This window comes from Brenneria izadpanahii, from assembly GCF_017569925.1.
Classification (GTDB): Bacteria; Pseudomonadota; Gammaproteobacteria; order Enterobacterales; family Enterobacteriaceae; genus Brenneria; species Brenneria izadpanahii.
In genome coordinates, this window is record NZ_CP050854.1 from 3,627,869 (window position 1) to 3,743,211 (window position 115,343).

Consider the following 115,343-nt stretch of genomic DNA (forward strand, 5'->3'; position numbering starts at 1 on the left):
CATTCACTGTTCTATCTGTTAAATCCTTGCGCTGAATAATGGCAGCAGAAGTACCCAAATCTCTTACTAGCATTGCCAGATTTACAACAACAAGGGCCATGGCCATCAGGCCATACTCTTCTGGAGGTAAAAGTCTAGCTAGAACAACTATGTTTAGTAATTGTACAAGAATCTTAGTTCCCTGAGAAAGAGCCACCCATTTGGTATTTGATAATATACTCATAGTCTTTTCTTATAAATGGAATTAATACTCACATGAATTTCCTTTACTATTTGACATTTTTTAGGATGAAGGCAAAACATAAAATACCTTTATTGAAAATAAATAGCATCGTACATGCCTTAATTCATAGTAATAATCTCTATTAATTATAATTTAAAATATAGTTAGTTCATCACTTCACAACATCATCTAATCCACCTTTCTTTTCGTATCATAAAATTATCGATATGAAACCTTAGAGGTTTAGAACGAAAACACAAATAGCCGTCTTTTATAATAACAGGTGGTGTTTTTAATTTAGCATTGTACTTACATCATCTACGTACTTAAAGTCCTCTAACATGCGCGGAAGATAAATATATTTCAATTAATATGTCTTTATAACAAATAGTCATCAGGTTTTTTTAAATTAACGGAACTAATAGGATATCCATCTATATCGATTTTTCCTCAGTGAACGCTAAACAGCTTTCCACAGCCGTAATTTTCGTACCGATGAGATGTATTCCAGAAACCAGATTTTTCTTTTCTATCACTAATATTTAGTTGAAAGGTTAGTTTATACATTTACATAATACTATTAAAATAACAAATGAATACTTCATAAGCTGCGCGATCCTTATAAAGGATTTTAATTAAATGATGAACCCTCTATCTCTTACAACCACATAGTCAATATTTTCAAAAACAATTTAAAATACCCCCAAAGGAAAACAATGATGATAAATGACGCTATCAATTAGAAAAGACAGACTTTCATAATATTAATAACATTGCTTAATAATAAAATTATCTTCATCAACAGTTAACAAATCAGCACATCTTTGCATAATTTTATTTTTTATTTCTATTTCTGACGATAGAATAAATAGAGGGTCAAATATAGATTTTCTATATATTTCAAACCGCATTGGCATAAAAGCAACAATCATAACTGTTAAAGCATAAATTATACGGGATGTTGAGAATCTATTTCTTACATAGAAAAAGTCATCAAGCCCGGTAATTAATGGCGAAACAGCATAATACTGAATACGTTGAAGGAAAAACGCGGCTTTTGTTTCCCATATTAGTATCGACGAATAAATGGCTCCATCGAGCTTGCCATAATTAAGACCAGATTTTTTCTCTTTATACTGAAAATAAAAACATAATATAATGATAAATATATAAACAAATGAGCTTTTCACAAACAAAGAATTATCAAGAGAATTATTCATTAATCCATATAAAAATATCTTTTGTCCAATAACGGGAAGAAAACTAATAACAGAGGGGTTTTCGAATGCATAAAGGAAAAATTGGATTATTGTTACACTAACTACTATATAAATAATTTTCCCAAATTTCCTTTTCTTTTCATTTGCAAGAAGATAATAAGCAAGGCCAGTTATCGCAGACAAATGGAAACACATAGCAAGAACTACCATCAAAAAATATTTGATTTTCTTACCATCAAGAATTAAATGGGTAGAAAGAATTATTATGCATACGGCGATGCCTTGTCTTACTTGCTCGATAAACATGAAAAAACCCATAAACGAAAAAAGAGTGAAAAAAGATAATGTTGGGTTTTTTGTTTTCTTACAAAAAAGATACGCAAACGAGAATATAATTAAAGTGGTTATTAGATGCAATAATTGGAACGGAGCTCCAATCTTAGACATAGCTAACATTAAATAATAATACCCCGGTTCAAATGGTGCTGAAGTGTTTTTATAATAATCAATATTTTCATAAATATCGAAATAGTTAATCCAATCATATCCATATCCAAATGACAAACAGAAATTCAATGTCGTTATAAAAAATGAAAAATTAAAAACATGGCGACTTTTTGAGAATGACGAAAAGAAAAGCAGAATAACTATAAAAAAATAAGCCACTCTCAACACCTCTTGAAATATTAACTAAATGATTAGTATTTGTTATTAACACACAGGTTAAATATAAATAATTATCTAAAAAACAAAATTTTCTTTAAATTCCTATAAGAGCAAGCAATTAGCAATGCAAGAAATCATGAAAAAAATATAAAAATCGCAACAACGATTATTATAATTATTTATTATTAAGATATGGCTCCTTTTTTATTATTCAAGAAGTCTTTTATTCCTTTATAATATGCCATGATTTTGTTTTTTTTATCTTTTTCAAAAAGGAAAACTCGAACAAAATCCAAAGTAAAAGCTGCCAGATCATATAATATAAAAGAAGGAAATTTAAAAAAGTATCTCTTATATATAAAGAGTCTATTTCTTGTAATATAGTACTTTCTATAAAATGGATAGTTAGTCGGTGAGAATCGCACAATAGCCTTACTGATTGTTCTATTACCTAGAGCATGATTTATAACTACTGTAGGGTCTACACAAACTCTATATCCAGACTGTAACAGTCGTAAACAAAACTCATTATCAATATAATCGATGAAGTAGTCATCTTCAAAAAGGCCGACTTTGCTAAAAATAGAAACAGGATATAATGATCCAGATGTAATAATACTCATAACATCTTGAATATTATTCTTATCTGATAATGTTTTTCTTAAGACAAAGAAACCTTTCTTCACAGGGAATCTACATTCTCTATTAGCATTAATATCTTTATAGATAGGACCAATAACGCCAATATTATTTTCACTGCTAAAAGAACGAATCATTTTCTCAACATAATCATTTTCAATTAAAGTATCCTGATCAAATGTAATCAAAAAATCAAAATCATTATTTCTAGCTTCAATAACTGCATAGTTTAGCGCACGCCCTATACCATTATTTATTCCTTCGGAATAGTATGATATATTGTCAATTGAGGAAATAGCTTCCCTATTATTATCTATTATGGTTTTATCAACTGAATTATCATATATTATAAGTCTATCTACTTGAGATGAAATTGACAAACACCTATTAAAAAAATCACCTTCCGGATTATAAAAAACAACTACTGCAATAATTTTCATTTTCTCTCCAACAAAAACTCAAGTTGCTTAGCCCAGGTTAAATTATTTGATGCGAATATCCTCTCCTTTGTAGAAAAGCCATTGGGGAGATCATCTCTCCATTTTATAAGCTCATTTATGTCTATAGGTGTATCATTTGCAGCCACCTGTAGAATAAACTCTTCATTATCAAATGAATAGTCAATGTGACTTTTTACAAAAGGAAGTCCGCGAGCAGTATATTCTTTTGATTTAATAGAACTGTTTGTATTGTTTCCACTACGATGTCTACCCACTGCATCGACACATACATCCGCATTTTCTAAAATCATGTCAAGTTCTTCACCCGCCTTTCTTCCATGAAAAATAATACAATCATCTAATCCATATTTAGATACCATACCTTTTAATCTATTAAATTCGGGCTGAGCATATCCTACTATATCAAATCTAATATTTCTATTCCCATTGTATTTCCTAACTCCTTCTATAATACGATCATATCCATGCCAAAATTCTAAATTTGCCACACAAACAATTACAAAAGTTGATAATGACCTTCCTTTTTCTTTTACTGGTTTTATATCATTAATATCTATTCCATTTGATATTCGAGTTGCATTTACGCCCCATATTTTTTCTGTATATTCCCCCATATACAGGACTTCATCTACTTTTCTTTTAAAGAAAGGGATTGACATATCAAACAAAAAATTAAGAGCTTTTGCTTTAGCAGAACGTAGTTCTTTTTTATATGGATAAGTTGGAACCTCAATAACAATATAAGCCCCATCATTCTTTAATTGATACAATAAACCAGGAAGAAATGTAATGAACAATCCACCATGAGGTTTCCTTATATAAGCGATATCATATTTATTCCCTCGACTCTTTATATAACGGGCTAGTGCAATATAGAAGAAATATTTTTTGCTTTTACTAAGACCTATTTCTGATTCATTAATACCATCATCAAGAATAGCTTTGTCATTTTTTAAGTAGAAAAAATCGACACAAGCCCCCATACTTCTTAAGGCAGAAACCTGTGATTTTATTTTTTTCCATACACCATCGGTGTCATTCTCATTATTATGAGTCGCAAAAAATATTTTTTTAATCATAAGACATTTTCAAAATTTTAATAGACATAATATTCTCTATCGCTTAAAGAACGCCTTTATACAAGGGAGCAATATATACCCTTTTATATTATTAAAGATTGGCAATTACCTTACTTAAAGATGCTCTCCAGTCAGATGGCTTTACACCTATTTCGCTAATTTTATCAGAGTTAAGAGTTGAATAAGATGGTCTTTTTGCTGGGGTAGGATACTGATCTGTAGTGATACCATTGACTATTATTGATTTTTTTAATACACCTAAACTTATAGCATTATCAAAAATAAACTCAGCAAACTCACACCAAGATACTTCTTCATCACCACAGAAATGATAAATACCACCATCAGCATTCTGCTTCAGCAAATCAATAATCGCCTGAGCAATATCTCCGGCGTAAGTTGGACAACCACGCTGATCGGCCACAATACCCAATTCATCACGATCTTTTGCCAACCGCAGCATGGTTTTCACAAAGTTATTTCCATATTCGCTGAATACCCAAGCAGTACGGATAATAATGGCTTCCGGTAAAACATGGGAAACAGCAATTTCGCCATCCAGTTTAGTCTTACCGTACACACCCAGCGGATTCGTTTTGTCGGTTTCAACGTAAGGAACCGTTGCATTGCCGTCAAAAACATAATCTGTCGATACATGAACCAGACGAGCGCCAACCTCTTTGGCGGCTCGAGCTAAATTTTCCGGTCCAGTTTTATTCACCAATGCTGCCAGTTCCGGCTCACTTTCCGCTTTATCCACCGCAGTGTAAGCAGCTGCATTGACAATGGCATCTGGCTGGAATTCTTTTACCGCAGACAATACTTTCGCATAATCGGTAATATCCAGATCGGCGGTGTCTGTTGCCCATATCTGCCAGTCAGCAGGCAGTCTATCCTGAAAACAGCGGCCGAGCTGACCGTTCGCGCCTGTCAGTAAAATTTTCATGCCGCCAACTCCTTAAACCGTTTGCCTAACTTATCTTTTTCAGAAAGCAGAGGATTAGTGATCGGCCATTCAATACCAACATCAGGATCGTTCCACAGCAGGCAACCTTCATTTGAAGGATTGTAGTAATCAGTACATTTATATTCAAAATCAGCCAAATCAGACAGCACAACAAAACCATGCGCCAAACCGGGTGGGATCCAGAACTGAGTTTTGTTTTCTTCTGAAAGAATTACGCCTTCCCAGGCACCATAAGTCGGTGAATCTGGGCGAATATCAACGGCAACATCAAATACTTCCCCACGGACAACGCGCACCAGTTTCCCTTGCGGATTTGATCTCTGGAAATGTAGCCCGCGCAATACGCCTTTTGCGGAACGAGAGTGATTATCCTGCACAAAATCAAGATCGATGTTCAACATTTCCTGATAGCGTCTTTTTTCAAACGTTTCCAGGAAGAAACCTCGCGCGTCACCAAAGACTTTTGGTTGAATGATCTTTACACCCTCAATACGAGTATCCATAACCTGCATCTTATTTCTCCCCAATCAAACGGGCCAAATATTGCCCATAATTCGTTTTACTCAAGGCTTTAGCCTCTTGAGCAACTTGCTCTTTGCTCAACCATCCCTTGCGAAATGCTATCTCTTCCAGGCATGCAACCTTAAATCCCTGACGTTTTTCGATGGTATGAACAAACTGCGATGCTTCCATCAGGCTGTCATGCGTACCTGTGTCCAGCCAGGCAAAACCACGTCCCAATTGCTCTACATTGAGCAAGCCTTTTTCCAGATACATTTCGTTTAAGGTTGTAATCTCAAGCTCGCCACGAGCAGAAGGTTTTACTTGTTTAGCCATCTCGACGATCTGATCGTCATAAAAATAGAGGCCGGTTACCGCCCAGTTAGATTTTGGTTTTAGCGGTTTTTCTTCCAAAGAGATCGCTCGATTATTTTCGTCGAATTCAACCACACCAAAACGCTCGGCATCTATTACCTGATAACCAAACACCGTAGCACCTTCTGTTCGTGCCGATGCAGCTTCCAGTTTTTGACCAAAACTCTGACCGAAATAAATATTATCCCCCAAAACCAAAGCGCAACGATCGCCGTTAATAAACTCTTCGCCAATGAGAAACGCCTGTGCCAAGCCGTCAGGACTGGGCTGAATAGCGTAACTGAAATTAACGCCAAAACGGCTACCGTCACCCAAAAGGCGTTTAAATGAAGGCATATCCTCTGGCGTCGAAATAATCAGAATATCTTTGATGCCAGCCAACATCAGAACGGAAATGGGATAATACACCATCGGTTTATCGTAAATAGGCAACAACTGTTTAGACACACCGCGGGTAATCGGATGTAAACGCGTTCCGGAACCACCAGCCAATACAATACCTTTCATATTTTATATCTCCTGAATTAACGCGTTAGACCCAGACGCTCACCAGCATACGAACCATCTTTAACACGGCGCCACCATTGCTCGTTAGCCAAATACCACTCCACCGTTTTGCGAATACCGCTTTCAAACGTTTCCTGCGGTTTCCAACCTAATTCCCGGTGAATTTTCGAAGCATCAATGGCATAACGCATATCGTGACCAGGGCGATCGGTAACGTAAGTAATCAGATCTTCATACTTATCAATACCCGCAGGCTTATTTGGCACCATTTCATCTAACAGCCGGCAAATGGTTTGCACCACTTCGATATTTTTGCGTTCATTATGTCCGCCAATGTTGTAGGTTTCCCCTACTTCCCCTTCAGTTACTACCTTGTACAAAGCACGGGCGTGATCCTCCACATACAGCCAGTCACGGATCTGAGCGCCGTCGCCATATACCGGCAGTGGTTTACCTTCCAGTGCATTGAGGATAATCAGTGGGATCAATTTTTCCGGGAAGTGATAAGGACCGTAGTTGTTGGAGCAATTGGTGACAATGGTTGGCAAACCATAAGTACGCAGCCAGGCACGAACCAAATGATCGCTGGATGCCTTAGAAGCGGAATAAGGACTGCTGGGAGAATATGGCGTGGTTTCTGTAAACAAATCATCCGTACCATGAAGGTCGCCATATACCTCATCGGTAGAAATATGATGGAAGCGAAATGCGTTTTTAGCATTACCATCCAACGTATTCCAAAACTGACGTGTAACTTCCAATAGCGTGTAGGTGCCAACGATATTGGTTTCAATAAACGCTGCCGGGCCATCAATAGAACGGTCAACATGGCTTTCCGCAGCCAAATGCATCACTGCGTCAGGCTTAAATGTATTGAAAACACGCTCCAACTCTTTACGGTCACAAATACTCACCTTTTCAAATTTAAAACGAGTATTATTTGCAATCGGTTTTAATGACTCAAGATTACCTGCATAGGTCAGACTGTCTACTATCAGAATTTCATCCGCCGTATCATTAATAATATGACGGGCAACCGCAGACCCAATAAACCCGGCACCACCGGTAACGATAATTTTCATATAATCCTCAAAGCCATCTTATTATCTTTAATATGCGCCATCTCTTTTAAGAACCACATTGATAGTCTTAAAAAGAATCGCAATATCATTCCACATAGACCAATTCTTTACATACCAGGCATCGAAATAAACACGGGTATCATAATCGACATCATTTCTGCCGCTGACCTGCCACAATCCTGTCATACCCGGCTTAGCCATTAAATAATAATCAACATCACCGGCATAACGCTCCAACTCAGCCTCAATAATCGGACGAGGTCCAACCAGACTCATCTCACCTTTCAGCACATTAAAAAGCTGCGGCAATTCATCTAGGCTGGTTTTGCGAATAAATTTTCCTACCCGAGTAATGCGAGGGTCATTTTTCAATTTAAAATCTTTATCCCATTCAGCCCGAGCTTCGGGATCGTTTTCTAGTAGTTGCTGAAGCACTTCTTGTGAATTCATAACCATGGAACGGAATTTCAAGCATTTAAATTTTTTACCGTCACGCCCAATTCGCTCATGTCCATAAATTGCATTACCCCCATCTTTAGAAACCAGATAGGCTAAAACAGCCAAGAGGGGCGAAAGTAAAATAATAATACTGGCGGATCCTACAATATCGAAAGTCCTCTTCAATATACGAGAAGTTCTCTTAGCCAGATTATTACTGACACGCAAGATCATAACTTCATGGCTAAAAATAAATGACATATCAGTGCCATACAGAGGCACACCCCGCAATGTCGGGATCACAGAAACAGAACGGCAATGATGCTTCGCCAGTTTTTTCAGCCACTCATCACGCAAATCATGTTCATCGAACTCCAATGCAACAATAAACTGAGTAGATTCGGGATCACACTGTTGCCAAAGCTGCTGTTCATCGCAAATCACCGGTATTCCCAGTAACTCATCTTCGCATTGCTTGCCACTGGAGAAAAAAGCACAGATGGCAAATCCCAGCACTTCTTCACTTTGCAACGCAGCATAGGCATCGCGGGCATTTTTACCTGTGCCAATGATTATCGTTTGCTTTTGCCATAAACCGAGCCTATTCAAAAACCTTTTAACTAAAGCTCGCCCCAAGGGGACTAAAATAATCGCCAGCATCCAGGTTATTACCCAGATATAACGCGAAAAATGCCATTTTGAAAAAGCGACTAGCGCAAGGTCAAAAACAGAAAATATAACTAACGTTCTAATAACTTCCTTTAGTTCAAACCAGAATGGTTTTCGATAGGTATAATGCCGCAATCGTACCCAGAACCAGCCAATGCAAAGCAAAGACAGTGTGAAATGTGAGATAAATCGCGCTGGGAGCTCAGACTCTGGAATAAATTCTGAAATATCATAATCCAGTGCACGCACTAACCACAAAGTCAAGAATAATGATATATTAAATAATAAAAAATCTGATAATGCCAATAAAAACTTCACTACATTATTATTTATTGAATTCTTAAGTGTATGCATGGCTGCACCTCAAATTATATTAATCCTTATACCAATAACCTTTATGCATACTGAATTTCTTCACCAAAGATTTAGGTAATTTATTATAATTCTGTCCAAGTTTATAACCTGTTATTTTAAAAAAATTATTGATACAGGCAAGAGGAATCCAAAGAGGCGCATGTTTTAAAAGGAAATTTAACTCTGAAAAAATGAATTTTTTCCCTTCACCACCGGCTCCGCCAAAATTTTCTCTTATCCAAGGCTCATCATGATGAAAAACGCCGATATCAAAATATCGTTTAAACTCTTCCCAGACAGAATAATTATGTGAATGTTTTACACTGGACTCTGCAACATAAGCGATTTTATAACCAGCTAAAACAGCCTTCGCTGCAAAATACATATCTTCCCCTAGTATAGTATTGGAAGGGAAACCACCTAACTCTCTAAACATATTGGTTCGATATGCAGAAAAAGAGTTAGATGAAAAAACCGTCTTAATCCCATATTTTTTCTTATCGTCTAAACCTAAGACATGGCTTTTCACACCGTAATTAAAATAACGCGCATGTGTTGCTATAGGATTGGCATCGTCATGAGGTAGCTGTCGGCCATAAGCGACAACTACTTTAGGGTCATTAAACACCGATAAGATAGACTTAATGCAATCGGGTTCCGGTATGGCATCCTGAGTAAGAAATATTACTATATCCACATCAGTCGAGTTTGCAACTCCCAGATTCCTGGTTCCTCCATGATTAAATTCTGTTTTATTTATTTTAATAATTTGAAAACCAGAGTCCTCGGCTATTTGACATGTGTCATCACTACTGGATGAATCAATAACAAGCACAGACTCAAAATAATCAAATTGTTTTTTTATAGCAGCGCAAACTTTCCGCCATAATTCACCGCCGTTATAAGCAGGAATAACCACTCTAACTTTCATTATATTTCACCGTTGAAAGAAACAATAAATAAGGAGCCATATTTTATTTATTCAAAAGCATAGTTCTATTACAAGGGTATAGTTTATTTTTATTCCAAATAAAATATAACCTCGAAATTCCATTTTTAAATATTGATGTTTTGTTTTTATTTTGAATAAGCACTTAATTCATTCTACCTATTAGCCCTCTATAACCCAAGGTTCTTTCGAGATATAACTGAATATAATCCAGAGATAATGATACATATAGCCACACAGATAATATATATAATTAATCACAATGGAAACATATTTACCGCAATGTAATTAAACGTTCGAATTAATTATCAAAATTATAGCTCACCTTTTATTAAGGCGAGCTATGTTACTCTATATATTAATTAAAAACTCAAACAGCAGATGAGTTATTTTTTATACTCATAGGTATAATAATCATAATTACCATAGCCATAATAACTGGCTGCACGTTTTACAATCGCATTGAGAATAACACCTTTTATTTCGGCACCATTTTGCTCAAAACGACGAATACTGACTTCAATTTCTTTTAAGGTATTCATTTCAAAACGGGCTACCAACAGAGAAGTTCCTGCATGACGGCTGATAATAGCCGCATCGGTTACCGCCAGAATTGGCGGAGTATCCAACAGCACAATATCATAATGCTGAGAAGCCCAATCAATAAAGACAGAAAAATGGCTATGCATTAATAATTCTGAAGGATTGGGTGGAATCTGCCCTCTGGGAATAAAATCCATATTCTCCACATTGGTTTTTCTTACCGCTTTTTCCGAAGCGGTTTGCCCTGATAACACATCAGATAATCCATTGGTGCTATCTGTACCCATTAGTTCATGGGCGTAACCCTTACGCATATCACAGTCAACAATCAGCACTCTTTTCCCAGATTGAGCAATCACCGCCCCCAGGTTGGCACTGACAAAGGTTTTACCAATCGCCGGGCTGGCGCCAGAGATCATCAGCACATTATTTTTCGCTTCCATCATGGCGAAATGCAGGCTGGTACGCAGGCTCCTGATAGCTTCAATCGCCAGATCGGTTGGGTTGCCGGTAGCCAATAGTTCGTTCGCTCTAGCATTCGCTTTTTTGCCCTTATTACGAGTAAACAGCTCCCGATCTTTTTTCTGCTGCCATTCCGAAAGCGGTATGCTGGCATAAACATTAATCCCCAGTTCTTCCAACTGTTCCGGGCTTTCAATGCCTTTATGCAATATAGTTTTAAGAATCACAAATGCGGTAGATAACATTCCACCAAGAATCAAACTAAACAATACGATTAATGTTTTTTTGGGTTTAACCGGCTTTAACTGGGTAGCAGCAGAGTCAATAATGCGCACATTCCCTACTACACTGGCTTTATTAATGCTCAGTTCCTGCTGCTTATTCAGTAGTTGCATATAAACTTCTTGCCCTGATTGCACATCACGGGTTAAACGCAATATTTCCTGCTGGGTTGCTGGCATCGCGCTTACGCGTTTATTCAGCTTATCCCGTTCCTGTTCCAGCGTTTTGCGCTTCTCCAGCAAAGCACGGTAAGCCGGGTGCTCTTTGGTATACAGCTTGGAAATTTCCGCTTCTTTAAAGGTCGATTCATTTAACTGTGTTTCGACTGAAACCATGGTATCCAATACTGATTTCGCTTCCAGCGAAAGATCAACCGACTCATTCTGCTGGCGGTACTGATTCAGCTTGTTTTCCGCCTCATTCAACGAGTCACGAACGGTTGGCAACTGCTCTTTTAGAAACTCCAGACTTTTGCCTGCTTCTTCGGATTTGCGCTCAACGTTCTGCTGCAAATAGTTTTGACTGATGCTATTTAGAATCTTACTGATACTCGCTGGATCTTCTCCTTCCAGACTTAGCTGTAATACGCCGGTATCTTTACCAGTATCGGCAACGGTAAAATCATCCAGTAAATTTTTAATTGCGGTTAACTCATTAAGCTTTTTTAAGCGAAAAACCGTACCTTCCGGGGCAGCAATATCACTTACCAGTAGCGTAAGGCCATTGTTGCTCTCCAACTTCCCTACACTACCGGTAAAATTGACTATATCGCCTGCCTCAACCTGGTAGCTGGTTGGGCTTAATACCGTCAGCTCAATTTTTTCATCCTGCCAGGAATCCGGCACCTCAAGACGGGAAACGGCGATTTCTCCCGGATCTTCATTCAGAATTCTGGCTAATCCTTTGCCAAATACCGGAAAATATTTTTGTTCAACTACCGTATCTAAGGAAAGATCACGAATAGTTTTGCCAATTACCATTCGGGATTTTATCAGCTCGATTTCAGCCGCAGACTCGGGCTTGGCATCCGGCAACATGCTGGAAATATCGCTTAATAACTTATTACCACTATTCTGTTCTACCTGAATTAACGCATCGGCCTTATAAATAGGCGTTGCTAATGTGGCATATAAGATACCGATAATGGCGAACACGGCGGTAACACCAATTATCAGCCATCTATTATCCAGCAACGTGCCTAACAAACGCCCTAAATCAATTTCATCTGACGTTGTTTCAGATGCTTTTACTGAAATTTTCTCTGCCATGGGTTTCCCTGACTTGTTTTAACGGCTTAATGCTTGCACCCATTTCTGGGCAGACTGCTCAAGTTGTGAATAGACGTATTCAAATGCTTCGCGACTTTTGCGATAAGGGTCGGCAATCTCCTGCTGATTGAGCCAGTGGCCGAACAGCATAGTTTTACCCCTCACTTCCGGAGCGATGCGCCCCACAGCGTCAATATGCCCTTTCTCCATTACCAGAATCAGATCGTACTGGCGACAGAGTGAAGAAGTTAGCTGCTGCGCACGGTGGCCATCCAGCGAAAGCCCATTAGCCACAGCTACCTCGGCGGCGGTAGTATCCGCTGGCTTACCCACCAGTGCGCTCAACCCAGCCGAGGCAATATTTTTCCCCGGTAATGCCTGTTTCAGCAGCCGCTCACCGGTTGGCGAACGGCAAATATTGCCCACACAAACCACTAAAATAGAATCAAACATCGTTATCTCTATGGCCAGGTACGAACACGCAATGAACCTTCGGTCAGGTCATTAAAGCCGGAAATGGTCGGCACCAGCTGGCTGATAACCCGGTTCCAACGCACAACCGGCGCGGTAGTCACATACACTATATCGTAAGGCTGAAGCTGGAACTCGGTGCCCATCACCATCGCAGTGGCATCGTTGGCATTAAGCTGATAGATATCGGCCAGTTTCGGTCCCTGCGTTCCTCTTAGCGAACGGATGACAAAAATCCCGGTGGCATCGGAAAACGCCTGATCGACGCCCTCAGCGTTGCCTAACGCCTCGGTCAGCGTCATGCCGCTGCGATCCATTTTCAGGGTGCTTTGCTTCTTCACTTCACCCATCACGAATACTTTTAGATCGTCATTGCGGGGAATATAAAGAATGTCGCCAGGATAAAGCAGGCGGTTTTGCGACAGATCGCCATTTTGCATCAGCGCCTGCAGAGAGATACGCTGTTCTTTACCGTCGTGGGTTAACACCACGTTGCGCCAGTCAGCATTTTCGGTCAATCCGCCCGCCTTATTGATCGCATCCAGTATCGTCAGCGGCACGTTGGTTATCGCCTGTTGCCCCGAGGTTGCGACCTCACCCGTTACATAGGCTTTCTGCGAGCGGAACGCGGCGATGCTAACGTCAACCTGCGGCGATTCAATATAGGTCGCCAGGCGGCTCATAATCTGATCGCGCACTTCAGTCACCGTTTTACCGGCGACGCTTACCTTACCAATATAAGGATAGAAAATGGTGCCGTCGGAATGCACCCAGTTGCCGGTATCCGCGGCGGTACGATAAGTCCCCGCCGGGGTGGTGAGTTCCGGGTGATCCCACACGGTAACCATGATGACATCACCAATACCGATACGGTATTCGTAACTTTGCAGTTCGCGCTCAAGCGCCGGATTATTCTGCGCCACCAGTGGCTTAGCGCGCATTTTTTCCACCAGATAAGGCGTCATCGGATAAACATTAACCAGTTTGTTAATGTCAAAATCAGCATCCTGCTGTTCGATCACTTCTTTACCACTGGTGGAAAGATGGCTGCCGGGAACGATGGTGCAACCACTAAGCAGAACGGTTGAAACCACCAACGGTAACAATTTTAATTTGTGCTTTATCATCCTGTGTATGCCATCGCTTTTGATTGAAAACTGCGCAAATCCCTACAAAATGATCAATCATTATAGAGAAGATTTATTCGAATGAACCCAAAGTCTGACGTACAAAAGGCAGTTAATTTACCTGTTAACGCCGCTGCGCCATACGGTTCATCAGTGTATTCTGCCGGTTATGGCTAATGCGTCGCTGCCACATCAGTACCCGCCATATTCGCGGGGTTGACCAAAAGTAACCAGCAAAAAACGCCAAAAATATGCCCAACATAATAGACTCAGATACGCCATTGCGCTCGCTAATGATGCCAATTACCGCAAATAAAATCGCCGCACTGCCAATCATAGTCAACGCCAGGCGCGGCGTTAGCCCTGATCGCACCAAAATATGATGCAGGTGCTCACGGTCGGACTTAAATGGGCTATCGCCTCTGCGGATTCGGCGAATCATCACGGTCACCATATCCATCAAAGGGATGGCGATCAGCCACAACGCGGTTACCGGATGCATTACGGCCTTTTCCCCTTGCGTCGCCAGAATCAGTAGCCAGATTACCGTAAAACCGATCAGCGTACTGCCCGCATCGCCCATAAATACCTTAAATCGCCTCCCCCAGGGAATGCCCAGGTTCAATAAAATATAAGGCAGCGTTGCCGCCAGCATACATAGGCTCCACAGGGCTAACTCACGGTGGCCGCCAAGATAGAACAAAACGGCAAGCGCGCCAAAAGTAACACAGGAAAGCGCCCCCAGTAAGCCATCAATGCCATCAACCATATTGAAAGCATTGATGGCTCCCCATACGGCAAATAGCGTAATGACGTAACCCCAGGAGCCTAAAACGATTTCATAACCAAACAGCACATTGCCCAACGAGGTCAAATACAGGCCGGCATACATCATCAGGCCGGCGACCAGTGCTTGTAAGGCTATACGAGGTAATACGGGAAGGTCGAAACGGTCGTCCAATACGCCGACTGTCAGTAGCGCACTGGCACAAACCATATAGAGGGGGAAGTCAGGAAGCCATTCAGGATGGAGTGCATACAAAACCCATAGCGCCAGATAGATAGAAACCCCACCAACCAAAGGGACATTGCCGTGATGGTGTTTCCTGACATTGGGTCTATCCACCAACCCAATGGCTACCGCCGCCTTTCTTGCAAAAAAAAGGACAATAAATGCACTGATAAACACTATGGTAAATTCTTGCATCATCATCAACCGTTATAAAGTATGTAGCATCAGACACGCTACCGCCCTTGGCTTGTAGCTACCAATGCACTATCAAAATACGGAACACCGTTCTATAGACTCAAACTTTGAAATCGATAGCCGCACAGCTTATGCACGGCGATTTTATTTTTATTGAAGAGGTAAACATCGAGTAACAAAACGTTACCAATACACACTATCTTTTTGTTGAAAAGACGACCTCTGTTGCAAAACTAAATTTTGCGTTCTAATAGTATTGACTACTAATGCAGGAGCACAAGGAGAAGATGTTCTAAGCGGTTCTTTTCAGAAAAAGACTACGTTTATCCATAACGATCCCATCTCCATTGGAATAAAAAACCGACTTAAGGGATAAAGACGATATCTTTTGATAAAGATTTATGAAAGATAACGAGCTATACATCGTAAAACCATGCTGATAATGGCGACATATTCTATTCACCGTTTACCGACACTTCAAATGTTACATGCCGTAATATAGCGAGAAAGCTAAAAAATGCGTGCGCATGCTTTTTTTTCAATCAATTCTGATGATTGTGCGCCAGCATAATGCCGAAAAACGTCAGTAATGCCGAGTCAAATCATCAGCCTGAACACAATCGCGTTGATTACCCACGATAAAATACCCTCACAAGTTCTGGTTCATCCGCGTTTGCCCTGATACGCTATCAGCCGTGGTATTCAATTAAAGGTGAAATAATCAGTATGGAGTGGATCGTTGATCCAACAATATGGGCCGGTCTGGCAACGCTGGTAGTGCTGGAACTGGTGCTGGGGATAGATAATCTCGTTTTCATTGCCATTCTGGCTGAAAAATTACCAAAAGAAAAAAGAGATAAAGCTCGCGTTGTTGGTTTGTTATTGGCGCTGGTGATGCGCCTAATTTTATTGTCGTCGATTTCCTGGCTCGTCTCCCTGACTACTCACCTTTTCGCATTGCTTGGCCATTCATTCAGCGCACGAGACGTCATTATGCTGATTGGCGGCGTGTTCCTGCTATTTAAAGCGACAATGGAACTCAACGAACGGCTAGAGGGGAAGGATCAGGAGCAGCATACGCAGCGTAAAGCCGCGCGTTTCTGGCCCGTTGTTGCGCAAATCGTTGTTCTGGATGCTATTTTCTCACTCGATTCCGTTATCACCGCCGTCGGTATGACGGAACATTTATTGGTGATGATGGCTGCGGTGACGATTGCGATTTTCCTGATGCTGTTAGCCAGCAAGCCGCTGACCCGCTTCGTCAGCGAGCATCCAACCATTGTTATTCTGTGCCTGAGTTTCTTGCTGATGATCGGTTTCAGCCTGGTTGCGGATGCGTTTGGCTATCATATTCCCAAGGGCTATCTCTATGCCGCTATCGGCTTCTCGGTTGTTATTGAGATGTTCAACCAGGTATCCATGTTTAACCGCCGGCGCTTTCTTTCTTCGTCCGTTCCTTTGCGCCAGCGTACTGCCGAGGTAGTACTGCGTATTCTGCGGGGAGAGCACGAAGACGCCGAACTGGATAACCAGACGTCATCCATGATTGCGGACAATGCCCACACCGGGCAGGAAGTTTTCAATCTGCAGGAACGCCGCATGATAGAGCGCGTTCTCGGCATGTCGCAACGTACCATCAGCAGCATTATGACATCCCGCCATGATATCGATCCCGTCGAGCTAAATACCTCTCAGGAGGAATTGGCGCAGATTTTGAAAAACAATCAGCACACTCGTCTGGTCATCATCGACAGCGAAAAATCGGATGAGATTCTGGGGGTCGTCAATGTCACGGAATTATTACAACAACAGCTGAATCACGATCCCTTTGACCTGCATGTTCTGATCCGTCAGCCTCTGATATTTCCCGAACAGCTCTCTCTATTGCTGGCGCTGGAACAATTCCGGGAAGCGCGCACCCACTTTGCCTTTGTCGTTGATGAATTTGGTTCGGTTGAAGGCGTTGTCACCTTGAGCGATGTGATGGAAACCATCGCCGGCAATCTGCCATTGGCCGGGGAAGAAATTGATGCGCGCCACGATATTCAGCAAAACCCGGACGGCAGTTGGACGGCAAACGGCTACCTTCCTTTGGAAGATCTGACCATGTACGTTCCGATCAAGCTGGATGAAAAGCGGGAATACTATACGCTGGCAGGATTGCTGATGGAGCACTCGCAGCGGATCCCCGAAGCTGGAGATACATTGTCTATCGATGGCTACACCTTCACCATTCTAACGGTGGAAAGCCATCGTATCGTGAAGGTGCTAATCACCCAGGATGCCGATGCGCAATCAGATTTTGAGGTGTGATCATGTTGCTGGCAAGCTGAGACTTCCAATACCAATGTTGCCGATATAGGCAACATTGTCATCAAGATCGAGAATGGCCTGATATCTCTCCGCCAGTCAGGCATCCCGCCGCGCCGTATCCTTAATTGTGGGAACGACGAGGAGCAGACGTCATTCCCATTCACCATCACTCCCCTGCCTTGGCAAGCCTCACCTGTGAATTCACATCAAACAATTGCATTCGTGCGGTATCAATACTGATCCACACTCGATCCCCCGGTTTAGCGCCCGACCTCACCATGCTGTAGATACTCAGACGTTCATCACCGAAAGTACCGTGAATCAATTCGCTCAAACCGGTCGGCTCAATCAATGTGACGTCCAATGGTACGGCGTCAGGCGCATCCTGAGTCGTTAACTCGATGGCCTCCGGGCGCACGCCGTAAATTACCGGACGACCACTTTGCAACCCGCTGATGGCGGGATCGACGGGCAAAGAATGCTGAGGATCAATACGCACCACCGGGCGGCCGTCGCCGAGCTCCAGCGTACCGTTGATAAAATTCATCGCCGGCGCGCCAATAAAGCTGGCGACGAATTTATTGGCCGGGGTATCGTACAGCTCCAGCGGCGTGCCTACCTGTTGGATCACGCCGTGATTGAGCACCACAATGCGGTCCGCCAGCGTCATTGCCTCCACCTGATCGTGGGTGACGTATACAATAGTGTTACCCATCCGCTGATGCAGGCTTTTAATTTCAATACGCATTTGACCACGCAACTGCGCATCAAGATTCGACAATGGCTCATCAAACAGAAAAACCTGCGGTTCACGCACGATCGCCCGCCCCATGGCTACCCTCTGGCGTTGCCCGCCGGAAAGCTCTTTCGGCCGCCGCTGTAGCAACGCCGTCAGCCCGAGGATATCTGCGGCTTTATTCACCGCGGCATCAATTTCGGCTTTTGGCCGCTTTTGTACCTCAAGACTGAAACCCATGTTGCGTGCGACGGTCATATGCGGATATAACGCATAGCTCTGGAACACCATTGAGATATCGCGATCTTTCGGCGCAACCTGGTTCATCAGCCGGTTACCGATATGAATATCGCCCGCCGTCGCCAGTTCCAGCCCGGCGATCGTGCGTAGCAAGGTAGATTTGCCGCAGCCTGACGGCCCGACCAGCACCACAAATTCACCGTCTTTGATGGTTAAATTAATGTGTCGGAGCACTTCTACATTCTCATAACGTTTTTGAAGATTGGAAATCGTAATCTGAGCCATAAAATTATCCTTTTACCGCGCCGGCAGTCAGCCCCTGAACCAGGTAACGCTGAATAAATGCAAAGAACAGACAGGCCGGAATCAAAGCCAGTACCGCGGCCGCCATCATGTCACCCCAGGAAACCGCAAATTTAGAGACAAAGCTGAGCAACCCGACCGGGAAGGTCATCACCTCATTTTTGTTAATCAGCATCAGCGAGAACAACAATTCGCTCCACGCCGCCGTAAACACAAACCCCAGCGTAGCGGCCATGCCCGGCAGCGTGAGCGGGATAATCACTTTGCGTAACGCCATAAATCGGCTGCACCCTTCCAGCATCGCGGACTCTTCCAAATCTTTCGGAATACTGTCGAAAAATGACTGCATCAGGAAGGTCGCGAACGGCACGTTAAATGCGGTGTAAATCAGAATCAGCCCAAGCAGACTGTTGGTCAGGCCGAGCGGCGCCATCACTTTGTAGATAGGCGCGAGTATCATCACCAGCGGGAACATCTGAGTGAACAGCAGCAACGCCGCCATCACCGTTTTGCCGCGGAAACTGAAACGGGAGAAGGCAAAACCGGCGCCCGCCGCGATCAACGTGGAAAGAAACGCGGTACCAAACGACACGATCAAACTGTTGGAAAAGTAGATCGGAAATTGGCTTTCGGTAAAAACCCGCAAAAAATGACTCAGCGTCAGCTCGCTGGGCCACATACGCACGCCCTCGCTGTACAGCAGCTTGTCCGGCGTGAAGGAAATCTTTATCAACCAATATATTGGAAACAAGGAAAATAACAGGTAACACAGGATCCCAAGCCGGTGTCCGCCCTTGCGGAATAAAACATTCATTGGTATCTCCTTATTTCAATAACTGATGGCGAATGCGCAACAACACCAACGCATATAACGTCATCAGGACCAGCAGAAATACGGCGATCGCCGAGGCATAGCCGAAATCAAGCTTGCGGTAAGCCGTCGTGAAGATAAGGCTGGATAAAATCGACGTTGAGTTCGCCGGGCCGCCATCGGTCATGACCACAATCAGATCGGCAAAATTGGCAATCCAAATGGTTCTCAGCATCACGGTTATGGCGATCATCGGCGCCAGAAAAGGCAACGTTACTTTGCAAAACTGTTGCCAGCCCGTCGCGCCATCCATGGCCGCCGCTTCATACAAATCTTTCGGAATCGACTGCAAAGCGGCCAATAAGGTAATGGCGAAAAAGGGAATACCGAACCAAACGTTTGCCAGCACCGGACCGAACAATGCCAGTTGCGGATCGGACAATATGTTGTAAGGTTCAGAAATAACGTGCAGCGCCGCCAACCAGTGAGGCAAAACGCCGATCACCGGATTTAACAGCCAGGCCCAGGTCAATCCAGAAAGGAAAGCGGGCACAGCCCACGGCAGGAACACCAATGCCTGCACCCAGCGGCGGCCGGGAAACTCACGATTCAACAACAGCGCCAATCCCAGCCCCAGCGTGAATTGCAATACCAGTGAGAGCAGCGTCCAGTTAACCGTATGACGTAATGCGGCGTAAAAGCGCCGATCGTCGAACATCGTGCGAAAATTATCCAGCCCTACCCAACCGCTATCGAAGGGATTAAGTAACTGGATATTCTGAAAAGCATAAGAAATACCAATTACCATCGGCACAAAGATAAACAATCCAATCAGCACCATCGTCGGGCTGAGATAAAGCCAAGGTTCCAGCAGCGCCTTCAAGCGGGAAAAGCGTGGCGCGGCAGTCGTGTCTGGCGATGAAGTATCCAACATCATGACGCGTCTCCATCAAAGCGAATCAAATTCTCCGGCCGTATCAGCCGGAGAATAGCGGCGGTTTACTTTTGCGTTGCCAGCCAGGATTTCTGTTCTTTGGTCAGATATTTGGCCCAGTCTTGCACCATACTTTCGGTATCGTTCTGGCCCAGTAACGTTTCCTGTGAGGAGTCTTTGACAATCACCGAATTGAAATACCCCCAGCCTTTCAGATGCGTCGGCATCGTCAGCGGGATGTAATCAGGACTATTCAGTTCAGCAAACCAGCCGGAAAATTGCGGCGAGTGATAATACGGATCCTGCTCCGAGCCCTTATAGATCGGCAGCGTTCCGACGAATTTCGACCAGGCGAGGTTGTTTTCTCTATTGCTGATAAACGAAATCAGATCCCATGCCTGGTCCTGATTGCTGCTTTTTTTGAAAATCGACCAGCCGGTATAGCCGATGGTGGGATAGGCTTTACCGCTCGGCCCCAACGGCATCGGAGCAACGGAAAAGCTGTCTGCATCCATACTGTTTTTGATAGCGATTAATGCATCGGGATCCTGATCCAGCATGGCGCATTTTCCTGAATAGAAGCCGGATACAATTTCATTGAAGCCCCAGTTAACGCTATCTTTCGGCGCATAACCGTTCTTATACATATCAACCAGAAATTGTGCGCCTTTTATCGCGCCGGGTTGAGTCAGCGTGCTATTGCCGTCTTTGTCAAAGAACTCAGGAGATCCGTTCATCGCGGTCATAAACATCAGCCAGGCATTGGTGCCGCCGACGCCGCCGCGCATACAGTAGCCGCTGACCCCGTTGCCCAGCGCGGTGATTTTCTTCGCGTAGGCCATAAACTCATCCATGGTTTTGGGTGGTTCGCTCAAGCCGGCCTGCTGAAACAACTTTTTATTCCAGAACATGGCCCGCAGATAAAAGCCATAAGGCACCATGGTCGCATTACCGCCGGCGGCCCGCGCCATCATCAGCGTTTTATCGGTCAAATCCGCCGTGTTGCTCCAGCTTTTCAAACGTGGTTCAAGATCGGCAAGCATGCCATTATTGGCATACAGTCCTTGCCAGGTATCCGGCATTTCCACGACATCCGGGTATTGTCCGCTTTGGATCATCGTGCCAAGCTTTTCGAATGCTTGTCCCCACGGCAGGGATATCACATCAATTTCAACATCCGGATGTTGAGTTTTGTAATCCGTTAACATTTTTTGCAGCATTTCAGTACGCGCCGGGCTGGTGATCACTTCCACCAGCGTCAGTTTAGTCGCGGCGAAACCGGCGCAGGAAAACAGGCTGACGCTGAGGGCCAGCGTACTGAGCAATGTATGACGTTTAGAATGTCGCATTATATTGATTCTCCACGTAGCTAAAGGTCGATGCACAAGAACAGTCGTTGGTTGGCGCGCATTCAGGCGCAGGCGCTTTCAATCGCGTTTTTCAGGTCACGCCATAAATCGTCAATATCTTCCAGGCCGATTGAGATACGGATAACGCGTGGCGATACGCCAAAATCAATCGCGGAGTTAAATTCGCCAGACTGATTCAGCACGGAAATCGCCGGCATCACCAGGCTTTCAAAACCTCCCCAGCTAACGCCCATCCGGAACAGCGTCAATGCGTTGCAGAAAGCGGGAATATCCACTTCTTCGCTCAGTTCAAAAGAGAACAACCCGCTGTAGCCGGTCAGCGTTGAGGTCGGTAATGGGTTGAGACCGGGATGATTAACCTGGGTAACGCGTGAGTAACCGTCCAAACGACGGGCCAATTCCAGCGCGCTGCTATGATGCTGGCGCATGCGCAGCGGCAATGTGCGCAAGCCGCGCAGCAGCAACCATGCTTCATTGGCCGATAGCTTGCCGCCGAGGAACGGACTGATAGCGCGGGTAATGGCGCCGATGCGTTCTTTGCTGGAGATGACCAGCCCGGCCACCACATCGCTGTGTCCGCTGATGTATTTTGAAGCGGAGTGGATCACCAGATCGATGCCCGCTGATAACGGCTTCTGAAAAACAGGCGATGCCCAACTGTTGTCAATCATGGTCACGACGCCATATTTTTTCGCCAGCTTGGCGATGGCCGGTAAATTTTGCTCCCCCATCACCCAACTGTTCGGACTTTCCAGATACAGCAGCCTGGCGCCCTGTATCGCCTGTTCCAGCGCATCCAGCGAACCGCCATCAACAAATTGCGATTCAATATGGAAGCGATGGCAGAAGCCGCGCAGAAATCGGTAGGTATCAGGATAAACATGGTTGACGCACACCACTTTATCGCCCGGCCCCACGACGCTGAGGATGGCGTTGCTGATCGCGGCCATGCCGCTGCTGAATGCCAGGCAGGCTTCGCCGCCTTCCAACTCAGCCACTTTTTTCTGCAACTCCACCACCGTCGGGTTATCGACGCGGGAATAGAGCGCGTGATCGCTATCGCCGCGAAAACGAGCAATCATGCTGTCATAATCAGCGAAACTAAATAAAGATGACTGATAAATCGGCGGCGAGATTGCGCCGTGCTCATGATGACCATCGTGAACTAAACGGGTGCTTTCACTGAGTTCATTAGGTAATGGTTGCCCTTTATCTTGCTGCATTGATCACTTCCTTCATGTCATGTTCGGTGATGTTAAGAATTTCATTATTTAATCGGCGCGCCGCCTCAGGTTCACGGCGGGCGATAGCTTCAAATAAGGTGCGATGCAGAGGGAAAGAGTCGCTAAACAGCGCCTGTTCAGGCGGTGATTCAAAGAAGGCGTGCAGTAAGTCATAAATACCCTCCACCATCTGTAATAACAGCGGATTACGCGCCGCATGATAGATGGCCGCATGGAACTCCCAGTCTTCCGCCCCGGCCGATCCGACATCCATATGTACCTTTTCCATCACCTCGAGTTTTTGTTCGATAAGACGCAAGTCGCCTTCCGTAGCGCGAACCGCGGCCAATGCGGAGGCTTCACATTCAATGATCCGACGGACTTCCAAGGCATGCAGCATCGTCTCGGAATCATTTTTAAAACGCAGAGATAGAAAGCTGTCGTTCGCCGCGACTTCCGATTGCAGAAATGTTCCGCTGCCTTTTTTGCGCACAATAATGCCCAGCGCTTCCCAGCGTTTCAGCGCCTCACGCACGGTATTACGACTGACTGCCAACCCTTCGGCCAATACGCGTTCCGGCGGTAGTTTCTCCCCGACGCGAGTACCAGACTGCGCGACATAACGCGTCAGTGCGTCAAGCACCATCGTGTCGCTCTGCTGGCGCGCTATCGGATGCAGTAAATTCAAATCGTTGTGCATTCCCGTCCTCAAATGGATCTTTTGAATTGGTCCAACAACTCAACTTATTCGTCACAATGCAATATATTTGCCAACTAATTAATTGGATGATTTATAAGTAGATTTTGTGTTTTTTGATTATTTGGGATTATCAGGAGAGATCTTCAGCGTGCAGAGAGAACGCCTGTTGTGCAAAGAATGCCCCCTGTTGACGCAAAAAATGCAGGACGAAATACAGCAGGCGGGGACGCTGGCCGTTGACGGGAATCACGCGGCTCATTGAGTAGCGGCAATACTCGCGCAGTGCAGAATCTCGCCCAGGTGTTAATGGAAAAACGGCCTCAGCATCGGGAGGAAATTATGGCCATCGCATCGCAACTGGAACAGATCGGTTTTAAAAAAGGGATGCGGCAAGGAATAGAAAAAGGCATGGAAAAGGGAATCAAAACCAGCGCATAGAAATGACGCCATTGCATTGCAGCGCGCGAAACTAACGGCCTCGGCGTTTGCATAAAAATGTGACTAAGAGACAGCCCTCGCCAGGGGAAGGAGCTAACCCAAAAACGTTGGATTACGCCTTCCCGAGCGAAAGCAGAATATGCCCTATTAAAGATACGGGGATAGTTTGTAAAACAGCGGCTACAACCGATCAAGCAGTTGTTTCAGATCATTACCTTTCTGGCTTTGATTATTTTTATCAGCCCATTCATTTAGCCGTTTTTTCACTTCATCCTGGATGCGTTTACGCAGCAACTGCTCTACCTGCAGCTGATAATTCAGCTTATCCCACGAGCCATAAATACGTAATGGAATGGTCGTATTTTGCAACGCGCTGATTAACTGTTCATCGCCGCGCCAGCCCTGCACAATCCGCACGCCCAGATTGGTGTCACAGGTTCTGGCCAGGAGATCAAGCTGCCCGTTCCCCGTTAACGACAGCAGTTCAGAGCTGCCTTTCAGGTCGCTGATACGCAGCTTTCCGGCGTTCAACTGCGCGTTTCCCGTCAACTGCTTGACTTCAGTATAACGTTCATACCGCTCCATTCCCTGAACGCCGCTGTTGCCGCGCACCACCGCCATTTGCACCATCTGATGAATATTCAGCCCCTGCAAACGCAGATCGGTGATTTTCAGCGCCGCTTTGCCCTGCCACTGGCGAAGAATATCCGCCGGCGTAAACGTATTGCCGCCCAGTTGGCCATTCATTGAGAATTTGCCGCTCAATGTTCCGGGTAAACCAAAGGCCGCCGTCAGCGGGGCGATATCCACATTAGTAATTTCGGGTTGAATCGAGATAGCCGGAGACGCTTTTACATCCATTTTGCCGGGCAGGGAAAAACTCCCCTCCCCCAGCTTGCCGTTCAACGCGGCGATATCCAGCAGCCCCTGTTGATTGGTCGCCTGAAGGTTAAACTGGCTGATGTGGAGTCCACGGTAGATCAATGATCCGGCCTGCAACGACAGCCGCGCGGAAAAACCCTCCAGGCCGCTGGTTTTATTCGCGGGTTCTTCAGATGAGATGACCGGTTTCCCCGCTTTGGCCGGGCCGGACGAGGAGGAGTCCTTCGCAGCGGTCGGCTTGGTGCCGAGCAAAGCGTCCAGATCGATTTTGTCGGATTTCAAGTCCAGCGCATAATCAGGAACGGCGCCAAGCGTTGCGCTGCCGCTTCCCGTTAGTTGACTCTCATTGGCGCTCAAGGCCAGTTGGCTCAGCGTGATTTTTTCAGGCTGATGCTGATAGCTGGCCTGCAAACTGCCTTTGCCGGCGATGCCGCCAGCGGGGATATCCGCGCCCTGAATCTGGTAATCCAGCTTCTCAATATTTGCGCTCACCTGTTGCGGGAAATGAGACATATCCATATCCGCAGACAGAGAAAAAGCGATATCCCGCTGATCGCGGTTAATGCGGCTGGACAGATCAATATGCACCTGACGCTCGCTGTCCTGCTCCATTAATAGATCAATATCGCGAACGTTTATCTGCTCATTATCATTACGTTGCAGAACCAACAGGCTGTCTGCGATCCTTAATTTATCAATATCCAACCGCCAGCCCGATTTTTCAGCGGAGGCCGGCGATCCTGGCGGGGCGATAGGAGCATTATTGGCTGGCTTAACTTCGCTTTCCGGCGTCAGTCGGATAACCGCGCCCTTCAGCATAACCTGGTTGACGGCGAGTTTATGGGAGAGAAGCGGCCAGAGCTTAACGTCCAGACGCATGTTTTCCGCGCTGATGATCGGCGCCGTCGCCCCCGGCGCGATCAGCGACATGCCGCCGGATAAAATGCTGAGCTGCGGCCAGACATGCCAGCGTAAATCGCCATCCAACCGCAGCTGATACCCGCTACGCTCTTCGACTTGCCTTATCATGTAAGCGCGAAAATCATTGGGATTAACCAGCACCACCAGCGCTGTCATTCCTGCCACCAGCACCACAAGCAGAATTGCCAGTGTTGTCAGAAATCTTCTCATGCCATCCTCATTGCATACGCTTTATCACAGACGGTTTGGCAATTAGTCTTTGTCGATTCGGCTCGCCACAGCCCCCTGTTGATCTTTATATTTGGCATCCTGACGACGGTTATAAGGACGGGCCGCCGGACCGGAGAGCGGTTCAAAACTCAGCGCGCCGATCATCATGCCGGGGCGCAACGCCAACGGCAACTTACCTGAATTATAGAACTCCAGCACAATTCTTCCTTGCCAGCCCGGATCAATTCGGTGCGCGGTAACATGAACCATCAAACCTAAACGCGCCAAAGAGGAACGGCCGTCAAGCCAGCCGACCAGATTATCCGGCAATGTCACCGACTCCAACGTGACCGCCAGCGCTAATTCTCCCGGATGCAAAAAGAAAGCCTCGCCTTCCGGCAGATTGATTTCATCGCTCATTACCCGATCCAGCGCCGCGCTGACTTCATCTTTCGGGCCGCTTAAATCAATAAAAGCCGCAGTGTGCCCCCTGAATACCCGAAATTGATTCCCTAAGCGGACATCAACGGTAGCGCCATTGATTCTTTCTGTTGGCGGGCGCGGTGTAATCAGTAACCGGCCATCGTCCAGCCAGGCTTCAATATCACGGTCACACAATCTCATTTTTTTCTCCACTCGCATCAATACTGGGTGAAAAATCCCCAAAAATCATTCAAAAAACTGGCTTATCTTGGCTTTCAGAATATCAATCGCAATACGGTTTTTCCCGCCACGCGGGACGATAATATCCGCATATTGTTTGGAGGGCTCAATGAATTGCATGAACATAGGACGCACCGTTTTCTGATACTGTTCCATCACGGAATCCATTGACCGGCCACGCTCGTTGACATCTCGGCGCATACGACGCAGCAGGCAGATATCCAGCGGCGTATCGACAAAAATGGAAAAATTCAGTTCCTCGCGCAAACGCGCCTCGGTCAGCAGCAAAATACCTTCAAGAATAATGACCTTCTTCGGCTCAAGATGCACGGTTTCCTGCCTGCGAGTATGTTCAACATAGCTATATAGAGGAAGCTCCACCGCCTGGCCCGCCTTCAGCATTTTCAAATGCGTCAACAACAGGCTGTGGTCCATGGCATTGGGATGGTCGTAATTGGTTTTGATCCGCTCTTCCATCGTCAGATGACTTTGATCTTTATAGTAGCTGTCTTCAGGTATCACACCAATATGCTGGTCCCCGACCTGGTCACGCAGCTCGCGGTACAACGTGCTGGAAATAAGACTTTTACCGGAAGCAGACGCGCCCGCTATCCCGATGATGACACACTGGTGAGACTTATCAGTCATGGTATTAACGACCTGATTAACATAAAAAAGAAGAGGGGATGCACCAACCGGTGCGGTGACGCGGCAATTATAGGGAGTTAGCGCTGCGCACGCCAGCGTTTCCACTATTAGGCGGATAGGCGGGCGGTATCGTCATTCCCGCGCAGGCGGGAATCCGCCAATAACGGTTTACGGTTTCCGCAACCGATCCCCGCCTACGCGGGGATGACAGGAAAAGCGTGGAAACAGTGGAAAAGGAAGGCGCGCAGTCTGGTAAACCAGGTCGTTATCCGCCGCCTAAATCGCCCGGAAGGAGATTTCCGTCGGGATAACCTCGCCCTGCCAGTAGAGTTGGGCGGCGACCTGACCGGCCAGTTCGCGATATAATGACGTAAATTCGCTGTCAGGATGGCTGACCACCGTCGGCTCGCCGCGATCCAGATCTTCGCGCAGCGAAATATGCAGCGGCAGTTGTCCCAACAGCGCGCAATGGTATTTTTCCGCCAGCTTTTGCGCCCCGCCGGTGCCGAAAATCGGCTCCAGATGGCCGCAATGGCTGCAAATATGCACGCTCATGTTTTCAACGATGCCCAGTACCGGCACGCTGACTTTCTCGAACATCGAGATCCCTTTCATCGCATCCATCAGCGCAATATCCTGCGGCGTCGTCACCACCACCGCGCCGGTGACGGGAATGCTCTGCGCCAGCGTCAACTGGATATCCCCGGTTCCCGGCGGCATGTCCAGCACCAGGTAATCCAGATCCGGCCACAGCGTGTCCTGCAATAGCTGCAACAGCGCTTTGCTCGCCATCGGCCCACGCCACACCATGGCGTTGTCATCAGTGACCAGATAGCCGATTGAATTCGTCGCCAGCCCGTGGGCCATAATCGGTGCCATATGCTGGCCGTCCGGCGAGGTCGGGCGTTCGCTCGCCGTTCCCAGCATGGTCGGAATCGACGGCCCGTAAATGTCGGCATCGAGAATGCCGACGTTGCCCCCTTCCGCCGCCAGCGCCAGCGCCATATTCACCGCGGTACTGGATTTGCCGACGCCGCCTTTACCGGAACTGACCGCAATAATATTTTTAACCCCTTTCACCCCGGCCTGATCGTTCACCCGGCGCATCGTGGCGATATTATGCGTCAGACGCCACTCTACCGCTTTCGCGCCGGACAAACGCAGCAGCTCGTCGCTCATCGTCTCTTTTAACGCTTCCATACCGCTCAGCCAGGCAAACGGCATGATTAATTCAATATGCAGCACGTCATCCAGCAACGCGCAGTGATGCAGCGCGTTCAACGTCGTCAGGTTATTTTTCAGTGTCGGCTGCTGAAAAGTCGACAGAACCCCGGTCACCATGGCATGTAACGCCTCTGGACGCTGTTCGGGGAGTTTAGAGTTCATTCCGGCTCCTTAAAATTCTCATTATTTAACCGATAAAGACGGGTATAGCATATCAGAAGGGCGCCGCAACTAACTCGACCCGAGATAAAAAAACGCGGGAGCGATTTTAAACATCGCATAGCAGCGGCCCGTAGGGCGGCGGACAGGGAAAGCCCGACGTAAAAAATCGCCGAAAGTTTCGCATCAACTTAGCCAAGCGAGCACAGGTTTAGGCAAGGCAGCGGTTTACGCAGTAAGGCGCTATCGGTTAACATCAATAACCCTCTATCATCAAAAAGAAAGCAAGTTCCTCATGACTCAAGTCGCAAAGAAAATATTGGTAACGTGCGCGTTGCCTTACGCTAACGGTTCGATTCACCTCGGTCATATGCTTGAACACATTCAGGCGGATATCTGGGTTCGTTACCAGCGAATGCGCGGCAACCAGGTTTACTTTATCTGTGCAGACGATGCTCACGGCACGCCGATCATGCTGAAAGCTCAGCAGATGGGAATTGCGCCCGAGCAAATGATTGCGGCGATGAGTCAGGAACATCAGCAAGATTTCGCTGGCTTCAACATCAGCTATGACAATTATCACTCCACGCACAGTGAAGAAAACCGTGAACTGTCCGCCCTGATTTACTCCCGGCTCAAAGCGAACGGTTTTATCAAAAACCGCACCATTTCTCAGCTGTACGATCCGGAAAAAGGCATGTTCCTGCCGGACCGCTTCGTAAAAGGCACCTGTCCGAAATGTAAGGCGCCCGATCAGTACGGCGATAACTGCGAAGTTTGCGGCGCGACGTACAGCCCGACGGATCTGATCGATCCCAAGTCGGCCGTTTCGGGCGCAACGCCGGTGATGCGCGAATCAGAGCATTTCTTCTTTGATTTGCCGGCATTCAGCGAAATGCTGCAAGCGTGGACGCGTTCCGGCGCATTGCAGGAACAGGTGGCCAATAAAATGCAGGAGTGGTTCGATGCCGGCCTGCAACAGTGGGATATTTCCCGCGATGCGCCCTACTTCGGCTTTGAAGTACCGGATGCGCCGGGTAAATATTTCTATGTCTGGCTGGATGCGCCAATCGGTTACATGGGTTCATTCAAAAATCTGTGCGACAAACGCGGCAATATCAATTTCGATGAATTCTGGCGCAAAGACTCCACGACCGAGCTATACCATTTCATCGGCAAAGATATCGTTTATTTCCACAGCCTGTTCTGGCCCGCCATGCTGGAAGGCAGCGACTTCCGTAAACCGACTAACCTGTTCGTTCATGGCTATGTGACGGTCAACGGCGCTAAAATGTCGAAATCGCGCGGCACGTTCATCAAGGCGGATACCTATCTGCAACATCTGGATGCAGACTGCCTGCGTTACTACTACGCGGCCAAACTCTCTTCCCGTATTGATGATATCGATCTTAATCTGGAAGACTTCGTCCAGCGCGTGAATGCCGACATCGTCAACAAGCTGGTCAATCTGGCCTCCCGCAACGCGGGTTTTATCAGCAAACGTTTCGCGGGCAAACTGGCGGACAAACTGGCTGACGCCGATTTATACCAAACCTTTACCGATGCGGCGCAAAGCGTCGCCGAAGCCTACAATAATCGCGAATCGGGCCGGGCGATCCGTGAAATCATGGCGCTGGCCGATTTGGCCAACCGCTACGTGGACGAACAGGCGCCGTGGGTGGTGGCGAAAGAAGAAGGCCGCGAAGCCGATCTGCAAGCCATCTGTTCAATGGGCATCAACCTGTTCCGGGTACTTATGACCTATCTGAAACCGGTACTGCCCGCGCTGGCGCAACGTGCTGAAGCTTTCCTGAATCAGGAATTGAAGTGGGATGAAATTACCGCGCCGCTGCTCAACCATCAGGTGAATACTTTCAAAGCGCTCTTCAACCGTATCGACCTGGATAAAGTCAATGCCATGGTTAACGCGTCAAAAGAAGACATGGCGACGGCAAAAACCGTTTCCGGTCCGCTGGCGGATAATCCCGTACAGGAAACCATCAAGTTTGATGACTTTGACAAGGTGGATATGCGTATCGCCCTGATCAAGCAGGCTGAATTGGTTGACGGTTCCGATAAGCTGCTGCGCCTGACGCTGGATCTCGGCGGCGAAACCCGCCAGGTCTTCTCCGGCATCCGCACCGCTTATCCCGATCCGTCGGTGTTGGAAGGCCGCCTGACGGTAATGGTCGCCAATCTGGCGCCGCGCAAAATGCGCTTTGGCGTATCAGAAGGCATGGTCATGGCCGCCGGCCCCGGTGGAAAAGACATTTTCCTGCTCAGCCCGGACAGCGGCGCGCAACCCGGTATGCAGGTGAAGTAACAGTAGCTCCCGCGACTCCGCATAGTAGACGGCGGCCAGCGGAAAACGCCTCCCTTCTTCCCTAGTTAGGAAGAAAATCCGGGTTTTTAATTGCGCCTCCCCCTCGTCAGGGGGAGGCGCTAACCCATTGCCCGCGAAAGGCTGGGATAAGAGCCGGCCGCAAAGGTATGATATCAACCGCAAATGCCCCGTCAGCGGGCGTTTTTTATGGCGGTCTTCCTACTCGCCCTCCCCTTGTTCAGCCATACAAACAAAACGTTATAACTTGCGCCTAAAAGTCATAATGCGCCCCATTCCTCAGCAATCACTTAGCGGTTATGATGCACTATCGCTTATTAATAGACATCCAGACATAAAGACAGCCATACAGTCAGTGGGTGTAAAACGAAAACGATAAAACGGTTATATCTCGTCAATACAACAAATTGCTGACATACCATGGAGCTGAGAATGAAGAAATTTACCCCTGCACTGTTCGCGCTGAGCCTGGCGGCCGCCTTCCCGGTATTTGCCGCCCAAACCGCCGCCATTGCGCCAATTCCCGCCGCTCTCGCTCAGCACGATGGCCCGGTGCGCATCGCCGTTATCCGCAATCTGGGCTCCGATGACAATACCACGCAGTTTATCTCCGGCGTGATAGAGGAGAGTAAAAAGCTGGGCTTCAAGGTCAGTACGTTTCTCAGTAATGGCGACGACGCCCGCTTTCAAGACTTCGTCAATCAGGCCATCAGCCAGAAATACGATGGCATCATCCTGTCTCAGGGACGCGATCCCTATTCTACCGACCTGATTAAACGCATCGTCGACAGCGGCATTGCGGTTTCCGTTTTCGATACCGCCGTTAACGGCGAGATCCCCGGCGTTACCGTCACTCAGCAGGACGATGCATCCCTGACCAACGAGTCAGTAGGCCAGTTGGTTAAAGATTTCAACGGCAAGGCGAACATCATCAAACTGTGGGTGGCCGGTTTCCCGCCGATGGAGCGCCGCCAGGCAGCCTATCAGCAAATCCTGAAGGCCAATCCCGGCATCAAAGAGCTGGAGTCCATCGGCGCCGTTTCTTCTGATGTGCAGGGTGATACGGCCAATAAAGTGGGCGCCGTACTGGCGAAATATCCTAAAGGGAAAATCGACGCCATCTGGGGATCGTGGGATGCATTCACTCAGGGCGCATATAAAGCGCTGAAAGAGAACGGCCGCACTGAAATAAAAATCTATAGCATTGATATTTCCAATCAGGATCTGCAACTGATGCGCGAAGCCAATAGCCCGTGGAAAGTCAGCGTGGCGGTCGATCCTAAACTGATTGGCAAGGTAAACCTGCGTTTGGTGGCCAATAAAATCGCCGGCGAGCCGACGCCAGCCACCTATGAGTTCAAAGCGGCGGCGATCCCTCAGGCGCTGTTAGCCAGCCAGCCGGGCCCGGTAAACGTCGCCGGCCTGGCTAAAATCATCCCCGGCTGGGGCCAAACGGATGATTTTATCGCGCCATGGTTTGCAACACTGGAAGCCAAGCAGGCTAAATAAGTGGAGACAAAAGATGGTATCTAGTCCTCTACCGACGCCGGAATACAGCCGCAATATGCGGCTGATCGGACACAGCGATCAAGGCGGCAGACCCGATGGCGTGCAGGTGATGGTTCACCGCGGCTACGCCTACATCGGACATATGGTTTCACAGGGCGTATCCATTGTTGATGTGCGCGATGCAAAAAATCCCAAGCCCGCCGGGTTTATCGCCGCGCCGCCCGGCACCTGGAACATTCATCTCCAGGCGCACGATGACCTGCTGCTGGTGGTCAATGCCCGGGATCTGTTCGCCGACGCCAGTTTTGCCGAGGAAAAAGTTTACTACACCCGCTCCGTCGCAGAGACGGTGAGCACCAAACAACAGGACAAAAGCTGGAGCGCCGGGTTACGTATCTTTGATATTTCCACGCCTGATAAACCACGTGAGATCAGTTTCCTGCCCCTGGACGGCATCGGCATCCATCGTATCTGGTATGTCGGCGGCCGCTGGGCTTATGTTTCCGCGCTGCTCGACGGGTACAGCGATTATATTTTCCTGACTATCGACTTGGCCGATCCCAAACGCCCTGAGGTGGCCGGACGCTATTGGCTGCCCGGCATGCATACCGCCGGCGGCGAAACGCCCAGTTGGCCGGAAGGCAAACGCTATGCATTGCATCATGCCATCGTCAGCGGCGACACCGCTTACGGCAGCTGGCGCGATGGCGGATTAACGCTGCTGGACGTTAGCGATCGCCGCAATCCGCAGCTGATCAGCCACCGCAACTGGAGCCCTCCTTTTGGCGGCGGTACGCATACCGCGCTTCCGCTGCCCGATCGCAACCTGCTTATCGTACTGGATGAGGCCGTGCTGGATAACCAGGAAGACGGCGAGAAACTTATCTGGGTATTTGATATCCGGGAACCAAGCAATCCGGTCAGTATTGCAACCTTTCCCCAACCAGCCGAAACGGACTACGTAAAGAAAGGGGCGCATTTTGGTCCGCATAACCTGCACGAAAACCGGCCTGGCAGCTTTATCAGCTCAACGCTGATTTTCGCGACTTACCAGAACGCTGGCGTCAGAGCTTACGATATCAGCAACCCTTATCAGCCCAAGGAAACCGGCGCGCTGGTGCCGGCGGCGCCGCAAAGGATGGTGGACAAGCGCCCCGGCCGGCCGCGGATAATTCAATCCTGCGATGTTTTTGTCGATGCCGAAGGCATTATCTACAGCACCGATTACAACGCAGGCTTATCTATTATTGAATATCGCGGCTGATACGCAGCTTAAGATAGCGATTTATAGACGCGTCGAGGCGAAGAAACGCCCGTCGGCATCAGGAGGGCAAGCCCCAGGGATGGGGCGTTTCCAACTACGCCCAACCTTCAGCGGAGGCAGTTCCCCGCAACTGCCGCGGGGATGCCGAGAATAACCGTCGGTCATGGCCCAGTGACGGCCAGTTAATGACCGAGCAACTGACAGTGATGACCACGTGACTGACAGCAATGGCGAAACGGTATTCGCCGCTACTGAGTTGGCGCTTAATCCAGCGCCAGAATACTGACCCACATTGCGCCCTTCCCTACCGGGTAACGCGCCAGCGGCTGCAATGCGCCGTCGGAACCATTAATCCGATACACCTCAATATGGTTTGATTTCTGCCCGGCGGAAATCAGAAACTCGCCGTTATGGTCAATATTGAAGCCGCGAGGCTGCGTCTCCGTCGGCTGATGCCCGCGTAATGTTAGCGTGCTGCCATCGTCGGATACCTGGAAAATGCTCAGCAGGCTGGCGGTACGGTCGCTGATATAAAGGAAACGGCCGTCCGGCGTAATGTGGATATCCGCCGCCCAGCGCGTATCGCTAAATCCGGCGGGCATCGCATCCAGCGTCTGAACACGCTGCAACTTACCATCCGGCGCATTAAGCTGATAGACATCCACCGAGCTGTCCAGCTCGTTCACGCAATAGGCAAAATGCTGGTTGGGGTGGAATGCCATGTGACGCGGCCCCGCGCCGGCAGCGGTAGTCAGCGCTGACTGGCGATGTTCGCTCAATTTTCCCGCTGAGCTCAAATCGTACAGGCGAATACGATCTTCTTTCAGACAGGGAGCCCAGACCACGGTATTGTCGGGATTAATATTGGTGGAGTGGCACCCTTCCAAACCATCCAACTGCTGGATCGGTTCGCCCACAATGCCGTCCTCGCCGATCGGGCTCACGCTGACGCAGGCTCCGCTGTAGGAAGCGCTCAACAGGAAACGGCCCTGATGATCGGTAGACAGATGCGTTGGGCTGCCGGGCAAGGAAGCGGAACCCGCCGCCGTCAATAACCCTTTATCATCAATACGGTAACTGATAGCGCTAAAGGCAGGACGAACGCCGACATACAGATGGCGTTTGTCAGGCGCGATCACCATGGGCTGTACCTGACCGGGCACATCGACGACCTGCAATAATGTCAATTTGCCCTGCTCGTCCAATTGCCATACATGAATCTGCTGACTTTCCGGACCGGCGACATAAACCACTTGCTGCATCGTACTCTCCTTAATTCACGCGAATTTTACTTCTCTGGCGCACCATCATCCCCGTATTTTGCGCCGTATCAAATACGGTGTAACATCATCGTTGATCATCTTATTCTACCGCCACTTTGCGAGACTACTATGGCCTATCGTGTAATTGCGCTCGATCTCGACGGAACACTCCTGAATCAACAGAAAAAAATTTTGCCGGAATCACTTGCCGCATTAGCGCTGGCCCGCCAGCAAGGCATAAAAGTCATTATCGTTACCGGCCGTCATCACTCGGCAATCCTCCCTTTTTATCAGGCGTTGCAGCTTGATACTCCCGCCATTTGCTGTAACGGAACGTATCTCTATGATTATCAGTCAGGTCAGGCGTCTCATGCCAATCCAATGACGGCCGGCCAGGCGAAAAGCGTGCTGGAACTTCTGCAACGATTTGATATCCATGGGCTGATGTATGCCGATGACGCCATGTATTACCAGTATCCGACCGGACACGTTACCCGCGCTCAAGCCTGGGCATCATCACTGCCGGAATCGCAACGGCCATCGTTCGAGCAAGTCGAGAGTTTGGCATCGCAGGCGGAATCCTCGTTTTCCATCTGGAAATTCGCCACTCATCACGAAAATGTTCCGACCTTGAATGATTTTGCCGGCATCGTAGAACAAGAACTCGGTTTAGCCTGCGAATGGTCATGGCAGGATCAGGTTGATATCGCGCAGACTGGCAACAGTAAAGGCAATCTGCTGCGGCGGTGGGTTGAAGAGCAAGGTCTCGCCATGAAAGAGGTTATCGCCTTTGGCGACAACTTTAACGATCTCAGTATGCTGGCAAGCGCCGGGCTGGGCGTGGCGATGGGCAACAGCGCTGATGAAGTCAAAGCCCATGCCGATCTGGTTATCGGCCATAATGAAGAACCGACGATAGCGGAAACGATCCGCACCAGAGTGCTGGGGTAACTCAGCGGGGCTGACGCTAGCGTCAAGCCACGGCCGCCGCTCCCTCTGCCATCGCCGTCCCGCGGCGGCAGGCGGGAACCGGCTTTCGCTGGCAGCCCGGAGTACAAGGCGTTAAGACTAAGGATATTCCCGCAACGGCAGTCATGTTCGATAACGCGGGCTTTACTACGGATTCCCGGCACAGCGTCGGCGCAAGCGCTCTATTCCCGCCGTCTTTACTTCGTCAGGCGGTGATCGACACGCTTTTTATCTGCGCATAGAGCTGCATATTCGGGCTTAACGCCAGTTCATCGCGGGCCCACGGCGTGATCCTCGCCCATAGGGTTTGATCGGCGACGGAGAGCTTAACTTCTATTTGATCCTCAACGTCAATGCACTCGATCACTCTGGCGGGGAGAATATTGCGAATACTGCTTACCTTCGGCGGCTGTAATACCAGCGATACGTCGGCGGCTTTGATACGAATACGCAACGGCGTATTAATCGGGGCGTCAACCCTGCCCACCCATAGATAGCGATCGCCTAACGACAGCGCCGTCATGGCGTAGCGATCGTGCTGCTCAAGAACGCGCACGTTCAATATGCTGCTCTGCTCTTCCCGCGGCAACCAGGGGCGTAACGCACTGCTGGCCCAAACTTCCTCCAGTACCCCCTGCGCTTTTACCTTACCCTGATCCAATACCAGTATCCGATCCGCCAGACGAATGATTTCCTCCATACTGTGACTAACATACAGAATGGGAATATTCACCTCTTTCGCCAACCGTTCCAGATAAGGCATCAACTCCCGTTTTCGCGGTAGATCGAGCGAGGCCAACGGTTCATCCATCAGCAACAGGTCGGGCGCGGTCAATAATGCGCGACCAATCGCCACTCGCTGTTTTTCGCCGCCCGATAACGTCAGCGGATAGCGGCCCAGTAAATGTCCGATACCCAACAGGCGGACAATATCGTCAAATTGTTTCCCCATTGAGGCGGCCATTCCATAACGTAAATTGCCGCGTACGCGATAATGGGGAAACAGGCGGGCATCCTGAAAAACATAACCAATGCGGCGTTTTTCCGGCGGCAGGAAAATATGTTTCCGGGTATCCACCAACACGCGCTCGTTAAGCACGATACGGCCTGACTTCGGCCGGGTTAGCCCGACAACCGCATTGATTAGTGACGTTTTCCCCGCGCCGGAAACGCCAAAAATAGCGGTAATGCCGCTGGCGGGTAAATCTTCTTTAACGCTGAGATGCAGATCGCCCAGCTGTTGGTCAAAATCGAGTTGCAGCATTATCCCCCAACCGCTTGCGGCTCCAGCGCGTCAGCCACTCTGAAAGCAACAGCGACACCAGAGAGAGCGCGATTGCGATAACGCATAGCCTTGCGGCATCCGCTTCCGCGCCGGGTGTCTCAATCAGCGTGTACATCGCCAGAGGGATGGTCCTGGTCTCGCCAGGAATATTGGAAACAAAGGTGATGGTCGCGCCAAACTCACCCAAAGAACGGGCGAAGGCCAATACCGTGCCAACGACAATTCCGGGAAAGGAAAGCGGTAAGGTGATGGTGAAAAAAACGCGCCAGGGAGAGGCGCCCAGCGTTCGGGCCGCCTGCTCAAGACGTTTGTCTACGGCCTCCAGCGACAGACGAATCGCTCTGACCATCAGGGGAAAAGCGACGATCGCCGACGCCAGCGCCGCGCCGCGCCAGCTGAAACTAAAGCTGAAGCCGAACCAGTCATACAGCCAGGAGCCAATAAAGCCGCGCCGCCCCATGGCGATCAATAATAAATAACCGATTACCACCGGCGGCAACACCAGCGGTAAATGGATAATGCTATCAAGCAGTGATTTGCCGGGGAAACGAAAGCGCACCAGAATCCACGCCATCAAAATTCCCAATGGCAGGCTACAGACAACCGCCGCAACGGAAACCTTGAGGCTGAGCTCAACCGCCTGCCATTCGTAGTCACTTAACATCATTAGCGAGGCGCGAACCCATAGCGTTTAAAGACTTCGGCGGCTTCCGGCGTTTTCAGGTAGTCATAGAACCCCTTCACCGTCGCGTTATTATGATCTTTCACGATCGCCATCGGATACTCCACCGGCTTATGGCTGCTGGTTGGGAATACGCCGACAACCTTAACCTTGTCGCTGGCGACTGCGTCAGAGCCATACACGATACCCAGCGGCGCTTCTTCACGTTCAACCAGCGCCATAGCCGCACGCACATTATTCGCGCGCGCCATCAGCGGCGAGAGTTCATCCCAGGCTTTCAGGTTTTGCAACGCCTCTTTGGCATAAATGCCGGCCGGAACATGATCCGGATCGCCAACGGCCAGGCGCCCGCCGTTCAACAAACTTTTCCAGTCGGTTTTATCGTCGATGGCCACATCGTTAAACGAACTGGTTTTCGGCGCGATCACCACCAGTTCATTACCTAACAGCGTATAGCGGGTAGCGGTGTCCATCAGGTCTTTATCCTGGGCGTAGTCCATCCATTGCTGATCGGCGGAGATAAACATGTCCGCAGGCGCGCCCTGCTCGATCTGACGCGCCAGCGTCGACGATGAAGCAAAAGAGGAAACAACCTCGACATTTTTTTCTTTTTGATACTGCGTGGCGATTTCTTGTAATGCGTTAGTGAGCGATGCGGCTGCGAATACCGTGATTTTCCCTTCCGCCGCCATTGCGGGTAGCGCCACACTTACGCTGAGCGCCAGCGCGGCGAACCATTTGACCCATTGCTTTTTCATTCCCGTCTCCCAATAACCGTCGTTGTGTCATGGGTAATATAGCGAAAATCAAAGCGGTATCATACGGTTTTCGGAAACCTGAATCAGTATTTGTGAAAAGGGTCCGGCGGGAAGCCGGACGCCAAAACAGGGGGGTTGATAAAACGAATCAATGCTGTTTTTTAGCTTCGGAATGGCCGATTTTGGAAAGAACGTTAAACACTTCGCCCAAGCCATAAATGGCGCCCAGAATAATGGCCATCATTACCGGCACCATAGCTACTGCAAACAGCAGGCTTGTTACTAACTCCAACATGCTTACCTCACTTATCGCAACGCTTGCCGTCACGCTGGTCGCTCACCCGGTGAATCACTTCGCCGTAAGCTATCATAGTCATCATAATGAGCCAACAGTGTATCTCAATAAGAGAAAATAATGCGTCCATTCGTGCGATTTGCCCCTGATGAAAAAAATGACGACAATACATGGCCCGCCGGCACAGCCGGTTATCAGGGGAATGCGGGATGAGTTCCCCCGCCCTGAGGTAAATCCGGGTATCTCGTTCTGGCGGCAATGGGTTTATCATCAATTATAAAACTACACGTTGGCGGAACCTGACCATGCAAGCTGAAATCCTTCTTACCCTCAAACTGCAACAGCGTTTATTTGCCGATCCGCGGCGCATCGAATTACTAAAACAAATCCGCCATACCGGTTCAATCAGCCAGGGGGCCAAGCTGGCCGGCATCAGTTATAAAAGCGCATGGGACGCCATCAACGAAATGAATCAGTTAGCCGAGCAGACCTTGGTTGAACGGATGACCGGGGGCAAAGGCGGCGGCGGCGCTCAGGTTACGCATTATGGCGAGCGGCTGATTCAACTCTACGATCTGCTCGCGCAAATTCAGCAGAAAGCCTTTGATGTATTGCAGGAAGATAATTTACCGCTGGATAGCCTGTTGGCGGCCATCGCGCGTTTTTCGCTGCAAACCAGCGCCAGAAACCAGTTTTTCGGCACCGTGCTCGCACGCAGCGATCAACAGGTGCAACAACATCTGGATATTTTACTCGCCGATGGTAAAACCTCGCTTAGCGCGTTGATTACCCAACAAAGCGCCGAGCGTCTGCAACTCAAGCCAGGCAAAGAAGTATTAGTGCTGGTTAAGGCTCCCTGGGTGAATTTATGCGTGGGAACGCCCCCGGAAGCAGAAGCGGATAACGTTCTGCACGGAAACATAAAAAGTATTCAGTCCGGCGATGAAAACAGCGAAGTGCTGGTCACGCTGGTTAGCGGCGAAACGCTTTGCGCGACGGTTCCGAGCCATATCGTTTCACAACAACAGTTCGAACCCGGTCGGCAAGTCTGCGCCTATTTCAATGCCGACAAAGTCATTATTGCAACGCTGTGCTGAATATGTCCCCGGTCTGATAAACCGCTATATCCGAATTTTACACCCGTCGTAGGAAGGTAGAAAAATGTCGTTGTTGAAAATATCGCAAGGGTTATTCCGCTTGAGTGACGCCCGCATGCTGCGTCTGGATGCGCTAACGATCGAACAGCATCAATGCTGGGCGTTTGTCGGCGCAAACGGCAGCGGGAAATCGGCGCTGGCCCGGGCGCTATCCGACGAGTTGCCGTTGCTGAGCGGTGAACGCCAAAGCGATTTTCAACGCGTGGTCCGGCTGTCATTTGAACAGTTGCAACAGCTGGTTTCCGAAGAGTGGCAGCGAAACAATACCGATATGCTGAGCGCCAACGAAGACGATACCGGGCGCACAACCGCAGAAGTGATTCAGGATACGATAACAGATCGGGAGCGCTGCCGGCGGCTCGCCCAGCAGTTTGGCATCGAGCATCTGCTGGATCGCCGCTTTAAATACCTTTCCACCGGCGAAACTCGCAAGACCATGCTATGTCAGGCGCTGATGCCGCAACCCGACCTGCTGATTCTGGACGAGCCTTTTGACGGGCTGGACGTCGACTCACGCCGGCAGCTTGCCGCGCATTTGCCTGAACTGGCCAATCAGGGATATACCCTGGTGCTGATTCTGAATCGCTTTGACGATATCCCTGATTTTATCAATCAGGTGGGTATTCTGGCCGACTGTACGTTAACCCGTACGGGAGAACGTAAAGACATTCTTTCTGAAGCGCTGATCGCCCAGTTGGCCTACAGTGAAAAGCTGTCCGGCAGCGTTCTTCCCGAACCGGAAGATCCCCAACGCCATGCGAAACTTCCCCCCGACGAACCCCGCATCACGCTGCGTAACGGCGTCGTACAGTATAACGATCGCCCGATACTGCATGGATTAACGTGGCAAGTGCTGCCCGGACAGCACTGGCAGATTGTCGGCCCGAACGGCGCGGGGAAATCCACGCTGCTTAGCCTGATTACCGGCGATCATCCGCAGGGCTACAGTAACGATCTCACCCTGTTTGGCCGCCGGCGCGGCAGCGGAGAAACCATCTGGGATATCAAGCGGCATATCGGTTACGTCAGCAGCAGTCTTCATCTTGATTACCGCGTCAGCGTCAGCGTGCGCAACGTTATCCTTTCCGGCTTTTTTGATTCTATCGGAATTTATCAGGCGGTTTCCGACCGCCAGCGCCTGTTAACCGAACAGTGGCTGACCCTGCTGGGCCTTAACGGCGCGATTGCGGATACCCCGTTTCAGTCTTTGTCCTGGGGACAACAGCGGCTAGCGCTGATTGCCAGAGCACTGGTTAAACACCCGGCTTTGCTGATCCTCGATGAACCTTTACAAGGACTGGATCCGCTGAACCGGCAGCTAGTCCGCCGCTGGCTGGATATCCTGATGAGCGAAGGCGATACGCAACTGCTGTTTGTGTCCCATCACGCGGAGGATGCGCCGCAGTGCATTACCCACCGTCTGACGTTTGTCGCCAAAGACGATATCTATGACTATCAAACCGAAGAAATTATTCCGACGCATCCTATGCCATGAAAAAACGATTTATCAGGATTCCGATTGTTTTTCCCACGCCGAAACAGAATTCTTATACATGGGGTACATGAGGAAAGCATGTGAGTGATAACGCTACCACTCCATCGAATTTCAAAGCAGAAACGGCGTTTATTAAAACGATTATATGACTTGCATACATGCTTTCCACTTAAAAACATTATCAATAACAGGCGCGGTTTCCCGCTGAAGATCACCTTTTTCAGCATCCGGCCGTGTTATTTTTTCTAAAACTTTAAACAGAGGTTATTTATGAACGTTCTCGTTACGGGTGGTAGCGGTTACATAGGGAGCCATACCTGCGTGCAGCTGCTGGCCGCCGGGCATCATCCCATCATCCTCGACAATTTGTGCAACAGCAAAGCCAGCGTAGTTAAAACCATCACGCAGCTGACGGGAAAAGCGCCTGATTTCTATCAAGGCGACGTACGCGACAGCACATTGCTGAATGACATTTTTTCCCGCCACGCTATTGATTCAGTGATCCACTTCGCGGGCCTGAAAGCGGTAGGCGAGTCCGTTCAGAAACCGATTAGCTATTATGAAAACAATGTCTACGGCACGCTGGTTCTGGTTGAGGCCATGAAAAAGGCCGGGGTGAAAAACCTGATTTTCAGCTCTTCCGCCACCGTTTACGGCGATCAACCCCGCATTCCCTATCAGGAAAGTTTCCCGACCGGTCATCCTGCCAGCCCTTATGGCCGCAGCAAGCTGATGGTCGAACAAATTTTGCAGGATCTGCAACACGCCGAACCTGACTGGAGCATCACGCTGCTACGTTATTTCAACCCGGTAGGCGCGCATCCGTCAGGCGAAATGGGCGAAGATCCGCAGGGTATTCCCAATAACCTGATGCCTTATATTGCTCAGGTTGCCGTCGGCCGCCGCGAATCACTGGCGGTTTTCGGTAATGACTATCCGACGGAAGACGGCACCGGCGTACGTGATTACATCCATGTCGTCGATCTGGCCGACGGCCACGTCGCCGCCATGAATACGCTGCAAAACCGCGCCGGCGTTCATATTTATAATCTGGGCGCTGGCGTTGGCTATAGCGTTTTACAGGTCGTCGAGGCGTTCAGTCAGGCATGCGGCAAACCCGTAGCCTATCACTTCGCCCCGCGCCGCCAGGGCGATCTGGCCGCCTACTGGGCCGATGCGGAAAAAGCCGCCAGCGATCTGAACTGGCGGGTAAAACGTTCGCTGACAGAAATGGCGCAGGATACCTGGCGCTGGCAGTCCACCCATCCGAATGGTTATCCGGACTAAAACCCCACACCCCTTGCCGGCGTTAAAAACCGTTAACGGCCAAGGGGCCAGGTTGATTGAAACGGCGGCCGGCCACGGAATAACCGTGACCGGCCGCCGGGGCGTTTGTAATTTGTAACATGAAAAGCCGACCCGGCCTGCGGCAGCGTGGCGTCGATCTCAGAAAATGGTAACGCCGCCATGCAGAATGCCAATTTAGCGACTGCGAGCCATACTGGCGATGGCATCCACAGGAGTAAATCATGTTGAATGAAAAAACTGCCGCGCTGGCGCCGGACGGTCAGCCATTTCAATTAACCAGGTTACAGAATCTGGCGGGCATGCGCGTTTGCCTAATGGACTGGGGCGCGACCTGGCTTTCCTGTCAGCTTCCCATACCGGATAGCGGCGTTCGGGAAGTCCTGTTGGGATGCGCATCACCCGAACAATATCCGCTGCAGCAGGCTTATCTAGGCGCATCAATCGGCCGTTATGCCAACCGTATCGCCAATGCCGAGATCCGTCGCGGAGACGAGGTATTCCAACTGATAGCCAATCAGGGGGAACACCAATTGCATGGCGGGCCGCAAGGCTTTCACACCCGGCGCTGGCGTATTCTCAGCCAGGATGCGTCGCAGGTCGTTTACCAGTTGAATTCGCCGGACGGCGATCAGGGATTTCCGGGGCAGCTTAACGTACAGGCGCGCTATCGCCTGACGGAACATAACGCGTTGGAGATCGAATATCAGGCGGTCACGGAAAAACACTGCCCGGTATGCTTAACCAATCACGCCTATTTTAATCTTGATGGCGGCCAGACCGATGTACGCCGACATCAGTTGCAACTCTTCGCCGATTATTATCTGCCGGTAAATAGCGCAGGTATTCCCGGCGATAACCTCGCCTCGGTAAAAGATAGCGGGATGGATTTCCGTCAACCGAAGACATTGGCAAAAGACTTTCTGCGCGACCGGGACCAGATTACCGTCGGCGGTTACGATCATGCTTATCTGCTGCATCGAACCTGTGGTTCCAGCGAGAGTCCGGCGGCTAACCTATGGTCATCCGACGGGCGCGTATTGATGAGCGTATTTACCAGCGCCCCGGCCTTACAGCTCTACAGCGGCAATTTCCTGGCCGGCACGCCGTCACGGGAAGGCGGCGGCTATGAAAATTACGCCGGCATCGCGCTGGAAAGCGAATTTCTGCCGGACAGCCCCAATCATCCCGACTGGCCGCAGCCGGACTGCTGGTTAAAACCGGGAAAGGTTTACCGCTCGGACACGACGTACCAGTTTTTTTCCCAGTAACCGACGATCTGGCCGCCGTAGTTATCGCGGCGCGTCTTCTCGGCATGCCTGCGGCGACTTGTCCCGACATCCCCGCGGCATCAGGCGGGGATCCGTTTCCGCCGGCGGCCCGGCGTTGCAGAAAATCCCCCCGCGCCGCCAATTTACAAATCTCTGCAAATCCCCGCTTGCCCACTTCTGTTTCAGACTATTACACTGCCATTGCATTCAGTAAGGATTCGTTATGTCAGCATCCGGTTTATCGCCATCATTGATTCATCATCTGCGCAACAAAGGCAGGTGGGGATGGTTATTGGCGTTATGCTGGCTGTTTCTGAATGCCCAACTGGCCCTTGCTGGCCATCAATGCGATCTGGCCATCAGCACGGTTTCCCCTACCGTGCAGCATCAGGCTCACCTGCAACAAACAGCGTCTCATCCATCGCATCATGCGATGCCGGCGCACTCGGCTGCTCAGCAAACGCCGCTGTGTGAAAAACACTGTGTGCCGGACACCGTCAAACAAGACAACGCTTCGCTGACGTTACTGGCGATCCCGGTCAGCAATGAACTGGCTCTGGCCGCTCAACCGCGTGAAGCGAACTGCGCCAGTAACGCCTGGTTCTCCCCGCCCGTTGCCGGCCCGCCGGCTGAAATACGTTTTTGCCGCTTCATAGAATAGCTCAACAACGAATAACCCGTCTGCGCCTTCTGGCGTAACCGTATGTTATTTATTGTTTTTATGGAGCTATTATTATGCGTACCACCTACGTTGCGTTTATCGCCGGTCTTTTCCTGTCTTCCCCGCTATGGGCCAACGACCATCAACATCACATGATGGCGTCGCCCGATACGTCCGCGCAAAAAATATATCAAGCCAACGGCATCGTTAAACAATGGGATAGCGACAGCGTCACGATTTCCCACGCGCCGATTGCCGACTTGCAGTGGCCGGCCATGACCATGGCGTTCAGGCTGCCTGATTCCTCCGGCGAATTTAAGCCGTTACCGGCGAATACCCCCGTTGCTTTCAGTTTTATGCAAAGCGACAGCGGCTATACCTTGACCAGTATTACGCCACGGCAAAAATAACCGAGGATCAAAAATGAGCATGTCCAAGCACCACTCACTAAGAGCGTGGCTGGCGATGTTGCTGTGGCTGCCTGCCGTATCCTTTGCGGCAGATCTGGATCTTGAGCAGGCTTTACAGGCGGCGGAACGCTATTCCGCCGATCTGTCGGCCAATAGGCATCAGATTAGCGCGCTGCAAAACATGGCCGATTCCGCCACGCAACTTCCGGATCCGCAGCTCAGGTTCGGCGTAGAAAACCTGCCGTTAGGGGGAAACAACGGCAGCAGGCTGACGCGTGAAGGGATGACGATGCAGCGTATCGGCGTCATGCAAACCTATGTCAGCAGTACCAAGCGCGAGAATAAGGCCCGATCGTTGCGCGCGGAAGCCGACAGCCTGCGCAGCAACAGCGAAGCCATCCGCGCCCGCCTGCAGCGGGAAACCGCGCAGGCCTGGCTGGAACTGGCGCTGTCGCAGCAATCGCTGAAAGAAGTTCGGTCGCTGGCTAACGAAAGCCGGCGGCAGATTCCGCTGCAAAAAGCCGGCGTTGCCGCAGGCGGCGAAGCCAGCGGCGTGCTGGATGCCCGCCTGACGCTGGCGGCAATGCAGGACAAACTGGCCGATGCCGAACGGGACGTTCAAATAGCGCGGGCAAGGATGGTTCAGCTTACCGGGATAGCGGATATCAACGTCCGCGGCGCGCTCCCCCGCTTCGAACGTTTACCCGCTCCGCCGGATGAACTGAGCAAAACGATCCGCCTGCACCCGGAAATGCAGCTGGCGCAGCGCGAATCCGAACTGGCCCAGGCTCGCGCCGCGCAATCCGCGGTGGCGGCCATCCCCGATGTGGGCGTCGAGCTTTACTATGCCAAGCGGGGAGACGACTACGACGATATGGCCGGCGTAATGGTGACGGTCGATCTGCCGTTGTTCAAATCCCGGCGGCAGGATAAAGACTACGCCGCCGATGTGGCGCGCACTCAGGAAGCCCGCGACCGCGCGCTGCTGACCGGCAGGGAGCATCAGGCGCTGCTCGATACGCTGATAGCGCAGTATCAGGCGGCCCAGTCACGCTGGCTGCGTCAAAAGAATGAGGTGCTGCCTCTTCAGCAGCAGCGCATCAAACTGATGCAGACCCAGTACCAGTCCGGCAGCAGCGATCTCGCTTCGGTTCTAGAAGCCCGCCTTTCGCTGCTTGAAAGCCAGATTGACGTACAGACCACCGCCCGGGAGATGGCCCAGCTTTGGGCCACCATCCGCTATCTGACGCCGCAGGGAAACCCATTACAATGAATAAACCACTTACTATCAGCCTGCTGACCCTGGCGATCGCCAGCGCTATCGGCGTCGGTTATTTCTGGGGCAGTCAGCAACATCAAACGGCCGCGCCAGACGCCCAGCCCCAGAGCGAACGCCCGGTTCTGTATTGGTACGATCCGATGGTGCCGGATAAGCGCTTTGATAAACCGGGTAAATCGCCGTTTATGGATATGCAGCTTATTCCCCGCTATGCCGATGAAGCGCAAGACGACGGCGGCGTCACCATCAGCGCCCGCCAGCAGCAAAACCTGGGGGTTCGCACCGCACCGGCGGAAATACGAACCACCAACACGCAAACGCCCGGCTATGGCGCCGTGGCGCTCAATGAGCGTGGGCTGCATACGATAGTGGCCCCCAGCGGCGGCATTGTCGAACAGCTTAATGTGAGTGCGCCGCAACAGCAGGTTAAGAAGGGAGAAACGCTGGCGACATTGTGGAACCCCGCCTGGACGGCGGCGCAACAGGAATATCTGGCGGTACGACAGCTGGGGGATAGCTCGCTGACGCAGGCCGCGCGCCAAAAGCTCTCTCTGCTGTTCATGCCGGAAACCGTCATCCGCCAGGTGGAGCGCAGCGGGAAACCACAATCGCGCATGACCATCACCGCGCCGGAAGCCGGCTACGTGAATAAGCTGGAAGTGCGGGCGGGAATGCAGTTAACCCCAGCGCAACCGCTATTCGAACTGGCAAACCTGGATCCCGTCTGGGTAGAGGTGGACTTCCCGGAAGTACAGGCGGCGCAACTGACCGTTGGCGGTGAAGCGATCGCCAGCAGCAACGCCTGGCCGGGAACAACCTTCCGCGGAACCATTAGCGAACTGTTGCCGCTACTGGACAGCGCGACGCGGACATTAAAAGCGCGCGTGGTGCTGGCGAACCCTCAGAAGCAGCTAAAACCCGGCATGTACCTGTCGGTGCAGGTTAGCGGCCAAACACCGCAGCCGCGCCTGATGATCCCGCAACAGGCATTATTGATTAGCGGTGCTCAAAACCGGGTGCTGCTAAGCGAAGGCGATGGTCACTTCGTCCCCCGCAAAGTCACCGTTGGGATCGTCCAGGACGGCTGGGCTGAAATCACCGACGGCCTCCGCGAAGGCGACGCCGTGGTCACGTCCGGCCAATTCCTCATTGATTCCGAAGCCAGTCTGCGCAGTTCTTTCTCTCAGTTTAGTGACGAAAAACAGGAGATGTCATCCCAGGGAAATAGCGGGCAAACCGAAGGTAAACAAACGGGTTATCAAACCCAGGGGGTAATCAAAGCCATCAATGGCAACCAGCTTACCATCGAGCATGATGCGGTGCCGGCGCTTAACTGGTCGCCGATGACCATGGACTTCACCCTGCCGCAAGACAGCCTGCCGCAGGGCATCGGTATCGGCAGCAAGATCGGCTTTCGTTTCACCATGGATGATAGCGGCATTCATATTCAGGAAATCTCGCCGGTCGATGCCGGACATGGAGGCCGCCAATGATTGCTTACGTTATCCGCTGGTCGTTGAAAAACCGGCTGTTGGTGCTATTGGCGGCGTTACTGATGGCGGCCTGGGGGATCATATCGCTACAGAAAGCGCCGCTGGACGCTTTACCCGATCTGTCAGACGTGCAGGTGATTATCCGCGTCAGCTATCCGGGCAAAGCCCCGCAGGTAGTGGAAAACCAGGTCACTTACCCGCTGACCACCACCATGCTGTCGGTGCCGGGAGCGAAAACGGTGCGCGGTTTTTCCATGTTCGGCGATGCTTACGTCTATATTCTGTTCGAGGACGGCACCGATCCCTACTGGGCCCGCTCCCGCGTGCTGGAATATCTCAGCCAGGTGCAGTCCAGCCTGCCCGCCGACGCCAAAACCTCGCTTGGGCCCGACGCCACCGGCGTGGGATGGATCTATGAATATGCCCTTGTCGATCGCAGCGGCGCGCATAGTCTGGCCGATCTGCGCGGCATACAGGACTGGCTGCTCAAATTCGAACTGAAAACCATTCCCAACGTCGCCGAGATCGCCAGCGTCGGCGGCATGGTGAAGCAGTATCAGGTAGTGGTCGATCCGCAACGGATGCGCGCGCAGAATATTACCCATCAGCAGATCATCAGCGCCATTCAGTCGGCGAATCAGGAAAGCGGCGGCTCGGTGCTGGAATTGGGCGAAGCGGAATATATGGTTCGCACATCCGGCTATCTGAAAAACGCGCAGGATTTCAATCAGGTCGTCATCACCATGCGCAACGGCATCCCGATTTTATTGCAGGATGTCGCCACCCTGCGGGAAGGGCCGGAAATGCGCCGGGGCATCGCCGAACTGAATGGCGAAGGCGAAGTGGCCGGCGGCATTATTGTCTTACGCTATGGCAAAAATGCGCTGGAGACGCTGCATGCGGTTAAAGCCCGGCTTAAAGAGATTGAGAAAAGCCTGCCGGCCGGCGTGGAGATCGTCCCCACTTACGATCGCTCCCAACTGATTGAGCAGGCAATCAAAACGCTGAGCCATAAGTTACTGGAAGAGTTTGCCGTGGTTACCGTCATCTGCGCGCTCTTTCTGTTTCATTTCCGTTCCGCGCTGGTGGCCATCATCAGCCTGCCGCTGGGGATCCTCGGCGCGTTTATCATCATGCGCTATCAAGGCGTAAACGCCAATATCATGTCGCTGGGCGGTATCGCGATTGCGATTGGCGCCATGGTGGATGCGGCTATCGTGATGATAGAAAACATGCATAAGGTGGTTGAACAGTGGCGGCATAATCATCCGGGGAAAAATCCGCAGGACAAGGAGTGGTGGCAACTGGCTGAACGCGCCGCGACCGAAGTCGGTCCGGCGCTGTTTTGCAGCCTGCTGATCATCACGCTGTCGTTCATCCCGGTTTTTTCGCTGGAAGCGCAGGAAGGCCGGATGTTCTCGCCGCTGGCCTTCACCAAAACCTATGCTATGGCGGTTGCCGCCGGATTGGGGATCACATTGGTTCCGGTGCTGATGGGCTATTTTGTACGCGGGAAAATTCCTGACGAACAGGCTAATCCACTGAACCGCTGGTTGATTTCAATATATCACCCAGTGCTACAGAAGGTGCTGAGCCATCCCAAAATAACCTTGCTGATTTCCGCCGCCGTACTGTTGCTCACCCTATTCCCGCTTAGCCGTCTTGGCAGCGAATTCATGCCGCCGCTGGATGAAGGCGACCTGCTCTATATGCCATCGACCCTGCCCGGCATTTCCGCCCGGGAAGCGGCCCGGCTGTTGCAACAGACGGACAGGCTGATCAAAACCGTTCCCGAAGTCGCCTCGGTTTTTGGTAAAGCCGGCAGAGCGGAAACCGCGACCGACCCCGCGCCGTTAACCATGCTGGAAAGCACTATTCGTCTGAAACCGCGCGACCAGTGGCGACCGGGAATGACGATGGACAAACTGATTGCCGAGTTGGATAGCACCGTCAACGTACCGGGGATCGCCAACGTTTGGGTGCCGCCGATCCGTAATCGTCTGGATATGCTGGCCACCGGCATCAAAAGCCCGGTGGGCATCAAGGTGAACGGCAATAATTTACAGGACATCGAGCGCGTAGCCGCGCAAATCGAGCAGGCGGTGAAAAACGTGCCGGGGGTAACATCCGCCCTGGCCGAACGTCTGGCCGGCGGGCGCTATATCGACATTGATATCGACCGCCGGCGGGCGGCCCGCTATGGCGTTTCGGTGGAAGAGTTACAGTCTCTGGTGTCAACGCTGATTGGCGGACAAAATATTGGCGAAACCATTGAGGGCCGCCAGCGTTATCCCATCAACATCCGCTATCCCCGCGAGTTGCGCGACTCGCTGGAAAAGCTGCGCGATTTACCGGTGGTGACCGACAGCGGCGCTCGCGTGACGCTGGCCGAACTGGCCGATATCCGCGTCAGCGAAGGTCCGCCGATGTTGAAAAGTGAAAATGGCCGCCTGTCAGACTGGATTTATGTCGACCTGCGCGGCCGGGATCTGAAATCCGCCGTGGAAGAGATGCAGCAGACCGTTGCCCGGCAGATAACGTTGCCCGAAGGCATTTCGCTCAGTTGGTCCGGTCAATTCGAGTACCTGGAACGCGCGACGGAGAAAATGAAGATCGTCGTGCCCTTTACGCTGCTGATTATTTTCGTGCTGCTATACATCACGTTTAACCGCATCAGAGATGCGCTGCTGATTATGGCAACCCTGCCCTTTGCGTTGATCGGCGGCGTCTGGTTGCTCTATATTCTCGGCTATAATCTCTCCGTTGCCGGGGCGGTGGGGTTCATCGCGCTGGCCGGCGTCTCGGCCGAGTTTGGCGTCATTATGTTGCTCTACCTTAATCATGCGGTGGAAAAACGCAGCGTAACGGGAGAGCCGCTATCACGGCAGCAATTAATGGACGCCATTCATGAAGGAGCCGTACTGCGCGTGCGGCCTAAAATGATGACCGTCGCGACGATTATGGCCGGTTTATTACCGATCATGTGGGGCGGCGGCAGCGGCTCAGAGATTATGCAACGCATCGCCGCTCCGATGATTGGCGGCATGGTCAGCGCCCCGCTGCTTTCCATGCTGGTGATCCCGGCGGTTTATCTGTTATTGCACAAGAATGATTCGAATCGGCTGAAACGATAAAGCAGAGAGTGATTTTGAGCAAAAATAGCGCGGTTAAATGGCGTTGAGGGTCGACTATCGATTGCCGATAACCGTTCTCGCCCCCTATAATGGAGCGAGTTATCACAGAAATCTTAGGATATGAAGGAGTTTAGCTATGGCTGTAACTAAGCTGGTACTGGTAAGACACGGTGAGAGCCAGTGGAACAACGAAAACCGCTTCACAGGCTGGTACGATGTCGATCTGTCCGACAAAGGTCGTTCAGAAGCGAAAGCCGCAGGTAAGTTACTTAAAGATGAAGGTTTTTCCTTTGACTTTGCTTACACTTCCGTGCTGAAACGTGCTATTCACACGCTGTGGAATATACTGGACGAGCTGGATCAAGCCTGGCTGCCAGTGGAAAAATGCTGGAAACTGAATGAACGTCACTACGGCGCTCTGCAAGGCCTGAATAAAGCGGAAACGGCTGAAAAATACGGTGACGATCAAGTTAAGCAGTGGCGTCGCGGTTTTGCCGTTACGCCGCCGGAACTGACCCGCGATGACGAACGTTTCCCTGGCCACGATCCACGCTACGCCTCTCTGAGCGACAAAGAACTTCCGCTGACCGAAAGCCTGGCCCTGACCATCGAACGTGTTGTTCCTTACTGGAATGAAACCATTCTGCCACGCATTAAAAGCGGCGAACGCGTCATTATCGCCGCTCACGGCAACTCTCTGCGTGCGCTGGTTAAATACCTGGACAACATGAGCGAAGAAGAAATTCTTGAACTGAATATCCCGACCGGCGTGCCGTTGGTTTATGAATTCGATGAAAACTTCAAACCGATCAAACACTACTATCTGGGCAACGCCGACGAAATCGCCGCAAAAGCCGCAGCGGTAGCGAATCAGGGTAAAGCCAAGTAATTACGCGGCTTAACCAGTAAAAAACCCGGCCATCGAGCCGGGTTTTTTTATATTACGCGCCATTCCACGGTTATTTGCTGCGGCGCGCCCGAACTGCCGCCGCCAAGCGACGCAACAGAACTTCCGTATCCTCCCAACCGATACAGGCATCCGTCACGCTCTTGCCGTAGACCAACGGTTCGCCGCTCTCCAGGTTCTGATTGCCTTCAACCAAAGCGCTTTCGACCATCACGCCCATAATCGCTTTTTCGCCCTGCTCAATCTGACGGCTGACGTCTTCACACACTTCCATCTGCTTTTTGTACTGCTTACTGCTGTTCGCATGGCTAAAGTCGATCATCACCTGCGGCGACAGACCCGCTTTTTCCAAACCGACTTTGACCTCTTTAACATGTTCCGAGCTGTAATTCGGCGTCTTACCGCCGCGCAGGATGATATGGCAATCGCGGTTACCGCTGGTATTTACGATCGCGGAGTGCCCCCATTTGGTGACGGACAGAAAACAGTGCGGCGCGCTGGCCGCGTTAATCGCGTCAATGGCGACCTTAATGGTGCCGTCGGTGCCATTCTTAAAACCGACCGGACAGGATAAACCAGAGGCTAGCTCGCGGTGTACCTGGGACTCGGTGGTGCGCGCGCCAATAGCCCCCCAGCTCATCAGATCCGCGACGTACTGCGGGGTGATCATATCCAGAAACTCGCCGGCGGCCGGCAGGCCCAGGTCGTTAATTTCCAGCAACAGCTGGCGCGCAATACGCAGGCCATCATTGATCTGGTAACTATGATCCAGATGAGGATCGTTAATAAGTCCTTTCCAGCCAACCGTGGTGCGCGGTTTTTCGAAATAAACCCGCATCACGACTTCCAGATCGTCACTCAATTCCTGACGCAGTTTAAGCAGGCGGTCAGCGTATTCTTTAGCCGCTTTGGGATCGTGAATAGAACAGGGACCAATAACAACCAGCAGACGATCATCATTGCCGTTAAGTATTTTGTGAATGGCGGTACGCGTAAACGAGACAATTTCCGCTGCGCGATCGGTGGCCGGGAATTTTTCCAACAGCGCTATCGGCGGTAAAAGTTCCTTAATTTCTTTGATTCTTAAGTCGTCAATTTGGTAATTCATAATAATTCCATCGATTTCAAAACGGTATTTTCAACCCACATCCAACGCGCGCCACCGGAATACAAGATAGCTGATAGATTGAGAAACGGAGCTGCTCATGTTGCAGATTGACTATTATATGCCAAGCAAGCGACTTAATCGCGCTGAAATAGGCACTGTTCACATGATCAAATACTGTCAGATCTGAATAAACTACATTTTAGCCGTGCCCAAAAACGCCGCTATGCGCCACCCGCCCCGCCGGCATACATAGCCCGTAGACTTCAAGTTACCGCTTGGCCGAGGCTAAATAATAGAGCCAACGCAGATGCAATCGGGGAGAAGAAAGGTATAAGCTATCAAAAAGCACCATATTGATTATCAGCAGAATTCTTTTTCACTACCGATTACATTACTGTGAGAAAAAATCAGCGCATATCCAACTCAGGACAGACTATGACACATTCGCACCAACACGCGGAATCGGGTAACAGCAAACGGCTGTTGGCCGCATTTATCGTTACCGCGACGTTCATGGTGGCGGAGGTTGTCGGCGGGCTATATTCCGGCTCGCTGGCCCTGCTCGCCGATGCCGGCCACATGCTAACCGATACCGCCGCGCTATTCGTGGCTTTATTAGCCGTACGCTTCGCACAACGTCGGCCCAATGCCCGCCATACGTTCGGCTACCTGCGCCTAACCACCCTCGCCGCATTTGTCAATGCGCTGATGTTGGTGGTAATTACCGCTTTCATATTCTGGGAAGCCATCCAACGCTTTTATGCCCCTCAGCCGGTGGCAAGCGTGCCGATGCTGCTGATCGCCATTGCCGGACTGGTAGCGAATATCGCTGCGTTCTGGCTGCTGCATCATGGCAGTGAAGAGAAAAATATCAATGTTCGGGCAGCGGCGCTGCATGTCCTGGGGGATCTGCTGGGTTCGGTCGGCGCTATCGCCGCCGCGCTGATCATCCTGTTTACCGACTGGACGCCGATTGACCCTATCCTGTCTATATTAGTATCCTGCCTGGTATTGCGCAGCGCATGGGCGCTGCTGAAAGAGAGTATTCATGAACTGCTGGAAGGAACGCCGAGCCAGATAAGTATTGATGCTTTGAAGAAGGATCTGACGCTCAACATACCGGAAGTTAAAAATATCCATCATGTCCATCTATGGCAGGTCGGCGAAAAACCCTTAATGACGCTCCATGCGCAAGTCATTCCACCTTATGACCATGATGCGTTATTAAAACGTATTCAGGATTATCTGCTGAAACATTATCAAATCGACCACTCCACCATTCAAATGGAGTATCAGCACTGCGACGATGACCACTGCGATATCCAACATGCGGAAGGCCATCGCCATCCTCATTAAACAGCGAAAAGAGGCTCCCTGAGAGCCTCTTCCTTATGGATAACGGCCGGGTTTTACGCTCCGGCGGATAGCGGTTCGGAACGGTTTTCCCGCGCGCTCTTAATCCATAGCCAGGAACCATTCAGCGCGATTAACGTCAGAATGGCGTATTCCACCGCCATCGCGTAAACGCCCTGATAGGCGAAAATCACAACGCTAATAACATCGATAACCACCCACAGCAGCCAATTTTCGACATACTTACGCGTCATCAGGATCATGGCGACAATCGACAGCACCGTCATTGTGGAGTCCCAGAACGGGAAGGCGTCCGGCTGCAGCTCCGGCATCTGTACGCCGAGTCCAAGCGCCTGCATGCCTGAAACCGCAACACGCGTCAGCGAGGCAAAAAACGCGTCAATGTAAAGCGTCATCAGCCCAATCGCGACCACACACACTACCGTCCAACCGATCAGTTTCGATAACGGAAGCCAGCGGATTTTGAGCTCCACTTCATGCGCATCAGTCTTGCGCGTCCAGGCGTACCAGCCATAAATATTGGCGGCAAAAAAGAAAATTTGCAGCAACAGGCTGGCGTAGAGCTGAATCTGGAAAAAAATCACCGCAAACAGCGTGACATTAATCAAACCAAACAAATAGTTAATGTTTTTTTCCAGACTTGCCAGCCAGATGCAGAGCAGGCCAAATAACGTACCAACCGCCTCTATCCAGGAGAGATCGTATCCGCCCGCGCCTAAAGGAATGTGAACCAAAATATTGCTGGTACTAAAAAAGTCCATCTCGTTATCCTGTCTTAATGATATGCGAATTTATTTTATATTCTTCATCTTTCAAATCGCGGGAATGTTGACTTCCTACGCCTTGAAACCGGTTGAGAATACATTCAGTAATAAATAAGAAATAAATGAACGCCATGATTTATCAGGCATTTCCGCGTACACGTAATTTCAATGAGGCGGCGAAGTCAAGCATTCTATTCAACGGGATCAACGCCCCCGCTCTCAGCGCGGCATCCACATGAATTTCATGTTTGCCGCCGTTCTGCTCCAGACCGTTGGCGATGGCTTCCAACCCGTTCATCGCCATCCAGGGACAATGCGCGCAGCTGCGGCAGGTCGCGCCTTCACCCGCAGTCGGCGCTTCCAGCAGGGTTTTATCCGGGCACGCCTGCTGCATCTTGTAGAAAATGCCGCGATCGGTCGCCACAATCATCTCCCGCTGCGGCAGGGTTTTGGCTGCCTGAATCAGTTGACTGGTGGAGCCGACGGCATCGGCCATTTCAACCACGCTCTGCGGCGATTCCGGGTGAACCAGAATGGCGGCATCGGGATACAGCGCTTTCATGCGCTTTAACGCCTGGGTTTTAAACTCATCATGAACGATACAGGCGCCCTGCCAACACAGTACATCAGCGCCGGTCTGCTTTTGCACGTAGCTTCCCAGGTGGCGATCGGGCGCCCAGATAATCTTTTCACCCAGACTATCAAGATATTCAATCAGCTCAACCGCGATACTGGACGTCACAACCCAATCAGCGCGTGCCTTTACCGCTGCGGAGGTGTTGGCATATACCACGACGGTGCGATCGGGATGAGCATCGCAAAAACGGCTGAACTCATCGACCGGACAACCAAGGTCGAGCGAGCATTCGGCTTCCAGCGTCGGCATCAGCACGGTTTTTTCCGGATTGAGGATTTTGGCCGTTTCGCCCATAAAACGAACGCCCGCAACCAGCAGCGTTGATGCAGGATGCGTACTGCCGAAGCGGGCCATCTCCAGCGAATCGGCGACACAGCCGCCCGTTTCCTCCGCCAGAGATTGAATTTCCGGATCGGTATAATAATGCGCCACCATCACCGCATTTTTCTGCCGCAATAGGGTCTTTATCCTGCTACGGTAGCGCTGTTTAATCTCGGCCGGTAATGGCTTTGGCTTGGCTGGGAAAGGATAAATTGCTTCATTGCTATCAAAAAGAATGCTCATTATGGATATCCATCATGACAACTCAGAAATTTGAAACGGCGCAAGCCGCACGAACCAGGTTGAATTGTTTTATATCCTAAACAAAATACCGTAAAAAAAGCATGAAGTCGCTCTGTTTTTGCGTAAAAACCGATATTTTGTTTATTGGATTTAAAACAAGAATATTACCTTGGACGCAACTCTTCTGGGTAAGGCGGAGATGAAACAAGGAAGTGGATGGGTCGCCCTAAATCGATGACCGCAAACTGTGGGTACGCCTGAATCACGACGCACCGGCGACGCAGGCGTACCATTACCGCGATTATACGGCGTCAACCAAAAAGCCGATGCCAATACAATGATATAGGGATGACCAGGAATAACGCGGGCAGGAAGTTTACGACGGCGAATATCTTAATCTGCGCAATTCGCAATCCCACCGCAATCATAATAAGACCGCCGCAGGCGGAGAAATCCCCTAGCGTGATGACCGTCATAAACGGCATTATCAATTTGGCAGAGAAAAACAGCAACGCCTGGATAATAAACTGGGGAATGGCGATCGACATCACCGCAAAGCCAAGCGAGATAGAAAAAATCAAAGCGGTAAAAATATCCAGAGCAGACTTAATGATCAGTAACTGGTAGTCGCCGCTCAATCCTTCGGTCAACGCCCCGACGACCCCGGTCCCACTGGCGCAAAACAGCATTATCAGCGCCGTAAAATTCTGCGTATAAACATCCTGCGGCAAGCGGTGTTCCGGCGTTGGAAATACATGGCTAAGCACCCGTTGAATCATCATCCCGGCTCGCTGAACGCCATATTCCATACGACATAGCTCGCCGATCGCAACGCCAATGATAATCGCCAGGGCAACAGCCGGCAGTTGCTGTACTTTAACCACCAGCGTCACGCCCATTGCTATCGATACCATGGCAAACGCAGGCGGCAGACCATCCTGTAACCGCTGGGGTATAAATCGCCGAAGTGCAACGCCGAGCCCGCCACCGATAAGGATGGCCGCGCCATTAATCAAAGGACCGATCATAAAATTCCCTAACCACCGCTCATACCACGATTAGATAATCCATCGTCATTCAGAGGCTCTACAGTCCATAGCAAGGGCCTAAAGTAACGTAATATACAGCAAACCAGAGGATAACGGGAAAACAGGATTAGCGCCGGTTGCGCCATAGATGCATCGATGTGAAAGCAACCCCGGAGAATTAATCTATGCATCTGCCAACGCCGGGCTTTACGGTCTGACGTTCGCTCTAACATGCGAACAGCTTCCTGAAGGCGTAACAGTAAACGTCGCCGCCCCGGCTTTATAACAGGATACTGGTTAAGCTCATGGCGCGGCGCGAATACTCCACTCACCTCATGCTATTAACTATTTATGATAGATAATGACTCGCGGATATAACCCACTACAACATTCCTGCTATGAAAATAGCTGCTCACATTAACAAACCAGCGTTCACCTGAATAACAGTAGGCAAAGTCTGGAGATGATGTGTCTTTGGGTACATCTTCCGGCCATTCACATTTGTCATACTTCAGTGCTTCTATGAGGCATTTCCAGAACGGCCATCGCCTGAGGAGACAGCGGCACCTGATGTTCACGTTTCATCTTCATACGGGCTGCCGGGAGCGTCCAGAGCCGTTTCTCTGTATCAATCTCACACCACATGGCTCCGGCGGCCTCAGCAGGGCGTACAAGCGTCAGAAGCTGCCATAGCAACAGCAGGCGCGTCATCGGAGACAAGTTACTCGTATGAACCCGTTGTATCAGTTCCGGCAAACGTTCCGGGCGAATGGTCGGCATATGCTTCTTCCTGGGCTTCACAAACGCCTCATCAATGGTTGATGCCGGGTTGGCATCCAGCAGGCCTGTATTAATTGCGAATTTCATCACTTCGTTAATCCTCTGCGTCAGGCGGTGCAGGGTTTCCAGTGCGCCACGCAGTCTTACTGGCTCCAGCGCGGCGATAAGCGTATGGGCTTTCAGCGCAGTTACCGGCGTCTGCCCAATAACCGGAAACACGTCACGCTCCAGTGATTTCCAGATATCATCTGCATAGTCGGCGGAGATTTTTGTTTTCTTCACGGCGAACCATCTTGTCGCCACGTTGATAAACAGACTATCCACCGCCAGCTTTTCACGCTCTTCCTCTTCCTGCTCCTGTTTTTTCGGGTCAATGCCTTTTACCAGCAGGGTAAGGTGTTCGGCATGCAGCGTCCGGGCGCTGGCAAGCGACATGGCAGGGTAATGTCCGAGGGTAATGGTGGTTCGGGCAGTCGAACCGGGACGCTTGTAACGAAAGCGCCAGATTTTTTTACCGTTGGTTCTGATGAAAAGGGTCAGCCCCTGTCCGTCGAACAGTTCGTAATCTTTATCGGCGGGTTTTGCCTTCTGGACTTCCGAGGCAGATAAAGGGCGGGTAAGAACAGCCATAAAGTCACTCCTTACGTATCAGTGAAAAATGACAGTGATGGAGTGTGCAATATTCTGTTTTCTGAAGCGTTTTTCAGCCCGAAACTCAATATGGGCCTACAAGACTTCCACCATCAGAGGCATAGGCCCATTCATAGGCCCATTTGCTCTGGCTCCCCCGGTATACTGAGGGGAGCATACAGACGAAAAAAACCGTATCCTGATGACAGTGATACGGTTTTCTTACTTCCCCGGATGCAATGAAACATCCCAAGAATGTATGTTGGTGGGTCGTGCAGGATTCGAACCTGCGACCAATTGATTAAAAGTCAACTGCTCTACCAACTGAGCTAACGACCCGCAATGCGGAAATACTGATGATAAATCCGGAACTAAAACTTAATGCTGAAATTGGTGGGTCGTGCAGGATTCGAACCTGCGACCAATTGATTAAAAGTCAACTGCTCTACCAACTGAGCTAACGACCCAAATTTCATGCTGCTTTAGCGTTTTGCGCTTGCCTTGGCAACGGCGGCATATATTACTAATTTAAATTTTCAACGCAACCTATTTTCCATAAAAACGGCCCGACTGCTTATTCTTCAAACGTTCAGGCACAAAAATTGCCCATAAAGAGCAACTTTTATACCTAAAGGAAAGGATCACGATGCGGAAAGGCGTTTTTGAGCCTGTTTGGCGCTTTCAGTATTGGGATACATTTTTACCACCTGCTGGTAAACGGCCTTGGCTTTGTCCGCCTGACCTTTTTCCTGCATGATTACCCCAACCTTCAGCAAGGCTTCGGCGCTTTTGGGCGATTTAGGATAGTTTTTGACGACGTTGGCAAAGTAGTAGGCCGCATCATCTTTTTTACCCTTGTTGTAATTCAACTGCCCCAGCCAGTAGTTGGCATTGGGTTGATAGGTTGAATCCGGGTATTTTTTGACGAAAGCCTGAAATGCGTTGATGGCCTGATCGTACTGTTTTTTCTCCAGCACCAGGGCAACCGCTTCATTGTAATCGCTATTCGCATCACCGCTACTGGCCGGCGCGGCGCTGTTATCGGCGCCGGTATCCGAACCTGCTGCGGGCGCATTCTGGGTTGGCGTTGCCGCGGAAGAAGACGATGAACTTAGTCCATCAATTTGCTGATAGATCTGTCTCTGCCGTTCAACGACCTGATTCAACTGATACTGACTTTCCTGAATCTGCCCGCGCAGATTATCAATATCACGTTGCGTATCGGAGAGCTGTTGCTGAAGCTGGGTTAAAACCTGACTGTGAGCGTTAGAAATCCGCTCCAATTGAGTGACTCGATCATCTACCGAGCCTGAGCCGACATTACTGATTGGCGCTGCCTGGACAGTAGCGGCCCAGGAGGCCGCTACGCCAACCAGTAACGACAGACCCAATAAGCGATGTCTGAAGTTACTGCTCATGCGATTCTCTTAATAGACCAGAACGGCACGACGGTTTTTGGCATATGCCGCTTCGTCATGACCCAGAACGGCCGGTTTTTCTTTACCGTAAGATACGATAGAGATTTGATCAGAAGAAACGCCTTTGCCCTGCAGGTACATTTGCACCGCGTTGGCACGACGTTCACCCAAAGCAATGTTATATTCCGGCGTACCACGTTCATCCGCATGACCTTCGATGGTCACTTTGTAAGACGGGTTATTACGCAGGAATGCAGCGTGCGCATCCAGCATTTGAGCGAAATCAGAGCGAATATCGTACTTATCCAGATCGAAGTATACGATATTGTTACGCTGTAATTCCTGCATCTGCAGACGAGCCTGCTCAGAAGAAGACGCGCCGCCATTTTCAAAACCGCTGCCGTCGGCGGCACCGATGGAGGATTGGTCACTGCCCGCATTTTTGTTAGAGCTACATGCGGCAACTGCCAGTACCGGCAGAGCCAACATCAGGCCTTTCAGCACTTTATTGAATTGCATCTCTTTGTGTCCTTAAATAGTTTATTGTACATATTCTGCACTTATAGATACGGCGACCAGGCAGGGAATTTAACCTGTCCATCAGTGGCCGGAAGACGCGCTTTGAAACGCCCATCAGTCGAAACTATCTGTAACACGGAACCCAGCCCTTGTTTAGAGCTATAGATAACCATGGTGCCATTAGGTGCGATACTTGGCGTTTCGTCCAGGAACGTGTCCGTTAATACTTGCACGGCGCCCGTTACCAGATCCTGTTTGGCTATATGCTGAACGCCGCTGTTGGAGCTCACCATTACCAGAAATTTACCGTCGGCGCTCACTTCTGAATCCTGATTTTGGGCACCTTCCCAAGTCAGACGTTGAGGCGAACCGCCGTTCACATTCGTTTTATAAACCTGAGGACGTCCAGCCTGATCCGAAGTATAGGCCAAGGTCTGGCTATCCGGGAACCAGCTCGGCTCCGTATTGTTGCTGCGTCCGTCGGTTACCTGGCTGATTTGACCGGAACCCAGATTCATTACATACAGATTCAAGCTGCCGCTCTTGGACAAGGCAAACGCCAGCTTGCTGCCATCCGGCGAGAATGAAGGCGCGCCGTTATGACGAGGGAACGAAGCGATTTGTCTGATGGCGCCGTTCGCCAGCGTTTGCACAACCAGCGCGGAACGACCGCTTTCAAACGTTACATAGGCCAGTTTGCTGCCGTCCGGCGACCAGGCCGGAGACATTAATGGTTCAGGGGAGCGATGAACAACGAACTGGTTGTAACCATCATAGTCCGCTACGCGCAGTTCATAAGGAAACTGCCCGCCGTTGGTTTGAACCACGTAGGCAATGCGAGTACGGAATGCGCCTTTAATTCCCGTCAGTTTTTCAAAAACCTCATCGCTGGCGGTATGTGCGGCGTAACGCACCCACTGTTTCGTTACTTTGAACTGGTTTTGCGCTAATACGCTCCCCGGATTGCCGGAGGTATCAACCAGTTGGTATGAAATAACATAGCTGCCGTCGGCGCTGGGTTGCACCTGACCGACAACAACGGCGTCAATACCCAGCGCTGTCCAGGCGGCCGGCGTCACTTCCGATGCCGTTGCGGGCTGCTGAGGCATACGGCTGGCATCAATCGGGTTGAATTTACCGCTGTTACGTAAATCGGCCCCGACAATACCGCCGATATCTTCAGGCGCGGCTCCCGGCCCAGCCCATTTAAACGGGACGACGCCAATGGGACGCGCGGAGTCTACCCCTTGGGTAATCTCTATTCGTACTTCGGCATGCAGCACCGTTGCCCATAGCATTAAAAAACTTAATGCGACTTTAAATACCCGATTCATTTAATCTCCCTTATCCAGACATGACGTCTGCGATAAATAGCAGAATTTTAACAAAAACAAACCAATGTCAACAAAACACTATAACCTGGTTTGTTTACCATAGTAATAATCTTAAACCTATATCGGTAAACAGCCCGGTTACTGCGGTTTAAAGTCTATTGGCGCATTCTTGAAAGCCTCATAAACATCTGAACTCGGCGGTTTCGGGATCCTCGCCTGTTTTGCTGCGGCAATCGCGGCCTGACACAGGGCTGGATCGCCGCCTTCAGCGTTCACATCGATCAACAGGCCGTCCGGAGCAAGTTTGATGCGCAATGTGCAGGTCCGTCCTTTGTAAAGCTGCCAATCATAAAACTTGTTCTGGATAGCCGCCCGAACCTGGCTGCCATAGCTGTCCAGCGCCGCGCCGGACGCGCCGCTGGTTTTGTTGTTTCCAACGCCGGCCGGCGCGCCGCCGCCCGACTTCGGCGCATTTTTTGATGACGCCAATCCGCCCAGCAAATCATCAACGGCGCTTTCCTGTTTAGCGGCTTCCGCCGCGGCCCGCTTTTTATCATCCGCGGCTTTTTTAGCGGCAGCGGCGGCTTCAGCCTTCTTCGCCGCCTCGGCCGCCGCCTTTTGCTTAGCCGCTTCCGCCGCCGCGGCGGCCTTTTGTTTCGCCAATTCCGCGGCTTTCGCCGCTTCCGCTTTAGCGGCTTCTTCCGCTTTCTGCTTCGCTGCCGCCGCAGCCGCGGCTTTGGCTTCATCTTCGGCTTTTTTCTTCGCAGCCGCTGCGGCGGCCGCTTGCCGTTGAATCTCTTCTTCAGCCTTTCTCTTTGCTTCAGCAGCGGCTTTAGCCTGCTGTTCCGCTTCGGCCTTCGCTTTCGCCGCCGCCGCTTCAGCCTGTTTCTGCTGTTCTTTAGCCTGCTGAGCGGCCTCTTCGGCCTGTTTGCGCTGTTGTTCTTGCGCCAGCGCCTGTTGTTTAGCCTCTTCCTGCGCCTGCAGACGCTCTTTTTCCAACTCTTTCAGCCGCTGTTGCTCCGCCGCCTGCTTCTGCTGCAACTCTTCAGCCTGCTGTTCGGCCTGTTTCTTACGCAACTGCTCGGCGCGCTGCGCGTCGCTCTGCTGCTGTTGCTGACGATTGTATTGTTCGACAACGGCGCTAGGGTCGACCATGACGGCATCAATAGATGAGCCGCCACCGCCGCCACCGCTGGCATCCATCGTTTGCGTCAACGAACTCCAGACCAGCAAAGCAATCAATATGACATGCAGAACAGCCGAAATAATAACGGCGCGTTTCAACTTGTCGTTTTGTTCGGTTGCTTTTAGCACAATCGATTCCCAAAAACAGTATTGCCAGAAATATGCCCGACGATCATCTCGCTAATTCAGATCGGTTGCGTCATCAGCCCAACGGATTTCACTCCGGCCTGATGCAACAGGTTCAGCGCTTTGATAATTTCATCATAAGGAACATCTTTTGCACCGCCAATCAAAAATACCGCTTTAGGGTTTTCCGCCAGACGAGCCTGAGCCTCAGCAACCACCTGTTCCGCCGGCAGTTGTTCCATCCGGTTTTGTTCAATCACCAGGCTGTATTGTCCGACGCCCGACACTTCAACGATCACCGGAGGATTATCATTGCTGGAAACCGTTTTGGAATCCGTAGCATCCGGCAGATCGACTTCAACGCTCTGCGTGATAATCGGTGCGGTCGCCATGAAGATCAGCAACAGCACCAGCAGCACGTCCAGCAGCGGAACAATGTTGATCTCGGATTTCAGTTCACGACGCCCTCTGCGTAGTCGAGCCATGATCCCCCCTGATTATTTACTGCTATCGCTGGAGAAGGCTTGACGATGCAGGATGGCAAGGAACTCTTCCATAAAGTTATCGTAATTCTGTTCCAGCTTGTTTACCCGCTGGTTAAGGCGGTTATACGCCATAACGGCGGGTATCGCCGCAAACAGACCAATAGCCGTTGCAATCAACGCCTCGGCGATACCAGGCGCGACCATCTGTAGCGTTGCCTGTTTCACCGCGCCCAAAGCGATAAACGCGTGCATAATGCCCCAAACGGTGCCAAACAGGCCGATATACGGGCTGATGGATCCCACGGTGCCCAGAAACGGGATATGCGTTTCCAATGCTTCCAACTCGCGATTCATGGAAATACGCATCGCCCGGGATGCGCCTTCAACAACCGCCTCCGGCGCATGGCTGTTGGCGCGATGCAGGCGAGCGAACTCTTTGAACCCGGAATAAAAGATTTGTTCTGTTCCCGTCAGCGTATCGCGGCGGGTTTGACTTTCCTGATACAAGCGAGACAGCTCGATACCTGACCAAAATTTATCTTCGAATGCTTCGGCATCACGCGTCGCCGCATTCAGAATGCGGGTACGCTGGATGATGATCGCCCAGGAAGCGATGGAAAAACAGATTAAAATCAGCATGATTAGTTTGACCAGAAGGCTTGCCTTCAGGAACAAATCAAGAATGTTCATGTCAGTCACTGCTTAAACTCCGCGACAATAGACTTAGGAAGCGCGATGGGCTTCATTTGATATGGATCGATACATGCGATCAAAACGTCAGCCTGACTCAGTAATTTGCCATCTGAATTAAGAATGCGCTGTAAGAAAGTCAGAGAGGCACCACGTATCGAAACGATTTCGCTTTGCACCTCCAACAGATCGTCAAGACGCGCCGGAGCATAATACTCCACCGCCATTCGGCGAACGGCAAAAGCGACATGCTCACGCATTAAGGCTTGCTGATGAAAATTGTGTTCACGCAGCATTTCTGTCCTCGCCCTTTCATAAAAGGCGACGTAGCGTGCATGGTAGACAACACCACCTGCATCAGTATCTTCAAAGTAGACCCGAACTGGCCAGCAGAACAACGTATTACTCACTCTACATCCCGGCAATGCTATAAACACCGCTACTATACGCAAGAGAAATGAGGTTGGGAATGGATTGCAACAATGGAAAGAAAATAATTATGGGTTGCAAGCAACCCATAACCAAATGGAATAGACGATAGGGTTACCGGAAGAAATGATAGAGTCCTAACGCCAGGATCGCCAGGGCCGGAAGCGGACTGAAAAACGCCCGCCAACGCAGCCGGCGAGGGCGAAATCCGACGCCGTGAACGACGCCCGCGCAAACGGCCCAAATCAACAGAAACCCCTGCCAGACCGATAGTTCGCTGGTTCTCGCCGCAAAACGGCCGGGATCCCAGAAAACACATCCGGCGGTCATCAGCGCCATGATAAGGGAAAGAGCCCGAAGCGGGCTCTTATCCATCAGACGATACAACTTATCGACCAAATCACTCATTGAGTTTCATCTTCGGTCTTTTGGCTTGCCTCGCTCTGCTCAAGCGCCAGGGCGGTAATGATCCCTAGTGAACAAGCAAGAAGCGTTCCGAGTATCCAAGCAAAATACCACATAAATTAAGCTCCTTACTTAGTACATTGAGTGAGTGTTCTGCTCAATATGTTCTTTGGTAATGCGTCCGAACATTTTGTAGTAACACCACGCGGTATAAGACAGCACAATCGGGACGAAGATAATCGCCACCACCGTCATCACTTTCAGCGTCAGCAGGCTTGAGGTCGCATCCCACATAGTCAGACTGACATTCGGCATAGTGACCGACGGCATAATGAAGGGGAACATCGCCACACCGGCGGTCAAAATCACGCAAGCAATGGTCAACGAAGAGAACAGGAAGGCCATCGCGCCCTTCTCCATCCGCGCCATGACGGTAGTCAACAGCGGTAATACTACCCCCAACAACGGAATTACCCACAGCACCGGGTGGTTGTTGAAGTTAATCAGCCAGGCGCCGGCCTGATGCGCAACTTCTTTATGCAGCGGATTGGATTCAGCCGCCGTATTTATGGCGGAAGTCACGACATAACCATCAATGCCGTAAATCACCCAAATACCGGCCAGCACGAAAGTCACCATCATGACCAGAGCGGCAATCTGCGCGACGGACTTGGCGCGAACGTGCAAATCGCCGCTGGTGCGCATCATCAGATATGTTGCGCCATGAGCCACAATCATCGCCAGACTGACCACCCCGGTCAGTAGCCCGAACGGATTCAGAAGCTGGAAGAAATTACCGGTATAGTACAGGCGCAGATATTCATCGACATGGAACGGCACGCCCTGCAACAGGTTGCCGAAAGCCACGCCAATCACCACCGGCGGAACGAAACTGCCGATGAAGATGCCCCAGTCCCACATACCGCGCCAGCGCGGATCTTCGATTTTGGAACGATAGTCAAAACCGACGGGACGGAAGAACAGCGACGCCAATACCAGGATCATCGCAATATAAAAACCGGAAAATGCGGCGGCGTAGACCATCGGCCAGGCGGCAAACAGCGCGCCGCCCGCGGTGATCAGCCATACCTGGTTTCCGTCCCAGTGCGGGGCAATACTGTTGATCATCACACGGCGTTCGGTGTCACTTCGTCCCATCAGACGAACCAACACCCCTACCCCCATGTCAAAACCATCGGTGACGGCAAAACCAATCAGCAGAATGCCGATCAACAGCCACCAGATAAATCGTAATACTTCATATTCAAACATAGTGGACTCCCGTTTACCGTGCTTCCTGCGCGACCGCTATCGGCTGCTCAAAATGGTAGCGACCCGTTTTCAGGCTGCTTGGCCCCAGACGCGCGAATTTGAACATCAGATACATTTCCGCAATCAGGAACAGCGTATACAGACCACAAATCAGCCCCATAGAGAATAGGATATCGCCTGCGGTTAGTGATGAGTTCGCAACCGCAGTCGGCAATATTTCACCGATAGCCCAAGGCTGACGGCCATACTCGGCAACGAACCACCCTGCTTCCACTGCGATCCACGGCAATGGGATACCGTACAACGCGGCGCGGTGCAGCCATTTTTTCTCGCCGATTTTGCCGCGCAGCACGGTCCAGAAAGAGAGACCGATAATAAGCAGCATCAATACGCCGCACGCCACCATGATACGGAAAGAGAAATACAGCGGCGCGACACGCGGGATGGAATCCTTCGTCGCCTGCTGGATTTGCGCTTCGGTCGCGTCAGAAACTTTCGGCGTATAGCGTTTCAGCAACATGCCGTAGCCCAGATCCTGCTTGGACTCGTTAAACGCAGCTTTAATCGCGGGATCGGTATTGCCGGCGCGCAGTTCTTCCAGAAGCTGATAGGCTTTCATACCGTTGCGAATACGCACTTCGTGCTGTTCCATCAGCTCTTTCAGACCGGTAACCTGCTTATCGGTGGAGCGAGTCACGATCAGCCCCATCAGATAAGGGATACGGATCGCATAATCGTTTTCCAGAGTCTCCTGATTAGGAATACCAATCAGCGTGAAAGACGCCGGAGCCGGTTGGGTTTCCCATTCTGCTTCGATAGCGGCCAGTTTGGTTTTCTGCACGTCGCCCATTTCATAACCGGATTCATCGCCCAGTACGATAACAGAGAGAACGGAAGCAAGACCGAAGCTGGCGGCGATAGCGAATGAACGCTTGGCGAAAGCGATGTCGCGGCCTTTTAGCAGATAGTAGGAACTGATGCCCAGAATGAACATCGCGCCGGTACAGTAGCCGGCGGCGACGGTGTGAACGAATTTCACCTGAGCAACCGGATTCAGCACCAGCGAGGCGAAGCTCACCATTTCCATACGCATGGTTTCATAGTTGAAATCAGAGGCGATGGGGTTTTGCATCCAGCCGTTTGCCACCAGGATCCATAGAGCGGAGAAGTTGGAACCCAACGCGACGAGCCAGGTGACCGCCATATGTTGAACTTTTCCCAAACGATCCCAGCCGAAAAAGAACAGACCAACAAAGGTGGATTCAAGGAAAAATGCCATCAAGCCTTCAATGGCGAGCGGAGCGCCGAAGATATCTCCGACATAATGCGAAAAGTATGACCAGTTGGTGCCAAACTGAAACTCCATCGTCAGCCCGGTCGCCACACCCAGAGCAAAGTTAATTGCGAATAACTTGCCCCAGAATTTAGTCATATCTTTATAGATTTGTTTGCCAGACAGCACATATACCGTTTCCATAATCGCCAGCAGAAACGCCATCCCCAGCGTTAACGGCACGAATAGAAAATGGTACATTGCGGTTAAGGCAAACTGTAAGCGTGACAGTTCGACTATATCAAACATCTTGACTCCTTGCTCCTCGCAGGAAGGTTTTAAGCTAACAAGCCACTAAACACCCGTCAGTAAACACCCGAAAAAGAACACAACAGAAATTGCTTCAGCACAGGCTTTAACGAACGCCGGAAAATCCCCCGGCGAATCCAACAGCAAGCCAAAGAAAAATCACAAATATTACAAGTATCGTATCCTAAGATAGAGTATCGGTATATTACGCCTGTAATCCCATACAATAAATAGGTTTTTACGTGACTCAGATTGGGTTTTTGATTTCAAATCAACTTTTGGGGTAAGGCCGATCTTACGCAATAATTGATTTGGCGCAATTTAAGCGCATTTCTAAAAATATATCCATAGACAAATCTTGATCTAAAACAAATCAAGCGTTTATTGTTAATTAACAGGTTATAATGATTTCATGTTAATCGCATTTGTTAAATCCATGTATCACATTGGTTTAAATTAAAGCTAGCCTGGTAATATATTTTTTACTTTATTGCCGATAATTTATCTTATGTGCTGTTCTTTCTATTCGTTTCTATTCGCCTATCTATTGTTCACGCTGTATTTAAAGAATTAATTACGCCTCTTTATTGCTACACAATTGCAGTAATTAATTAACAATAATCATCAACGATTAGAACTGACCGAATGTATTAAAATTCCGCCATAAAAAATCGCCGGGAGCGATTTTAAACGTCGCTGGCGACGGCCCGTAGGGTGGCGGGCAGGGATAGCACGCCATAAAAAATCGCCGGGAGCGATTTTAAACGTCGCTGGCGACGGCCCGTAGGGTGGCGGGCAGGGATAGCACGCCATAAAAAATCGCCGGGAGCGATTTTAAACGTCGCTGGCGACGGCCCGTGGGGTGGCGGGCAGGGATAGCACGCCATAAAAAATCGCCGGGAGCGATTTTAAACGCCGCTGGCGGCGGCCCGTAGGGTGGCGGGCAGGACGCCCGCCATAAAAAAAGCCACCTATGTACATCAGGTGGCCAAACATGTCGAACTTTGCAATCACGAGGTCATAACAGTCGGTCTGCTATACCCTTCGTCTTATATAGCCGAATCATCGTTCGAGAACGCTTTTTACCGCATCGCCGATATCGGCCAGACTGCGCACCGTTTTCACCCCGGCGGCTTCCAGCGCGGCAAACTTATCATCAGCGGTGCCTTTGCCGCCGGCGATAATTGCCCCGGCATGCCCCATACGCTTGCCTTTGGGCGCGGTAACGCCGGCAATGTAGCTGACGACGGGTTTCGTCACGTGCTCTTTGATGTAGGCCGCGGCCTCTTCTTCCGCCGTTCCGCCGATCTCGCCGATCATAACGATCGCTTCGGTCTGCGGATCCTGCTCAAACAGTTGCAAAATATCAATGAAGCTGGAGCCGGGAATAGGGTCGCCGCCGATCCCCACGCAGGTGGACTGGCCCAGTCCTGCATCGGTTGTCTGTTTTACCGCTTCGTAAGTCAGAGTGCCGGAACGGGAAACAATACCGACTTTCCCCGGCAGATGAATGTGTCCGGGCATAATGCCGACCTTGCACTCGTCAGGCGTGATAACGCCCGGACAGTTCGGACCAATCATTCGCACGCCGTTCTGATCCAGCTTGACCTTAACAATCAGCATATCCAGCGTCGGGATACCTTCGGTAATGCAGATAATCAACTTAATTCCGGCATCAATGGCTTCCAGAATCGAGTCCTTACAAAACGGCGCGGGCACATAAATAACGGAGACGGTCGCGCCGGTGGCTTCGATAGCTTCATGCACGGTATTAAAAACCGGTAATCCCAAATGTTCGGTGCCGCCTTTGCCCGGCGTTACGCCCCCAACGAGCTTCGTGCCGTAAGCAAGCGCTTGCTCGGAGTGAAAAGTCCCCTGACTGCCGGTAAATCCCTGGCAAATAACTTTGGTGTCTTTATTAATCAGAATGGACATTACTTATCTCCCGTTGCCGCAACGACTTGCTGAGCCGCATCGATCAGACTGGTCGCGGCAATAATATTCAGGCCGCTATCCGCCAATTTCCGGGCGCCCACATCCGCGTTGTTGCCCTCCAGGCGCACAACGACAGGTACGTTAACGCCCACTTCCGCGACGGCGCCGATGATACCGTCGGCGATCAAATCGCAACGCACGATGCCGCCAAAGATATTGACCAATACGGCTTTGACGTTGTCATCAGACAGGATGATTTTGAACGCTTCCGTTACGCGCTCTTTGGTGGCTCCGCCGCCCACGTCAAGGAAGTTAGCCGGCGCCCCGCCGTGCAGCTTGACGATATCCATCGTCCCCATCGCCAGACCGGCGCCATTCACCATACAGCCGATGTTTCCGTCCAGCGCCACATAATTCAGCTCCCACTGAGCGGCGTGCGCTTCGCGGGAATCTTCCTGAGTCGGATCCTGCATTTCGCGCAGTTCAGGCTGACGGAACAATGCGTTACCGTCTACCGCCAGTTTGCCGTCCAGGCAGATCAAATCGCCCTGTTTGGTGATGACCAATGGATTAATCTCCACCAGCGACAAATCACGCTCCAGAAACATCTTCGCCAGCCCCATGAAAATTTTGCTGAACTGCGCGACTTGTTTACCGCTTAAGCCCATTTTGAAAGCCAGCGCACGCCCCTGATAGGGCTGAGGCCCGGTTAGCGGATCCAATACGGCTTTATGAATCCGTTCCGGAGTTTCCGCGGCGACTTTTTCAATTTCCACCCCGCCTTCCGTGGATGCCATAAACACCACGCGACGGCTGCCGCGATCGACAACCGCGCCCAGGTAGAGTTCTTTATCGATATCGGTCGCCTCTTCCACCAGAATCTGGTGAACGGGTTGGCCAAGCGCATCCGTCTGATACGTAACCAGATTTTTGCCCAGCCAACTTTCAGCAAACGCGCGGATATCCTCTTTGTTGCTGACGACCTTCACTCCGCCCGCTTTACCCCGGCCCCCTGCGTGAACCTGGCATTTAACCACCCAAGGACCCGCACCAATTTTTGATGCGGCCTCTTCCGCCTCACGCGGCGTAGTACAAGCATAGCCGACCGGTGTCGGTAACCCATATCGAGCAAAAAGTTGTTTTGCCTGATATTCATGTAAATTCATGATGTTCTATCCATTCAGGTTTTCGTTTTTTGAGAACGTCGTTAACAGCAACGACCTGCATAGCACATAATTATAATTATGAAGTTATGAGGGGTAAGCATCGATCGCCTACCCTACCGCCCGCCAAATTAGATATCCAACAACAGACGAGTCGGATCTTCCAGCATCTCTTTTATCGTAACCAGGAAGCTTACGGACTCACGGCCATCGATCAGGCGATGATCGTAGGACAGCGCCAGATACATCATTGGCAGAATGACAACCTGACCATCCACAGCCATCGGACGGTCTTTAATCGCATGCATGCCAAGAATCGCGCTTTGAGGCGGGTTAATAATCGGGGTCGACATCAGCGAACCAAAAACACCACCGTTGGTAATAGTAAAATTACCGCCGGTCAACTCTTCAACGGTCAACTTGCCATCGCGCCCTTTCAACGCCAGCTCTTTGATCCGTTTTTCAATTTCAGCCATCCCCAACGTATCAACATCATGCAGCACCGGCGTCACCAGACCGCGTGGCGTTGATACGGCGATACTGATATCAAAATAGTTATGATAAACCACATCTTCGCCGTCAATGGACGCATTGACTTCCGGGAAACGCTTCAACGCTTCAACTACCGCCTTGAGATAGAAAGACATAAATCCTAAACGCACACTGTGACGCTTTTCAAACATTTCACCGTAATGCTTGCGCAGATCCATAATCGGCTTCATGTTGACTTCATTGAACGTCGTCAACATCGCCGTACTATTTTTCGCTTCCAGCAGGCGTTCAGCCACGCGCTTGCGCAGCCGCGTCATCGGCACGCGCTTTTCGCTACGACCGGCTAATGCCGGAGCCGTTGCGGGGGACGAAGCCGGCGTGGCCGCGGGCTTATCTTCTTTTTCTTTTCCGGCGTCTTTCTTCTGCGCGGACAGATATTTGTCAATATCTTCGCGGGTAATGCGGCCGCCGACGCCACTGCCCTTAATGTCGGCAGGATTCAGATCGTGCTCCGCGATCAGACGACGGATCGCCGGGCTAAGCGCATCGTTGTTTTCATCTTCCAGGCCCGCAGTATAACGCTGCGCCGGCGTAGACTCTTTACTTTGGGGCTTTTCGCTGGTCTCTTTCCCTGAACTGTCGCCCAGACGGAGACGAGCCAGCACCTGGCGAGAGGTCACGGTGGCGCCTTCATCTTCCAAAATCGCATCCAGAACCCCCGCTTCGGACGCGGGCACTTCCAGTACGACTTTGTCGGTTTCAATTTCGACCAGCACTTCATCGCGCTGGACGCTATCGCCTGGTTTCTTATGCCAGGTAGCCACGGTTGCATCGGCTACCGATTCTGGCAAATCAGGGACAAAAATATCTACGCTACTCATTATCTATCCTTTTATTTAATCAACGTTCAGCGCGTCATTAACCAGAGCTTGCTGCTGTTTCTGGTGTACGGACAAATAGCCAACAGCGGGTGAAGCGGAGGCTGGACGTCCGGCGTAACGTAAAGAAGCCCCGAATGGAATGACTTCACGGAAATGATGCTGACTGCAATACCAGGCGCCCTGGTTCAGCGGCTCTTCCTGACACCACACGAAATCAAGGACGTGAGAGAACGGCTCCAGTGCGGCCTGCACCGCCTGATGCGGGAAGGGATAAAGCTGTTCGATACGCACCAGCGCCACATCTTTCTGCTCGTTTTTACGACGTTGTTCCAGCAGATCATAATAAACCTTACCGGAACAGAGAACGACGCGCTTGACCGCTTTAGGGTCCAAATCATCGGTTTCGCCAATCGCCGGCTGGAAGCTGCCGTTAGCCAGATCCTCCAGAGAGGAAATCGCCAGCGGGTGACGCAGCAGCGATTTCGGCGACATCACAATCAGCGGACGGCGCATGCCGCGCAGCGCCTGGCGGCGGAGCATGTGATAAACCTGCGCCGGCGTGGAGGGGATACACACCTGCATATTCTGCTCGGCGCACAGTTGCAGATAGCGTTCCAGGCGGGCCGAAGAGTGTTCCGGCCCCTGCCCTTCATAGCCGTGCGGCAGCAGCATCACCAGCCCGCACATCCGTCCCCATTTTTGCTCGCCGGAGCTGATGAACTGATCGATAACCACCTGGGCGCCGTTGGCGAAATCGCCAAACTGCGCTTCCCAGATAGTCAGAGTGCGCGGTTCGGCCGTCGCATAGCCATACTCAAACGCCAGTACCGCCTCTTCCGACAGCACCGAATCCCAGACTTTGAACTCGCCCTGCGCATTATGTACATGCTCAAGCGGCGTATAACCTGAACCATTTTTCTGATTATGCACCACGGCATGGCGATGGAAGAAGGTTCCGCGACCGGTGTCCTCGCCGGACAGCCGCACCGAAACGCCGTCATCGACCAGCGTCGCATAGGCCAGCATTTCCGCGCCGCCCCAATCGAACGGTTTGTCGCCCTTCGCCATTTCCGCCCGATCGCGGTACACCTTGGCCACGCGCGGCTGCATTTCTATCGCTTCGGGAATTTCGCTGATGCGCTTGGCCAGTTCCTGCAAACGCTTCATCTCGACCTTGTTCGGATAGGGTTCGTCCCACTCGTGATTCAGATAGGGCGACCAGGTGAAGGCCTGCATATCCATCTCGCGCCGCTCTTCCACCACACATTCCCCGCTATCCAGCGCATCGCGATACAGATTGATCATTTCGGTGGCGTCTTCCAGCGTCACCACCTGCTCCTGTTCCAGCCGATCGGCATACACTTTACGCGGCGTCGGATGTTTTTTAATTTTCCGGTACATCATCGGCTGGGTGGCGCTAGGCTCATCGGCCTCGTTATGGCCGTGGCGGCGGTAACAAATCAGGTCGATAAACACGTCGCGCTTAAAGGTATTACGGAAATCCAGCGCAATACGGGTAACGAAAGCCACCGCCTCCGGGTCGTCGGAGTTAACGTGGAAAATGGGCGCCTGCACCATTTTACCGATATCCGTGCAATACTCCGTGGAGCGGATATCCAGCAGGTTAGAGGTGGTGAATCCGATACGGTTATTAATAACGATACGCAGCGTTCCCCCCACTTCATAACCGCGCACTTTGGACATGTTCAGCGTTTCCTGCACCACGCCCTGTCCGCTGATGGCCGCGTCACCGTGGATGGTCACCGGCAGAACCAGCGTACCGACCGGATTATCCAGACGATCGAGCCGCGCGCGCACCGAGCCGGTCACCACCGGGCTGACGATTTCCAGGTGCGAGGGGTTAAAGGCCAGCGCCAGATGCACCAATCCGCCTTCCGTTTCCAGATCGGAGGAAAAACCCTGGTGATATTTCACATCGCCAGTGCCCAGATGCTCTTTATGCTTGCCGGAGAATTCATCAAACAAATCCTGCGGCTTCTTCCCGACCACATTAATCAGCACATTCAGGCGACCACGATGCGCCATGCCGAGCACAACCTCACGCGTGCCATTGTTGCCCGCATGACGCACCAGCTCTTTCAGCATCGGCACCAAGACATCGCCGCCCTCCAGCGAAAAACGCTTGGCGCCGGGGAATTTGGCGCCGAGATAACGCTCCAGACCTTCGGCGGCGGTCAGCTCTTTCAGGAAACATTTTTTCTCATCGGCGGTGAAGGAAGGCTGCCCCATCACGGACTCAATACGATGCTGAATCCAGCGTTTTTCTTCCGTATTGGTGATGTGCATATACTCAGCCCCGATCGAGCCGCAGTAGGTCTGCTTCAGCGCCTGGTACAAGTCGCCCAGGTTCATGGTGTCTTTGCCGATGGCAAATGAACCCACGTTGAAGGTTTCCTGCAAGTCATCCTGGGTCAGATTGTGGTAATCAAGATCCAGCTCAGGCACCGGGATCTGAGGACGTAAATTCAGGGGATCGAGATTAGCCTGTTGATGACCGCGAAAGCGAAAGGCATTGATAAGCTGCAATACCTTGACCTGCTTCGCATCGCTGTCAGGATCGGTAATCGACGAGGTATAACGTGAGGAATCCTTCGCCAGACGGCGAAAATATTCGCGAGTTTTGGAGTGGAGCTGATCCGGTTTAATCCCAGCCGTAGGCAACTGCTGGAAGATAGAACGCCAGCTATGATCGATTGAGTCTGGATCGGTTAAAAAATCTTCATAGAGCTGCTCTATGTAGGACTGGTTTGCGCCCGCCAGATAGGAGGAATCCAGCCAGGCCTTCATTGCGCCGTTCTGCATTATGATCCCTTAAGCTAATAAGCTTCAGTTTTCGCCGTGGTTAACATGTTATTCGTGCCGTATAAAATCGGTTGCCGTAAAACGGTTCATTTGCCGCTCCCTAGTGCGGAGCGCCCATTAAGGAACCTTTAAAAACCGCTTCTGGCGCCAAGCCCGTTTTTAAAGGTTTCCTGCCATCTCCCCGGACCGAAGCCGGTTTCAGGAAGATGGTCTGTCTAACGATAAAACCCTGCGTTACGCCCGCGGCGTCTTCCCTGCCAGCGGAAGCGGATCCCCGCCGACCGCCGCGGAGATAACGAAAATCCCTCGCCCGCCCGGTTACCCGTTGCGCTGCAGCAACATGGATTTAATGTGGCCAATCGCCCGCGTCGGGTTAAGGCCTTTCGGACAAACATTGACGCAGTTCATAATGCTATGACAGCGGAATACGCTGAAAGCATCGTCCAGGTCGTCCAGTCTGGGCTTGGTTTCCGTATCGCGGCTATCAATCAGGAAGCGGTATGCGGCCAGCAGGCCCGCCGGCCCGACGAACTTATCTGGGTTCCACCAGAACGACGGGCAAGAGGTCGAGCAGCAGGCACACATGATACATTCATATAATCCATCCAGCTTTTCACGCTGCTCTGGTGACTGTAAATGTTCACGCGCCGGAGGATTCTTTCCGTTATTCAACAGGTAAGGTTTTATTTTCTCATATTGTGCATAGAATTGCCCCATATCTACCACCAAATCTCGCACAACGGGCAATCCTGGCAGGGGCCGGATGATGATTTTACTGTTTCCGCGGCGTAATGCCGATACCGGAGTGATGCAGGCCAGGCCATTTTTACCGTTCATGTTAACGCCGTCCGAGCCGCAAACGCCTTCACGGCATGAACGGCGGAACGATAAGGTCGGATCCTGCTCCTTGAGTAGAATCAAGGCGTCCAGCAGCATCATGTCGCGCCCTTCTTCCGCCTCCAACTGGTAGTCCTGCATCCGCGGCGCATTATCAACATCCGGGTTGTAACGATAAATAGAAAATTCAAGTTTCATCAGTCGATCCCCCGCGATTAATAAGTACGCACTTTCGGCGGGAAAGCCGGGCGCAGTTTAGGCTGCATGTTCACCTCGCGGCGCGTCATGCTATCGGTTTGCGGCAGATACAGCGAATGACATAACCAATTTTTATCGTCACGATCAGGATAGTCGAAACGGCTGTGCGCGCCACGGCTTTCGGTTCGGTAATTGGCGGACACGGCTGTCGCATACGCCGTTTCCATCAGATTATCCAGCTCCAGGCATTCAACCCGTTGGGTATTGAATTCGGTGGAGTGGTCATCCAGCCGCGCGCTCTTCAACCGCTCGCGGATCACCTTCAGCTCTTCCAGACCTTTCGCCATCGCCTCCCCTTCGCGGAAAACCGAGAAATTGTGTTGCATACAGGACTGCAACGCCTTGCGAATCTCCACCGGGTCTTCGCCTGAACGGGCGTTGTTCCAGCGGTTAAGACGTTCAAGAGAGCCTTCAATATCCGATTCGCCGGCGTCGCGGAACGCGCCCTGCTCTTCCAGCGATTCCTTTAAATGCATCCCCGCCGAGCGGCCGAACACCACCAGATCGAGCAGCGAATTACCGCCCAGACGGTTGGCGCCATGAACAGAAACGCAGGCGATTTCACCCACGGCGAACAAACCGGGGATGACGACATCCTCGCCTTGCTCGTTGATGGTCAGCGCCTGACCGCTGACTTTGGTCGGGATCCCCCCCATCATATAGTGGCAGGTCGGAATCACCGGGATCGGCTCTTTCACCGGATCGGCGTGAGCAAAGGTGCGGGACAGTTCAAGGATCCCCGGCAAACGCGACTCCAGAACCTCTTTACCCAAATGATCCAGCTTCAGCTTGACATGCGGTCCCCACGGCCCTTCACAACCCCGGCCTTCACGGATCTCGATCATAATGGAACGGGCGACCACATCGCGACCGGCCAAATCTTTGGCATTCGGCGCGTAGCGTTCCATAAAACGCTCGCCGTGTTTATTCAGCAGATAGCCGCCTTCGCCGCGGCAGCCTTCGGTCACCAGCACCCCGGCGCCGGCGATGCCCGTCGGGTGGAACTGCCACATCTCCATATCCTGCACCGGCACGCCGGCGCGTAGCGCCATACCGACGCCGTCGCCGGTATTGATATGCGCATTGGTCGTAGACTGGTAGATACGGCCCGCGCCGCCGGTCGCCAGAACGGTGGCGCGCGCTTTGAAATAGACGACTTCCCCCGTTTCGATACAAATCGCGGTACAGCCAACCACCGCGCCATCCTGATTTTTCACCAGATCGAGCGCGTACCATTCGGAAAAGATGGTGGTGTGGTTTTTCAGATTCTGCTGGTACAGGGTATGCAACAGGGCATGGCCGGTACGGTCGGCGGCGGCGGCGGTACGGGCTGCCTGTTCGCCGCCAAAGTTTTTGGATTGCCCGCCGAACGGGCGCTGATAAATTCGGCCATCGTCCAGGCGCGAAAACGGCAATCCCATGTGTTCCAGCTCCAGAACCGCTTCCGGGCCGGTTTTACACATATATTCAATCGCGTCCTGATCGCCGATATAGTCGGAACCTTTCACGGTGTCATACATATGCCATTCCCAGTTGTCTTCATGGGTGTTACCCAGCGCAACGGTAATGCCGCCCTGCGCGGACACGGTATGGGAACGGGTTGGAAATACTTTGGATAACAGGGCGCAGGACAACCCCATCTGTGATATTTGCAGCGCGGCGCGCATACCTGCGCCGCCTGCTCCGACAACGACTGCATCAAACTCTCTGATTGGCAGATTCATTACGCCCCCCACACCACAATAGTTCCATAAATGACGTACACCAGCAGCGTGACCACAATCGCCAACTGTAAAGTCAGACGCAAAGCCAACGGTTTGATGTAATCGGTCAGCACTTGCCACAACCCTATCCATGCATGCACCAGGATGGAAAACAGCGTGAGCAGCGTGAAGACTTTGGTGAGCGTCATCGCGAAGAAGGCGCGCCAGATTTCATAGGTTATGTTATTAGCGGAGACAATAAAGCCAATCAGATAAACGACATACAACACAATGACGATGGCGGAAGCGCGAATCAGCAACCAATCGTGTACGCCATTTCGTCCTAACGCAGAAGCATTGCTTACCATACGAGGACTCCAGCCAGAAGTGAAAGCACGACAGTAACGACAAAAGAGATATTGGCCGAAAGATTACCGGCGGAAAGGCTTTCTTCTATGTAGCCAAAGTCCATCATCAGGTGACGTAAGCCGCCCACAAGATGGTAGGCCAGCGCAGTAAGAATGCCCCAGACGATAAATTTGACCATGAAGCTATCCATTATCTCCGCAGCGCGTAAGAATCCCGCCTCTGAAGAAAGCGAGAGTCCCAACAGCCACAGCAGGATGCCGATAGCGACAAAGGTGATAACGCCAGATACACGGTGAAGAATAGAGGCTATCGCAGTAACGGGAAATTGGATCGTTTGCAGATCCAGATTAACAGGTCTTTGTTTTTTCACAGATTTGCCCACACAGCTTTTATTATTGTGTTTTCCTCCGGGCCTTGATGAGGTCAGACAGCATGAATGAATGCCGAAAACCTGAAACTCGTTTTACGATACGCGCTCAAACATCGACATTCCGGTATCTAAACAGCGCATGTTCCATTCATACTGGGTGCTCCAACTGCAAGGTATCCCGGAGACCTGACGAAAGTATAGGTTCTTCACATATCCATTACAATTAACACACAAAATGTTTGGTGACATTTCCCTTGAATAGTGACTCATGTCACGAATTTTACATTTCATACAAAAGCAATCATGTTATTTGACAAAATTTCAACATTTGAATTACAACTTCGGCGTTAAATTCCCTATGCTGTAGTAAAGCTCAGCGGTTACTTCTTCCCCGCCGCCACAACTTATGTAACAGTGGGACGGATAACCATGTAAAAGTGATAGATATCACTATGACAAATTCAGAGAATGATTAATTATCTGGAGAACGATGTATTCATCCCGAAGGCAGCTGGGCTTTCAGCTCCACTCTGTACCCTATTGACGATGCGTCGCTACAGAGTTTCAGCCGGTCTATCATTAAGCCGGTTTACAGGCATGACGGTATTTCTTCGGTGAAAAAAGTTTTAAATTAAAGCGCTAGGAGACTATAAATGACTGACAAAAAAGCAACGCTTACGCTAGACGGTAAAGACCCGATTGAACTTGACGTGCTAACCGGTACGTTGGGACAAAAAGAGATCGATATCCGAGCTTTGGGCTCCAAAGGGTTGTTTACATTTGATCCCGGTTTCACCTCCACCGCATCCTGCGAATCTAAAATCACCTATATCGACGGTGAAGAGGGCATTTTATTACACCGTGGTTTCCCTATCGCCCAGTTGGCTGAAAAATCCAACTATCTCGAAGTTTGCTATATCCTGCTTTTCGGCGAAGCGCCGACGCAGGAGCAGTTCGACACGTTTAAAACCACGGTAACGCGCCACACTATGATCCATGAACAGATTACCCGTCTGTTCCACGGCTTTCGTCGTGACTCGCACCCTATGGCCGTACTGTGCGGCGTGACCGGCGCTCTGGCCGCGTTCTACCATGATTCGCTGGATATCAGCATCGAACGCCACCGTGAAATCGCCGCTTACCGCTTGCTGTCTAAAATGCCGACCGTTGCCGCCATGTGTTACAAATACTCGCTCGGTCAACCCTTTGTTTACCCCAAAAACAACCTCTCTTATGCCGGTAACTTTCTGTACATGATGTTCGCGACGCCGTGCGAAGAGTATGAAGTGAACCCGGTATTGGAACGCGCCATGGATCGTATTTTGATTCTGCACGCCGACCACGAACAGAACGCCTCAACCTCCACGGTGAGAACGGCGGGATCGTCCGGCGCCAACCCGTTCGCCTGTATCGCCGCGGGTATTGCGTCTCTATGGGGACCGGCGCACGGCGGAGCGAACGAAGCCTGTTTGCGCATGCTGGAAGAGATCAGCTCCGTTGAACATATTCCGGCGTTTATCAAGCGGGCCAAAGACAAGAACGATTCATTCCGTCTGATGGGATTCGGTCACCGCGTGTATAAAAACTATGACCCGCGCGCAACCGTGATGCGCGAAACCTGTCACGAGGTGTTGAAGGAATTGGGCAGAAAAGACGACCTGCTGGAAGTCGCCATGGAACTGGAAAACATCGCGCTGAATGACCCGTACTTCATTGAGAAGAAGCTGTATCCGAACGTCGATTTCTACTCAGGCATCATTCTGAAAGCGATGGGCATCCCCTCTTCCATGTTTACCGTGATCTTCGCCATGGCGCGTACCGTCGGCTGGATCGCCCACTGGAATGAAATGCATGACGACGGGATTAAAATTGCGCGTCCGCGTCAGCTCTATACCGGCTACGCCAAACGTGATTTTGCATCCAATCTGCAGAAAGATTGATCGGCCCAGTAAAACAAAGGCCGGAGCTCCCGGCCTGCATGACGAACGTCTCAGTTTTTACCCCGCCCCGGCCATCCCCTCCACTGGAGAGGGGGGCAATCCGGCTTCTTTAGTCGGTTATCTCCCCCTGATAAGCTGTCTTTGTGAAAAACGCTCCTGCGTTTTTTATTTCTGACAAGCGGGACACCAGAAAAACGGGCGCGAAGCCAGCGTCGTTTTCTCAATAATACGCCCGCAGCGCGGACAGGCCTCGCCTTCACGATGAAACACCTTGAAAGAGAAAACGGCGCCATGATGGCGGTTTTCATCCGCCGCGCCGCGCGTGTTATAGGACAAACGGGGAATATCAAGCAGCGCCCGGCTCAAAGTTTGCAGCTGTTCGGCGCTCAAATCCTGCGCGCAATGCTGCGGAGCCAGCTGCGCCTGCCAAAGAATCTCGGCTCGCAGGTAGTTTCCCAGCCCGGCAAGAAAAGCCTGGTCGAGCAATAAGCCGCTGAACCGGCGACGGCGAAACCGCGCAGAGAGTAACCGTTCGCTGACCTGCTCCGGCGTCAGCGTCAGATCCAACACATCGGGACCGATACGCTGCAAGAAGGGGTGAGAGGAGAGCGAATCCACCGTCAGCATTTCAACGTCGGAAGCGCTATAAAGCAGAACGGCCTGCTCCGCCGTTTCCAGTCTGACCCGCAGATCGCGTTTGGTTTCCGGCGTTTCCCCCGCCTTCGCCACCCGCCATACGCCATATAACTGGTTATGGCTGTAAAGCACCAGGCCGCTGGTGAAATAGGTCAGCAGAGCTTTACCCCGGGTAACGATCCGCTCAACCTTTTGTCCGATTAGCGCCGGCTCATACTGTTTTAGTTCAGGGAAAGCGAACCAGACGCGGGTTAATCTCTTTCCAACCATTGCCGCCGCCAGTTGGTCTGCCGCTCGGCGGATTTCCGGTCCTTCCGGCATGAATCGCTCCGTAATAAAAAAATCCAGACAGCTAGTGTAAGGAACCTCCGGCGACAGGCATATCCTGCCGCGCCAATAGCGACTGGCTGATGATAATTTCCAGCGCGTCGCTTACCGTACTGGTCGGCATGCAGGGTTCGCCAGGATGATCGACCGCCTGCCGTGGCGAATGAGGGACGTGCACAAAACCGCCGCGTACCGCGTCGCCCTGCTGATAGAGAAGATGCAACAGACCATACATCAGATGGTTGCAAACAAAGGTGCCCGCCGTCTGCGATACCGATGCCGGAATACCGGCGCCGCGCAGCGCAGCGACCAACGCTTTTACCGGCAAAGTTGAAAAATAAGCGGCTGGACCGCCTTCAATCACCGGCGTATCAATAGGTTGATTGCCCTGATTATCCGCTATACGCGCATCATTAACATTAATCGCCACCCGTTCTACCGAGATATCGGCTCGTCCCCCGCTTCGCCGACGGCGATGACGACCTCCGGCTGCCACTGCGCCACCGCGCGATAAAGCTGCTGTAAAGCCAGATCGAATACGCAAGGAAGCTGGCAGACGACAACTCTGGCTCCGGCGATCTCACGCTGATGAAAAATTTTCGCTGCTTCCCATGACGCATTGCAACTCTCGCCGCCAAAAGGTTCGAACGCGGTAATTAATACGGTTTTCATCTGCCCTCGCTTAGGCGGTAGTGGTCTGGATCAGACGCGCGATCGCATCACGTATCATGCAGCGGTAACGTTAATCTGATGCTGAGAAAAACAGTTGCGCAACTTGCGCGCGAATGTCAGCGCATGCTGCCCATCGCCATGAACACAGACGGTATCCGCCTGAACATCGACCCAGGAGCCATCGCTGGCGCGAACGCGCTTGCGTTGGATCATTTCCAACGTTTGGGCTAAGGCGAGATCGTCGCTGTTGATCAGCGCGCCCGATTGCGAACGCGGCACCAAAGAGCCATCCGGCAAATAACAGCGATCGGCAAACACTTCCTGCCGGGTTACCAGGCCTAATCGCTGTCCGGCCCGAATCAGTTCGCTGCCGGCCAACCCTACCAGACGCAACGCCGGATTAATCATTTTCACCGCGCGGGCGATGGCGTCGGCCAGCGCGGGCTCGCGGGCCGCCTGATTGTAAAGCATGCCATGCGGTTTGACGTGGACCAGCTTTCCACCTTCCGCCGCCGCTATCGCGGCCAGCGCGCCGATCTGATAAACCACCTGGGCAAAAACCGTCTCGGCGGGCAACTGCATCTCTTTACGGCCAAAATTTTCACGGTCCGGGAAGCTCGGATGCGCGCCAATAGCGACGCCGTAGTCAATGCCCCAACGCACCGACTGCCGCATGGTCTGAGCATCTCCCGCATGAAATCCACAGGCAATATTTGCCGAACTGACCAGTTTTAACAATGCCTCATCATTCTCGCCGCCTTCGCCCAGGTCGGCATTCAGGTCAATAATCATGTAGCCTCCACGCCAGTTGTTCAAGATAACGCTGCTGCTCCTGTGCCGCGCGCTGGGCCTCTGCCAGCGTACAACGAATAAAATGCACCGGCTCCCCCAGACGTATTTGCGCCAGATGGTATAGATCGGCCTCAATCACGCAGGCAATACGCGGATAGCCGCCGGTGGTTTGCGCATCGGCCAGCAACACGATCGGATGACCGTTATGCGGCACCTGCACCACGCCCGGCAGCAGGCCATGCGATGACATTTCCCGCGGGGTGGTCCGCTGTAATTCCGGCCCCTGTAGCCGATAGCCCATCCGGTTGCTTTGCGGACTGAGATGCCAGGGCGTGCGCCAGAATTTCTCTTGCGCGTCTTTGCTGAACTCCTGGTATTCCGGCCCCGGCAAGGCTCTAACGCGGTTGCCGAACAGCAGTTGCTTCACTCCGATTTCCCTGGCCGGCAACCGGGCGGCGGTTCCCAGCGCCAGCTCATCGCCATCCGCCAGCAAACGTCCGGCAAATCCGCCGAAACCCGCCTTCAGATCGGTACTGCGCGACCCTAGCGCTTCCGCCACCTCAATGCCGCCGGAAACCGCCAGATAACTGCGCATCCCGTGGCGCGGCAGATGCATTTTCAATGTTTGTCCGGCGGTTACGGCAAAACGCCAGCCGGTCCACAACGGTTTGCCATCCAACTCGGCATGGCAGTCGGCCCCGGTCAACGCGACCCAGCAAGGCGACGTAAAAGTAGCGGCGAATCTTCCCAGCGTGATTTCCAGCGCGGCGGCATTCTCTTCGTTGCCCACCAACAGATTCGCCAGCTTGAGCGCGGGTATATCCAGCGCGCCGGACTGACTGATGCCCAGACGGCGAAAGCCGAAGCGTCCGGTATCCTGTACCGAGGTATACAATCCGGAATGAATAATTTTCAGCATATGCCCGCCTTCTGAGGCAAAAACCGAATATTATCGCCAGGGCGCAATAATGTCGGCGGCATGCTTTGTGGGTTGAACAAAGCCAGCGAAGTACGGCCAATCAGTTGCCAGCCGCCCGGCGTTGATAACGGGTAAATACCGGTCTGAGAGCCGCCGATGCCAACCGAGCCGGCCGCCACTCTCAGTCTGGGTTCAGAGCGGCGGGGAACATATAGCCTTTCGTCCAACCCACCCAGATAGGCAAAGCCAGGCTGAAAGCCGAGAAAATAAACGATATAGCTGGCGGAGGCGTGCGCTTCCACCACCTGTTTTTCAGTCATGCGGCAATGATCGGCGACCAGCGCCAAATCCGGCCCGGCCTCTCCGCCATAGGTCACTGGGATATCAATATCACGGGGCTCGAATACCAATGACTCGCTGTCTTCCCACCAGCGTTGCAGGCGCTCAATCGCATCCAGCGCGGACTGTTGCGGATGTTCCAGCAGCACCGTCAAGTTGTTCATTCCCGGAATCGCTTCCTGCACCGCTTCATGGTGATTCAAACGTTCGGCCAGCCCCCAGATGCGCTGCTGGCTTAGCAGCGTCATCGGTGGTTCCAGTTCCAGAACCACGCTCTTCTCGCCCAGCAGATAACATCGCGCCCGTTGCAATCTGTTCTCCTGCATCACGTTATGTGCTTTTCCTATGATTATGGGGAAAGCAAAAAAGATACCAAAATGACTTTTTGTACTGCCTTTTGTCGTTTTTGACCGTATGCTGTTAATAAAAAAGCGTTAACCATCAAGCCGGATTGGGAATATCAATAAACGTCACGTCAAAACCATGCTGCTGAGCCAGCCAATCCCCCAGCGCGCGGACCCCTCCCCGCTCCGTGGCGTGATGCCCGGCGGCAAAAAAATGCACCCCCATTTCACGCGCGACGTGGATGGTCTGCTCTGAAACTTCACCGGTAATGAAAGCGTCAACGCCAAATCGCGCCGCCAGCTCGATAAATCCCTGCCCGCCGCCGGTACACCACGCAATTCGACGTATCTGTTGCGGTGCATTATCCCCACAATGCAGCACCGAACGCCCCAATCGGTTTTCCAGACGCCGGCGCAACGCATCGCCGCTAAGTGTCTGAGAGAACTCGCCGTACGGCACCAGCGGTTCAATGGTTCCTAATGCATCGATTTCCAGCAACGCCGCCAGTTGGGCGTTGTTGCCCAATTGGGGATGCGCATCCAGCGGCAGATGGTAGCCATACAGATTAATATCGTTGACCAGCAGCGTTTTCAGCCGGTTACGCTTCATGCCCCGTACAATCGGCGATTCGTTTTTCCAAAAATAACCGTGGTGGACCAGAACGGCATCGGCCTGATGCTCAACGGCGGCATCCAGTAATGCCTGGGAAGCGGTCACGCCGGTGACAATACGCCGCACCTCGCTGCGGCCCTCCACCTGCAAACCATTTGGGGCGTAGTCCTGGAAGGACTCGGCGTTAAGCTGCTGGTTAATCAGTTTTTCCAAATCGCTATTACGCATACTTACTTTTCTCTGGTTGATCGTCATGTGCCATGGCTGAATTTTTCGCGGCGGCAAAGGCCGCCAGCGTCTGCTGTCTCGCCGCTTTGTGATCGACAATCGGCAGCGGGTAGTTCAGAGAGCACGACTGCCGAGCGGCCCACCGATGGGGATGGTGAATATCTTTATCCGGCACCGCGGCCAATTCCGGCAGCCAGCGGCGAATAAAAGCGCCTTGCGGATCGAACCGCTCCCCCTGAGTGGTCGGATTGAAAATACGGAAATAGGGAGCCGCATCCGTTCCGGTGGAAGCCGCCCACTGCCAACCGCCGTTATTCGCCGCAAGATCGCCATCTAACAGTTGCGACATAAAATAGCGCTCCCCTTCACGCCAGTCGATAAGTAAATCTTTCACTAAAAAACTGGCGCAAATCATACGCAGGCGGTTATGCATCCAGCCGGTTTGATTCATCTGCCGCATAGCGGCATCAACAATAGGATAACCGGTGTTTCCCTGCCGCCAGGCGATCAGATCGTCCGGCGAGCGCCGCCATTGAACCTGCTGCGTCCATGCGATAAAAGGTTTGTGCTTACATAAATCCGGCCAGAACACCAACAAATGCCGGTAAAACTCACGCCAGACCAGCTCATTAAACCAGACAAAAGCGCCGCCCTCCCGCTGCTCCAGCAGATCGGGACACTCGGCCCGCAACCGGTTAAAGCACTGACGGGGAGACAGAACGCCCAACGCCAGATAAGGCGATAATTTGCTGGTTCCCGCCAGCGCCGGCAAATCCCGCTGACGCGGGTAGTCCTGTACCTGTTCACGGCAGAACTGACGCAGCCGCTGTAAGGCCGCCGTCTCCCCGGCGGGAAAATCGCGATCAATCTCCTGCTGAGGATAACTGAACGGCGTTAACGCCGCCGTGATATCAACCGCACCGCCGCTTCTCGGCTTCGGAGCGGGAACGCTATCGGTATTCGTTTCCAACAGGCAGTTAATAAACGCCCGCCGAAACGGCGTGAACATCTTGTACATTGCGCCGTCCCCGTTCAGCACACGTCCGGGCGGCAACAACAGCGCGTCATCAAATCCCCGGCATTCAACGCGCCCGGCCAGCAGTTTTTCCACCTCGTTATCGCGCCGCCGTTCATTGATTTCGTACTGGCGGTTATAGAACAGATGCGTGACGGTCTGCTGCCGGCAAAAGTCCGCCAGCCAGTTCGCCGCGGCGGAAAAATCATCGCACTCATGGTAATAAAGGGCGATCCCTTTTTCGGCCAGATCTCGCCGCACCGCGTTGAGATTTTCCAGCAGGAAAGCGGCCTGTCTAGGAGACATATCATGCCGGCGCCACTGCTGCGGCGTGGCGATAAACAGAGCGATAACCCGCGCCTGCGGATCCCGGCAGGCCGCATGTAAAGCCAGGTTATCGGTTATGCGCAAATCATTGCGCAGCCAAACTAAATGCGTGGTCATTAATCATCCTTAGGTCACCCGTCAGTAACCGTAGCGCAGCCTTAGCGCTTCCGGATAAGGCTCAAAGTAGCGCTGTTCCGCAAGGTAAGCATCCGGATATTCCGCCATGTAATGCTTCAGCAAGGCGATGGGCGCCAGCAGGGGTTGCACGCCCTGCCGATAGCGATCGATCAGTTGGGTGAGTTCCTGTCGCTGCGACGAACTAAGCTGGCGGCGGAAATATCCTTGAATATGCATCAAGACATTGGTGTGATTGCGCCGGGTTGCCGGATGCGTCATCAGCTTCATCAACCGCAGGCGGTATTCCCGCGCAAAATCGTCCAACGATTCCCATTTATCGATATCCGCCACAAAACGCCCCAGCGCGCGGTATTCAGGCTGTGAATGGGCCAGCAGCAACAATTTATAACGGCTGTGAAACGCAATCAGCGCCCCGCGGCTAAGACCTTGCCGCCAGATCTGATGCAATTCATGCAGGGTATAAACCCGCTCAATAAAGTTTTCCCGCAGTCCCGGATCGTGCAGACGGCCATCTTCCTCTACCGGCAACCAAGGCAACTGATGCAACAGTTCCTGGGTAAACAGTCCCGTACCGCTTTTGCGCGCGTTCTTTTGCGGCTCGTCATACACTTTGACGCGCTCCATACCGCAACTGGGCGATTTGGCGCACACAATATAGCCGCACAGCTGCTGTAGCTGGCTGACTTTTTCTGCGGAAAAGCGGCGCATCTGCTGAGTGACATCCAGCGGCGAGCCATTACTGGCGCGCAGGGTAATGCTTCCTTCCGCGTTTTTTATCAGCCGCAACGCCGGACGCGGCACCGGCAGCCCAACGGCCATTTCCGGACAAACGGGCTCAAAATGGAAATACGGCGATAATTGCTCGACGGCAAACGCCAGACGCTTATGCCCGCCGTCGAAGCGCACCGGTTTTCCAAGCAGACAGGCGCTTATACCAACCGGGATCGGATCGAACGTCATGATTTATCCCCTTATAAAAAACAATCCGTTATAACCAGCATAGCGGATCCCGCCGCGACGCAGGAAAAACGAAAGGGGAAATAAGGTAAGAAATCATAAGATTAATCGGCGCGTTACATAAAATCGCCGGAAGCGATGTTAAACGGCGCCGGTGACGGCGTGGAACATAACGGCCAGGATGGCCCGCCATAAAAAAACCCGCCGAAGCGGGAGTAAATTAAAAAGAGTATTAAGCAGAATTATTTATATAGCAGATTGATTAATAAAAATCACAGGATGCCGCTTCCGACTGCGCCATCCAAACCGGTTTATCGCTGGTTTTCAGCCAAACACGATGAAGGTAGCTATAGAAACGCGCCCGATCGCGGCGAAACAGCATCACCGGCAGCGCGGCAACGCCGATAAAAACCACGGCGATACGGCGCAGGAGAATACGATAGAAAGGATAAGCGGTATAGGGCGACATGACGATCCTCCAGAGGCCAGTGACCGCGGCCGGCAGGTCACTTATATTAACGATAAAATCCGGATGGAAAACTGATTGGAACTTTACCGCCTTTAGCGCAAATTTTCTACTCATCGGACCAGAAAAAAGTGAAATAATCGGAGTTTGATGACAAATCCATTGTGATGAGAGCGAGATACCCGGAGCGACCACGGGGGTGAGGCGTCCCGACGGGAATCTCCCCTCCGTGTTTCTCTTACAAAAACGCGTGCGTTTTTGAACGCCGCTTGCGGGGCGAGTAATAACAGGCTTTGTCATCAGTCTGAATAATCGCCGTCTATTTTCCCCGGCGTCAGGCGGTACGCAGGCTAAACTTATCCGTAAATCCATGTAATACGCCTGCCGATATCCCCCATCACAGCCTGTTTACCATCGCCGCTTCACCATTTTTATACTTTTTTTACGCCCAACCACCGAAAATTTGCACCTTCTTTTCCCGCCGTTCAGTAGCCTGCTGTCGTTAATTCTTGATTACCCCCGGAGGGGTTTTATGACTCTCGGCATCCTTTTGGGCAGCCTGCTGGTGCTGCTGTTACTGGGCTATCTGGTTTATGCCCTGCTAAAGGCGGAGAACTTCTGATGATCGCTGACGTCTTTTTACCGATCGGCGGCTTGCTGCTGATACTGATGTTACTGGCGCAGCCGCTGGGCAATGTATTGGCGCGCCTGATCGAAGGGGAAAGCGGCGCGCTGCTGCAAAAATTTGAAGCGGGAAGCGCGCGTTTTTTAATGATTCATCGCGGAGAAATGCATTGGCGGCAGTATGCCCAGGCGCTTCTGACCTTTAATTTTCTCGGTTTCGTTGTGCTGTTCGGCCTGTTGATGACGCAGGGATCTCTCCCCCTCAACCCGGAAAACATGCCGGGATTATCGTGGCATCTGGCGCTCAATACCGCCGTCAGTTTCGTCACCAACACCAACTGGCAGGCTTACAGCGGGGAAAATACGCTGAGTTATCTGAGCCAGATGGCGGGACTAACCGTACAGAACTTCCTTTCCGCCGCGACGGGGATCGCGGCCGCCTTCGCGTTAATCCGCGCATTTTCCCGCCACGCCGTTGATACTCTGGGGAATGCCTGGTTCGACCTGCTGCGCATTACGCTGTACATTTTGCTGCCGCTCTCTCTCTTGTTGGCGCTCTTCTTTATCAGTCAGGGGACGCTGCAAAACCTGTTGCCCTATCAACACGTCACCACGCTGGAAGGCGCAACGCAAACTCTGCCCATGGGCCCCGTAGCCTCTCAGGAGGCCATCAAACTGCTGGGCTCCAACGGCGGCGGCTTCTTCGGCGCAAACTCCGCCCATCCATTTGAAAACCCCAGCGCGCTGAGCAATATCGTGCAGATGCTGGCGATTCTGCTGCTCCCCGCCGCACTGTGCTTTGCTTTCGGCAAAGCGGTTAACGATCCCCGTCAGGGATATGCCCTGCTATCGGCCATGGTACTGATATTTATCGTGGCGGCGGCGCTGACGATGTACGCGGAATATGACGGTAATCCGCATCTGCTGGAGCTGGGGGCGGATAGCGCCGGCAACCTGGAAGGCAAAGAAACCCGCTTCGGCGTTCTGATGTCCAGCCTGTATGCCGTGACAACGACGGCGACGTCGTCCGGTGCGGTCAACGCGATGCTCGACTCGTTTACCGCGCTGGGCGGCATGGCGCCGATGTGGCTGATACAAATCGGCGAAGTGGTGTTCGGCGGCGTCGGCTCCGGCCTATACGGCATGCTGCTGTTCGTTTTACTGACCGTTTTTATCGCCGGACTCATGATCGGACGCGCCCCGGAATACCTGGGGAAGAAGATCGACGTTTACGAAATGAAGATGACGGCGCTTGCCATTCTGCTTCCCCCGGCCCTGACGTTACTCGGCACGGCGTTGGCGATCGGCAGCGAAGCCGGACGCAGCGGCATTCTTAATCCGGGGGCGCACGGCTTCAGCGAGGTGCTCTATGCCGTGTCTTCAGCCGCCAATAATAACGGCAGCGCCTTTGCCGGACTAAGCGTCAACACGCCGTTCTATAACCTGCTGCTGGCGGCGGCCATGCTGCTGGGGCGTTTTGCCGTCATGATCCCGGTACTGGCTATCGCCGGGTCGCTGGTTATTAAAAAACGCCAGCCGGAAAGCAGAGGCTCCCTGTCCACCCGCGGTCCCCTGTTCATCGGCATGCTGATCGCCGTCATCTTGCTGATCGGCGCGCTGACGTTCATCCCCGCCCTGGCGCTGGGGCCGGTTGCCGAATATTTACAGTTCGGCCAAGTTCACTAAGGCTGGAGACGATTTATGACCCGCCAAACAAGCACGACTCAAACGATAGCTGAACATTCATCCGCGCCGCAGCGCGGCATGCTCCATCGCGCCAGGCGGCGTAAAGCGCAATCGCTGTTTGATATGACGCTGTTGCGCACCGCGCTGACGGATGCAATTAAGAAGCTCGATCCCCGTATACAGTGGCGTAACCCGGTGATGTTGGTGGTTTATCTCGGCAGCCTGTTGACCAGTATTATCTGGCTGGCGATTCTGGCCGGCGCGGCCTCCGGGGATGCGGCATTTACCGGCCTGATTTCGCTCTGGTTATGGTTTACGGTTCTTTTCGCCAATTTTGCCGAAGCCCTGGCGGAAGGACGCAGCAAAGCGCAGGCGAACGCCCTGAAAGGGGTGCAAAAAACCAGTTGGGCCAATAAACTTGCGGCGCCGCGGCACGATGCGGCGACAGAAGCGATCCCGGCGGATAGTCTGCGTAAGGGGGATGTCGTTCTCGTTAAGGCGGGCGAAATCATTCCGTGCGACGGCGAAGTGCTGGAAGGTAGCGCCTCCGTGGATGAAAGCGCGATTACCGGCGAGTCCGCCGCCGTTATCCGCGAATCCGGCGGCGATTTCGCCTCCGTAACCGGCGGAACCTGCGTGCTGTCCGACTGGCTGGTGATCCAATGCAGCGTCAATCCCGGCGAAACGTTCCTCGACCGGATGATCGCAATGGTGGAAGGCGCCCAGCGGCGGAAAACCCCTAACGAGGTAGCCCTGACCATTTTGCTGATTGAGCTGACCATCATCTTTCTGTTGGTCAGCGCCACGCTATATCCCTTTTCCTGGTTTGGCGCGGCGGCCAACGGCAGCGGAGAAACCGTCAGTATTACCGTCCTGGTCGCCCTGCTGGTTTGCCTTATTCCCACGACGATCGGCGGACTGCTCTCCGCCATCGGCGTGGCGGGCATGAGCCGTATGCTGGGCGCCAACGTCATTGCGTCCAGCGGACGGGCGGTGGAAGCGGCGGGCGATATCGCCGTGCTGTTATTGGATAAAACCGGCACCATCACGCTGGGCAATCGTCAGGCATCGGCATTTCTGCCTGCGCCGGGAGTCACGGAACAAACGCTGGCGGATGCCGCCCGGCTGGCATCGCTGTCCGATGAAACCCCGGAAGGCCGCAGCATCGTGATACTGGCCAAACAGCGTTTTAATCTGAACGATCGCAGCCTGCAGGATAGCGACGCCGCCTTTGTGCCGTTTTCCGCGCAAACGCGTATGAGCGGAGTTAACATTCAGCAGCGAATCATTCGCAAGGGCGCCGTCGATGCCCTGCGCCACTATATTGCAGCCAATCAGGGCAGTTTCCCGCAGCAGGTGGAAGCGTTGGTTTCCAATGTCGCCCGGCGCGGCGGAACGCCTTTGGTCGTCGCGGAAGGGAGACGCGTATTGGGCGTGGTGGAATTGAAAGACATCGTCAAAAGCGGCATCAAGCAACGTTTCGCCGAATTGCGCAGCATGGGAATCAAAACCGTGATGATTACCGGCGATAATCCTCTCACCGCCGCCGCGATTGCCGCCGAAGCCGGTGTGGATGATTTCCTGTCGGAAGCGACGCCGGAAACCAAACTGGCGCTGATTCGTCAGTATCAGGCTGAAGGCCGGTTGGTGGCCATGACCGGCGACGGTACCAATGATGCGCCCGCGCTGGCGCAGGCCGACGTCGCGGTGGCGATGAACTCCGGCACGCAGGCGGCGAAAGAAGCGGGCAATATGGTCGATCTGGATTCCAATCCGACCAAGCTGATCGAAGTGGTGCATATCGGTAAACAGATGCTGATGACGCGAGGATCGCTAACCACTTTCAGTATTGCCAATGACGTCGCCAAATACTTCGCCATTATTCCCGCGGCGTTCGCCGCCACCTATCCCCAGCTAAATGCGTTGAACATCATGCATCTGCATTCGCCGGCTTCCGCCATGCTTTCGGCCACCATTTTCAATGCGCTGATCATCGTATTCCTGATCCCGCTGGCGTTAAAAGGGATTAGCTATCGGCCAATGAGCGCCGCGGCGCTGTTGAGCCGCAATCTGTGGATTTATGGGCTTGGCGGGTTGGTGGCGCCGTTTCCCGGCATCAAACTGATCGATATGTTGCTAAGCGGATTGAATCTGGTTTAACCATTGACGGGTAATCGCTATGCGTAATTTACGTTCCGCCCTGTTTCTTTTAATCATGTTAATGCTGTGTACCGGCCTGGCTTATCCATTGCTGACCACGGAGCTGGCGCAGCGGCTATTCCCTTCCCAGGCCAATGGCTCATTGATTTACCGTGATAATATCGTCGTCGGCTCGTCGCTTATCGGCCAGGCATTCAACCAGGATAACTATTTCCATGGGCGCCCTTCCGCTACCGCGGATACCCCCTATAATGCGCTGGCTTCAGGCGGCAGTAATCTGGCGGCCAGTAACCCGGCGCTGGATAAACAGATCCGGCAGCGCGTCGCGCAGTGGCGCCGGAGCACCAACAGCCCGCTGCCTATTCCGGCTGATTTGCTGACCGCCTCCGGCAGCGGACTGGATCCGGCTATCTCGCCGGAAGCGGCGCGCTATCAGGCCGCGCGTATCGCTCAGGTCAGGGGGATCGCTTTGCCGCGGGTGCAACAATTGATTAGCCGTTTTACCCAAACCAGTACGCCGGCGTTTATCGGCCGCCCAACCGTAAATGTACTAATGTTGAATCTGGCGTTAGACCGGGAAAAAAAACTGCCCAGATAAGGAAACACCATGATTAATGGCGAAGATCATCGTCCGGATCCCGATAGCCTGCTGGCGCAAATTGATGAACCGCCATGCGGTAAGCTGAAAATATTCTTCGGCGCCTGCGCCGGCGTAGGGAAAACCTACGCCATGTTACAGGAAGCGCAGCGGCTACGAGCCCAGGGGCTGGACGTGTTGGTCGGCGTGGCGGAAACCCATGGACGCAGCGAAACCGCCGCCTTACTGGAAGGTTTGCCGCAGTTGCCGCAAAAACGCATCAATCATCATGGGCGTCACCTTGTCGAATTCGATCTCGATGCCGCGTTGGCGCGTTGTCCGGCACTAATCCTGATCGACGAACTGGCGCACAGCAACGTGGCGGGCTCACGGCATCCCAAACGCTGGCAAGATGTTCAGGAACTGCTGGATGCCGGTATCAACGTATTCACCACCGTTAACGTTCAGCACCTGGAAAGCCTGAATGACGTGATAGGCGGCGTAACCGGAATTCAAGTACGGGAAACCCTGCCCGATCCGATCTTTGATAATGCCAATGAAGTGATACTGGTGGATTTGCCGCCGGACGATCTGCGCCAACGGCTGAATGAAGGTAAAGTTTATCTGCCGTTGCAGGCCGAACGGGCGATAGAAAACTTCTTCCGCAAAGGTAATCTGATCGCGCTGCGTGAGCTGGCATTAAGACGTATGGCCGATCGGGTCGACGATCAAATGCGGGCGCTACGGGCGGTTCAAGGGCGGGAGCATATCTGGCATACCCGTGACGCCATCTTGCTATGCATCGGCCATGGACCGGGAAATGAAAAACTGGTGCGTACCGCATCGCGGCTGGCGGCCCGGTTGGGCAGCGTCTGGCATGCCGTTTATGTCGAAACGCCCAGTCTGCACCAGTTACCGGAAGCGCGGCGGCGGGCGATTTTACGCGCGCTCAAACTTGCGCAGGATCTGGGCGCGGAAACGGCGACGTTATCCGATCCGGATGAAGAATACGCCATATTACGTTATGCCCGGGAACATAACCTGGGAAAAATTGTTATCGGCCGCCATGCCGAACAACGCTTTGGCTGGCGGTGGCGCGCCCGCTTTGCCGAGCGCTTAGGTAAACTGGGGCCGGACCTTGATTTGGTGATTGTCTCCGTTAAAGATGAGGCTCCCAGGCCGGCCAAAGCGCCGGATACGCGCGACTTGATTGAAAAGTGGAGAATGCAGCTTTACGGCTGCGCGATGGCCGCCATACTGTGCGCCGCGATCACGCTGTTGGCGCTCTGGTCCCCCTTCTCTATGTTGGAATCAGAGAATCTGGTGATGATTTACCTGCTGGCGGTCGTGGTTATCGCCCTGTTTTATGGTCGCTGGCCCTCGGTGTTCGCCGCAATAATCAACGTCGCCATCTTCGATCTGTTTTTTATTTTGCCGCGCGGCACCCTTGCCGTTTCAGACGCCCAATATCTTGTCACCTTTGCGGTGATGTTGGGCGTCGGTATTTTGGTGGGCAACCTGACCGCGGGCGTGCGTTATCAGGCCAAAGTCGCCCGCTACCGCGAACAGCGCGCCCGGCATCTCTATGAGATGTCAAAAACGTTGAACCGCAGCCTGTCCCGTGCGGATATCGTAAAAGCCAGCCATCATTTCCTCAGCACCACGTTTCAAGCCAGAATCGCACTACTGCTGGCCGATGACCCCGACCATTCCTCGCCGGAGCTACAGCAACCGGCGCTCGACGGTCAGGAGCAACTTATCGTCGATAACGCGATTGCCCGCTGGAGTTTCGATCATCGTACGCCTGCCGGAGCAGGCACCGCCACCCTGCCCGGCGTCCCCTACCAGATACTGCCGTTGGCCACGACGCAGCAAATCTTCGGCGTGCTGGCGATTGAACCGGACAATATCCGGCAGTTAATGGTTCCCGAACAACAGCGCCTGCTGGAAACCTTTACCGTATTGATCGCCAATGCGCTGGAGCGCCTGTTTCTGATGCAAAGCACGGAAAACGCCCGCCTGAATACGGAGCGCGAGCAATTGCGAAACTCACTGCTCGCGGCCCTCTCCCATGATTTGCGCACGCCGTTGACGGTACTGTTCGGCCAGGCCGAAATTCTGACGCTTAATCTGGCCGACGAAGGCTCGCCGCACGCACGCCAGGCCAGCCAAATCCGCCAGCAGATCCTGAATACCACGCGGCTGGTGAACAACCTGCTGGATATGGCCCGGATCCAATCCGACGGCTTTCATCTGCGCAAATCGTGGCAAACGCTGGAAGAGTTGATCGGTGGCGCATTACAGCAGTTGGAAAGCGCGCTGGAGAAAAATACGATTCGGGTAAATCTATCCGACAATATGATTCTGGTTTATTGTGATGCCAGTCTGGTTGAGCGGGTGCTGATCAACCTGTTGGAAAATGCGCTGAAATATGCCGGCGAGCAGGCAATCATCACGATAGAGACGACAATACGCTATCGGCCGGCTACGCCGGATGATTGGCTGGAAGTGATTGTGCGGGATAATGGGCCGGGTATCGAAGCCGGGCAGGAAGAGGTTATTTTCGACAAGTTCGCCCGCGGCCATAAAGAGTCGTCAATCCCCGGCGTGGGGTTGGGGCTGGCGATATGCCGCGCCATCATCGACATTCACGGCGGGCGCATCTGGGCGGCCAATAGCGAAACGGGCGGCGCCGCATTCCATTTCACCCTGCCGCTATCCGCCCCGCCGGCGATCGAGCCAGAAGATCTTGAGGAGAACTGAATTCATTGCAGACCGCTATTTTGATCGTAGAAGATGAAAAAGAGATCCGCCGCTTTGTCCGTCAGGCGTTGGAGGCCGAGGGCTGTCGCGTGTATGACGCCGACACCCTGCAACGCGGCTTGATTGAAGCGGCGACGCGTAAACCCGAACTGGTTATTCTCGATCTCGGCCTGCCGGATGGCAGCGGCATCGACTATATCCGCGATCTCCGCCAGTGGAGCAGTATGCCGATTATCGTGCTGTCGGCGCGCGCTGACGAACAGGATAAAATCGAGGCGCTGGATGCCGGGGCGGACGACTATCTGACCAAGCCGTTCGGCATCGGTGAATTGATGGCCAGAGTACGTGCCGCATTGCGTCACCACGGGCGTTCGCCGCAGGAGACGCCGCTGGTGCGCTTCGGGAATGTGACCATCGACCTGCTCAATCGCCTGGTCAGCCGCGAGGGCCAGGAATTACACCTGACGCCGATCGAATTCCGTCTACTGGCGGTACTGGCGGCGAACCCCGGCAAGGTGCTGACGCAACGTCAGCTGCTAACCCAGGTCTGGGGGCCCAACGCCGTAGAACACAGTCACTATCTGCGTATCTATATGGGGCATCTGCGCCAGAAATTGGAAGTTGATCCCGCCCGGCCGCGCCATCTGTTAACAGAAACGGCGATTGGCTATCGTTTTATGCCGTAAATCTGGTTATCTGCCAGCGCCCGGCGTAACATTTCTGCGCGATTACATTCAAGAAGAACCTTGCCATTTCCGCTTATTTATTCTGGGATCTCATATTATGACTAGCTGGTTAATCTATGCCTTGCTATCTGCGCTATGCGCAGCCCTGGTCGCCATCTTTGGCAAAATCGGTCTGCAAAATCTGGATGCCAATTCCGCAACGGCAATCCGTGCTGTCGTCATGGCGCTTTTTTTAGTCGGCGTGGTGGTGGTACAGGGAAAAACGGCGCTGGTCAGCGAAATCATCGCCAATAAAAAGGCGTTGATGTTTATTCTGCTCAGCGGCGTGGCCGGCGCCATGTCGTGGCTGTTTTACTTTGTCGCGCTGAAAAACGGCAATGTTGCTCAGGTAGCGCCGATCGATAAACTCAGCGTGGTCTTTGCCGTGGTGCTGGCGGTGTTGCTGCTGGGTGAAAAAATTTCGCTGATGGCCGGCGCGGGCGTGGCGCTGATCTCAGCGGGCGCGCTGCTTGTAGCGCTGGGATAAAAGGCGCTGCGATGCAGCGCCTGACAGGATCATTACTTGGCGTTAGCCAGCACGGCGCTGACGATTTCTACCGCTTCTTTCTCAATGCGTTCCCGGTGCTCTGCGCCAAGGAAGCTCTCACAGTAGATTTTATAGGCTTCTTCCGTGCCGGAAGGACGCGCCGCAAACCAGCCGTTATCGGTCATCACTTTCAGCCCGCCGATAGGCGCGCCGTTGCCGGGTGCGCTCGTCAGGCGAGCGATGATGGGATCGCCGGCCAGCGTACTGGCGGACACCTGCTCTGGCGACAGCTTGGATAATGCCGCTTTCTGCGCGTGAGTCGCCGCTGCCTGAATACGGTTATAGCTCGGCGCGCCGAAGCGTTTCGTCAGCTCATCATAATGCTGTTGCGGGTTTTTACCCGTTACGGCCGTAATCTCCGCGGCCAGCAGACACATAATGATGCCGTCTTTATCCGTTGACCACGGCGTGCCGTCAAAGCGCAGGAATGACGCCCCCGCGCTCTCTTCGCCGCCAAAGCCGAAGCTGCCGTCGAATAGTCCGTCGACAAACCATTTAAAGCCGACCGGCACTTCCACCAGCTTGCGCCCCAAATCCGCCACGACGCGATCGATCATCGCGCTGGAAACCAATGTTTTGCCTACCGCGACGGACTCTCCCCATTGAGGGCGATGCTGGAACAGGTAGTTGATGGATACGGCCAGAAAATGGTTCGGATTCATCAGGCCGGCAGGCGTGACGATACCGTGGCGGTCATAATCCGGATCGTTGGCGAAAGCCAGATCGAATTTATCACGCAGCGCCAGCAACCCGGCCATGGCGGAAACCGATGAGCAGTCCATACGGATCACGCCGTCGTGATCCAGCGTCATAAAACGGAAAGTCTGATCGATGGAATCATTCACCAGCGTCAGATTCAGCTTGTAATGCTCGGCAATACGCTGCCAGTAGGCGATGCCGGATCCGCCCAGCGGATCGACGCCCAACGTCAGGCCCGCACGCTGAATCGCCGCCATATCCACCACGCTGGACAGCCCTTCAACGTAAGGCTGCACCAAATCCTGCTCATGGATATAACCGCTCTTCCAGGCCTGATCCAGCGTAATACGTTTCACCCCTTTCAGCCCGTCAGCCAACAGCGCATTGGCGCGTTTTTCGATCACGCTGGTGACGTTGGTATCGGCGGGGCCGCCATTTGGCGGATTGTACTTAATGCCGCCATCTTCGGGAGGATTGTGGGACGGCGTAATGACGATGCCGTCCGCCAGCGCGCCGCCTTCACGGTTATGAACCAAGATGGCATTGGAAATCGCCGGCGTCGGGGTAAAACCGTTGTCCTGCTGGACAATGATATCCACGCCGTTCGCCGTCAGCACTTCCAGTACCGAAATAAACGCCGGTTCGGACAGCGCATGCGTATCTTTGCCGAGATAGCACGGGCCGGCGATGCCTTGCTTGCCGCGCTCTTCGGCGATCGCCTGCGCTATCGCCAAAATATGCGCTTCATTAAAACTATGGCGTCCCGCGCTGCCGCGATGTCCCGAAGTACCAAACTTCACCGCATGCGCTGCATTTCCGACTTCCGGGCGCAGAACATAATATTGTGACGTCAACTGAGCCACATTGATTAAATCGCTTTGCCGGGTAGGCTGTCCGGCTCTTGGGTGATTAGCCATTGGCATCTCTCTCTGACGCTGTCATGAATTAGATGGTTCCGCAAACTTTCTCTGTCAGTTCTACCGGGAACTGCATTGACAGCATGATGTGTTCGACCATGCTTCGTTTACGACCGGTATTGGTGTTGGTAATAACCCAGTATGGCGTACCCGGAATATGTTTGGGCTTAGTATGGGTGCCATTCTGAAGTAGAGTTTGCTGATCGCCCGCGAAATAAACCCGCGTACGGCCATGAAGCGATTCTGTCGCCAGCGCAAATTCCTGCGGCGACAGGAGGTACAACTGAGACAATACCAGCATAAAGCGATTGATCGCCTTATGCTGCTCAGCGTATTCATCCGATAACAGTAATTCCCGCATTGCCCGAACCCGATCGCCCGGACGCGGGGATGAAGCTGGCTGCGTATTTGCCGCAACGTCCGCCGCTGGCGCCGCGGAGGACTGGCCGGCGGTAAATTTCAGCATCCGCCGTAAAATATCCGATGCGCTTTCACCGATATGCTGCGTGTGGCTCGCGATATAACGATAAAGCTCTTCGTCGACCTCAATAGTTTTCATCTTTATCCAGTGCTGTTTTATTACTCAAATCAATCGTCAAGAAGTATACAAGCGAATAACGGCTCTCGAACAGCGCCAGAACACCGACAACGCAAAAACTCGGATTATGCCTTGCTGACGCTGCTCTCACCGACGAGGTTAGACTTGCTTCTTCCGCGGTAACCTTGTGTTGTAAACTAATGATACCCTAAGCGCCTGTATCTCTGAATGAACTTCACCATGAAATTGAATTATCGTAGGCATGATGCGCGTCAACCCGATGGCAAATTACCCGTCGTCCTCATCCACGGACTGTTTGGCAATCTGGATAATCTTGGTGTACTGGGCCGGGATTTGCAAAATCAGCGCGATGTTTTACAACTGGATCTGCGCAATCACGGCCTGTCGCCGCGCTCGCCGCAGATGACCTACCCGGCGATGGCGCAAGATGTTCTGGAATTATTGGATGCATTGAACATCGAGCGGGCAATCGTGATCGGTCATTCGATGGGCGGGAAAGTGGCGATGTCGCTCAGTTCCCTTATTCCGCAGCGGCTGGCGAAGCTGGTGGTGATGGATATCGCGCCGGTCGCCTATCGGACCCGCGGGCATGACGATGTGTTTACCGCGTTACGGGCCGTCAGCGATGCCGGGCTCGCCTCCCGTACGCAAGCCGCCGCGCTGATGCGACAATATCTGAAGGAAGAAGGCGTCATTCAATTTTTGCTGAAATCGTTCCAGCAGGGCGAATGGCGATTCAATGTGCCGGCGCTGTGGGATCAATACGAAAATATTATCGGCTGGCAGGATGTTCCCGCCTGGCAGGGGCCGGTGTTGTTTATTCGCGGCGAAAACTCGCCCTATCTGGATGATATCTATCGCGAAGCCATACTGCGCCAGTTCCCGATGGCTCGCGCTTATGTGGTGAGCGGCGCGGGACACTGGGTTCATGCGGAGAAACCCGAGGCGGTCTTACGCGCAATCCATCGTTTTCTGGATGCGAGTTAACCGGACGGCCCTGATTAACCATTGTCGCCGCCAGTACGGCTGGGGTATGATGACGCCCGCAGTAGAGGGACGGCTAATTCAGCCAAGGCGTTGTAACCACATCATCAAAATGAACGCGTAGTACGTTATGTTATAGACGTGCGCATTTTGGTCCGAATACCTTGCAGTATCATTACCTATGGCAAAAGAACAAACGGATCGTACCACGCTGGATCTGTTCGCAGATGAGCGACGCCCGGGCCGCCCGAAGACCAACCCGCTTTCACGTGATGAGCAGTTAAGAATCAATAAGCGTAATCAGCTGCGACGCGACAAAGTTCGCGGATTACGGCGGGTTGAGCTGAAAATTAACAGCGAGGCGGTCGATATCCTTAACGACCTGGCCGCACAGCGCAATATCAGCCGTAGTGAACTTATTGAAGAAATTTTACTGGAACAGCTGGCCGGGAAAAAAGTCTGACGCCAATAAGCCGCGCTTCCCGGCAGCAAGGCGTCATCCCTGACGCCCTATAAATAATCAGAACTTTTCCCAATTATCATGACTTGGCGGCAACGCTTTCTGAGCCGTTGCCGCTATCGCGGCTTTCGGCGCCGCGTTGATTTTTACCGCTTTTGCCGGCTGGATATGATGTTCGGACAACTGGAATAACGAAACCGTCTGATTCAACAGCGCCGCCTGCTCTTCCAGCGACAGCGCGGCGGCCGATGCCTGCTCGACCAACGCCGCGTTCTGCTGGGTGACGCTGTCCATCTCTGAAACGGCCTGAGCGACCTGAGCTATCCCCTTGCTTTGTTCTTCCGATGCGGAAGCGATCTCTCCCATGATATCGGTCACGTTAGTCACCGCGCGAACAATGTCGTGCATGGTGTTGCCGGCCTCTTCAACCAGATGGGAACCGGTATCCACACACCGGACGGAATCCGAAATAAGCCCCTCAATTTCTTTGGCGGCCTGCGCGCTGCGCTGCGCCAAACTACGAACTTCGCCGGCCACGACGGCAAAGCCACGTCCCTGCTCGCCGGCGCGGGCCGCTTCAACAGCCGCATTCAGCGCCAGGATATTGGTTTGAAAGGCGATGCTGTTAATCACGGTGGTAATCTCGGCGATTTTCCGTGAACTGCTGGAAATTTCCGACATGGTTTTCACCACGTTTTCAACAATATCGCCGCCCTTCTTCGCCGTCGTAGAGGCCTGCAAAGCCAATTGGCTGGCATGGTTGGCGTTTTCGGCGTTCTGTTTTACCGTTGCCGTCAATTGCTCCATGCTGGCGGCGGTTTCTTCCAGTGCGGAAGCCTGCTGCTCGGTACGTGACGACAGATCGTTGTTCCCGGCGGCGATTTCCGAAGATCCCTGATAAATAGAATCGGTGCTGTTTCTGATGGTGCTGACCGTGTTGGCCAAACTGGTTTGCATTTCACGTAAGAGAGGAAATAACCTGCCGACGCAGTTACGGCCAAAATCCACGATAGGTTTGCCTAACTGGCCTGATGCAATCACGCTGAAATGATCGCGCAGATCGTTCAATGGCCGGACCAGGAACTTCACCAAATAGCGATCGGTCAGGAACAGCATAATCACCCCGACGATCAAACCTGCCAGCAAAATGTTTTGACCAATAGAGGTGATCTGCTCGAAACGCACGCCGGCGGCAACAAACTTTTCAGACGCGACTTTATTGAGGGCCGACATCGATGCGCCGAACTGGCGGCTCAACGGCGGCACCACGTCTCTGGCCTGGACCTGATAGTCATCCAGCAAATTTGCCGAGGCTTTCTGATATAAAGGTTCGACGCCTTGAACAATCAGCGTATTCCAATCGCGACTGGCCGCCTGCACCAGCGCATCATCCAATCCCGCATGATCTATCCCATTGAATGCCGCCAAATCCGCTTTTAACGTATTCAGCGCATTCAACGCCGATGCCTGCTCTCTGTCCGCGGAGGCATTATCGCCGCTGCGGCGCGCATCAACGGCGCGGGCCAAACGCGTAACCATACGAAAATACTGATCGTTAGCCTGATTAACAAAATTCATGTTTTCCACCAGCAGGCTGCTGGTTTTAGACGTTGTCGTCATCTCCTTGAAAGAAAATATCGTGTATATCGACACGCCTCCCCATAGTACACAGAAGGTGCCGAGTACCCATAACATGGCCGTTCTGATGGCGATGTTCCTTAAAAATCTCATAGTTCACTCCAAACCCGAACACGCATAAAAAAGGAAGATCTTGCCGGCAATAGGCGGCAAGATAACGAGAATTCTATTAATTAGGCTTTCATCACTCCTTCCTGTCGCTAATCTTTCGTCCTGTCGAAACGGATACAATCCACGCTTGTTAATCGACAAAATACGGGGAATGTTTAGCTTCTGAACTGTACTTACCGTCGTTAATTTTCTATTCTTTGAACAACCTCATAACTTTTCATAAACATAAGTTTTATTGATCCATTCGATATGCATTTAAAGAATATATCCAGCAGGTTTCGCGGTGCCGGATAACGCGTTGGCTTTTTACGGGCGAGGCTCACAGGGGCCGAGTACAAAACCGGCGCATCTGCAATTTGACGAAATGGCGAGGCGGATTATGGCCGGTTCAATCCGGGAAATGGACGCCGACAAAATTCATGCCGCTATTTACTTATCCTTACCGATACGAGTTTCTCATGCAGTGAGTGTCTGTTATTATTAGCCGATAAGTGGGTAAGGCACTGCTCCATATCATTAAGAATCAAGAGGTTATTCAATTCATGGCACTCATAGGAATTTTCTTTGGCAGTGACACCGGCAATACCGAAAACATTGCCAAGACCATCCAACAGCAACTGGGAACCGACGTTGCCGAAGTTCATGACATCGCCAAAAGTAGTAAAGAAGATCTTGAAGCCTTCGATATTTTACTGTTGGGTATCCCAACCTGGTACTACGGGGAAGCTCAATGCGACTGGGATGACTTTTTCCCTACGCTGGAAGAAATTGACTTTACCGGAAAACTGGTCGCCATATTTGGCTGCGGCGATCAGGAAGACTACGCAGAGTACTTCTGTGACGCGATGGGCACCATCCGCGATATTATCGAGCCACGCGGCGCGACTATCGTTGGGCACTGGCCGACCGAAGGCTACTACTTTGAAGCGTCTAAAGGTCTGGTGGACGATAAACACTTCGTCGGTTTGGCCATCGATGAAGATCGTCAGCCTGAACTGACCAGCGAACGCGTCACCGCCTGGGTGAAACAGATCAGCGAAGAGTTGAATCTGAAAGAGTTGGTTGGCTAAAACGGTTTTCCGGCTCTGATAGCCATACCTGTCAGAGCCGGGTTAATAGAAAAAACCTTTCGCAAAGATTGATACATTTTTTTAACTTCTTCCTATAAGTATGTACAATACCCACATCGGTTATGTGCATTCATTTGGTGTACCCCAATACCAACAATACATTGCATGGTACGTCTAGATTGTATATGGATATAATATTGTTAACATTTCACTGTTTTCATTTTGTATGCACGGTTCTATAATTGAGACGCTATTGCATTTTTTGAGCCGACCGATGTCATAGGCTAGGTAGCCTCCATTGATAAGTAAGCAACAGGACTAAATCCGCATGACTGACAATAACACCGCATTAAAGAAGGCCGGCCTGAAAGTCACTCTTCCAAGACTGAAAATTCTGGAAGTATTGCAGGACCCAGAGTGCCACCACGTCAGTGCGGAAGATTTATATAAAAAACTGATTGATATGGGCGAAGAGATTGGTTTGGCGACCGTCTACCGCGTACTGAATCAGTTTGATGATGCTGGTATCGTAACCCGCCATAACTTTGAAGGCGGTAAATCGGTTTTCGAACTGACGCAACAACATCATCATGACCATCTGATTTGCCTGGATTGTGGCAAAGTCATTGAGTTCCGTGATGAGTATATCGAAGCACGCCAACGCGAAATCGCGGAAAGACACGGCATCAAGCTGACTAACCACAGTTTGTATCTGTATGGCCATTGCAGTGAAGGGGATTGCCGTGAAGACGAAACCCTGCACGACGCAAAAAGATAAATCTACCGCATAAAAAAACCGCCGCGGCGATTTTCAACGTCGCTTGCGACGGCCTGTAAGGTGACGGGTTGAATAGCCCGTCATAAAATAAAACCGCCGAGGCGGTTTTATTTTATCCTTGCGGCAAATCCTGCCGTTATCCTACCCAGGTATCCCGTAAGCCCACCGTACGGTTAAATACCAGATTCTGCGGACTGGAATAAACTCGGTCAGCGCAGAAATAGCCTTCACGCTCAAACTGATACGCTTTTTCCGCTTCGGCCTGCGCCAAGCTCGCCTCAACGAATCCATGAGTCACTTTCAGCGATTCAGGATTGATGGTTGACAGAAAATCATCCGCCGCCCCAGGATTGGCGACGCTGAACAAACGATCGTACAGACGGAATTCCGCCGGCAGACCGTGCGTCACGGATACCCAGTGGATCACGCCTTTTACCTTACGGCCATCGGCCGGATCTTTACTTAAGGTATCAGGATCATAGCTACAATAAATAGTAGTGATGTTACCCTGCTCGTCTTTATCGATACGCTCCGCCTTAATCACGTAAGCATTACGCAGACGAACTTCTTTACCTAACACCAGACGCTTGTACTGCTTATTGGCCGACTCACGAAAATCAGCGCGATCGATATAAACCTCACGGCTGAATGCCACCTGGCGCGTCCCCATTTCCGGTTTATTCGGATGGTTTGGCATCGTAACCCACTCTTCATGACCTGAAGGCAGATTTTCAATCACCACTTTCACCGGATCGAGCACCGCCATGGCGCGCGGCGCGTTTTCATTCAGATCGTCACGCACACAGGCTTCCAACGCCGCCATTTCAACGTTGTTATCCTGCTTGGTTACCCCGATGCGGTAACAGAATTCACGGATAGATGCGGCGCTGTAGCCACGGCGGCGCAAGCCGGAAATCGTCGGCATACGCGGATCGTCCCAACCTTCGACAATTTTTTCCGTCACCAGCAGGTTCAGCTTGCGCTTGGACATGATGGCGTATTCAAGGTTAAGGCGAGAGAACTCATACTGACGCGGATGGCAAGGGGTGGTGATATTATCCAGCACCCAGTCATATAAACGGCGGTTATCCTGGAATTCCAAGGTACACAGGGAGTGGGTCACGCCTTCCAGCGCATCGGAAATACAGTGGGTAAAATCATACATCGGGTAGATGCACCATTTGTTGCCGGTCTGATGATGCTCGGCAAACTTAATGCGGTACAGAACCGGATCGCGCATCACGATAAATGACGATGCCATATCGATCTTGGCGCGTAGACAGGCCGTCCCCTCGGCAAAACCGCCGTTACGCATTTTTTCGAACAGTTCCAGGTTTTCCTGTACGCTGCGATCGCGATACGGGCTATTTTTACCCGGAGAGGTCAGCGTACCGCGATATTCGCGGATCTGTTCCGGCGTCAGTTCATCGACGTACGCCAGCCCTTTACCGATCAGCTCAACCGCATACTGATGAAGCTGATCGAAATAGTCGGAGGAATAGCGAACGTCGCCGCTCCATGAGAAACCCAGCCAGTTAACATCGCGTTTGATCGATTCAACGTATTCAATATCTTCTTTCACCGGATTGGTATCGTCAAAACGCAGGTTACATTTCCCGTTGTAATCCTGAGCGATCCCGAAATTCAGGCAGATAGACTTCGCATGTCCGATATGCAGATAGCCATTCGGCTCTGGCGGAAAACGCGTCTGAATATGGTCATGCTTACCTGACGCCAGATCTTCATCGATAATCTGACGGATAAAGTTAGTTGGGCGGGCTTCAGCCTCACTCATGCTTGATTCCTCAATGCTAAAACGACGTATAACCGCTAATGATCCAACAAGCTACGCTGGGAAACAACCGTTAGTTTCATTAAAAAACAAAAACGGGATGAGATAGCGATCTCATCCCGCAAATTTACCTTATGCCGCGCGATTCAAATACGATGAAAAGCGCGTATCGACATTATTCTTCGCTGACTTTCTTCAGCGCCGAAGCGATCGACTCAGCCTGAGTGCCGACGACGATCTGCACGCTCTGTTTATTCAAACGAATCACCCCGGCGGCGCCTAATTGCCTGGCCAGTTTGTCATCGACCAACCCTGAATCCACCACGTTCAAACGCAGCCGGGTGATGCAGGAATCAATACCGGACAGATTTTCTTTTCCGCCGATGGCCTGTAAATACCCCCTGGCCTGCGTGAGAACATCACCGGATGGCGACGGAACCGCCGCATTCACATCATAGCCGTCGGCCTCGCTACCGCTTACCGACAGTTCGCGTCCCGGAGTCAGTAAATTGAAACGCGTGATGGTGAATCGGAATACGCAGTAGTAAACGACCGAGAACACAAGACCCTGCGGTATCAGCATATACCAGTGGGTCGCCAGCGGGTTGCGCGACGACAGCACCATATCCACCAGCCCGGCGCTGAAGCCGAAACCGGCAATCCAATGCATACTGGCCGCAATAAATACCGAGATGCCGGTCATCACCGCATGCAGAAAATACAGTACCGGCGCGACAAACATAAAGGAGAACTCCAGCGGCTCGGTGATGCCGGTAAAAAATGCGGCCACCGCCGCGGCCAGCATAATCCCGCCGATCTTGCTTTTGTTCTCCGGACGGCTGCAATGATAAATCGCCAACGCCGCGCCAGGCAGACCAAACATCATAATCGGGAAAAATCCGGCCTGATAGCGGCCGGTAATGCCGACCACGGCTTTACCGGCATCAATCGACTGCTGCCCGGCAAGGAAATTGGGAATATCGTTAATACCCGCCACGTCAAACCAGAACACCGAGTTCAGGGCGTGATGCAAGCCTACGGGAATCAACATCCGGTTACAGAACGCATAAACGCCGGCGCCGACCGAACCTAACTGTTGAATATACTCGCCGAAAGAGACTAGCGAACTATAAATGACCGGCCACACATACATCAGGATGAAGGCCACCAGAATCATCAGAAACGAGGTGATAATGGGAACCAGGCGGCGTCCGCTGAAGAACGACAGCGCTTTCGGCAGCTCGACCTGACTAAAGCGGTTGTACAGTTCCGCGGAGATAATCCCCACCAAAATACCGATGAACTGATTTTTAATGTGGCCGAATGCGGCCGGCACCTGCTCCAGCGGTATTTTCCGAATCATCGCAATAGCATCCGGCGAACACAGCGTTGTCAGCACCAGATAGCCGACAAAACCCGCCAGAGCCGCCGCGCCGTCTTTATCTTTCGACAACCCGTAAGCGATCCCCAACGCAAACAGGACATCCATATTCCCGATAATGGCCGATCCGGATTTGATAAACAGCGCCGCCAACGCATTTTCATTTCCCCACCCCACCGGATCAATCCAGTATCCGACCCCCATCAGGATCGCAGCAGCGGGCAACGTCGCAACGGGCACCATTAATGCCCGTCCAATCTTTTGTAAATAGCCAAGAATACTCACGTTTCCTCTCTTATTCTTACTCTATGGGGCTCCAAAGCCGCCCGTTAGACGCGCTCACCGCCAGCTCATGCACACCAGATAATTTCAATGCGGAGGGTAAACAATATATTTTTCCTCACAAATTAATCATAATAATTATGTGATGAAAATCACTAAAAATTCGCATATTAAAAGTTTATACCTGAAAAAAACGCCATCTTATTTCAAGACAAAAAAAAACGAGCTACACTGACAGCCAGTTTTATCTCAACGCTGAAAAAGCGTCGGTGACGCCATTCAGTCGAGTATTATTTCGCCATTACTGAGTAAACCAGGAGAGCACTGATGAGACTTATTCCTTTAATCACGCCGGTTGAAGTCGGCAAATGGGCCGCCCGTTATATCGTCCAGCGAATTAACGAATTCAATCCCAGCGCCAGCCGCCCCTTCATCCTGGGCCTGCCCACCGGCAGTTCGCCGCTGGAAGCGTACAAAGCGCTGGTAGAGATGCATAAAGCGGGACAGGTGAGCTTCAAGCACGTAGTGACATTCAATATGGACGAGTACGTCGGCTTACCCAGCGATCATCCGGAAAGCTATCGCAGCTTCATGCACCAGAATTTTTTTGACCACGTTGATATTCCCAAAGAAAATATCAATTTATTGAACGGTAACGCGGAAGATATCGCCGAGGAATGCCGCCGCTACGAAGAGAAAATCAAGTCTTACGGCAAAATCCATCTGTTCATGGGCGGCGTAGGCAATGATGGGCATATCGCGTTCAACGAGCCGGCTTCTTCTCTGTCTTCGCGCACGCGAATCAAAACCCTGACGGAAGAGACGCGTATCGCCAACTCCCGTTTCTTTAACGGTGACGTTAATCTGGTGCCGAAGTATGCTTTGACGGTTGGCGTCGGTACGCTTCTCGACGCCGAAGAAGTGATGATCCTGGTCAGCGGACGCAATAAAGCGCTGGCATTACAGGCCGCGGTAGAAGGAAATGTAAACCATATGTGGACCATCAGTTGCCTGCAGCTGCACGCGAAGGCGATTGTGGTCTGCGACGAGCCCTCCACCATGGAGCTAAAAGTCAAAACCGTTAAGTATTTTCGTGAATTAGAAAGCGAAAACATAAAAAATCTTTAATCTATAGCTTTCAAAGCGCCAAAACGCGGCTCGCCGCATCCCCGAAATAGAGGGGATCCAGCCGGGCCTGATGGTTTAGCCCAGCCAACGCGCCTCTAACGTGAAAAAGATGAAGGGCATAGCAAGGAGTTGATGATGTACGCCTTAACAAATGGTCGGATTTATACTGGTCACCGGATACTTGATAATCATGCGGTTATCGTTGCCAATGGTTTGATAGATACCGTTTGCCCCATGAGCGATCTTCCCGCCGGGCTGGAAAAACAGGATCTTGGCGGCGCGTTGGTGGCTCCCGGATTTATTGATTTACAGCTAAACGGCTGCGGCGGCGTCCAATTCAATGACTCGCTGGAATCCATCTCCGTCCAGACGTTGGAAACCATGCAACGGGCTAATATAAAGTCGGGCTGCACCAGCTTCCTGCCAACCCTCATCACCTCCAGCGATGAATTTATGAAACATGGGGTGGAAGTCATGCGCGCCTATCTGGCGCAGAGCCAGAATCAGGCATTAGGATTGCACCTCGAAGGCCCGTGGTTGAATGAGATTAAAAAAGGCACGCATAATGCGGCGTTTATCCGTCAACCCACCCCGGAGCTGGTTGATTTTTTATGTAAAAATGCTGATGTCATCAGTAAAATCACCCTGGCGCCGGAAAAAGTGCAACCCGCGGTAATCCGCCAATTAACCGAAGCAGGCATCGTGGTTTCCGCCGGTCACTCCAATGCAACCTGGGAAGAAGCCAAACAAGGCTTTGCCGCCGGTATCCGCTTCGCCACCCACCTGTTCAACGCCATGCCGTATCTGACAGGCCGTGAACCGGGTCTGGTCGGCGCGGTCTATGACGCGCCGGAGATCTATTGCGGTATTATCGCCGACGGTCTCCACGTCAATTGGGCCAACATCCGCAACAGTAAGCGGATCAAAGGGGAAAAACTGGTACTGGTCACCGACGCCACGGCGCCGGCCGGTTCGGACATTGAGCAGTTCATTTTTGCCGGCAAACCCATATACTGTCGCGATGGCCGATGCGTGGATGAAAACGGAACCCTTAGCGGTTCGGCGCTCACGATGATAGAAGCGGTGCGCAATTGCGTCGAACAAGCGGGGATCCCGCTGGATGAGGCGCTGAGAATGGCGACGCTTTATCCCGCACGCGCTATCGGCATCGATAAACGTTTGGGAAGCATCGAAAGCGGTAAAGTGGCTAATTTGACCGTTTTTGACCGCAATTATCACATTCTCAAAACTTTGGTTAACGGTAACGATATGTTGGCGCTGACAAAGGATTGACCCGATAAGAGTAACTTTTACATGACCATTGGCGGACAAGCACAGATAGGGAATGTCGACCTGGTTAAACAACTAAACAGCGCGGTCGTGTACCGCCTGATTGACCAGCAAGGCCCGATCTCACGAATACAGATTGCGGAACAGAGCCAGCTTGCCCCAGCCAGCGTTACTAAAATCACTCGCCAACTGCTGGAGCGCGGCTTAATCAGAGAAGTTGACCAACAGGCGTCAACCGGCGGCAGACGCGCCATTTCCATCGTCACCGAAACGCGTCCCTTTCACACCATCGCCGTGCGCCTTGGCCGCCATGACGCCACCGTCGCCCTGTATGATTTACGGGGAAAGTCATTAGGAGAAGAGCACTACAACCTGCCGGAAAATACGCAGGACACGGTGGAAGCCGCCCTGTTTAGAACCATCAGCCATTTTCTTAATAATCATCAGCACCGCATCCGTGAACTGATCGCCATTTCCGTGGTGCTGCCCGGACTGGTGGATCCGCTTAATGGCGTGGTTCGTTATATGCCGCACATCAACGTCGACAACTGGCCGCTGGTCGCCAACATTCAGCGCCATTTTCACGTCACCAGCTTTGTCGGCCACGATATCCGCAGCCTGGCGCTGGCTGAGCATTACTTTGGCGTTACGCTGGATTCACTGGATTCGATTCTGGTGCGCGTTCACCGCGGCACCGGGGCGGGTATAGTGGTCAATGGAAAAATATTTCTCGGCAATAACGGCAATGTCGGAGAGATCGGCCATATCCAGATTGATCCGTTAGGGGAACGCTGTCACTGCGGTAATTTCGGCTGTCTGGAAACGGTTGTTTCCAATGCCGCTATCGAACAGCGGGTACAACACCTGTTGCAACAAGGCTACCCCAGTAAACTAACGGCCGATAACTGTACGATCGCCAGCATCTGCAAAGCGGCCAACCGGGGCGACGCGCTCGCGCGCGAAGTCATTGAACATGCGGGACAACATCTGGGCAAAGCGGTATCCATTGCCATCAACCTATTTAATCCGCAAAAGGTCGTAATCGCCGGAGAGATTACCGAATCGGCAAAAATCTTATTGCCGGCGATTCAGCGCAGCATCAATGCCCAGGTGCTAAAAGAGTTTCGGGATAACCTCCCCGTTGAGGTATCCGGCCTGAATCATCTTTCTGCGATTGGCGCTTTTGCGCTGGTAAAACGCGCAATGCTAAACGGCACGCTATTGCAATATCTGCTGGAAACGCGCTAACAGCCGTTTTTTCTCATAAGACTAGGTTATGGTATCGCTAAAAATACGGCGATTTCACGGATGAAATTTGTCGATTATTTATTAAATCGCCATATAAATTATTCAATCGACACCAACACTGGTTTTTTCATTAGATGATATTGAATTCTTATCGCGTTTTGATGCTAAATCAATGTCACTAAGACAACATCTGTAATCTTAATGCAGAAAAACGGCGTCTATTATCGGCATCCGTGAGTTGCATTTGATCAATCTGAAATATTCTTCGACTGGCGAGACCAGCGAGTTAAGGGAGTTATCTATGTGTTCTATTTTCGGCGTGCTTGATCTGAAAACCGACCCGGCTGAAATGCGCAAAAAAGCGCTGGAATTATCACGGTTAATGCGCCACCGCGGACCGGACTGGTCTGGTATCTATGCCAGCGACAAAGCGGTTCTGGCCCATGAACGTTTGTCTATCGTTGACGTAAACACCGGCGCCCAACCGCTGTACAACGCTGCGCGCACCCATGTTTTGGCCGTTAACGGGGAAATTTATAACCATCAGACGCTGCGTCAGCAGTACGCCGATCGCTATGAGTTCCAGACCGGCTCCGACTGCGAAGTCATTCTGGCTCTGTATCAGGAAAAAGGCCCGGAATTCCTGGACGATCTGCGCGGCATGTTTGCCTTCGCGCTTTATGACAGCGAAAAAGACGCCTATCTGATCGGCCGCGATCATCTGGGCATCATCCCGCTGTACATGGGTTATGATGAACACGGAAACTTTTACGTCGCTTCAGAAATGAAAGCGCTGGTTCCAGTATGCCGCACCATCAAAGAGTTCCCCGCCGGCAGCTATTTGTGGAGCCAGGACGGAGAAATCCGTGAATACTATCATCGCGACTGGTTCGACTATGACAATGTAAAAGATAACGAAACTGATGCCGATGCCCTGCGCGACGCGCTGGAAGAATCAGTAAAAAGCCACCTGATGTCGGATGTGCCTTACGGCGTTCTGCTCTCCGGCGGCCTGGATTCTTCCGTTATCTCCGCCATCACGAAAAAGTATGCCGCGCGCCGCGTTGAAGACCAAGAGCGCAGCGAAGCCTGGTGGCCGCAGCTGCACTCCTTTGCCGTGGGTCTGAAAGGCGCGCCGGATTTAAAAGCGGCGCAGGAAGTGGCCGACCATTTAGGTACGGTTCACCATGAGATCCACTTTACCGAACAGGAAGGTCTGGATGCGATCCGCGATGTGATTTATCACATTGAAACCTATGACGTAACCACCATTCGCGCGTCTACGCCGATGTACCTGATGTCCCGTAAAATCAAAGCGATGGGCATTAAAATGGTCTTGTCCGGCGAAGGCTCCGACGAAGTGTTCGGCGGTTATCTCTATTTCCACAAAGCGCCAAACGCCAAAGAACTGCACGAAGAAACCGTGCGTAAATTACTGGCGCTGCACCAATACGACTGCGCCCGCGCCAACAAGGCCATGTCGGCCTGGGGCGTAGAAGCGCGCGTACCGTTCCTGGATAAAAAATTCCTTGATGTGGCGATGCGCATCAACCCGCGCGATAAAATGTGCGGCAACGGCAAAATGGAAAAACACATTCTGCGCGAATGCTTTGATTCCTATCTGCCTCACAGCGTGGCATGGCGTCAGAAAGAGCAATTCTCCGATGGCGTCGGCTATAGCTGGATTGATACGCTGAAAGCCGTCGCGGCCCAACAAATCAGCGATCAACAGATGGAAACCGCGCACTTCCGTTTCCCGTACAACACGCCGACCTCCAAAGAAGGCTATCTGTACCGTGAAATCTTCGAAGAGCTGTTCCCGGTTCCCAGCGCCGCTGAATGCGTGCCCGGCGGCCCGTCCGTCGCCTGTTCTTCGGCTAAAGCCATTGAATGGGATGAATCCTTCAAAAAGATGGACGATCCGTCAGGTCGTGCGGTTGGCGTACACCAGTCCGCATACTAATAAGCGAATTATTTTTATCAATGTAACGGGCCGAGCTGGCCCGTTTTTTCTATTTGAATTATTGAGAAAGACGGCTTTTTGGCGTTTTTCTCACCATACTGTTCATAACCCAAACAAACGACACAAGGTATGCGCTTTTCGGGAAAAAATTTGTTGACGCAATTAGGCCAACTACGCATAATGCGCCCCGCAACGCCGATGAAGGTGACGCGGAAAAGATGGCTACGTAGCTCAGCTGGTTAGAGCACAGCACTCATAATGCTGGGGTCACAGGTTCGATTCCCGTCGTAGCCACCATCTTTTTGCGGGAGTGGCGAAATTGGTAGACGCACCAGATTTAGGTTC

100 protein-coding genes, 4 tRNA genes and 1 pseudogene (2 of these 105 running past the window's edge) are annotated in these 115,343 nt (G+C 51.8%); 34 read left to right on the forward strand and 71 right to left on the reverse strand.

Features of this window, described 5'->3' with window-relative positions:
- The 14 genes from HC231_RS16185 to wecA all read right to left on the reverse strand — a co-directional run.
- A protein-coding gene (locus HC231_RS16185) for an MOP flippase family protein (protein WP_208227771.1) crosses the window boundary here: on the reverse strand, positions 1-223 show its beginning. The gene continues 1,235 nt to the left of window position 1, outside the view; only the first 223 of its 1,458 coding nucleotides appear in the window; the start codon lies at positions 221-223; its stop codon lies off the left edge, out of view.
- 764 nt (positions 224-987) lie between these two features.
- Positions 988-2,109 carry an EpsG family protein gene (locus HC231_RS16190; protein ID WP_208227772.1) on the reverse strand — a complete coding sequence of 374 codons (1,122 nt, stop codon included), beginning with the start codon at positions 2,107-2,109 and terminating at the stop codon, positions 988-990.
- A 185-nt stretch (positions 2,110-2,294) separates the two neighbouring features.
- Positions 2,295-3,188, reverse strand: a complete 894-nt coding sequence (locus tag HC231_RS16195) for a glycosyltransferase family 2 protein (protein WP_208227773.1) — start codon at positions 3,186-3,188, stop codon at positions 2,295-2,297.
- Positions 3,185-4,288 carry a glycosyltransferase family 4 protein gene (locus HC231_RS16200; RefSeq protein WP_208227774.1) on the reverse strand — a complete coding sequence of 368 codons (1,104 nt, stop codon included), beginning with the start codon at positions 4,286-4,288 and terminating at the stop codon, positions 3,185-3,187. Before HC231_RS16200 ends, HC231_RS16195 begins: the two co-directional genes overlap by 4 nt.
- Positions 4,289-4,379: 91 nt before the next feature.
- The gene (gene rfbD, locus HC231_RS16205) at positions 4,380-5,234 is read right to left on the reverse strand and encodes a dTDP-4-dehydrorhamnose reductase (RefSeq protein ID WP_208227775.1); all 855 of its coding nucleotides are present in this window, start codon (positions 5,232-5,234) and stop codon (positions 4,380-4,382) included.
- Positions 5,231-5,767, reverse strand: coding sequence for a dTDP-4-dehydrorhamnose 3,5-epimerase (rfbC, locus tag HC231_RS16210; protein ID WP_208227776.1), 537 nt, complete (start codon positions 5,765-5,767; stop codon positions 5,231-5,233). Before rfbC ends, rfbD begins: the two co-directional genes overlap by 4 nt.
- Before the next feature lies 1 nt (position 5,768).
- Complete coding sequence (rfbA, locus tag HC231_RS16215; protein ID WP_208227777.1) at positions 5,769-6,638, reverse strand: glucose-1-phosphate thymidylyltransferase RfbA; 870 nt, start codon at positions 6,636-6,638, stop codon at positions 5,769-5,771.
- Between the two features lie 17 nt (positions 6,639-6,655).
- Positions 6,656-7,720, reverse strand: a complete 1,065-nt coding sequence (gene rffG, locus HC231_RS16220; RefSeq protein ID WP_208227778.1) for a dTDP-glucose 4,6-dehydratase — start codon at positions 7,718-7,720, stop codon at positions 6,656-6,658.
- Positions 7,721-7,747: 27 nt separating this feature from the next.
- Positions 7,748-9,181: an undecaprenyl-phosphate galactose phosphotransferase WbaP gene (gene wbaP, locus HC231_RS16225; RefSeq protein WP_208227779.1), complete on the reverse strand. Its 1,434-nt coding sequence runs from the start codon at positions 9,179-9,181 to the stop codon at positions 7,748-7,750.
- 19 nt (positions 9,182-9,200) lie between these two features.
- Entirely contained in the window at positions 9,201-10,112 is a 912-nt protein-coding gene (locus tag HC231_RS16230) for a glycosyltransferase family 2 protein (RefSeq protein ID WP_208227780.1), read from the reverse strand.
- A gap of 404 nt (positions 10,113-10,516) precedes the next feature.
- Positions 10,517-12,685 (reverse strand): tyrosine-protein kinase Wzc, encoded by a 2,169-nt coding sequence (wzc, locus tag HC231_RS16235; protein WP_208227781.1) that lies wholly within the window; start codon positions 12,683-12,685, stop codon positions 10,517-10,519.
- 18 nt (positions 12,686-12,703) lie between these two features.
- The gene (locus HC231_RS16240) at positions 12,704-13,138 is read right to left on the reverse strand and encodes an arsenate reductase/protein-tyrosine-phosphatase family protein (protein WP_208227782.1); all 435 of its coding nucleotides are present in this window, start codon (positions 13,136-13,138) and stop codon (positions 12,704-12,706) included.
- Positions 13,139-13,146: 8 nt separating this feature from the next.
- The gene (locus tag HC231_RS16245) at positions 13,147-14,283 is read right to left on the reverse strand and encodes a polysaccharide export protein (RefSeq protein ID WP_208227783.1); all 1,137 of its coding nucleotides are present in this window, start codon (positions 14,281-14,283) and stop codon (positions 13,147-13,149) included.
- 124 nt (positions 14,284-14,407) lie between these two features.
- Positions 14,408-15,490 carry a UDP-N-acetylglucosamine--undecaprenyl-phosphate N-acetylglucosaminephosphotransferase gene (wecA, locus tag HC231_RS16250; RefSeq protein WP_208231376.1) on the reverse strand — a complete coding sequence of 361 codons (1,083 nt, stop codon included), beginning with the start codon at positions 15,488-15,490 and terminating at the stop codon, positions 14,408-14,410.
- 726 nt (positions 15,491-16,216) lie between these two features.
- On the opposite strand from wecA, the gene HC231_RS16255 reads away from it, so the two are divergent.
- Positions 16,217-17,803 carry a TerC family protein gene (locus HC231_RS16255; RefSeq protein WP_208227784.1) on the forward strand — a complete coding sequence of 529 codons (1,587 nt, stop codon included), beginning with the start codon at positions 16,217-16,219 and terminating at the stop codon, positions 17,801-17,803.
- A 166-nt stretch (positions 17,804-17,969) separates the two neighbouring features.
- Here HC231_RS16255 and HC231_RS16260 read toward each other — a convergent pair whose 3' ends face one another.
- The 11 genes from HC231_RS16260 to apbC form a co-directional block, all read right to left on the reverse strand.
- On the reverse strand, positions 17,970-19,064 hold the full coding sequence (locus tag HC231_RS16260; protein ID WP_208227785.1) for an ABC transporter ATP-binding protein: 1,095 nt from the start codon (positions 19,062-19,064) through the stop codon (positions 17,970-17,972).
- A 4-nt stretch (positions 19,065-19,068) separates the two neighbouring features.
- Positions 19,069-19,896, reverse strand: coding sequence for a carbohydrate ABC transporter permease (locus HC231_RS16265; protein ID WP_208227786.1), 828 nt, complete (start codon positions 19,894-19,896; stop codon positions 19,069-19,071).
- Positions 19,897-19,906: 10 nt separating this feature from the next.
- Positions 19,907-20,830, reverse strand: coding sequence for a carbohydrate ABC transporter permease (locus tag HC231_RS16270; protein ID WP_208227787.1), 924 nt, complete (start codon positions 20,828-20,830; stop codon positions 19,907-19,909).
- Positions 20,831-20,892: 62 nt separating this feature from the next.
- A complete protein-coding gene (locus tag HC231_RS16275) occupies positions 20,893-22,176 on the reverse strand; it encodes an ABC transporter substrate-binding protein (RefSeq protein WP_208227789.1) in 1,284 nt (427 codons plus the stop codon).
- Between the two features lie 62 nt (positions 22,177-22,238).
- Entirely contained in the window at positions 22,239-23,420 is a 1,182-nt protein-coding gene (locus HC231_RS16280) for an aminotransferase class I/II-fold pyridoxal phosphate-dependent enzyme (protein WP_208227791.1), read from the reverse strand.
- Positions 23,407-24,120, reverse strand: coding sequence for a FadR/GntR family transcriptional regulator (locus tag HC231_RS16285; protein ID WP_208227793.1), 714 nt, complete (start codon positions 24,118-24,120; stop codon positions 23,407-23,409). The genes HC231_RS16280 and HC231_RS16285 overlap by 14 nt, the downstream gene beginning before the upstream one ends.
- Positions 24,121-24,250: 130 nt before the next feature.
- Positions 24,251-24,379 carry a hypothetical protein gene (locus tag HC231_RS24170; protein WP_281397338.1) on the reverse strand — a complete coding sequence of 43 codons (129 nt, stop codon included), beginning with the start codon at positions 24,377-24,379 and terminating at the stop codon, positions 24,251-24,253.
- Positions 24,380-24,738: 359 nt separating this feature from the next.
- A complete protein-coding gene (gene asmA / locus HC231_RS16290) occupies positions 24,739-26,571 on the reverse strand; it encodes an outer membrane assembly protein AsmA (protein WP_208227794.1) in 1,833 nt (610 codons plus the stop codon).
- A 42-nt stretch (positions 26,572-26,613) separates the two neighbouring features.
- Positions 26,614-27,195 (reverse strand): dCTP deaminase, encoded by a 582-nt coding sequence (dcd, locus tag HC231_RS16295; protein ID WP_048635598.1) that lies wholly within the window; start codon positions 27,193-27,195, stop codon positions 26,614-26,616.
- A gap of 45 nt (positions 27,196-27,240) precedes the next feature.
- Positions 27,241-27,882 (reverse strand): uridine kinase, encoded by a 642-nt coding sequence (gene udk / locus HC231_RS16300; RefSeq protein WP_208227796.1) that lies wholly within the window; start codon positions 27,880-27,882, stop codon positions 27,241-27,243.
- Between the two features lie 276 nt (positions 27,883-28,158).
- The gene (gene apbC / locus HC231_RS16305; RefSeq protein ID WP_208227797.1) at positions 28,159-29,268 is read right to left on the reverse strand and encodes an iron-sulfur cluster carrier protein ApbC; all 1,110 of its coding nucleotides are present in this window, start codon (positions 29,266-29,268) and stop codon (positions 28,159-28,161) included.
- Positions 29,269-29,560: 292 nt separating this feature from the next.
- On the opposite strand from apbC, the gene metG reads away from it, so the two are divergent.
- The 3 genes from metG to HC231_RS16320 all read left to right on the forward strand — a co-directional run bounded on the left by metG (position 29,561) and on the right by HC231_RS16320 (position 34,379).
- Positions 29,561-31,588, forward strand: a complete 2,028-nt coding sequence (gene metG / locus HC231_RS16310) for a methionine--tRNA ligase (RefSeq protein WP_208227798.1) — start codon at positions 29,561-29,563, stop codon at positions 31,586-31,588.
- 450 nt (positions 31,589-32,038) lie between these two features.
- A complete protein-coding gene (locus HC231_RS16315; RefSeq protein ID WP_208227799.1) occupies positions 32,039-33,115 on the forward strand; it encodes a sugar ABC transporter substrate-binding protein in 1,077 nt (358 codons plus the stop codon).
- Positions 33,116-33,128: 13 nt separating this feature from the next.
- Positions 33,129-34,379: an LVIVD repeat-containing protein gene (locus HC231_RS16320; protein ID WP_208227801.1), complete on the forward strand. Its 1,251-nt coding sequence runs from the start codon at positions 33,129-33,131 to the stop codon at positions 34,377-34,379.
- A gap of 263 nt (positions 34,380-34,642) precedes the next feature.
- On the opposite strand, the gene pgl is transcribed toward HC231_RS16320, so the two are convergent.
- Positions 34,643-35,641, reverse strand: coding sequence for a 6-phosphogluconolactonase (pgl, locus tag HC231_RS16325; protein ID WP_208227802.1), 999 nt, complete (start codon positions 35,639-35,641; stop codon positions 34,643-34,645).
- A gap of 129 nt (positions 35,642-35,770) precedes the next feature.
- Here pgl and HC231_RS16330 point away from each other — a divergent pair, with 129 nt between their 5' ends.
- The gene (locus HC231_RS16330) at positions 35,771-36,592 is read left to right on the forward strand and encodes a pyridoxal phosphatase (RefSeq protein WP_208227803.1); all 822 of its coding nucleotides are present in this window, start codon (positions 35,771-35,773) and stop codon (positions 36,590-36,592) included.
- Between the two features lie 223 nt (positions 36,593-36,815).
- Here HC231_RS16330 and modC read toward each other — a convergent pair whose 3' ends face one another.
- The 4 genes from modC to HC231_RS16350 all read right to left on the reverse strand — a co-directional run bounded on the left by modC (position 36,816) and on the right by HC231_RS16350 (position 39,630).
- A complete protein-coding gene (gene modC / locus HC231_RS16335) occupies positions 36,816-37,874 on the reverse strand; it encodes a molybdenum ABC transporter ATP-binding protein ModC (protein WP_208227804.1) in 1,059 nt (352 codons plus the stop codon).
- On the reverse strand, positions 37,855-38,562 hold the full coding sequence (modB, locus tag HC231_RS16340) for a molybdate ABC transporter permease subunit (RefSeq protein WP_208227806.1): 708 nt from the start codon (positions 38,560-38,562) through the stop codon (positions 37,855-37,857). Before modB ends, modC begins: the two co-directional genes overlap by 20 nt.
- Positions 38,562-39,335 carry a molybdate ABC transporter substrate-binding protein gene (gene modA, locus HC231_RS16345; RefSeq protein ID WP_208227807.1) on the reverse strand — a complete coding sequence of 258 codons (774 nt, stop codon included), beginning with the start codon at positions 39,333-39,335 and terminating at the stop codon, positions 38,562-38,564. Before modA ends, modB begins: the two co-directional genes overlap by 1 nt.
- A 148-nt stretch (positions 39,336-39,483) precedes the next feature.
- Complete coding sequence (locus HC231_RS16350) at positions 39,484-39,630, reverse strand: AcrZ family multidrug efflux pump-associated protein (protein WP_208227808.1); 147 nt, start codon at positions 39,628-39,630, stop codon at positions 39,484-39,486.
- A 305-nt stretch (positions 39,631-39,935) separates the two neighbouring features.
- On the opposite strand from HC231_RS16350, the gene modE reads away from it, so the two are divergent.
- The 10 genes from modE to gpmA all read left to right on the forward strand — a co-directional run bounded on the left by modE (position 39,936) and on the right by gpmA (position 52,724).
- Positions 39,936-40,727 carry a molybdenum-dependent transcriptional regulator gene (gene modE / locus HC231_RS16355; RefSeq protein ID WP_208227809.1) on the forward strand — a complete coding sequence of 264 codons (792 nt, stop codon included), beginning with the start codon at positions 39,936-39,938 and terminating at the stop codon, positions 40,725-40,727.
- Between the two features lie 64 nt (positions 40,728-40,791).
- Positions 40,792-42,282, forward strand: coding sequence for a molybdate ABC transporter ATP-binding protein ModF (gene modF / locus HC231_RS16360; protein WP_208227810.1), 1,491 nt, complete (start codon positions 40,792-40,794; stop codon positions 42,280-42,282).
- A gap of 270 nt (positions 42,283-42,552) precedes the next feature.
- On the forward strand, positions 42,553-43,569 hold the full coding sequence (gene galE, locus HC231_RS16365; protein ID WP_208227811.1) for a UDP-glucose 4-epimerase GalE: 1,017 nt from the start codon (positions 42,553-42,555) through the stop codon (positions 43,567-43,569).
- Positions 43,570-43,811: 242 nt separating this feature from the next.
- On the forward strand, positions 43,812-44,858 hold the full coding sequence (gene galM / locus HC231_RS16370) for a galactose-1-epimerase (RefSeq protein WP_208227812.1): 1,047 nt from the start codon (positions 43,812-43,814) through the stop codon (positions 44,856-44,858).
- A gap of 223 nt (positions 44,859-45,081) precedes the next feature.
- A complete protein-coding gene (locus tag HC231_RS16375; protein ID WP_208227813.1) occupies positions 45,082-45,519 on the forward strand; it encodes a hypothetical protein in 438 nt (145 codons plus the stop codon).
- A 74-nt stretch (positions 45,520-45,593) separates the two neighbouring features.
- Positions 45,594-45,929 carry a copper-binding protein gene (locus tag HC231_RS16380; protein ID WP_208227814.1) on the forward strand — a complete coding sequence of 112 codons (336 nt, stop codon included), beginning with the start codon at positions 45,594-45,596 and terminating at the stop codon, positions 45,927-45,929.
- Between the two features lie 13 nt (positions 45,930-45,942).
- The gene (locus HC231_RS16385) at positions 45,943-47,202 is read left to right on the forward strand and encodes a TolC family protein (RefSeq protein ID WP_208227815.1); all 1,260 of its coding nucleotides are present in this window, start codon (positions 45,943-45,945) and stop codon (positions 47,200-47,202) included.
- Positions 47,199-48,701 carry an efflux RND transporter periplasmic adaptor subunit gene (locus tag HC231_RS16390; protein ID WP_208227816.1) on the forward strand — a complete coding sequence of 501 codons (1,503 nt, stop codon included), beginning with the start codon at positions 47,199-47,201 and terminating at the stop codon, positions 48,699-48,701. The genes HC231_RS16385 and HC231_RS16390 overlap by 4 nt, the downstream gene beginning before the upstream one ends.
- A complete protein-coding gene (locus HC231_RS16395; protein WP_208227818.1) occupies positions 48,698-51,835 on the forward strand; it encodes an efflux RND transporter permease subunit in 3,138 nt (1,045 codons plus the stop codon). The genes HC231_RS16390 and HC231_RS16395 overlap by 4 nt, the downstream gene beginning before the upstream one ends.
- A 136-nt stretch (positions 51,836-51,971) precedes the next feature.
- Positions 51,972-52,724 (forward strand): 2,3-diphosphoglycerate-dependent phosphoglycerate mutase, encoded by a 753-nt coding sequence (gene gpmA / locus HC231_RS16400; RefSeq protein WP_208227820.1) that lies wholly within the window; start codon positions 51,972-51,974, stop codon positions 52,722-52,724.
- Between the two features lie 70 nt (positions 52,725-52,794).
- On the opposite strand, the gene aroG is transcribed toward gpmA, so the two are convergent.
- Positions 52,795-53,850 (reverse strand): 3-deoxy-7-phosphoheptulonate synthase AroG, encoded by a 1,056-nt coding sequence (gene aroG / locus HC231_RS16405; RefSeq protein ID WP_208227821.1) that lies wholly within the window; start codon positions 53,848-53,850, stop codon positions 52,795-52,797.
- A 435-nt stretch (positions 53,851-54,285) separates the two neighbouring features.
- Between aroG and zitB the strand changes: the two genes are divergently transcribed.
- Positions 54,286-55,206: a CDF family zinc transporter ZitB gene (zitB, locus tag HC231_RS16410; RefSeq protein ID WP_208227822.1), complete on the forward strand. Its 921-nt coding sequence runs from the start codon at positions 54,286-54,288 to the stop codon at positions 55,204-55,206.
- A 53-nt stretch (positions 55,207-55,259) separates the two neighbouring features.
- Here zitB and pnuC read toward each other — a convergent pair whose 3' ends face one another.
- The 26 genes from pnuC to sdhC form a co-directional block, all read right to left on the reverse strand.
- Positions 55,260-55,985 carry a nicotinamide riboside transporter PnuC gene (gene pnuC / locus HC231_RS16415; protein ID WP_208227823.1) on the reverse strand — a complete coding sequence of 242 codons (726 nt, stop codon included), beginning with the start codon at positions 55,983-55,985 and terminating at the stop codon, positions 55,260-55,262.
- 142 nt (positions 55,986-56,127) lie between these two features.
- Entirely contained in the window at positions 56,128-57,192 is a 1,065-nt protein-coding gene (gene nadA / locus HC231_RS16420) for a quinolinate synthase NadA (protein ID WP_208231377.1), read from the reverse strand.
- Between the two features lie 308 nt (positions 57,193-57,500).
- On the reverse strand, positions 57,501-58,217 hold the full coding sequence (locus HC231_RS16425) for a DUF554 domain-containing protein (RefSeq protein ID WP_208227824.1): 717 nt from the start codon (positions 58,215-58,217) through the stop codon (positions 57,501-57,503).
- A 341-nt stretch (positions 58,218-58,558) separates the two neighbouring features.
- Positions 58,559-58,795, reverse strand: coding sequence for a YqcI/YcgG family protein (locus tag HC231_RS24395; protein WP_208227826.1), 237 nt, complete (start codon positions 58,793-58,795; stop codon positions 58,559-58,561).
- A complete protein-coding gene (locus tag HC231_RS16435; protein ID WP_246494548.1) occupies positions 58,722-59,627 on the reverse strand; it encodes a phage integrase central domain-containing protein in 906 nt (301 codons plus the stop codon). The genes HC231_RS24395 and HC231_RS16435 overlap by 74 nt, the downstream gene beginning before the upstream one ends.
- Positions 59,628-59,890: 263 nt before the next feature.
- A tRNA-Lys gene (locus HC231_RS16440) sits at positions 59,891-59,966 on the reverse strand.
- A gap of 52 nt (positions 59,967-60,018) precedes the next feature.
- Positions 60,019-60,094, reverse strand: a tRNA-Lys gene (locus HC231_RS16445).
- A gap of 174 nt (positions 60,095-60,268) precedes the next feature.
- On the reverse strand, positions 60,269-61,045 hold the full coding sequence (gene cpoB, locus HC231_RS16450; protein WP_208227827.1) for a cell division protein CpoB: 777 nt from the start codon (positions 61,043-61,045) through the stop codon (positions 60,269-60,271).
- A gap of 9 nt (positions 61,046-61,054) precedes the next feature.
- Positions 61,055-61,564, reverse strand: a complete 510-nt coding sequence (pal, locus tag HC231_RS16455) for a peptidoglycan-associated lipoprotein Pal (RefSeq protein WP_208227828.1) — start codon at positions 61,562-61,564, stop codon at positions 61,055-61,057.
- Between the two features lie 41 nt (positions 61,565-61,605).
- The gene (gene tolB, locus HC231_RS16460) at positions 61,606-62,898 is read right to left on the reverse strand and encodes a Tol-Pal system beta propeller repeat protein TolB (protein ID WP_208227829.1); all 1,293 of its coding nucleotides are present in this window, start codon (positions 62,896-62,898) and stop codon (positions 61,606-61,608) included.
- Positions 62,899-63,036: 138 nt separating this feature from the next.
- Positions 63,037-64,212 (reverse strand): cell envelope integrity protein TolA, encoded by a 1,176-nt coding sequence (gene tolA, locus HC231_RS16465; RefSeq protein WP_208227830.1) that lies wholly within the window; start codon positions 64,210-64,212, stop codon positions 63,037-63,039.
- A gap of 56 nt (positions 64,213-64,268) precedes the next feature.
- Positions 64,269-64,694, reverse strand: coding sequence for a colicin uptake protein TolR (tolR, locus tag HC231_RS16470; protein ID WP_208227831.1), 426 nt, complete (start codon positions 64,692-64,694; stop codon positions 64,269-64,271).
- A 12-nt stretch (positions 64,695-64,706) separates the two neighbouring features.
- Positions 64,707-65,393, reverse strand: a complete 687-nt coding sequence (gene tolQ / locus HC231_RS16475; RefSeq protein ID WP_208227832.1) for a Tol-Pal system protein TolQ — start codon at positions 65,391-65,393, stop codon at positions 64,707-64,709.
- The gene (gene ybgC / locus HC231_RS16480) at positions 65,390-65,794 is read right to left on the reverse strand and encodes a tol-pal system-associated acyl-CoA thioesterase (RefSeq protein ID WP_208227833.1); all 405 of its coding nucleotides are present in this window, start codon (positions 65,792-65,794) and stop codon (positions 65,390-65,392) included. Before ybgC ends, tolQ begins: the two co-directional genes overlap by 4 nt.
- Positions 65,795-65,927: 133 nt before the next feature.
- Complete coding sequence (gene ybgE, locus HC231_RS16485) at positions 65,928-66,221, reverse strand: cyd operon protein YbgE (protein ID WP_208227835.1); 294 nt, start codon at positions 66,219-66,221, stop codon at positions 65,928-65,930.
- Positions 66,218-66,334 (reverse strand): cytochrome bd-I oxidase subunit CydX, encoded by a 117-nt coding sequence (gene cydX / locus HC231_RS16490; RefSeq protein ID WP_072065791.1) that lies wholly within the window; start codon positions 66,332-66,334, stop codon positions 66,218-66,220. The genes ybgE and cydX overlap by 4 nt, the downstream gene beginning before the upstream one ends.
- Positions 66,335-66,350: 16 nt before the next feature.
- Complete coding sequence (cydB, locus tag HC231_RS16495; protein ID WP_208227836.1) at positions 66,351-67,490, reverse strand: cytochrome d ubiquinol oxidase subunit II; 1,140 nt, start codon at positions 67,488-67,490, stop codon at positions 66,351-66,353.
- A 13-nt stretch (positions 67,491-67,503) separates the two neighbouring features.
- Positions 67,504-69,072, reverse strand: a complete 1,569-nt coding sequence (gene cydA / locus HC231_RS16500; RefSeq protein ID WP_208227837.1) for a cytochrome ubiquinol oxidase subunit I — start codon at positions 69,070-69,072, stop codon at positions 67,504-67,506.
- Between the two features lie 1,062 nt (positions 69,073-70,134).
- The gene (gene sucD / locus HC231_RS16505) at positions 70,135-71,007 is read right to left on the reverse strand and encodes a succinate--CoA ligase subunit alpha (RefSeq protein ID WP_208227838.1); all 873 of its coding nucleotides are present in this window, start codon (positions 71,005-71,007) and stop codon (positions 70,135-70,137) included.
- Complete coding sequence (gene sucC, locus HC231_RS16510) at positions 71,007-72,173, reverse strand: ADP-forming succinate--CoA ligase subunit beta (RefSeq protein ID WP_208227839.1); 1,167 nt, start codon at positions 72,171-72,173, stop codon at positions 71,007-71,009. The genes sucD and sucC overlap by 1 nt, the downstream gene beginning before the upstream one ends.
- Positions 72,174-72,301: 128 nt before the next feature.
- Positions 72,302-73,543 (reverse strand): 2-oxoglutarate dehydrogenase complex dihydrolipoyllysine-residue succinyltransferase, encoded by a 1,242-nt coding sequence (gene odhB, locus HC231_RS16515; RefSeq protein ID WP_208227840.1) that lies wholly within the window; start codon positions 73,541-73,543, stop codon positions 72,302-72,304.
- A gap of 15 nt (positions 73,544-73,558) precedes the next feature.
- Positions 73,559-76,366, reverse strand: a complete 2,808-nt coding sequence (sucA, locus tag HC231_RS16520; protein WP_208227841.1) for a 2-oxoglutarate dehydrogenase E1 component — start codon at positions 76,364-76,366, stop codon at positions 73,559-73,561.
- A gap of 318 nt (positions 76,367-76,684) precedes the next feature.
- On the reverse strand, positions 76,685-77,401 hold the full coding sequence (locus HC231_RS16525) for a succinate dehydrogenase iron-sulfur subunit (RefSeq protein ID WP_208227842.1): 717 nt from the start codon (positions 77,399-77,401) through the stop codon (positions 76,685-76,687).
- Positions 77,402-77,418: 17 nt separating this feature from the next.
- Positions 77,419-79,185, reverse strand: a complete 1,767-nt coding sequence (sdhA, locus tag HC231_RS16530) for a succinate dehydrogenase flavoprotein subunit (RefSeq protein ID WP_208227843.1) — start codon at positions 79,183-79,185, stop codon at positions 77,419-77,421.
- Positions 79,185-79,532, reverse strand: coding sequence for a succinate dehydrogenase membrane anchor subunit (gene sdhD / locus HC231_RS16535; protein ID WP_208227844.1), 348 nt, complete (start codon positions 79,530-79,532; stop codon positions 79,185-79,187). The genes sdhA and sdhD overlap by 1 nt, the downstream gene beginning before the upstream one ends.
- On the reverse strand, positions 79,526-79,915 hold the full coding sequence (sdhC, locus tag HC231_RS16540; RefSeq protein ID WP_208227845.1) for a succinate dehydrogenase cytochrome b556 subunit: 390 nt from the start codon (positions 79,913-79,915) through the stop codon (positions 79,526-79,528). The genes sdhD and sdhC overlap by 7 nt, the downstream gene beginning before the upstream one ends.
- A 641-nt stretch (positions 79,916-80,556) precedes the next feature.
- Between sdhC and HC231_RS16545 the strand changes: the two genes are divergently transcribed.
- Positions 80,557-81,843: a citrate synthase gene (locus tag HC231_RS16545; RefSeq protein WP_208227846.1), complete on the forward strand. Its 1,287-nt coding sequence runs from the start codon at positions 80,557-80,559 to the stop codon at positions 81,841-81,843.
- 165 nt (positions 81,844-82,008) lie between these two features.
- Here the strand turns inward: HC231_RS16545 and nei are convergent, their stop codons facing one another.
- From nei to HC231_RS16590, 9 genes and pseudogenes are all read right to left on the reverse strand, one after another.
- Positions 82,009-82,800 carry an endonuclease VIII gene (gene nei, locus HC231_RS16550; RefSeq protein ID WP_208227847.1) on the reverse strand — a complete coding sequence of 264 codons (792 nt, stop codon included), beginning with the start codon at positions 82,798-82,800 and terminating at the stop codon, positions 82,009-82,011.
- 31 nt (positions 82,801-82,831) lie between these two features.
- Positions 82,832-83,478, reverse strand: a pseudogene (pcp, locus tag HC231_RS16555) (pyroglutamyl-peptidase I).
- A 54-nt stretch (positions 83,479-83,532) separates the two neighbouring features.
- The gene (gene pxpA / locus HC231_RS16560; protein WP_208227848.1) at positions 83,533-84,270 is read right to left on the reverse strand and encodes a 5-oxoprolinase subunit PxpA; all 738 of its coding nucleotides are present in this window, start codon (positions 84,268-84,270) and stop codon (positions 83,533-83,535) included.
- Complete coding sequence (pxpC, locus tag HC231_RS16565; RefSeq protein WP_208227849.1) at positions 84,260-85,189, reverse strand: 5-oxoprolinase subunit PxpC; 930 nt, start codon at positions 85,187-85,189, stop codon at positions 84,260-84,262. The genes pxpA and pxpC overlap by 11 nt, the downstream gene beginning before the upstream one ends.
- Complete coding sequence (gene pxpB, locus HC231_RS16570; RefSeq protein ID WP_208231378.1) at positions 85,183-85,839, reverse strand: 5-oxoprolinase subunit PxpB; 657 nt, start codon at positions 85,837-85,839, stop codon at positions 85,183-85,185. Before pxpB ends, pxpC begins: the two co-directional genes overlap by 7 nt.
- A gap of 130 nt (positions 85,840-85,969) precedes the next feature.
- Entirely contained in the window at positions 85,970-86,713 is a 744-nt protein-coding gene (locus HC231_RS16575; RefSeq protein WP_208227850.1) for a type 2 GTP cyclohydrolase I, read from the reverse strand.
- Positions 86,706-88,172, reverse strand: a complete 1,467-nt coding sequence (phrB, locus tag HC231_RS16580) for a deoxyribodipyrimidine photo-lyase (protein ID WP_208227851.1) — start codon at positions 88,170-88,172, stop codon at positions 86,706-86,708. Before phrB ends, HC231_RS16575 begins: the two co-directional genes overlap by 8 nt.
- A 21-nt stretch (positions 88,173-88,193) precedes the next feature.
- Positions 88,194-89,153, reverse strand: a complete 960-nt coding sequence (locus tag HC231_RS16585; protein ID WP_208227852.1) for a YbgA family protein — start codon at positions 89,151-89,153, stop codon at positions 88,194-88,196.
- A 259-nt stretch (positions 89,154-89,412) separates the two neighbouring features.
- Entirely contained in the window at positions 89,413-89,619 is a 207-nt protein-coding gene (locus tag HC231_RS16590) for a YbfA family protein (protein WP_208227853.1), read from the reverse strand.
- A 529-nt stretch (positions 89,620-90,148) separates the two neighbouring features.
- Here HC231_RS16590 and kdpF point away from each other — a divergent pair.
- The 7 genes from kdpF to HC231_RS16625 all read left to right on the forward strand — a co-directional run bounded on the left by kdpF (position 90,149) and on the right by HC231_RS16625 (position 98,638).
- The gene (gene kdpF / locus HC231_RS16595) at positions 90,149-90,238 is read left to right on the forward strand and encodes a K(+)-transporting ATPase subunit F (RefSeq protein WP_208227854.1); all 90 of its coding nucleotides are present in this window, start codon (positions 90,149-90,151) and stop codon (positions 90,236-90,238) included.
- The gene (kdpA, locus tag HC231_RS16600) at positions 90,238-91,926 is read left to right on the forward strand and encodes a potassium-transporting ATPase subunit KdpA (RefSeq protein WP_208227855.1); all 1,689 of its coding nucleotides are present in this window, start codon (positions 90,238-90,240) and stop codon (positions 91,924-91,926) included. The genes kdpF and kdpA overlap by 1 nt, the downstream gene beginning before the upstream one ends.
- Positions 91,927-92,004: 78 nt before the next feature.
- Complete coding sequence (kdpB, locus tag HC231_RS16605; protein WP_208231379.1) at positions 92,005-94,086, forward strand: potassium-transporting ATPase subunit KdpB; 2,082 nt, start codon at positions 92,005-92,007, stop codon at positions 94,084-94,086.
- A 19-nt stretch (positions 94,087-94,105) separates the two neighbouring features.
- Positions 94,106-94,684: a potassium-transporting ATPase subunit KdpC gene (gene kdpC / locus HC231_RS16610; protein ID WP_208227856.1), complete on the forward strand. Its 579-nt coding sequence runs from the start codon at positions 94,106-94,108 to the stop codon at positions 94,682-94,684.
- A gap of 9 nt (positions 94,685-94,693) precedes the next feature.
- Complete coding sequence (gene kdpD, locus HC231_RS16615; RefSeq protein ID WP_208227857.1) at positions 94,694-97,426, forward strand: two-component system sensor histidine kinase KdpD; 2,733 nt, start codon at positions 94,694-94,696, stop codon at positions 97,424-97,426.
- A 5-nt stretch (positions 97,427-97,431) separates the two neighbouring features.
- A complete protein-coding gene (gene kdpE / locus HC231_RS16620) occupies positions 97,432-98,112 on the forward strand; it encodes a two-component system response regulator KdpE (protein ID WP_425490400.1) in 681 nt (226 codons plus the stop codon).
- 97 nt (positions 98,113-98,209) lie between these two features.
- A complete protein-coding gene (locus tag HC231_RS16625) occupies positions 98,210-98,638 on the forward strand; it encodes an EamA family transporter (RefSeq protein WP_208227858.1) in 429 nt (142 codons plus the stop codon).
- Positions 98,639-98,670: 32 nt separating this feature from the next.
- On the opposite strand, the gene pgm is transcribed toward HC231_RS16625, so the two are convergent.
- Together pgm and seqA are read right to left on the reverse strand one after the other, a co-directional pair.
- Positions 98,671-100,314 (reverse strand): phosphoglucomutase (alpha-D-glucose-1,6-bisphosphate-dependent), encoded by a 1,644-nt coding sequence (pgm, locus tag HC231_RS16630; RefSeq protein ID WP_208227859.1) that lies wholly within the window; start codon positions 100,312-100,314, stop codon positions 98,671-98,673.
- Between the two features lie 28 nt (positions 100,315-100,342).
- The gene (seqA, locus tag HC231_RS16635) at positions 100,343-100,873 is read right to left on the reverse strand and encodes a replication initiation negative regulator SeqA (RefSeq protein ID WP_208227860.1); all 531 of its coding nucleotides are present in this window, start codon (positions 100,871-100,873) and stop codon (positions 100,343-100,345) included.
- Between the two features lie 219 nt (positions 100,874-101,092).
- On the opposite strand from seqA, the gene ybfF reads away from it, so the two are divergent.
- A complete protein-coding gene (gene ybfF / locus HC231_RS16640; RefSeq protein WP_246494551.1) occupies positions 101,093-101,860 on the forward strand; it encodes an esterase in 768 nt (255 codons plus the stop codon).
- A 178-nt stretch (positions 101,861-102,038) separates the two neighbouring features.
- Positions 102,039-102,320, forward strand: coding sequence for a LexA regulated protein (ybfE, locus tag HC231_RS16645; RefSeq protein ID WP_208227862.1), 282 nt, complete (start codon positions 102,039-102,041; stop codon positions 102,318-102,320).
- Positions 102,321-102,377: 57 nt separating this feature from the next.
- Here ybfE and HC231_RS16650 read toward each other — a convergent pair whose 3' ends face one another.
- On the reverse strand, positions 102,378-104,048 hold the full coding sequence (locus tag HC231_RS16650) for a methyl-accepting chemotaxis protein (protein ID WP_208227863.1): 1,671 nt from the start codon (positions 104,046-104,048) through the stop codon (positions 102,378-102,380).
- 560 nt (positions 104,049-104,608) lie between these two features.
- Here HC231_RS16650 and fldA point away from each other — a divergent pair.
- Both fldA and fur read left to right on the forward strand, forming a co-directional pair.
- Entirely contained in the window at positions 104,609-105,136 is a 528-nt protein-coding gene (gene fldA, locus HC231_RS16655) for a flavodoxin FldA (protein WP_208227864.1), read from the forward strand.
- 328 nt (positions 105,137-105,464) lie between these two features.
- A complete protein-coding gene (gene fur, locus HC231_RS16660; RefSeq protein WP_208227865.1) occupies positions 105,465-105,914 on the forward strand; it encodes a ferric iron uptake transcriptional regulator in 450 nt (149 codons plus the stop codon).
- A 136-nt stretch (positions 105,915-106,050) separates the two neighbouring features.
- Here fur and glnS read toward each other — a convergent pair whose 3' ends face one another.
- The gene (gene glnS / locus HC231_RS16665) at positions 106,051-107,709 is read right to left on the reverse strand and encodes a glutamine--tRNA ligase (RefSeq protein ID WP_208227866.1); all 1,659 of its coding nucleotides are present in this window, start codon (positions 107,707-107,709) and stop codon (positions 106,051-106,053) included.
- Between the two features lie 172 nt (positions 107,710-107,881).
- On the reverse strand, positions 107,882-109,372 hold the full coding sequence (nagE, locus tag HC231_RS16670; RefSeq protein WP_208227867.1) for an N-acetylglucosamine-specific PTS transporter subunit IIBC: 1,491 nt from the start codon (positions 109,370-109,372) through the stop codon (positions 107,882-107,884).
- 324 nt (positions 109,373-109,696) lie between these two features.
- Between nagE and nagB the strand changes: the two genes are divergently transcribed.
- The 6 genes from nagB to HC231_RS16700 form a co-directional block, all read left to right on the forward strand.
- Positions 109,697-110,497, forward strand: a complete 801-nt coding sequence (gene nagB / locus HC231_RS16675; RefSeq protein ID WP_208227868.1) for a glucosamine-6-phosphate deaminase — start codon at positions 109,697-109,699, stop codon at positions 110,495-110,497.
- Positions 110,498-110,632: 135 nt separating this feature from the next.
- On the forward strand, positions 110,633-111,790 hold the full coding sequence (gene nagA / locus HC231_RS16680; protein ID WP_208231381.1) for an N-acetylglucosamine-6-phosphate deacetylase: 1,158 nt from the start codon (positions 110,633-110,635) through the stop codon (positions 111,788-111,790).
- Positions 111,791-111,811: 21 nt separating this feature from the next.
- On the forward strand, positions 111,812-113,035 hold the full coding sequence (gene nagC, locus HC231_RS16685) for a DNA-binding transcriptional regulator NagC (protein ID WP_208227869.1): 1,224 nt from the start codon (positions 111,812-111,814) through the stop codon (positions 113,033-113,035).
- A gap of 301 nt (positions 113,036-113,336) precedes the next feature.
- Positions 113,337-114,998 carry an asparagine synthase B gene (gene asnB / locus HC231_RS16690; protein ID WP_208227870.1) on the forward strand — a complete coding sequence of 554 codons (1,662 nt, stop codon included), beginning with the start codon at positions 113,337-113,339 and terminating at the stop codon, positions 114,996-114,998.
- A gap of 220 nt (positions 114,999-115,218) precedes the next feature.
- Positions 115,219-115,295 (forward strand) — tRNA-Met (locus tag HC231_RS16695).
- 7 nt (positions 115,296-115,302) lie between these two features.
- A tRNA-Leu gene (locus HC231_RS16700) sits at positions 115,303-115,343 on the forward strand (it continues 44 nt past the right edge of the window).

Excerpts from the sequence above, each read along its gene's own strand:
- HC231_RS16195 (WP_208227773.1), bottom strand. The coding sequence starts at position 3,188 with ATGAAAATTATTGCAGTAGTTGTTTTTTATAATCCGGAAGGTGATTTT.
- HC231_RS16200 (WP_208227774.1), bottom strand. The coding sequence starts at position 4,288 with ATGATTAAAAAAATATTTTTTGCGACTCATAATAATGAGAATGACACC.
- rfbD (WP_208227775.1), bottom strand. The coding sequence starts at position 5,234 with ATGAAAATTTTACTGACAGGCGCGAACGGTCAGCTCGGCCGCTGTTTT.
- rfbC (WP_208227776.1), bottom strand. The coding sequence starts at position 5,767 with ATGCAGGTTATGGATACTCGTATTGAGGGTGTAAAGATCATTCAACCA.
- rfbA (WP_208227777.1), bottom strand. The coding sequence starts at position 6,638 with ATGAAAGGTATTGTATTGGCTGGTGGTTCCGGAACGCGTTTACATCCG.
- rffG (WP_208227778.1), bottom strand. The coding sequence starts at position 7,720 with ATGAAAATTATCGTTACCGGTGGTGCCGGGTTTATTGGGTCTGCGGTT.
- wbaP (WP_208227779.1), bottom strand. The coding sequence starts at position 9,181 with ATGCATACACTTAAGAATTCAATAAATAATAATGTAGTGAAGTTTTTA.
- HC231_RS16230 (WP_208227780.1), bottom strand. The coding sequence starts at position 10,112 with ATGAAAGTTAGAGTGGTTATTCCTGCTTATAACGGCGGTGAATTATGG.
- wzc (WP_208227781.1), bottom strand. The coding sequence starts at position 12,685 with ATGGCAGAGAAAATTTCAGTAAAAGCATCTGAAACAACGTCAGATGAA.
- HC231_RS16240 (WP_208227782.1), bottom strand. The coding sequence starts at position 13,138 with ATGTTTGATTCTATTTTAGTGGTTTGTGTGGGCAATATTTGCCGTTCG.
- HC231_RS16245 (WP_208227783.1), bottom strand. The coding sequence starts at position 14,283 with ATGATAAAGCACAAATTAAAATTGTTACCGTTGGTGGTTTCAACCGTT.
- wecA (WP_208231376.1), bottom strand. The coding sequence starts at position 15,490 with ATGCAAGAATTTACCATAGTGTTTATCAGTGCATTTATTGTCCTTTTT.
- HC231_RS16255 (WP_208227784.1), top strand. The coding sequence starts at position 16,217 with ATGGAGTGGATCGTTGATCCAACAATATGGGCCGGTCTGGCAACGCTG.
- HC231_RS16260 (WP_208227785.1), bottom strand. The coding sequence starts at position 19,064 with ATGGCTCAGATTACGATTTCCAATCTTCAAAAACGTTATGAGAATGTA.
- HC231_RS16265 (WP_208227786.1), bottom strand. The coding sequence starts at position 19,896 with ATGAATGTTTTATTCCGCAAGGGCGGACACCGGCTTGGGATCCTGTGT.
- HC231_RS16270 (WP_208227787.1), bottom strand. The coding sequence starts at position 20,830 with ATGATGTTGGATACTTCATCGCCAGACACGACTGCCGCGCCACGCTTT.
- HC231_RS16275 (WP_208227789.1), bottom strand. The coding sequence starts at position 22,176 with ATGCGACATTCTAAACGTCATACATTGCTCAGTACGCTGGCCCTCAGC.
- HC231_RS16280 (WP_208227791.1), bottom strand. The coding sequence starts at position 23,420 with ATGCAGCAAGATAAAGGGCAACCATTACCTAATGAACTCAGTGAAAGC.
- HC231_RS16285 (WP_208227793.1), bottom strand. The coding sequence starts at position 24,120 with ATGCACAACGATTTGAATTTACTGCATCCGATAGCGCGCCAGCAGAGC.
- HC231_RS24170 (WP_281397338.1), bottom strand. The coding sequence starts at position 24,379 with ATGAGCCGCGTGATTCCCGTCAACGGCCAGCGTCCCCGCCTGCTGTAT.
- asmA (WP_208227794.1), bottom strand. The coding sequence starts at position 26,571 with ATGAGAAGATTTCTGACAACACTGGCAATTCTGCTTGTGGTGCTGGTG.
- dcd (WP_048635598.1), bottom strand. The coding sequence starts at position 27,195 with ATGAGATTGTGTGACCGTGATATTGAAGCCTGGCTGGACGATGGCCGG.
- udk (WP_208227796.1), bottom strand. The coding sequence starts at position 27,882 with ATGACTGATAAGTCTCACCAGTGTGTCATCATCGGGATAGCGGGCGCG.
- apbC (WP_208227797.1), bottom strand. The coding sequence starts at position 29,268 with ATGAACTCTAAACTCCCCGAACAGCGTCCAGAGGCGTTACATGCCATG.
- metG (WP_208227798.1), top strand. The coding sequence starts at position 29,561 with ATGACTCAAGTCGCAAAGAAAATATTGGTAACGTGCGCGTTGCCTTAC.
- HC231_RS16315 (WP_208227799.1), top strand. The coding sequence starts at position 32,039 with ATGAAGAAATTTACCCCTGCACTGTTCGCGCTGAGCCTGGCGGCCGCC.
- HC231_RS16320 (WP_208227801.1), top strand. The coding sequence starts at position 33,129 with ATGGTATCTAGTCCTCTACCGACGCCGGAATACAGCCGCAATATGCGG.
- pgl (WP_208227802.1), bottom strand. The coding sequence starts at position 35,641 with ATGCAGCAAGTGGTTTATGTCGCCGGTCCGGAAAGTCAGCAGATTCAT.
- HC231_RS16330 (WP_208227803.1), top strand. The coding sequence starts at position 35,771 with ATGGCCTATCGTGTAATTGCGCTCGATCTCGACGGAACACTCCTGAAT.
- modC (WP_208227804.1), bottom strand. The coding sequence starts at position 37,874 with ATGCTGCAACTCGATTTTGACCAACAGCTGGGCGATCTGCATCTCAGC.
- modB (WP_208227806.1), bottom strand. The coding sequence starts at position 38,562 with ATGATGTTAAGTGACTACGAATGGCAGGCGGTTGAGCTCAGCCTCAAG.
- modA (WP_208227807.1), bottom strand. The coding sequence starts at position 39,335 with ATGAAAAAGCAATGGGTCAAATGGTTCGCCGCGCTGGCGCTCAGCGTA.
- HC231_RS16350 (WP_208227808.1), bottom strand. The coding sequence starts at position 39,630 with ATGTTGGAGTTAGTAACAAGCCTGCTGTTTGCAGTAGCTATGGTGCCG.
- modE (WP_208227809.1), top strand. The coding sequence starts at position 39,936 with ATGCAAGCTGAAATCCTTCTTACCCTCAAACTGCAACAGCGTTTATTT.
- modF (WP_208227810.1), top strand. The coding sequence starts at position 40,792 with ATGTCGTTGTTGAAAATATCGCAAGGGTTATTCCGCTTGAGTGACGCC.
- galE (WP_208227811.1), top strand. The coding sequence starts at position 42,553 with ATGAACGTTCTCGTTACGGGTGGTAGCGGTTACATAGGGAGCCATACC.
- galM (WP_208227812.1), top strand. The coding sequence starts at position 43,812 with ATGTTGAATGAAAAAACTGCCGCGCTGGCGCCGGACGGTCAGCCATTT.
- HC231_RS16375 (WP_208227813.1), top strand. The coding sequence starts at position 45,082 with ATGTCAGCATCCGGTTTATCGCCATCATTGATTCATCATCTGCGCAAC.
- HC231_RS16380 (WP_208227814.1), top strand. The coding sequence starts at position 45,594 with ATGCGTACCACCTACGTTGCGTTTATCGCCGGTCTTTTCCTGTCTTCC.
- HC231_RS16385 (WP_208227815.1), top strand. The coding sequence starts at position 45,943 with ATGAGCATGTCCAAGCACCACTCACTAAGAGCGTGGCTGGCGATGTTG.
- HC231_RS16390 (WP_208227816.1), top strand. The coding sequence starts at position 47,199 with ATGAATAAACCACTTACTATCAGCCTGCTGACCCTGGCGATCGCCAGC.
- HC231_RS16395 (WP_208227818.1), top strand. The coding sequence starts at position 48,698 with ATGATTGCTTACGTTATCCGCTGGTCGTTGAAAAACCGGCTGTTGGTG.
- gpmA (WP_208227820.1), top strand. The coding sequence starts at position 51,972 with ATGGCTGTAACTAAGCTGGTACTGGTAAGACACGGTGAGAGCCAGTGG.
- aroG (WP_208227821.1), bottom strand. The coding sequence starts at position 53,850 with ATGAATTACCAAATTGACGACTTAAGAATCAAAGAAATTAAGGAACTT.
- zitB (WP_208227822.1), top strand. The coding sequence starts at position 54,286 with ATGACACATTCGCACCAACACGCGGAATCGGGTAACAGCAAACGGCTG.
- pnuC (WP_208227823.1), bottom strand. The coding sequence starts at position 55,985 with ATGGACTTTTTTAGTACCAGCAATATTTTGGTTCACATTCCTTTAGGC.
- HC231_RS16425 (WP_208227824.1), bottom strand. The coding sequence starts at position 58,217 with ATGATCGGTCCTTTGATTAATGGCGCGGCCATCCTTATCGGTGGCGGG.
- HC231_RS16435 (WP_246494548.1), bottom strand. The coding sequence starts at position 59,627 with ATGGCTGTTCTTACCCGCCCTTTATCTGCCTCGGAAGTCCAGAAGGCA.
- cpoB (WP_208227827.1), bottom strand. The coding sequence starts at position 61,045 with ATGAGCAGTAACTTCAGACATCGCTTATTGGGTCTGTCGTTACTGGTT.
- pal (WP_208227828.1), bottom strand. The coding sequence starts at position 61,564 with ATGCAATTCAATAAAGTGCTGAAAGGCCTGATGTTGGCTCTGCCGGTA.
- tolB (WP_208227829.1), bottom strand. The coding sequence starts at position 62,898 with ATGAATCGGGTATTTAAAGTCGCATTAAGTTTTTTAATGCTATGGGCA.
- tolR (WP_208227831.1), bottom strand. The coding sequence starts at position 64,694 with ATGGCTCGACTACGCAGAGGGCGTCGTGAACTGAAATCCGAGATCAAC.
- ybgE (WP_208227835.1), bottom strand. The coding sequence starts at position 66,221 with ATGAGTGATTTGGTCGATAAGTTGTATCGTCTGATGGATAAGAGCCCG.
- cydX (WP_072065791.1), bottom strand. The coding sequence starts at position 66,334 with ATGTGGTATTTTGCTTGGATACTCGGAACGCTTCTTGCTTGTTCACTA.
- cydB (WP_208227836.1), bottom strand. The coding sequence starts at position 67,490 with ATGTTTGAATATGAAGTATTACGATTTATCTGGTGGCTGTTGATCGGC.
- cydA (WP_208227837.1), bottom strand. The coding sequence starts at position 69,072 with ATGTTTGATATAGTCGAACTGTCACGCTTACAGTTTGCCTTAACCGCA.
- sucD (WP_208227838.1), bottom strand. The coding sequence starts at position 71,007 with ATGTCCATTCTGATTAATAAAGACACCAAAGTTATTTGCCAGGGATTT.
- sucC (WP_208227839.1), bottom strand. The coding sequence starts at position 72,173 with ATGAATTTACATGAATATCAGGCAAAACAACTTTTTGCTCGATATGGG.
- odhB (WP_208227840.1), bottom strand. The coding sequence starts at position 73,543 with ATGAGTAGCGTAGATATTTTTGTCCCTGATTTGCCAGAATCGGTAGCC.
- sucA (WP_208227841.1), bottom strand. The coding sequence starts at position 76,366 with ATGCAGAACGGCGCAATGAAGGCCTGGCTGGATTCCTCCTATCTGGCG.
- HC231_RS16525 (WP_208227842.1), bottom strand. The coding sequence starts at position 77,401 with ATGAAACTTGAATTTTCTATTTATCGTTACAACCCGGATGTTGATAAT.
- sdhA (WP_208227843.1), bottom strand. The coding sequence starts at position 79,185 with ATGAATCTGCCAATCAGAGAGTTTGATGCAGTCGTTGTCGGAGCAGGC.
- sdhD (WP_208227844.1), bottom strand. The coding sequence starts at position 79,532 with ATGGTAAGCAATGCTTCTGCGTTAGGACGAAATGGCGTACACGATTGG.
- HC231_RS16545 (WP_208227846.1), top strand. The coding sequence starts at position 80,557 with ATGACTGACAAAAAAGCAACGCTTACGCTAGACGGTAAAGACCCGATT.
- nei (WP_208227847.1), bottom strand. The coding sequence starts at position 82,800 with ATGCCGGAAGGACCGGAAATCCGCCGAGCGGCAGACCAACTGGCGGCG.
- pxpA (WP_208227848.1), bottom strand. The coding sequence starts at position 84,270 with ATGATTATTGACCTGAATGCCGACCTGGGCGAAGGCGGCGAGAATGAT.
- pxpC (WP_208227849.1), bottom strand. The coding sequence starts at position 85,189 with ATGCTGAAAATTATTCATTCCGGATTGTATACCTCGGTACAGGATACC.
- HC231_RS16575 (WP_208227850.1), bottom strand. The coding sequence starts at position 86,713 with ATGCGTAATAGCGATTTGGAAAAACTGATTAACCAGCAGCTTAACGCC.
- phrB (WP_208227851.1), bottom strand. The coding sequence starts at position 88,172 with ATGACCACGCATTTAGTTTGGCTGCGCAATGATTTGCGCATAACCGAT.
- HC231_RS16585 (WP_208227852.1), bottom strand. The coding sequence starts at position 89,153 with ATGACGTTCGATCCGATCCCGGTTGGTATAAGCGCCTGTCTGCTTGGA.
- HC231_RS16590 (WP_208227853.1), bottom strand. The coding sequence starts at position 89,619 with ATGTCGCCCTATACCGCTTATCCTTTCTATCGTATTCTCCTGCGCCGT.
- kdpF (WP_208227854.1), top strand. The coding sequence starts at position 90,149 with ATGACTCTCGGCATCCTTTTGGGCAGCCTGCTGGTGCTGCTGTTACTG.
- kdpA (WP_208227855.1), top strand. The coding sequence starts at position 90,238 with ATGATCGCTGACGTCTTTTTACCGATCGGCGGCTTGCTGCTGATACTG.
- kdpB (WP_208231379.1), top strand. The coding sequence starts at position 92,005 with ATGCTCCATCGCGCCAGGCGGCGTAAAGCGCAATCGCTGTTTGATATG.
- kdpC (WP_208227856.1), top strand. The coding sequence starts at position 94,106 with ATGCGTAATTTACGTTCCGCCCTGTTTCTTTTAATCATGTTAATGCTG.
- kdpD (WP_208227857.1), top strand. The coding sequence starts at position 94,694 with ATGATTAATGGCGAAGATCATCGTCCGGATCCCGATAGCCTGCTGGCG.
- HC231_RS16625 (WP_208227858.1), top strand. The coding sequence starts at position 98,210 with ATGACTAGCTGGTTAATCTATGCCTTGCTATCTGCGCTATGCGCAGCC.
- pgm (WP_208227859.1), bottom strand. The coding sequence starts at position 100,314 with ATGGCTAATCACCCAAGAGCCGGACAGCCTACCCGGCAAAGCGATTTA.
- seqA (WP_208227860.1), bottom strand. The coding sequence starts at position 100,873 with ATGAAAACTATTGAGGTCGACGAAGAGCTTTATCGTTATATCGCGAGC.
- ybfF (WP_246494551.1), top strand. The coding sequence starts at position 101,093 with ATGAAATTGAATTATCGTAGGCATGATGCGCGTCAACCCGATGGCAAA.
- ybfE (WP_208227862.1), top strand. The coding sequence starts at position 102,039 with ATGGCAAAAGAACAAACGGATCGTACCACGCTGGATCTGTTCGCAGAT.
- HC231_RS16650 (WP_208227863.1), bottom strand. The coding sequence starts at position 104,048 with ATGAGATTTTTAAGGAACATCGCCATCAGAACGGCCATGTTATGGGTA.
- fldA (WP_208227864.1), top strand. The coding sequence starts at position 104,609 with ATGGCACTCATAGGAATTTTCTTTGGCAGTGACACCGGCAATACCGAA.
- fur (WP_208227865.1), top strand. The coding sequence starts at position 105,465 with ATGACTGACAATAACACCGCATTAAAGAAGGCCGGCCTGAAAGTCACT.
- glnS (WP_208227866.1), bottom strand. The coding sequence starts at position 107,709 with ATGAGTGAGGCTGAAGCCCGCCCAACTAACTTTATCCGTCAGATTATC.
- nagB (WP_208227868.1), top strand. The coding sequence starts at position 109,697 with ATGAGACTTATTCCTTTAATCACGCCGGTTGAAGTCGGCAAATGGGCC.
- nagA (WP_208231381.1), top strand. The coding sequence starts at position 110,633 with ATGTACGCCTTAACAAATGGTCGGATTTATACTGGTCACCGGATACTT.
- nagC (WP_208227869.1), top strand. The coding sequence starts at position 111,812 with ATGACCATTGGCGGACAAGCACAGATAGGGAATGTCGACCTGGTTAAA.
- asnB (WP_208227870.1), top strand. The coding sequence starts at position 113,337 with ATGTGTTCTATTTTCGGCGTGCTTGATCTGAAAACCGACCCGGCTGAA.